The sequence below is a fragment of the Pseudomonas sp. GW531-T4 genome (assembly GCF_017349615.1).
Classification (GTDB): domain Bacteria; phylum Pseudomonadota; class Gammaproteobacteria; order Pseudomonadales; family Pseudomonadaceae; genus Aquipseudomonas; species Aquipseudomonas chlororaphis_I.
This window is the reverse complement of the sequence record NZ_JACMZT010000016.1, coordinates 56951-137994: the sequence shown is the minus strand read 5'-3', so window position 1 is coordinate 137994 and position 81044 is coordinate 56951. Positions and strand designations below refer to the sequence as shown.

At 65.1% G+C, this 81044-nt stretch carries 68 protein-coding genes and 2 pseudogenes (1 of these 70 cut by a window edge); 49 read left to right on the top strand and 21 right to left on the bottom strand.

All coding sequences use genetic code 11. From position 1 onward, the window contains the following. Positions 1 to 130: 130 nt before the first annotated feature. Positions 131 to 1765: a collagen-like triple helix repeat-containing protein gene (locus J4D28_RS15395; protein WP_103331480.1), complete on the top strand. Its 1635-nt coding sequence runs from the start codon at positions 131 to 133 to the stop codon at positions 1763 to 1765. 198 nt (positions 1766 to 1963) lie between these two features. Continuing rightward, a complete protein-coding gene (locus J4D28_RS15390) occupies positions 1964 to 3634 on the top strand; it encodes a ShlB/FhaC/HecB family hemolysin secretion/activation protein (RefSeq protein ID WP_009046800.1) in 1671 nt (556 codons plus the stop codon). 63 nt (positions 3635 to 3697) lie between these two features. Here J4D28_RS15390 and J4D28_RS15385 read toward each other — a convergent pair. The 3 genes and pseudogenes from J4D28_RS15385 to J4D28_RS15375 form a co-directional block, all read right to left on the bottom strand. Continuing rightward, positions 3698 to 4045, bottom strand: a pseudogene (locus tag J4D28_RS15385) (autotransporter outer membrane beta-barrel domain-containing protein); the annotation flags it as partial. A 6-nt stretch (positions 4046 to 4051) separates the two neighbouring features. Further along, positions 4052 to 4465 carry a response regulator gene (locus J4D28_RS15380; protein WP_028681576.1) on the bottom strand — a complete coding sequence of 138 codons (414 nt, stop codon included), beginning with the start codon at positions 4463 to 4465 and terminating at the stop codon, positions 4052 to 4054. Positions 4466 to 4537: 72 nt separating this feature from the next. Then, the gene (locus J4D28_RS15375) at positions 4538 to 4777 is read right to left on the bottom strand and encodes a Flp family type IVb pilin (protein ID WP_101281751.1); all 240 of its coding nucleotides are present in this window, start codon (positions 4775 to 4777) and stop codon (positions 4538 to 4540) included. Positions 4778 to 5099: 322 nt separating this feature from the next. On the opposite strand from J4D28_RS15375, the gene cpaB reads away from it, so the two are divergent. The 6 genes from cpaB to J4D28_RS15345 are packed head-to-tail and all read left to right on the top strand — an operon-like array spanning position 5100 to position 10476. Then, positions 5100 to 6038, top strand: coding sequence for a Flp pilus assembly protein CpaB (gene cpaB / locus J4D28_RS15370; RefSeq protein ID WP_103331478.1), 939 nt, complete (start codon positions 5100 to 5102; stop codon positions 6036 to 6038). 20 nt (positions 6039 to 6058) lie between these two features. Next, on the top strand, positions 6059 to 6226 hold the full coding sequence (locus tag J4D28_RS15365; RefSeq protein ID WP_177477901.1) for a hypothetical protein: 168 nt from the start codon (positions 6059 to 6061) through the stop codon (positions 6224 to 6226). Then, the gene (locus J4D28_RS15360) at positions 6223 to 7413 is read left to right on the top strand and encodes a pilus assembly protein (RefSeq protein WP_207246428.1); all 1191 of its coding nucleotides are present in this window, start codon (positions 6223 to 6225) and stop codon (positions 7411 to 7413) included. The genes J4D28_RS15365 and J4D28_RS15360 overlap by 4 nt, the downstream gene beginning before the upstream one ends. Continuing rightward, on the top strand, positions 7410 to 8684 hold the full coding sequence (locus J4D28_RS15355) for a CpaF family protein (RefSeq protein WP_009046793.1): 1275 nt from the start codon (positions 7410 to 7412) through the stop codon (positions 8682 to 8684). Before J4D28_RS15360 ends, J4D28_RS15355 begins: the two co-directional genes overlap by 4 nt. 18 nt (positions 8685 to 8702) lie before the next feature. Continuing rightward, positions 8703 to 9587, top strand: a complete 885-nt coding sequence (locus tag J4D28_RS15350) for a type II secretion system F family protein (protein WP_038630517.1) — start codon at positions 8703 to 8705, stop codon at positions 9585 to 9587. A gap of 1 nt (position 9588) precedes the next feature. Continuing rightward, complete coding sequence (locus J4D28_RS15345; RefSeq protein WP_009046791.1) at positions 9589 to 10476, top strand: type II secretion system F family protein; 888 nt, start codon at positions 9589 to 9591, stop codon at positions 10474 to 10476. A 97-nt stretch (positions 10477 to 10573) separates the two neighbouring features. On the opposite strand, the gene J4D28_RS15340 is transcribed toward J4D28_RS15345, so the two are convergent. Together J4D28_RS15340 and J4D28_RS15335 are read right to left on the bottom strand one after the other, a co-directional pair. Beyond that, complete coding sequence (locus J4D28_RS15340) at positions 10574 to 11365, bottom strand: response regulator transcription factor (protein ID WP_103331481.1); 792 nt, start codon at positions 11363 to 11365, stop codon at positions 10574 to 10576. 124 nt (positions 11366 to 11489) lie between these two features. After that, positions 11490 to 11960, bottom strand: coding sequence for a prepilin peptidase (locus tag J4D28_RS15335; protein ID WP_038630516.1), 471 nt, complete (start codon positions 11958 to 11960; stop codon positions 11490 to 11492). Between the two features lie 75 nt (positions 11961 to 12035). On the opposite strand from J4D28_RS15335, the gene J4D28_RS15330 reads away from it, so the two are divergent. Together J4D28_RS15330 and J4D28_RS15325 are read left to right on the top strand one after the other, a co-directional pair. Further along, positions 12036 to 12482, top strand: coding sequence for a TadE/TadG family type IV pilus assembly protein (locus J4D28_RS15330; RefSeq protein ID WP_009046788.1), 447 nt, complete (start codon positions 12036 to 12038; stop codon positions 12480 to 12482). Beyond that, positions 12479 to 15247, top strand: a complete 2769-nt coding sequence (locus tag J4D28_RS15325; RefSeq protein ID WP_103331476.1) for an ATP-binding protein — start codon at positions 12479 to 12481, stop codon at positions 15245 to 15247. Before J4D28_RS15330 ends, J4D28_RS15325 begins: the two co-directional genes overlap by 4 nt. Here J4D28_RS15325 and J4D28_RS15320 read toward each other — a convergent pair. From J4D28_RS15320 to pbpC, 6 genes are all read right to left on the bottom strand, one after another. Further along, entirely contained in the window at positions 15232 to 17172 is a 1941-nt protein-coding gene (locus J4D28_RS15320) for a TadG family pilus assembly protein (RefSeq protein ID WP_103331475.1), read from the bottom strand. The genes J4D28_RS15325 and J4D28_RS15320 overlap by 16 nt on opposite strands. A 133-nt stretch (positions 17173 to 17305) precedes the next feature. Then, the gene (locus J4D28_RS15315; RefSeq protein WP_009046785.1) at positions 17306 to 17863 is read right to left on the bottom strand and encodes a DUF4136 domain-containing protein; all 558 of its coding nucleotides are present in this window, start codon (positions 17861 to 17863) and stop codon (positions 17306 to 17308) included. A 112-nt stretch (positions 17864 to 17975) separates the two neighbouring features. Next, complete coding sequence (locus tag J4D28_RS15310) at positions 17976 to 18587, bottom strand: DUF4136 domain-containing protein (RefSeq protein WP_009046784.1); 612 nt, start codon at positions 18585 to 18587, stop codon at positions 17976 to 17978. Between the two features lie 12 nt (positions 18588 to 18599). Further along, on the bottom strand, positions 18600 to 19349 hold the full coding sequence (locus tag J4D28_RS15305) for a methyltransferase (protein WP_009046783.1): 750 nt from the start codon (positions 19347 to 19349) through the stop codon (positions 18600 to 18602). Further along, a complete protein-coding gene (locus J4D28_RS15300) occupies positions 19349 to 19651 on the bottom strand; it encodes a MazG-like family protein (RefSeq protein WP_009041990.1) in 303 nt (100 codons plus the stop codon). Before J4D28_RS15300 ends, J4D28_RS15305 begins: the two co-directional genes overlap by 1 nt. 67 nt (positions 19652 to 19718) lie before the next feature. Next, entirely contained in the window at positions 19719 to 22025 is a 2307-nt protein-coding gene (gene pbpC, locus J4D28_RS15295) for a peptidoglycan glycosyltransferase PbpC (RefSeq protein WP_103331474.1), read from the bottom strand. 223 nt (positions 22026 to 22248) lie between these two features. On the opposite strand from pbpC, the gene J4D28_RS15290 reads away from it, so the two are divergent. Beyond that, positions 22249 to 22542, top strand: a complete 294-nt coding sequence (locus tag J4D28_RS15290; RefSeq protein WP_007921634.1) for a hypothetical protein — start codon at positions 22249 to 22251, stop codon at positions 22540 to 22542. Between the two features lie 64 nt (positions 22543 to 22606). Here the strand turns inward: J4D28_RS15290 and J4D28_RS15285 are convergent, their stop codons facing one another. Then, positions 22607 to 27511, bottom strand: coding sequence for an alpha-2-macroglobulin (locus tag J4D28_RS15285; protein ID WP_103331473.1), 4905 nt, complete (start codon positions 27509 to 27511; stop codon positions 22607 to 22609). Between the two features lie 303 nt (positions 27512 to 27814). On the opposite strand from J4D28_RS15285, the gene J4D28_RS15280 reads away from it, so the two are divergent. Then, the gene (locus J4D28_RS15280) at positions 27815 to 29161 is read left to right on the top strand and encodes an MATE family efflux transporter (RefSeq protein WP_103331472.1); all 1347 of its coding nucleotides are present in this window, start codon (positions 27815 to 27817) and stop codon (positions 29159 to 29161) included. A 61-nt stretch (positions 29162 to 29222) separates the two neighbouring features. Here the strand turns inward: J4D28_RS15280 and speA are convergent, their stop codons facing one another. The 4 genes from speA to J4D28_RS15260 form a co-directional block, all read right to left on the bottom strand. Beyond that, on the bottom strand, positions 29223 to 31136 hold the full coding sequence (speA, locus tag J4D28_RS15275) for an arginine decarboxylase (protein ID WP_009046779.1): 1914 nt from the start codon (positions 31134 to 31136) through the stop codon (positions 29223 to 29225). 222 nt (positions 31137 to 31358) lie between these two features. Next, complete coding sequence (locus tag J4D28_RS15270) at positions 31359 to 31730, bottom strand: translation initiation factor Sui1 (RefSeq protein WP_007921638.1); 372 nt, start codon at positions 31728 to 31730, stop codon at positions 31359 to 31361. Positions 31731 to 31931: 201 nt separating this feature from the next. Continuing rightward, positions 31932 to 32468: an NUDIX hydrolase gene (locus J4D28_RS15265; RefSeq protein ID WP_028681586.1), complete on the bottom strand. Its 537-nt coding sequence runs from the start codon at positions 32466 to 32468 to the stop codon at positions 31932 to 31934. A gap of 3 nt (positions 32469 to 32471) precedes the next feature. Next, positions 32472 to 33539 carry a DUF2333 family protein gene (locus tag J4D28_RS15260; protein ID WP_009046777.1) on the bottom strand — a complete coding sequence of 356 codons (1068 nt, stop codon included), beginning with the start codon at positions 33537 to 33539 and terminating at the stop codon, positions 32472 to 32474. Positions 33540 to 33831: 292 nt separating this feature from the next. Here J4D28_RS15260 and J4D28_RS15255 point away from each other — a divergent pair, with 292 nt between their 5' ends. The 14 genes from J4D28_RS15255 to J4D28_RS15190 all read left to right on the top strand — a co-directional run bounded on the left by J4D28_RS15255 (position 33832) and on the right by J4D28_RS15190 (position 52644). Beyond that, on the top strand, positions 33832 to 35496 hold the full coding sequence (locus J4D28_RS15255; protein WP_009041984.1) for a PleD family two-component system response regulator: 1665 nt from the start codon (positions 33832 to 33834) through the stop codon (positions 35494 to 35496). Between the two features lie 1468 nt (positions 35497 to 36964). Further along, positions 36965 to 37513 carry a methyl-accepting chemotaxis protein gene (locus J4D28_RS30705; RefSeq protein ID WP_404940395.1) on the top strand — a complete coding sequence of 183 codons (549 nt, stop codon included), beginning with the start codon at positions 36965 to 36967 and terminating at the stop codon, positions 37511 to 37513. Positions 37514 to 37742: 229 nt separating this feature from the next. Beyond that, positions 37743 to 39536 (top strand): protein-disulfide reductase DsbD, encoded by a 1794-nt coding sequence (locus tag J4D28_RS15245; RefSeq protein WP_038630507.1) that lies wholly within the window; start codon positions 37743 to 37745, stop codon positions 39534 to 39536. Positions 39537 to 39670: 134 nt separating this feature from the next. Continuing rightward, positions 39671 to 40126, top strand: coding sequence for a type II 3-dehydroquinate dehydratase (aroQ, locus tag J4D28_RS15240; RefSeq protein ID WP_007921644.1), 456 nt, complete (start codon positions 39671 to 39673; stop codon positions 40124 to 40126). A gap of 24 nt (positions 40127 to 40150) precedes the next feature. Continuing rightward, positions 40151 to 40612: an acetyl-CoA carboxylase biotin carboxyl carrier protein gene (accB, locus tag J4D28_RS15235; RefSeq protein ID WP_009046774.1), complete on the top strand. Its 462-nt coding sequence runs from the start codon at positions 40151 to 40153 to the stop codon at positions 40610 to 40612. Between the two features lie 17 nt (positions 40613 to 40629). Continuing rightward, positions 40630 to 41985 carry an acetyl-CoA carboxylase biotin carboxylase subunit gene (gene accC, locus J4D28_RS15230; RefSeq protein ID WP_007921646.1) on the top strand — a complete coding sequence of 452 codons (1356 nt, stop codon included), beginning with the start codon at positions 40630 to 40632 and terminating at the stop codon, positions 41983 to 41985. A gap of 287 nt (positions 41986 to 42272) precedes the next feature. After that, entirely contained in the window at positions 42273 to 43151 is an 879-nt protein-coding gene (gene prmA / locus J4D28_RS15225; protein WP_028681590.1) for a 50S ribosomal protein L11 methyltransferase, read from the top strand. Between the two features lie 30 nt (positions 43152 to 43181). After that, a complete protein-coding gene (locus J4D28_RS15220) occupies positions 43182 to 44423 on the top strand; it encodes a DUF3426 domain-containing protein (RefSeq protein ID WP_103331470.1) in 1242 nt (413 codons plus the stop codon). A 196-nt stretch (positions 44424 to 44619) separates the two neighbouring features. Next, positions 44620 to 45633 (top strand): tRNA dihydrouridine synthase DusB, encoded by a 1014-nt coding sequence (gene dusB, locus J4D28_RS15215; protein WP_007921649.1) that lies wholly within the window; start codon positions 44620 to 44622, stop codon positions 45631 to 45633. Further along, the gene (gene fis / locus J4D28_RS15210; protein ID WP_007921650.1) at positions 45630 to 45950 is read left to right on the top strand and encodes a DNA-binding transcriptional regulator Fis; all 321 of its coding nucleotides are present in this window, start codon (positions 45630 to 45632) and stop codon (positions 45948 to 45950) included. The genes dusB and fis overlap by 4 nt, the downstream gene beginning before the upstream one ends. Positions 45951 to 46031: 81 nt before the next feature. Further along, entirely contained in the window at positions 46032 to 47639 is a 1608-nt protein-coding gene (gene purH, locus J4D28_RS15205; RefSeq protein ID WP_016703773.1) for a bifunctional phosphoribosylaminoimidazolecarboxamide formyltransferase/IMP cyclohydrolase, read from the top strand. Positions 47640 to 47809: 170 nt separating this feature from the next. Further along, positions 47810 to 49105 (top strand): phosphoribosylamine--glycine ligase, encoded by a 1296-nt coding sequence (purD, locus tag J4D28_RS15200; RefSeq protein ID WP_016703772.1) that lies wholly within the window; start codon positions 47810 to 47812, stop codon positions 49103 to 49105. 99 nt (positions 49106 to 49204) lie between these two features. Next, a complete protein-coding gene (locus tag J4D28_RS15195; RefSeq protein ID WP_053268122.1) occupies positions 49205 to 51988 on the top strand; it encodes a hybrid sensor histidine kinase/response regulator in 2784 nt (927 codons plus the stop codon). Between the two features lie 62 nt (positions 51989 to 52050). After that, a complete protein-coding gene (locus J4D28_RS15190; protein ID WP_009046767.1) occupies positions 52051 to 52644 on the top strand; it encodes a MarC family protein in 594 nt (197 codons plus the stop codon). Positions 52645 to 52732: 88 nt separating this feature from the next. Here J4D28_RS15190 and J4D28_RS15185 read toward each other — a convergent pair. The 5 genes and pseudogenes from J4D28_RS15185 to cobG form a co-directional block, all read right to left on the bottom strand. Continuing rightward, positions 52733 to 52992, bottom strand: a pseudogene (locus J4D28_RS15185) (hypothetical protein). Between the two features lie 916 nt (positions 52993 to 53908). Further along, positions 53909 to 55606, bottom strand: a complete 1698-nt coding sequence (gene cobJ / locus J4D28_RS15180) for a precorrin-3B C(17)-methyltransferase (protein ID WP_028683699.1) — start codon at positions 55604 to 55606, stop codon at positions 53909 to 53911. Then, the gene (locus tag J4D28_RS15175; RefSeq protein ID WP_028683700.1) at positions 55606 to 56337 is read right to left on the bottom strand and encodes a precorrin-2 C(20)-methyltransferase; all 732 of its coding nucleotides are present in this window, start codon (positions 56335 to 56337) and stop codon (positions 55606 to 55608) included. Before J4D28_RS15175 ends, cobJ begins: the two co-directional genes overlap by 1 nt. After that, a complete protein-coding gene (locus tag J4D28_RS15170; RefSeq protein ID WP_028683701.1) occupies positions 56337 to 56963 on the bottom strand; it encodes a precorrin-8X methylmutase in 627 nt (208 codons plus the stop codon). Before J4D28_RS15170 ends, J4D28_RS15175 begins: the two co-directional genes overlap by 1 nt. Next, entirely contained in the window at positions 56956 to 58263 is a 1308-nt protein-coding gene (gene cobG / locus J4D28_RS15165) for a precorrin-3B synthase (protein WP_037006053.1), read from the bottom strand. Before cobG ends, J4D28_RS15170 begins: the two co-directional genes overlap by 8 nt. Before the next feature lie 138 nt (positions 58264 to 58401). Here cobG and J4D28_RS15160 point away from each other — a divergent pair, with 138 nt between their 5' ends. From J4D28_RS15160 to J4D28_RS15050, 23 genes are all read left to right on the top strand, one after another. Then, positions 58402 to 59607, top strand: a complete 1206-nt coding sequence (locus tag J4D28_RS15160) for a bifunctional cobalt-precorrin-7 (C(5))-methyltransferase/cobalt-precorrin-6B (C(15))-methyltransferase (protein WP_028683703.1) — start codon at positions 58402 to 58404, stop codon at positions 59605 to 59607. 108 nt (positions 59608 to 59715) lie between these two features. After that, the gene (locus J4D28_RS15155) at positions 59716 to 60813 is read left to right on the top strand and encodes a cobalt-precorrin-5B (C(1))-methyltransferase (RefSeq protein WP_038630499.1); all 1098 of its coding nucleotides are present in this window, start codon (positions 59716 to 59718) and stop codon (positions 60811 to 60813) included. After that, on the top strand, positions 60810 to 61523 hold the full coding sequence (locus J4D28_RS15150) for a cobalt-precorrin-6A reductase (RefSeq protein ID WP_103331468.1): 714 nt from the start codon (positions 60810 to 60812) through the stop codon (positions 61521 to 61523). The genes J4D28_RS15155 and J4D28_RS15150 overlap by 4 nt, the downstream gene beginning before the upstream one ends. A gap of 216 nt (positions 61524 to 61739) precedes the next feature. Next, entirely contained in the window at positions 61740 to 62075 is a 336-nt protein-coding gene (locus tag J4D28_RS15145) for a type II toxin-antitoxin system RelE/ParE family toxin (protein WP_009046759.1), read from the top strand. 5 nt (positions 62076 to 62080) lie between these two features. Continuing rightward, positions 62081 to 62404: a DNA-binding protein gene (locus J4D28_RS15140; protein WP_009046758.1), complete on the top strand. Its 324-nt coding sequence runs from the start codon at positions 62081 to 62083 to the stop codon at positions 62402 to 62404. 103 nt (positions 62405 to 62507) lie between these two features. Beyond that, positions 62508 to 62906 (top strand): DUF2946 domain-containing protein, encoded by a 399-nt coding sequence (locus tag J4D28_RS15135; protein WP_103331467.1) that lies wholly within the window; start codon positions 62508 to 62510, stop codon positions 62904 to 62906. A 48-nt stretch (positions 62907 to 62954) separates the two neighbouring features. Beyond that, positions 62955 to 63449 carry a copper chaperone PCu(A)C gene (locus J4D28_RS15130; RefSeq protein ID WP_103331466.1) on the top strand — a complete coding sequence of 165 codons (495 nt, stop codon included), beginning with the start codon at positions 62955 to 62957 and terminating at the stop codon, positions 63447 to 63449. Positions 63450 to 63554: 105 nt separating this feature from the next. Beyond that, positions 63555 to 63902, top strand: coding sequence for a DUF2946 domain-containing protein (locus J4D28_RS15125; protein WP_232788626.1), 348 nt, complete (start codon positions 63555 to 63557; stop codon positions 63900 to 63902). Between the two features lie 91 nt (positions 63903 to 63993). Continuing rightward, a complete protein-coding gene (locus J4D28_RS15120) occupies positions 63994 to 66129 on the top strand; it encodes a TonB-dependent copper receptor (protein WP_103331465.1) in 2136 nt (711 codons plus the stop codon). Positions 66130 to 66273: 144 nt separating this feature from the next. Then, positions 66274 to 67656: a PepSY domain-containing protein gene (locus J4D28_RS15115; RefSeq protein ID WP_103331464.1), complete on the top strand. Its 1383-nt coding sequence runs from the start codon at positions 66274 to 66276 to the stop codon at positions 67654 to 67656. Between the two features lie 172 nt (positions 67657 to 67828). Then, a complete protein-coding gene (locus J4D28_RS15110) occupies positions 67829 to 69955 on the top strand; it encodes a TonB-dependent siderophore receptor (protein ID WP_028683710.1) in 2127 nt (708 codons plus the stop codon). 105 nt (positions 69956 to 70060) lie between these two features. Then, a complete protein-coding gene (locus J4D28_RS15105; protein ID WP_016703757.1) occupies positions 70061 to 70849 on the top strand; it encodes an ABC transporter ATP-binding protein in 789 nt (262 codons plus the stop codon). Continuing rightward, a complete protein-coding gene (locus J4D28_RS15100) occupies positions 70846 to 71817 on the top strand; it encodes an ABC transporter substrate-binding protein (RefSeq protein ID WP_028683711.1) in 972 nt (323 codons plus the stop codon). Before J4D28_RS15105 ends, J4D28_RS15100 begins: the two co-directional genes overlap by 4 nt. Further along, the gene (locus tag J4D28_RS15095) at positions 71814 to 72824 is read left to right on the top strand and encodes an iron ABC transporter permease (RefSeq protein WP_009046749.1); all 1011 of its coding nucleotides are present in this window, start codon (positions 71814 to 71816) and stop codon (positions 72822 to 72824) included. Before J4D28_RS15100 ends, J4D28_RS15095 begins: the two co-directional genes overlap by 4 nt. Before the next feature lie 409 nt (positions 72825 to 73233). Beyond that, on the top strand, positions 73234 to 74499 hold the full coding sequence (urtA, locus tag J4D28_RS15090; protein ID WP_009046748.1) for an urea ABC transporter substrate-binding protein: 1266 nt from the start codon (positions 73234 to 73236) through the stop codon (positions 74497 to 74499). Between the two features lie 176 nt (positions 74500 to 74675). Further along, positions 74676 to 76178 (top strand): urea ABC transporter permease subunit UrtB, encoded by a 1503-nt coding sequence (gene urtB, locus J4D28_RS15085; protein WP_103331463.1) that lies wholly within the window; start codon positions 74676 to 74678, stop codon positions 76176 to 76178. Then, positions 76178 to 77257, top strand: a complete 1080-nt coding sequence (gene urtC / locus J4D28_RS15080; RefSeq protein ID WP_028683713.1) for an urea ABC transporter permease subunit UrtC — start codon at positions 76178 to 76180, stop codon at positions 77255 to 77257. Before urtB ends, urtC begins: the two co-directional genes overlap by 1 nt. Next, the gene (gene urtD / locus J4D28_RS15075) at positions 77254 to 78114 is read left to right on the top strand and encodes an urea ABC transporter ATP-binding protein UrtD (protein WP_028683714.1); all 861 of its coding nucleotides are present in this window, start codon (positions 77254 to 77256) and stop codon (positions 78112 to 78114) included. The genes urtC and urtD overlap by 4 nt, the downstream gene beginning before the upstream one ends. A 113-nt stretch (positions 78115 to 78227) precedes the next feature. Continuing rightward, entirely contained in the window at positions 78228 to 78926 is a 699-nt protein-coding gene (urtE, locus tag J4D28_RS15070) for an urea ABC transporter ATP-binding subunit UrtE (protein WP_009046744.1), read from the top strand. A 30-nt stretch (positions 78927 to 78956) separates the two neighbouring features. Continuing rightward, positions 78957 to 79796, top strand: a complete 840-nt coding sequence (locus tag J4D28_RS15065) for an urease accessory protein UreD (RefSeq protein ID WP_103331462.1) — start codon at positions 78957 to 78959, stop codon at positions 79794 to 79796. Between the two features lie 130 nt (positions 79797 to 79926). Next, positions 79927 to 80229, top strand: a complete 303-nt coding sequence (ureA, locus tag J4D28_RS15060; protein WP_007927275.1) for an urease subunit gamma — start codon at positions 79927 to 79929, stop codon at positions 80227 to 80229. A 9-nt stretch (positions 80230 to 80238) separates the two neighbouring features. Beyond that, positions 80239 to 80772, top strand: coding sequence for a GNAT family N-acetyltransferase (locus tag J4D28_RS15055; RefSeq protein ID WP_038630487.1), 534 nt, complete (start codon positions 80239 to 80241; stop codon positions 80770 to 80772). A 6-nt stretch (positions 80773 to 80778) separates the two neighbouring features. Then, positions 80779 to 81044, top strand: the 5' end (the start) of a protein-coding gene (locus tag J4D28_RS15050; protein WP_016703749.1) for an N-acetyltransferase. It continues 268 nt past the right edge of the window; only the first 266 of its 534 coding nucleotides appear in the window; the start codon lies at positions 80779 to 80781; its stop codon lies beyond the right edge, outside the window.

The following is an 81044-nucleotide window of genomic DNA, read 5'->3' as shown; positions in this document are numbered from 1 at the left end:
CAAGTTGAGAATGGTGAAAAAAAACCCTTGGACCTTTTATAGCGACAACGGACGAAAACATCTCCAGCAACAGAACTGGGGAGTTATCGAAAACAACAAAACGTTGTAACAGGTGCAAGGAATCTCACTCATGAAAACTCAAGTCTGGTTGAAAACAAGCACAGCACTGGCCCTGATCCTGGCCCTCGGCCTGACCGGCTGCAGCAGCGGCGGTGGCGGCCACAAGAGCAGCTCCGGCAGCTCCTCGCCTGACAGCGCGGCAGGTACCGACAGTGGTTCCGGCGGCTCCGGCGACGGTTCGGGTGGCGCAGGCGGAACCGGTGGAGGCACCGCAGGCACAGGCGGGACCGGCGGAACGGGTGGCGGCACCGGTGGTACAGGTGGGACCGGCGGCGGTACCGCAGGGACAGGTGGCACTGGCGGCACCGGAGGCACGGGTGGCGGAACCGGTGGCGGTGGCGGCACCAATCCGACCAACCCGACGAATCCGACCGATCCGACTACACCCACCACTACCCCGTTGGTCACCTCGACCCTGGTGTCCGACCTTGGCACCACCATCAGCGGCGTCGGCGACGGTGTCAGCACCCTCAGTAGCGCGCTGGCTCCGCTTCCGGTAGTCGGCGGGGTCCTGCAAAGCGCGGTGAACACCTCCGGCAATGTGGTCGACACCGTAGGCGATGGCCTGACCAATGGCCTCGGCCAACTGGGTAGCGATCCACAGGCCTTGAGCAAGACCACGGCCATAGTCGGCAACGTGGTGTCGGACGTCGGCGATGGCGTCTCGGACATCAGCGGCAAACTGGCCACCAGCACCAGCAGCATTCCCCTGGTGGGCGGCGTGGTCACCCGGGTGGCGCCGGTACTCGACGGCGTCGGCAGCAAGGTCAGCATGCTCGGCGACACCCTCACCACCGTGACCAGTGGCGGCCCCCTGGGGACAGTGACAGACAAGGTGGGCAACAACCTGCTGGTACCGGTCGTCACCCTGACAGAAGGCCTGACCGGCAAGGTGGGCAGCGCGACCGGCCTGGGTACCCCGGTCGACGGGCTGGTCAGCCGGGTCGGCAGCGTGGTCGACAGCCTGGGTAACAAAATCACCACCACCGGCGGCGGCAACCCGCTGACCAATACCCTCGGTGGCACCCTGAACAACATCGGTACCACCGCCACCACGGCCGGCGGCCTGGCTACCACCAGCGGCTCGGGCACAGGTGGCGGCATCGGCGGCGCAGGCCTTCTGGAAACCGTCGGCGGTGCGGTGGTCAACCTGGGTAACGGCTTGAATGCGGGCAACACCAACACCCTGGTCAGTGCCGCGGGTGTCAGCGGTGCCTCGGTCGGCAACGTGGTGGCCTCGGTGGGTGGCGCCCTGGGCGGCACCGGTGTCGCCAATGTCGGCGCCACTGCGCCACTGGCCGGTGTCGGCGCCACGGTCGGTGCAGCGTTGAACCCGGTCACCACTACCGTCACCAGCCTGACCCAACAAGTCGGCGCCACAACCGGAGTGGGCACCCCCGTCGCCGGTCTGCTCACCCAGGTAGGCGGCGCCGTCAGCACGGTAGGCACCAGCATCACCGCCAGCGCCCCCAACCCTGTGGTGAGCACCGTCGGCCAGACCGTCAACACCGTCGGCGCTACCGTCGCCACGGTCGGCACCCTGGTCAACGGCGGCACCACCAGCGGCAGCGGGACCACGGGCACCACCGGCGTGCTGGGCGGTGTGCTCGGTGGCTTGACCGGAACCCTGGGCGGCAGCCGATAAGCGTTTTGCACCTGGCCGATTCGACGGCCCTACCTACAGCGCCTACGCTTGGTTGGAGACGAGGGATTCGATTGAGTCTCTCGTCTTTTTCTTGTCTGGAGCATGACGGTTGCAGTACTTGATCAAGGCCAAGACCCTGACAAGCGCCGCCGACTGAAGTACCTCTCGCGTTGCTGCGACTTGACCATGGAGTGTCCTATGCGCGCTTTGGCTCCCTTGCTGTTAGTCTCGCTTTGCTCATACGTCCACGCCGAAAACCTTCCCAGCTTTCTCAATAGCAACGAAACCATCCGCAACCTGCCGGTGCCCAACCTGCCGGCCGACGCCTATCGCCCCACGACCCCGGCGCCCAAGCTGGCGCCACCCACGGAACCCCAGGCCCAGCCCCTGATGATGGGCACCACCGTCAACGTCAGCACCGTGCAGATCGAAGGAGGCACCCTCTATCCGCTGAACGAGCTGGCGGAGATCTACAAGCCGCTGATCGGCCATGAAAGCACCCTGGCGCAACTGATCGAAGCCACCCGGGAAATCACTCGCCGCTACCAGCAGGACGGCTACCTGTTGTCCTACGCGTTCCTGCCGCAACAGAACTTCGACCAGGGTACCGTGCGCGTGGTCCTGGTGGAGGGCTACATCAAGGACTATCAACTGCAGGGCGATATCGGCCCGGTCTCGGCCTACCTCGACAAACTGGTGGCAAAACTCAAGGCTGAACGGCCGCTGACCCGCAAGACCTTCGAGCACTACACCACCCTGATGAGCCGCATTCCCGGGGTCACCCTGCAAGCCCAGGTGCCGCCACCGGGCACCACCGACGGCGCGGCCTACCTGATTGCCCAGGCCAGCCGCAAACCCTTCACCAGCAGCCTCAGCACCACCGACGACAACCGCAATGGCCTGCAAGCCCTGCTGGCGGTCAGCAGTAACTCGCAGACCGCCATGGGCGAGCAGGTAACCCTCAGCGGCCTGTTCCCGCCGGGGGACGATCACGAGCATTACTACCGCCTGGACTACAACCAGTTTCTCAATGACGAAGGCACCCAGCTGAGCCTGTACGGCACGCGCTACCGCGCCGACCCGGGGACCAATGTGCAGCTCGACAACGGCCTCGAACTCAAGCCCCACCGAGAGAACGATCGCTACTCCATAGGCTTGAGCCACCCGGTCATCGCATCGCCCAACGAACTGCTGATCCTCGGTTCGCGCCTGTATGCGGTCAACGACAAGACCCGCTATCAGGTGGTGGGTTATCCGCAGAGCGTCGAACTGAAAACCAACGTTCGCGCCCTGGCCTTCGAGGGCGACTGGCGCAAGGCCAACGCACGCCAACTAAGGATTCTCAGTGCCGGGGTGTACCAGGGGCTGGACGCCCTGGGCGCGAAGACCAACGACGACCTGTATGACCTGGACTTCTTCCGCGTGCGCCTGTCCGGCGTGCAGAGCGACAAGTTCTTCGACAACTGGCAAGGGGTGCTGTCGGCGGCCCTGTACTGGAGCCGCGACAACCTGCCCGACAGCGAGCGCGCGGTGTTCGGCGGGCAGAACTTCGGCCGCGGTTACCCCGACGACCAGGCGTCCGGCGACAAGGGCTGGGGCGCGGCCTACGAGGTGAACTACAGCTTCAATCGCGAAGACCGCTGGCTGCGAATCCTCCAGCCATACGTGGTGCTGGATCGCTCGCGCACCTGGTTCAACGAACTGCCGGTCAAGGGCAACAGCCTGTCATCGGCCGCCATCGGCCTGCGCTTTGGCGACGCCAAGTACTACAACATCTCCCTCGAAGCGGCCAAGCCGATGTCCGATGAAGCGCTGGACACCCACAACCGCCGCCCGCGCTACACCCTGAGTTTCAGCTACCAGTTGTAAAAAGCCCCTCAAGCCAAACGAACACGACCCGCTCAAAGGCGGGTCGTTTTGTTCAGGCGAGCATCAGAAGTCGTAGCGCACCTTGGCGGTGAAGGTGTCGGCAGAGAAGTCGGTCTTGGTCAGGTAGTTGTAGGAACCACCCAGGCTCGCTTCGTAGCTGTCGCGTACCGGCGAGGCACCGCTGGTGGTGAATGGCGTGCCCCCCAGGACAAAGGTCGAGGTGGTGTTGGCCTTGTCAGCGATGAAGTCGTGCCAGGCCATGACCCTGGCTTCCGGCTCCAGGCTGTCCTGGCCCAGATCGAACGCGGCGGCCAGGCGCGCGCCGATGCCCAGCTCGCCCACTTCGTAACGCTGGCTGGCGACATTCAATTCCACCGAGCTGCCTTTTCCCCGGTACGAATCGATCATCACGCAGGTTCAGGGATTGACCAGATGAATGTGCGGCTGCGGGAACAGCGTATTCAGGGTCTCCAGCAGGCGCACGTGGTAGATGGGTTTGCGGAACAGGTCCAGCACTTGCAGGCGCAGCAGGTCGCTGACGTCGTCCATGTCGGCATGACCCGAGGTGACGATCACCGGCAGGTGCTGGCGGGAGGTGTGATCGCGCAGTCGCCGGATCAGCGACAGGCCACTCTCCTCCGGCATGCGCAGGTCGGTGATGACCAGCGCGATGTCGGGGTGTTGAGTGAGATGGGCCAGGGCGAGCTTGACCGAGGTCGCGGTGAAGCAGCAAAAGCCTTCACCTTCCAGCAGCTCGGCCAGCTCGAGCAGCGCGTCCTCTTCGTCGTCCACGAGAAGAAGCTGCTGGCGTGGAAACGAAGAGGAGCTCATGGGCAATACCTGGAAAGTGACTTGCGTACTGAGGGTAGCGACGCCTCGATAAAGCCTTGAGGACCGGTTTTACTAGCCACCACTAGGAGCAGCAGGGGCAGCGGCAGTCTCGCCCTCCAACGCCGCTTGCAGAGTCTCGAAGGTACCGGAGATAGCCTCCGATATGCCGGGTACAAATGTCGAAATGGCCACGGCCACCATACCGGCGATAAGTGCGTATTCGATCCCTGACGCCCCCTCGTTGTCCTTGAGGAAACGCAGGAGCCGGGAGGTCTGAAGGGCGATCCATTGGGTGGCGAGAATGAAGAACATCTGATTTCTCCTCAATGCACCGAGTGTTGCAGCGTTGCAACATGATTCCCCTGTGCCACCACAGCATTGTCAACAAACTTCCAGCCAACAACTGTAAGAACTGATTAATCATTAAGTATTAGTTCGTTCCCTTGGCGTCAAAAAAACGCGGCATCGGACAGGGCGCGGAGGAGCCAAGTTATTTTCTCAACAGTAATGGCGTTTTGTTGCAGCTGTTCTACCTTCAAATAGCGAAATAGTTGCATGTTCATAGCTGCCTGATTGCGAAATTGGCTCGTTGGAATTTGCGAGTCGGTGATGCAGCGGGAAAGGGAGAGCCGTCATGAACAGTCGTATCACTATGGGGTTGGCTGGGGTGTTTCTGGTGGGGGCCCTCATTGCCGGTTACTGGGGTGTGGCATTGAGTCGTCGGCCCGCAGCGGAACCTGTAGCGCAGCCTTCCCTCACCACCGTGCAAACCGTCACCGCTTCCGCCGAAGATGCGACCCGCCAGCCCGTCGCGGTGCTGGTCCGCGACATCCCTCCGTTCGTTCCCATCAAGGCCGGCGATGTCACGCTGGAGCGGCTGCGTACCGCCCCCGCCGGCAGCCTCAAAAGTCTCGACCAGGTCATCGGACGCACCCCATGGCGGGCACTGTCGGCGGGGACCTGGCTGAGCGAGGAAAGCTTCGAAGCCGGTGGCAGCGTGGCCCGCATGATCCGTCCCGATGAGCGCGCCCTGGCGGTCGCGGTAGACGAAGTCATCGGCGCCAGCGGGCAACTGAGCCCTGGCGACTACGTCGATGTGCTGCTGTTCCTGCGCCAGGACAGCAACAACCTGCTGCCCTCGGCCCAGGTCGTGGTGCCGGCCCTGCGGGTACTTGGCATCGGCGAGCAATTGGGCCTGACCAACGATGGCAAGCCGGGCTCGCCGCCCGCCAGTGCCGAGGAAAAACTCAAGCAGGATCAGCGTCGCCTGAACGCGCGCAGCGTGTTGCTGGCCGTCCCGGAACCCTTGCTGAGCCGCTTGATGCTTGCGGCCCAGGCCGGCGTGCTGCGCCTGGCGGTACGCAGCGCCGACGAGAAACGCCTGGCGCATTACTGGGCGGGCGAAAAAAGCGCGTCGAAGCATCTGCAAAACGTCGACAGGTCCCTGGTCCAGTTCAACCAGCTGGCCCTGTCCTCCCCTTCTCCCTCCACCGCCAGAACCTTCGACGCCGCAGCGCGTCGCGCCCAGATAGAAGTCATACGCGGCATCGAAGCGAGCCAACAAACACCCTGATCATGCAAGGACACTTCTTCATGTCCAATGATTCCCAGCCCCTGTGCAAAGGCCTGATCCGGGCTCTGATGTCGAGCGGTGTGCCTGTCGAGGTCGGCGTACCGCTGCACAACCACGATCCGAACGGGTACTCGCCGTATTCCCTGGAAAACCGCAACTTCAATCAACGCAGTGGGCTATCGCAATGAGTCAGAACCTGAGCCAGACCTTCCTCGCGATCACCCGCAATGGCACCGACCTGGAATGGTTGCAAGGCGCCCTGGCGCCACTCGGGCAGGTGGTCAGCGCAGGCAGCGGCAGCCTCGACGAGTTGCTGGCGCTGGTGGATGTGACGTGCGCCAGCCTGGTCTTCGTCGGCCTCGATCGTGAGCATGTGGTCACCCAGGCGGCGCTGATCGAGGGCGCGCTGGAGGCCAAGCCGATGCTGGCCATCGTCGCCCTGGGCGATGGCATGGACAACCAACTGGTACTCAACGCCATGCGCGCCGGGGCCCGCGACTTCGTGGCCTACGGCTCGCGCTCCAGCGAGGTGGCCGGCCTGGTACGGCGCCTGAGCAAACGCCTGCCCCAGGTCACGCCAAGCACCCAGCTCGGCGGCCTGACCGTGCTCTACGGCACCCAGAGCGATGCCGATGGCGCCCTGCTCGCCAGCCATCTGGCGCTGGTGGTGCAGAAGAGCAGCCAGCAGACCCTGTTGCTCGACCTCGGCCTGCCGCGCGGCGACAGCCTGGCGCTGCTGGGGCTGGAAAGCTCGTTCCACTTCGGCGATGCCTTGCGCCACCTGCGGCGCCTGGATGCGACCCTGATCGACAGTGCCTTCACCAGCACCGACGCCGGGCTGCGGATCCTGGCCTACGCCGGCCATGACGAGCCGCTGGAGCGCACCAGCGCCGCCGAGCTGTACATGCTGCTCAGCGCCCTGCGCCAGCATTTCCAGCACATCGTGGTGAACCTCACCGGGCAACCGGACAGCGAAGCCCTGCGCACCTTCGTCGGCCATTGCGACAAGTTGCTCTGGTACACCGACCAGAGCGTGCTCGACTGCCGCCGCAACCTCGCGGTGCTCAACCTCTGGCGCGAAAAAGGCATGAAGCTGGAACACGCCCGCCTATTGGTCGACCGCTACCTGCGCGGGGTCGCGCCGGATGCGGAAACCCTGGGCAAGAGCTTTGCCCTGGAAGTGATCGCGGTCCTGGCCTACAGCCCCGAGGTGCGTCTCAACGCGAAAAACCAGGGCGTCACACTGTTCGAACTGGCCCCCCGCGAAGGCCTCACCCAAGCCCTGAAGACCCTCGGCGAGCGCCTGGCCAGGCGCTCCCAAGGACTGCCCACGGCAAGGCCCGGCTGGTTCGAGCGCCTCAGGGGAAGTCGATGAGCACAGAAAAACTTTTTGGCGCCCAGCCCCACAGCCCCATCGGCAACACCGATCACGAGGGCCTGAAGCTGGTGCTGCATCGCTACGTCATCGACGCCATCGAGGAGTCGGGAAAAAACCTGCTGGAAGGTTCGCGCCAGGCACTGGCACGCTTCATTACCGACAAGGTGGCCGAGTACATCTCCCGCCTGCACCTGGCGATTTCCCGCTATGAAATGGAGCGCCTGGCCGAAGAACTGGTGGACGAACTCACCGGTTTCGGCCCGCTGGAAGTGTTGCTGCGCGACCCGGCAGTGACCGAGATCCTGGTCAACGGCCCGCACCGGGTGTTCGTCGAGCGCGATGGCGTGCTGCACCAGAGCGACCTGCGCTTCATCGACGCGCACCATGTGGAGCGGGTCATGCAACGCATCCTCGCGCCCCTGGGCCGACGCCTCGACGAGTCCTCGCCCATGGTCGATGCCCGGCTGCCCGACGGCAGCCGGGTCAACGCCATCATCCCGCCGATCGCCCTCGACGGCCCTTGCCTGTCGATCCGCAAATTCCGCAAGGACATGCTCAAGAGCAGCGACCTGATGGCCATGCAGACCATCGACCAGGCCATCTTCGAATTCGTCCAGGAGGCCGTGGGCAAGCGCTGCAACATCCTGATCAGCGGCGGCACCGGCACCGGCAAGACCACCCTGCTGAATATTCTCAGCCAGTTGATCAACCCTCACGAACGCCTGGTGACCATCGAGGACGTGGCCGAACTGCAACTGGGCCATCCCCATGTGGTGCGCCTGGAAACCCGGCCGCCGAACGCCGAAGGGCACGGCGAGGTCAAGGCCAGCGACCTGATCCGCAACGCCCTGCGCATGCGCCCGGACCGGATCATCCTCGGCGAGATCCGTGGCGTCGAAGTGCTCGATGTGCTGACGGCGATGAACACCGGCCACGACGGCTCCATGAGCACCGTGCACGCCAACAATGCCCAGGATGCCCTGCTGCGCCTGGAAACCCTGGTGGGCCTGACCGGGCGCCAGGTGGCCGAACGCACCCTGCGGCAGATGATCTGCGCGGCCCTGGACGTGGTGATTCAACTGACGCGCCTGCCCGATGGCCGGCGCTGCGTCAGCGAGGTGGTGGAAGTGGTCGGCGTGCGCGAGAACATCTACGTCACCAACACCCTGTTCCGTCTGAACCGACGTAGCGGTTTCGGCTTTCTGCGCGAAGCGGCCAACCCCGCTGGCGACAAGCTGCGACGCGACGCCGACTTGCCCATCAACTGAGCCAGGGAGCGCCACCGCATGCTGGGTCCCGTGCTGCTTGCCCTCCTGTGCCTGACCCTGCTGGGGCTGTCGGGCTGGATGTTCTACAGCGGCCTGCGCCAAGCCCGCACCGCCCGGGTGCTCGACCGCCTGGCCCAGGGGCAACCGCAACCGAGCGTGGAAAAGACCTCCTGGAACCGGCTTGAAAGGGCCTTTCTGCGCGCCGGCCTCGGTCGTCCCACCGAGCGCCTGGGGCTATGGCTGGCGGTCTGGGCCGCGGGCTGCATGCTCGGGTATGGGCTGGGCAAGTGGCCGGGGTTGCTCGCCCTGCTCGTCGCGCCTCCCCTGTTGCTGCGCCTGTACATCAGCTGGCTGTACCGGCGGCGCCTCAAGCGCATGATCGAACAACTGCCGCCATTGCTCGACCATGCCGTGCGCAGCCTCAAGTCGGGACGCACCCTGGCCGACGCGGTGCTGGGCGGCATCGCGGCCGCCGACAATCCGTTGCAGCACGCCATGGGCCGGGTCCAGCGCAACGTGTTGCTGGGGGTCAACCTGCCGGATGCGGTGGCCGACTTCGCCGAACTGTACGAGCGCGATGAACTGCGCCTGTTCGCCCTCGGGCTCAAGGTCAACCACCGCTATGGCGGCAATGCCAGCGAGCTGCTGGAAAACCTGATCAAGCTGATCCGCGAGCGCGACCAGGCCGCCCGGCAACTGCGCGCCATGACCGGCGAAACCCGTATCACGGCGATGGTCCTCGCGGCCCTGCCGGTGTCACTGGCCGGCTATTTCCTGATAGCCAACCCGACCTACCTGATGAGCATGTGGAACCAGAGTGGCGGCCAGATGATGCTGCTGGCCGCCTTCGGGTTGCAGGTCGTCGGTTGCGCGCTGCTCTGGCGCATGCTGCGGAGTGTTTGACATGACGGCCTTGCTGATCAGTGCGCTGCTGTTTCTCGCCGCCATGCTGCTGATGCTGAGCAGCTGGCTGGAGCAGCGCCGGCGCACGCGCCAGGTGACCGAACGCCTGCTGGGACACCTGGCGCGCGACAACCCACTCGGCAACTGGCTGCATGTGCTGGGCGACAGCAAGATCGGCCAGCATGCGGTCAGGCTCGACAACGAAACCCAGTTGCTGCTCAACCGCCTGGGCTGGCGCAGCGCGCGGCAACGCTCGCTGTTCGCCGCCTGCCAGATCGGCGTACCGATTCTCGCCCTGGGCCTGACCCTGGTGATCCAGGGGGTGTTTTTCCCGGCGGCGAAAAACCACTGGGTCGCCCCGGTGTTCGCCCTGAGCCTCGGCTACCTGTTGCCCAAGCGTCTATTGGCCATGGCCGCCAGCAGGCGGCAGAAACAACTGGCGGTCGATATCTCCACCTTCATTCCCCTGCTGCGCATCCTGTTCGAATCGGGCATGGCGGTGGAACAGGCCCTGCGGGTGTTGAGCAAGGACGCGCAGAAACTGCTGCCGGCCCTGACCCAGGAATTGCGCCTGGTGCTGGCCCGGGTGGATTCCGGCCTGGAACTGGGGGAAGAACTGAACAAGTCCGCGCGGCTGCTGGCCGTCGATGAGTTCACCGACACCTGCGTGATCCTTCAACAACTGATCCACCAGGGCGGTGGGGCGATGAAGTCGTTGCAGTCGCTCAAGCTGCTGCTCGATGACCGGCGCCTGACGCGCCTGCAGGAATACATCTCAACGATGTCGGCGAAAATGTCCGTGGTGATGATGCTGTTTCTCTTCCCGGCGCTACTGATCGTCCTGGCCGGACCTGGCGTCAGCGCCATTGCCCGGGCTTTCGCCCAATAGATAGAAGGAAGCCGCGGCTCACAGCGAATGGCAAAGCCGGCCTGCAGGATGCAGCAAACCCTCGGGGCTGCCGGGGTTTGCTGCGCGTCGGGAGGGATCAGTGCGCGGTCACGCGCTGGCGCAACCCCGAGTTGCTGGGTGCCAGCGCCAATGCCAGTTGGGTGCGGTTGTGCATATGGGTCAGGCGCAGCACCTGGGACACATAGAGCTTCACAGTGTTTTCCGTGATCCCCAGTTCACAGGCGATCTGGTAGTTGGTCTGCCCCTTGCCCACCAGGCGAGCCACATCCAGCTGCCGGGGCGACAGCTGGCTGAAGATCGCCGGGATTTCGACCTGCTCCACCTCGCCGCCGCCCTGGTCCGACGCCTGCGTCGTCGGTGGCGCGAGTGGCGTGCGACGCACTTTGTCCAGGTCCTGGTAAAGGTCGTCGATGGATTCGGAAAGGAACTGCAGCTTCTGGTTCAGATGCCCCAGCTGCAGGTTTTTCTGCCGCTCCTGCAAGGTCGCTTCCTGGCGCTGCAGGCCGGCCAGCAGTTCATCGAGGTCGATGGGTTTCTGGTAGTAATCGGCGATACCGGCGCGCAAGGCCTTGATCACATCCTGCTTGTCGGCCTGGCCGGTGAGCATGATGGCTTCGAAGACCCGATGCTTGCCGGCGATACGCTGCAGTTCCTGCACCAGCTGGATGCCATCGAGATCGGGCATGTGCAGGTCGCACAGCACCAGGCCGATTTCAGCATCTTCATTGAACTGCTGGATCGCCTGACGGCTGGACTCACAAGGGACACAGCGATAACCGCTGCCTTCAAGAAACTCGCAAAGTTCTTCGACTATCAGCGACTGGTCGTCGACCACGAGTACTTTGATGCCGGATATAAGCTTGTTCACGCGCAACTCCATGCCTGGCAAGCCCAAGACGAATGTTCCTGCCCTGCCGCGTCCACTTCGGGCAGGTACAGGATAAACGTAGACTACTTTCCGACTATGTACATAGAGATAGGCCGCACGACGACTAGCGGATCCACAGCAGGGTCAGGGCCATGCCGACAAGGACAAAAGGGGCAAAGGCGTACTTTTGCCCCTGCCGCGGATCGAGGTGGCGCAACGACCTTGCCAGTGGTTGGTCGGCAGCGGGCAACAGCCTGGGCGCGAGCAGCCACCACAGGCCGCTGGCCAGCGCGGCACCGATGAAGGTACCCAGCAGGTGCAAGGGGTCGGACGCCAGCCCCAGGGCCGCCAGGAGCTTCACGTCACCGCCGCCCATCCGACCCAGCACATAGCCCGGCACGGTCAGCAGCAACGCCAGCAACAGCGCCTTGCCCCCGTCCACCGCATCGGCGCCCAGCCAGGTGTTGCCGGCCCACAGCAAGTAACCCAGCGCCAGCAGCGCGACCCCCAGGGTCAAGCCGTTGGCGAGATGACGCTGGCGGATATCCTGCACCGCGCACAGCCCCAGCCAAGCCAAGAGAATCCAGTTCTGCATCGGTTAAAAAACATCCCTTCTGGCTGAATGATCCTATGCTGACATGACCCACTAGCAGTCAGGGTAGACGCCGCCGTGAAAGTGAACCTGCCGGGAAAACAAAAAGGTGCCGTGGCCATCGAGTTCGCCATGGTCTTCATCATCTTTTTCGCCGTGTTTTATGGCCTGGTCAGCTACAGCGTGCCGCTGTTGATGGTGCAGTCCTTCAACAAGGCGACTGCCGAAGCGGTGCGGCGCAGCGTCGCCCTGGACCCGACCATGCCCGGTTATGACGCCGCCCTGATAGCACGCGCGAAGACCACCTTGCGCGAGCAACTGACCTGGATTCCGGAGGCCTTCGACTTCGACGCCAACAGCGCCAGCGATGCCACCGTGACTTACGCGGGCGGCCTGCTCACGGTGCGGGTCCACTACTCCACCGACAAGCTCAGGCAGGTCATCCCCTTCCTGGTGCTGCCGGGCATGGGCAGCGTGCCCGCCCTGCCGGCGAACCTCAGCGCTCAGTCGAGTCTGCAATTTTGAGCTCGGGCGACAAACTCCTCGGGCGCTTTCTCGGCCGGACCACGCCCCAGGCGCTTCCTCCCGCGCCACCCCTGGCCACGCCCGGGGTCGGCCTGCTGGTGCATCTGGACCACAACGCCCAGGTGCTGCAAATGACCGGCCCGCTGCGCCACGCCCTGGCCCAGCCACCGGCCGCCGAGGGACCGGCGCCGCTGCTGGATTACCTGCTGGCGCACAGCGCGCTGAGTGTCGAAGGCAGCCCTGGCGACTGGCAGGGGCACGTGCTCGACCTGGACTTTCAGGGGGCTGGCGAGCAAACCCTGCACCTGCGCGGCTGGGTGCAACCGTCCACCCAAGGCTGGTTCCTGCACCTGCTGGATATCGGCGACCTGCTGCTGGAACGCCAGCAGGCGCAGCAGCGCCAGGACTGCCAGCAGTTCGCCGCGCAGATCAGCGAGCAACTGCGCCTGTGCAGCCTCTTCCGCCTGCCCGAGGTGCTGCATGAGCAACTCCATGCCCTGGCCCAGCACTGGCATATCCCCTGCCTCGCCCTGGCGCTGCTCGACGACCAGGAACAGGGTTGGTACATCCATGGCCTGTATCAGGCCGCCGAGGCACCGCAGCTGTGGCACAAGGGCCAGGTCCTGGGTACCGGGCTGGACAGCCTGAACGGCAATGCCCCGCAGTCGCTGACCTTCACTCAAGGCCTCGGCGACCATCCGCGCCTGCAACGTGCGTTCGGCAACAGCGAGGGCTTTGTCGTGCCCTTTCGCGACGATCATGGCGTCGCGGCCTGGCTGCTCTGCGGCTTCTACCCGGCGCGCCAGCTGGCACCGCAATTGAGCGAACGGGACTGGCTGCAATTGAGCGCCGCCCTGGCCGGGCCCCTGCTCGGACGCTTGCGCGAACAACAGCACCATCACCAGCTGGAGCGCCTGGAGGCCCTGCAAGGTTTGCTCGGCACCGGGTGGTGGGAGCTGTTCCCGCAAAACAACGAGATCCAGCTGGCGCCGCAGCTGGCCCTCAACCTGCTGCTGGAACCCCAGACCCGGCGCCTGTCGCTGCAGGCTTGGCTGGCCCTGATCCACCCCGCCGATCGCCAGGAGCTGAGCAGCCGCCTGCAGGAGTTACGACAGGGTAAACCCCTGCTGCTCTGCGTACGCTTGCAGCGGGCCGACCCGCAGTTGCCGGCCATCTGGTACCGCCTGCAGGGGCAGGCCCTGGGCATTGGCCAGAACCAGCGTTTTGTCGGTTTCATGCTGGACATCAGCGACATCAAGAATCAGGAACAACAGGCAGCTGCGGCCCACGCCCGGCTGGACAACCTGATCGCCCATTCGCCGGCGGTGATCTATGTCCAGCGCTATGTCGAGGGCGCGCTGCAGCCGACGTTTTTCAGCGACAGCCTGCAACCGCTGCTCGGCTGGAGCCTGAGCGACTGCAAAGACGGCGCCCTGGCGGAACGGGTGCATGCCGACGACCGCGACCGTTACTTCGAACGCAACCGGCAACTGCTGCGCGAAGGCGCGGTGCGCAGCCGCTACCGCCTGCTCGACAGCCATGGCGAATACCACTGGGTGCTCGACGAGGCCAGGCTGCTGCGCGACGACCTGGGCATGCCGGTCGAGGCCGTCGGCCTGTGGCTGGACGTCACCGACGCCACCCTGGCCGCCGAGCAGATCCGACTCAGCGAGGAGCGCTATCGGATCCTGGTGGAAGACTCCCCGGCGATGATCTGCCGCTACCTGCCCGACCTGACCCTGACCTTCGGCAACCGGCCCCTGGCGACCTACCTGGAATGCCCGCCCGAACAACTGGCCGGGGCCAACCTGGGCGACTGGCTGTCCGCCGAACAACACGCCGCCTTCGTGCAACGCATCCGCCAGCTGACCCCGGAATTTCCGGTCAGCACCGCGGAAATCAACCTGCAACTGCCGGGGCGTGAACACGCCTGGTGGGTCTGGTCCGACCGCGGGGTATTCGACGCGCAAGGGCGCCTGCGGGAGATCCAGGCCGTCGGCCGCGACAATACCGAAGTCCGTCGCTCCCAGCTGCAACTGATGCAAAGCGCGAAGATGGCCACCCTGGGTGAAATGGCCACCGGGCTGGCCCATGAAATCAACCAGCCGCTGAATGTCATGCGCATGGCCATCGTCAACGTGCTCAAGCGCCTGAACAACGGCGACGTGCAACTCGACTACCTGCAGGACAAGCTCAAGCGCATCGATGCCCAGGTCCAGCGGGCCGGCCGGGTGGTGGACCATATGCGGGTGTTTGGCCGCAGCTCGGAAATCGAACAGCAACCTTTCGACCCGGCCCAGGCCGTGGAAGGCTGCCTGTCGCTGCTGGCCGACGGCATGCGCGGCAAGGGCGTGGAATTGCGTATCGCACCAATCGACCTCAAGGTGCAAGTCCGCGGCCACGTCGATCAGCTTGAGCAAGTCTTGATCAACCTGCTGGTCAATGCCCGGGACGCACTGCTCGACCGGCGCGAGCAGGATCCGGACTGGCGGCCCTGGATCGCGATACGCGCCGAGCATGACCCGCAGCGGGTGCGGCTGCTGGTCGAAGACAATGCCGGCGGCATCGACCCACGCCTGCTGGGGCGCATCTTCGAGCCCTTCTTTACCACCAAGCCGGTCGGCGTGGGCACCGGGCTCGGGCTCTCGGTGAGCTACGGCATAGTCGAGAACATGAGCGGACGCCTGAGCGTCAGCAACACCGGCGAAGGCGCCTGTTTCTGCATCGAACTGCCGCTGGTACAGAGCGATCAGAGCACCAGGTAAGCCCGGCCGGCCTGGCCGCAGGTGAGGTTGGCGCCCACGTCGACCCGGCCCAGATCGATGCCCAATACCGCCAGGACATTGTTCAGCAGCGGGTCCAGCAACGGGCCGAGCAAGGCGCCGATCGCCGTGGCCAGCAGGCCGACCACACCGTTCAACGCCGACAACAGAGTATTGAGCACCACCCCGAGCAGGCTGCCGATGGTGGGTGGATGCTGAATCAGCGAGATGCCGGTCAGCGACGCGCGCAGGCTGCTGACCACATTGGATGCGGTCACGCTGTGCCAATCGTCGTCCGCCAGCTCCTGCTTCATTTTCGGTGGATTGACGAAGGTGAAATTCGGCTCGTGGGTGCCGGCGATCCACGTGTCAGCACCCGGCACATCGATCATCAACTCGCTGCCGCCGCCGGCAAACGGGGTACGTGCCCCGCAAGGACCAGACAGCCCCTGGCAGGTCCTCGCGCCGATATCCACCAGCGGCAACGGACTCACGCTGACCTGAGTGGTCGAAGACGCCCAGTTGCTGGCGTCCACCCGACCGACCTTGAGCTTGACCGCGGAGGTGGTGGTGTCGACGGAAAGACTGTTGTCGCTGTCGCTGGCGCAGGTATAGCCAGTGACATGACTGTCGCCAGCCGCCACTTCAAGGCTGATATCCAGGTTCGCGCCGTCCGGCAGGATCAGCAGGTCGGTCTTTACGCAGGAGACGCCGAGCACACAGCTGAGATTGAGGCTGAGAGCTGTATTGAGCGTACCCACCAACGGCGCCAGCACAGCATTCACCGCCTGCAGCACGCTGTTGATCAGCGAGAGATCCACCGTCAGCAATGCACGCACCTGAGCGGTACGCACATAGATGCGATTGGGCCCCAGCGGGTCGGCGGCGGCCAGTTCCGGGTTGCCGATCGCGAACTCGGGGGGTGACACGATCTTGACCCGGGTGGTGACGCCCGCCAGCCCCAACACACTCACCGGCAGCTCGACGGCCGCGGCGCTCTGGCTGCTGGCCAGTTGCAGGAACGCCTCGACCAGGCTCAGCAGCTGGACGTTGGCATCCAGCCCGGCGTCCGCGGTGCCGGTCTGCAACTTCAACAGGTCACCCAGCTTCACCGGAACCGTATTGATCGCAGCGGCCTTGATGCTGCCCAGGGCTGTCAGCACCTCGAGGGTGGCGTCATTTCTCTGGGCCACGCTGATGGCGGTCTGGAGCAGTTGGGTAATGTCGGTATCGACGTCGAGCAGCTCACTGTAGTTTCCGGCGCTCACATTCAGGTCGATGGCCAGCTGATTCAGGTAACTCAGCAGGCTGATGTCGGTATCGACCAGGCCTTGCCAACCGAGCAGGCTGACATTGATCGCGCTACCCGCCAGGCCACCGAGGGCCCCGTTCAACAGGTTGAGATCGACCAGCGTGCTGCGAATCGTCAATTGCGCCAGCGGCGGCTTGGGCTGAGCCGCCACCGCCGTGGCACTCAATGAAGTCGTGGCGCTAACGGGATTGTCGGAAAACAGATTGGTTACGCCGAGGGCAATGCTGGTGGGCACCCTCTCACTGACCACCACCCGGATGGCGCTGGCCTGGCTGGCATTGGGGCTGAAGGTGCGCAGGTTGTCGGCACCGGTCTGCAGCGATCCACAAGTGGCTGTCAGCGGCCTGTCGTCTCCCACCGCAAAGCCGTTGCGCGTCGCGCTTTCTCTGGCGAATGCCGCCGCGCTGAGTCCGGCCTGGCAATTGCCACCCCTCGCCACCGCCTCCAAGGCGGCGTTATCGGCCACTCGCTGCAACTCGCGCTGATCCAGGTACAGGCGCCCGCTGTCGACCACCACCAGCGTGCACAACACCGCCGTGCCCAACGCCAACGCCCCTATCAGACCAATAGCGCCACGCTGCCGAGCCGGTCCGGAAAACTGCGTGCGGGGAAACATGAAGCACTCCTTTGCCGGCGCACCGCCGGGCGCAACCTCCGCTGGGTGAAAGGAGTGTAGTCAAGGCTGCAACACAACGCTGGCGACCTGCCAGCGCTGTGTTTGGGAAGTGGCCGCGGTGGAATGCCGCAACTTACCTGGGCGGATAGTTCGCCAGGATCCGGCCGACGGTCTCCCTGATCGCCGTGCTGCGATCGGCGGGGTTCGGCGTGCTGCTGAGTATCTGCTCGTCGCTGCCGCGCCACACCAGCTTGCCGTCCTTGCCATCGAGCAGGTCGATCTGGATGGTGGCGACCTTGTAGGTGATGTTGCGGGTTTCGTTGTACATCGGCGCGCCCCAGTAGCCGTTCCACGGGCCACCCCAGCCGCCGCCGTAATTGGTGGTGACCTGCTGCTGGCGGTTCTCGACGATCAGGTAAGTCTGAACGTTGAGATCAGCCTTTTTACCCGCCGCGGCCGGACGCAGGCCGCGCTGGTCCAGTTGGTCGCTGACCGCCTGGCGGATGCGCTGTTCGGTCAGGTCGCTCTTGATCCGCGGATCGTCGGGGCGGTATTGCAGGGCGGGTTCCTTGAAGCTCCAGCTGCGATAGGCAGCGAAGTCGCGACTGGCGTCGAAGTCATGGTTGACCTGGTTGGCGGCGCAGGCGCTGAGCAGCGCGGCCAGGGCCAGTGAAGCAAGAGGGCGGAACATGATGTGTCTCCAGAAGAGCAAATGCACCTGAAGGGATGTCGCTAGGTCTGTACGAAAGTTGGCGAGCGAAGCCTGTTTTCAACCCAGCCCATCGCGCAGCTTCGTACGGAGCCTAACTAGGAGGATACGCCGCCATGGCCTTTTCCACAGCCTCGCGCAACGCATCGGCGCGCTCGCTCAGGCTGCCCTGGCTCGAGGTTTCCGCGCTGGCGCTCCACACCGGCTGGCCACTGCCGCCGTCGAACAGGTTGACCCGCACCACCACGACTTCCACCTCGTAGGTACGCACCACCGGCACTGTGTTGTACATGCCGTAGCCGGGGCCGTAGCGGTTGTAGCCATAACCTCCGTAACCGTAGCCGTAGTCGTCCTGCACCTGGCGCAGGCGCTTTTCCAGGTGCAGGTCGGCGCTGACCCACAGGTCCGCCGGGCGGTTGTCGTGCAGCGGGCGCAGGCCGCGCTGGTCGAGGGCGTTGCTGACCGCCTCGGCGACCTGCGCCGAATCGGCCCAGGCCGAGCCGTTGGGCAGGCGCCCGTCGCGCCAGGCCCAACTGCGATAGCGGCCATAGTCGCGCTGGGGCGCCGGATAGGCGCTGCGGTCGAAGGTGCCGGCCGCCTGCGGGGGCGCCGGCGGCAACGGATTGGAACTGGCGACATAGGGATTGGGGCTCTGGCAGGCCGCCAGCCCCAGGGACATCACAAGCAAACCAGCGTGGCGTTTCATTTCGGGCTCCGCTCAGACAGGACGGCAAATCCAGTGCAGGTAACGCCCAAGCCCGGCAAAGCTTGGGTGACGACGATAGGCCAACTCCATTTCCAACAGATCCAGCAACTCGGCGCGGGCCTGGAATTCCACCGGCATGTAGTCGTGGAAAACACGTACCCCGCTCTGGGTTTCGACCTGCCACAAGCCGTCGAGTTGCGCCGCCAGCTCCCGTGGATCGAGGGGCTGTTGCGGGGTCAGGCTCTGCTTCTCGCCGGCCATGTCGTTCTTGCGCATCTTGCGAAAGTGGCCCTTGAGCAGGTTGCGATAGATCAGCGCATCGCGGTTGTAGAAGGCCAGCGACAGCCAGCCGTCCTGAGTGGTCAGTTGATGCAGCACCGGCAGGATCGCGTGGGGCTCGGCCAGCCATTCCAGCACCGCATGGCACAGCACCAGGTCGTAGGGTTCGGTGAGCTGGCCCAGCAGGTCCTGCCAGGGCGCCTGGATAAAGGTCGCCTGCTGGCCGGCCTCGGCGAAGCGCTGGCGGGCGCCTTCGAGCATCGGTTCGGCCGGCTCGGCCAGGGTCACCTGATGGCCACGCTGGGCCAGCCACAACGACATGTGCCCCAGCCCGGCGCCGATATCCAGCACCCGCAGCGGCCGGTCCGGCAAGGCTTCGGCCAGGTCCGCCTGGAGCACCGCCAGGCGGATCGCGCCCTTGGCGCCGCCGTAGATCTTTTGGGCGAAACGGGTCGCCAGCTGGTCGAAATGACGGTCGCTCATCAACTGAACCGCCGTTCGCTGTCGGCCAGCTTGCTGCGCACCACCTGCTCCAGGTCCAGGCCCAGCTCGCTGCACAGCAGCAACAGGTACAGCACGATGTCACCGACTTCCTGGCCGGCGTGGGCCAGCTTGTCCGCCGGCAGTTGCCGCGACTGGTCTTCGCTCAGCCACTGGAAGATTTCCACCAGCTCGGCCATCTCCACGCTGGCGGCCATGGCGAGGTTCTTCGGGCTGTGAAATTGCCGCCAGTCATTGCGGTCGCGAATGGCGTGCAGGCGTTGGGTCAGTTCGTCTAGGTTCATCGGGGTCTCCTGAAGGCGTATAGCTTCGGGGGGATGGCGAGTGAAGGCAAGGCCCGTACCGCCCCTCTCAATCGATAACGCTGAACTCGACCCGCGCCGTCTGCCCGCCTTCGTCCAGCACGCTCAGTTGATAAGGCCCCAAGCGTTCGAAGCTGGCGTTGATACTGTCCTGGTTGGCACTCTCGCCCAGCGGCTCGCCGTTGACGAACCACCAGCGCCGGCCGCTGCCGCCCAGGGCCGACAGCTTGAGCCGCAGCAGTTCCTGGCTGGCCGCCGGGCGACGCAACCGATCGCCCTCGCGCACGCCGACGATGGACAAAGGCGCCGCTGCCGCCAGCGCCGGCCCCGGGCACTCCGGGTCATTGGCCGGCAGGCGCGCTTCACGCCGTTCGATGCGCGGCAGCCAGGGCTCCAGCGGCGCCGGCCACAGCGCGATATCCCGCGCCTGCGCCCCCGGGCACTTGGCGTCGACCCGCAGGCCCTTGGCATTGACCCAGACTTTTTCCAGCAGGCCGACACCCAAGGGTTGATCCGCCGCCTGCAAGGTCGGCGGCGTGGTGCCGTCCAGGGTCCAAGCGAAACGCTGGCGGCGGCAGTTCGGATCGCTGCGGCTCATGGGCTGGCCCAGCGGCCAACAGATCGCCGCCACACCGACATTCATCGGCACCGGCTGCACCGGCGCGCTGATACCGCGCTGGCTGTCGCGGTTGATCAGCACATCGTGCACTTGCAGCATCAAGGGCGCCGCCGAGGCCAGGCCGAACTGGCCCGGCACCGGGGTGCCGTCCGGGCGGCCGATCCAGATGCCGATCAGGTAGCGCGGCCCGACGCCGATCGCCCAGGCGTCGCGAAAGCCGTAGCTGGTACCGGTCTTCCAGGCCAGCACCGGGCGCTGCACCAACTCGGCCCGCGGATCGCGGTCCGGGCGCGCCTGACCGCTGAGAATGCGCCGCACGATCCACGCCGAACCGGGGGACAACAAGGGCCGCTCGCGCAACTCATCGTCCGGTTGCAGGCGGAGGCTGGCGCTCTTGCCGCCACGGGCGAAGGCGCTGTAGCCGCTGACCAGGTCCTCCAGGCGGCTGCCGGCGCCGCCGAGAATCAGCGCCAGGTTCGGTTCCGCCAGCGCCGGCAAGGTCAGGGGCATGCCACCGATGCGCATCTCGGCGGCAAACCGTTTCGGTCCGTAGGCTTCCAGCAGTTGCACCGCCGGCAGGTTCAACGAAGTGGCCAGGGCGGTGCTGGCCGACACCGCGCCGCTGAAGCCCATGGAAAAGTTGCCCGGCCGGTAGTCGCCATAACGCCGGGGCACGTCCTGCAGCAGCGATTCGGAATGGATCAACCCGGCATCCAGCGCCATGCCATAGAGGAAGGGCTTGAGGGTCGAACCCGGCGAGCGCATGGCGCTGATCATGTCCACATGGCCGAAACGCCGCGCATCGTTGATATCCACCGAACCCAGGTAGGCGCGCACGGCCATGCTCTGCGCCTCGACCACCAGGATCGCCGCCGAGGTGTGTTCCGGCAGGCGCGCGCGCCAGCCCAATAGCAGGTCTTCCAGGCGCCGTTGCAGGTTGGCGTCCAGGGTGGTGCGGATCAGTGGCGGGCTGTCCGGACGGTTCAGCCGCCGCGCCAGCAAGGGCGCCAGGCTCGGCTCCAGCCGCGGCGCCAGCAACAGGGGTTCCTGCAAGGCTTCGTCCACCGCCGACTGCGGCCAGACCTGGAACTGCGCCAGGCGCTGCAGCACCTTGTCCCGGGCCGCCTGTGCCCGCGCGGCATGCCGGTCCGGGCGCAGCCGGCTCGGCGCCTGGGGCAGCACCGCCAGCAGCGCGGCTTCGGCGTGGGTCAGGTGCTGCGGCGACTTGCCCAGGTAAGCCCAGCTGGCCGCGGCCACCCCTTGCAGGGTGCCGCCGAACGGCGCGCGGTTGAGGTAGAGCGCGAGGATCTGCTGCTTGCTCAGGTGCCATTCCAGCTGCGCGGTGCGCCACAGCTGGCGCAGCTTGCCGTGCCAGGTTCGCGAGTGCGGATCGAGCAAGCGCGCCACCTGCATCGACAGGGTGCTGCCGCCGGACAACACCCGCCCGCCGGTGAGGTTCTGCCAGGCAGCGCGCACCAGCGCCATCGGGTTGACCCCGGGATGGCTGTAGAACCAGCGGTCTTCGTAGGTCAGCAGCGCGTCCAGGTAATAGGGCGAGACTTCGTCGGTGCGCACCGGATAACGCCAGACCCCATTGGCATCGGCGAAGCGCCACAGTGGCGTGCCATCCTCGGCCAGCACCACCCGCGCCAGGTCATCCTTGGGCAGCGGCAGCGGCCAGATGCGGTCGGCCAACCAGAGCCCGGCCCACAGCAGCAACAGGCCGCCCAGCACCATCCGCAGGACTCGCCAGCCACGGCGGCCGCCCGGTTGCGCTGATGGCAAGCCGGGCGACTTTGCCTGGCCGGATATTCGCCACCAGAAACTGCGCAGGCGCGATACAACTAATCGAAAAATCAAACCCGCGAACCTCTATGCTTGGAACGGAACTCGCCAGCGCGATTGATGGCCAAAGGCTCAGGTCTGGCAAGCACGCCAACTTTTTCATCAGGATGCACGCATGCAGGTAGAAAGCTTCTTTGAATGGCTCGGCCAGGCGCTGGGCTCGGTCATACGGTTTATCGTCGATGGCCTCAGCGGTCTGTTCAACGCCCTGACGAACGCCGGCGGCAACTTTATCGACGGCTTGTCGCGGGCGCTGGGCATGGACACTTCGATCATCAGCATCATCACCCTGATCGTCGGGCTGATGCTGCTGTACTCGGCGGTCCGCGCCTTCATGCGCGCCTCGATCGTCATGGGCATCATCTGGCTGCTGCTGGGGCTGTGGCTGCTGAGCTGGGTGGTGCACTGACCGCCCGACAGTTGATCGCCGGCAAGCTCGCGCCTGGCGGGGCGAGCTTGCCGCAATCCCCTTCTCAACGCCCCTTGATCACCATCTCCGGCAGGGTTTCACCCACGGCCTGCCAGTTCGGCCGGTACATCGACTCCACTTGCGGCGGCGGCACACGATAGGTGCCGGGCGTGACCGCGCGTGCCAGGTACAGCAGGTGCGTGACGCTGTCGTAGCCGTCCAGGTTCAGCGCCGCCACGTAGCGGTCATCGCGGAACTCCTGGTGCTTGAGGCTGGCGTTCTGCATCGACTCACGCCATTCCTTGACCTGGCTGCTGGCGTTTTCCAGGCTGGCGGCGCTCTGCGCCAGGTTCTGGTTTTCCAGCTCCAGGCCGGCCGGCAGCAGGTCCACCACCAGCGCATCCGGTACCCGTTGCTTGGCGCTGACCGCCAGGTGCACCAGCACCAGGTCGCCGCTGCCCAGGGCCCGCAGGTCCAGCGGCTGGCCGTTCATTCCCAGGTATTCGCGACGAATGCTCAGGTTCTCGCCACCGGCCAGCGGCGCATGCTGTGGATAACCGGAAATGGTCAGTTGCTGGTACACCGGTTCGCTGCCCTGATTGCGCACCGACAACGGCGACGCCAACAATGCGCCTTGCAGTTTCAGGCCCGGCTGGCCGTTGTTCAGCTCGCGGCTTTCGGCGCCACTGCTCAGTTGCGCGGTCCAGCTGGCTTCCGGCTTGCCCAGCAGGCCACGACCGGCGAGGAACAGCGAGTTGCGCTCCTGGGTCGACAGGTACGGGCTGGCCGCCAGCTGGTCGGACAGCTCGAACAGCCGCTCCTCGCGCTTGCCCTTGGCCAGGTCGTTCTCTTCCAGCAGCGCCAGGATCAGCGCCTGATCCCGTAGCGGGCTGCCATAGTCGGCCAGCCAATCCTTGCTGTTGCGCGAGGCCGCAAGGCCGGCGGTCAAGGCCTGCTCGGCCCGTGGCTGGTCGCCCATTTTCTGCAGGGCGATGGCCAGTTGCACCAGCGGCAGGCCGGAGCGGGCATCGGTGCGCCGTTCGAACAGGCTGCGCAGCGCGCCCAGCGGCGCCTGTTGACTGCGCGCCAATACCAGCCCGGCGTAGGCCTGCACGGCAAAGCGCGTGTGCTCGGCGTTTTCGCTGTAGTTGACCTCGATCAGGTTGCGCTCCTGCAGGTAACGCAGCAGGCGTTCGTTGGCCTTCTTCAGCGCCTCGGCCGGCACCGCGAAGCCCTGGTCGCGGGCCCGCAGCAGGAAGTCGGTGACGTAGGCGGTCAGCCAGTATTCCTCTTCGCCGTCCGCGCCCCACAGGCCGAAGCTGCCGTTGTAGCGCTGCATGCCCAGCAGGCGTTCGATGCCCAGCTCGATCTTGCGCTTGCGCTCGGCATCCGGCTCGCCTTCCAGGCCCAGGCGTTTCAGGCTGACGGCATCGGCGTACAGCGCCGGGTACAAGCCGCTGGTGGTCTGCTCCAGGCAGCCGTAGGGGTAGGCCTTGAGTGCGCGGATCTGCTCGCCGAGGTTCAGCGGTGGCCGGCTCGACAGGCTCAGCAGCGCTTCGCGCCCGGCCGGTTCGAACGCCGCCAGCTCGCCTTCCGGCAGGCTCCACGGCTGATCCTTGAGCACCGCGCGGTAATGCCTGAGCAACGCCGGATAGGCCGGTCGCACCCCCAGGGTCCATTCGCGGCTGAACGGCGGCAGGCTCTCGCCGGGAAGATCCAGGCCATTGACCAGCACCTTGACCTTGCCCTGGCCGAAGCCGCCCAGCGCCCGCACCGGGATACGCAGCGTGGTGCGCTGGCCCTGGGTCAGTTGCACGCTCTGATGGGTTTCGTTGACCAGCGCCAGCTGGCCTTCGGCGCTCAGTTGCACATCGAGTTTCTGCGCCTTGCCCGACAGGTTGGACAGGTCCAGCGCCAGGGTAGTCTGGTCGCCGCCGGCGAGGAAACGCGGCGCCGACAGTTCGGCGATCAGCGGCGCGGCAACCACCGTCTTGCCTTCGGCCATGCCGTAGCGCTCGTCGGTCCAGGCCTGGGCCATCAGGCGCACTTCGCCGTTGAAGTCGGGAATGTCGACGCTGACTTCGCCTTCACCCTGCTCGTTGAGGGTCACCGGCGCGCTTTGCAGGGCGACGATGGTGACGCTGGTGTCCGGACGCTTGCCGCCCTTGGCCAATGCCGCGTCACCACCGAAGGCCAGGCTGGCCAGGCGGCCCTGGCCGGCTTCGATCAACTGCCCGTAGATATCCAACTGGTCGGCGCCATAGGCCTTGCGCCCGAACAGGCTGGAGTACGGGTCCGGGGTCGGGTATTCGGTGATGTTGAGGATGCCCACGTCCACCGCCGCCAGCAGCACATGAGCCTCTTTCGGCACGCTGCCATCGGCGTTCTTCGCCTGGATCTTCACCTTGAGCGGCTGCTTGGGGCGCATTTTTTCCGGTGCCGTCAGGGTCAGGCCGAGCTTGCGCTGGGTGCGATCCAGCGGCAGGTGCAATACACCTACCGCGCGTTTCGGGGTGATGTTGGCCTTGCGCTCGCCGGGGCGGATGACCAGCGCGCTGACGTACAGGTCGTGGCGCGCCCACTTCGGATCGAGCTTGACCGCGAAGCTCTTGCCCTCGGCCGGCACGTCGATTTCCTGCCACCACAACGGGCCGTCACTGGACTCCACCAGCAGGTAACCCTTGCCGGCGGCCGGCGGGGTCACCGTGACGTTGGCGGTGTCGCCGTCGCCATACAGCGGTTTGTCCAGCGCCAGCTTGACCTGGTCGGGGCGCACCGCGCCGCCTTCGGCGTTGTCCTGGGAACGGTAGCCGGCCCAGAAACGCAGGCTGCTGACCAGCCCGGTCTGCGGATCCTCGACCTCGACGCGATAAGGGCCCCACTCCACCGGGAAGCTGACCTTCGCGGTATCGCCAGCCTTGATGCTCAGGGTCTGTTCGTCCTGGGTGAGGAATTTCTCGTTGAAGTGATAACTCCAGCCGTCGCTTTCCGAGTAGTTCCAGTAGTAGTCGCGGCGCTCGCGCACCAGGCGCACCTTGAGGTTGTCGGCGGCCAGCTTCTGGCCTTCGTTGTTGGCCACCAGCAGTTCGAATTCGACCGGGCCATCGCCGTCGGTTTCCGTGCCGTCGAACAGCGCCCGCAGCCCCGGCAACCGGTCCGCCGGCCACACCGGCAGCACCACCCGCCGGGTGATCGGACGACCGCCCGATTCCTGCAGGCTGCCCTGGACGATCAGTTGCAGCGGCGAACGGGCCCCGGCCCATTTGCTTTCCAGGGCGATCACTTCTTCGCCGTTTTCATCCAGCGTCGACTCCTCGATCTCCAGGTCCTGGCTCAGCTCTTCTTCGGTGATCGAGCCGAACTGGTAGCCCGGCAAGGCCTTGACCGCCTCGCGCAGCGGCCGCACGTAAAGCTGGCCGCTCAGGCGATTGCCGGCGGCCGGAGCGCCATACAGGTAACGACCGTTGACGCCGATCTCGACGGTCTCGTCCGGCTTGAGCGGTGTGTCGCTGCCCTTGAGTTCCAGCGCCAGGCGCTCAGGCAGGAAATCTTCCACGAGAAATTCGTACAGCTGCGGCTTGCCGTCGCCGAGGTCGAACACCAGCTGCCAGCGCCCGGTCGGCGCTTCGCCGGCCAGTTGCAGCTGGTACTGATAAAGCCCCGAGGCATCGGCGCCCCAAACGAACTTGCGGCTGACCTGCTCATCCGGCCGGCGCACTTCGACGCTTACCGGCTGCGGCTTGACCGCATTGCCATCCTTGTCCCGCAGCAGCGCGTTGAGCAGCACGGTTTCGCCGGGGCGATACAGGTCGCGGGGGCCGAACACGAAGAACTGCAACGGATGGGGCTGGGGGCCGCCGATATTGAATTCGGCCAGGTCCAGGGCGGCGCCGTTCAAGCGCAGCAGGCTGGTCTGCTCGCCCTGGTGGGCCAGCAGCACTTCGGCTTTCTTCGGCAGCGGCAGCTCTGCATGGCCACCCTTCTCGGTCTTGCCCTGGCCGAGCACGCGGCCTTCGCCGTCCAGCAGTTCCAGGCTGACGCCGTCCAGCGCCTTGCCGCCTTCCAGGGCCTGGGTAAAGACATCCAGGCGGTTCTGGTAACGGTGCACCGACAGGCCGATGTCGCTGAGGGTGAACAGGGTCGCCGGCTGCGAATAGTTGTAGGTGCCCGAGGCGCGCATCACCGCCAGGTACACGCCCGGCTGTTGCAGCGGCTTGAGCCCGGCGATCGGCAGCAGCAGGGTTTCCCGGGTATTGCGCGCCGGGTTGAGGTCGAAGCGGCCGCCATACACCAGGTCGGCCATCGGCAGCAGTTCGCGGGACTCGTAACTGTGCAGGCTGTTATTGCGCCCCCACTGGGCGAGGAACACCGGCAGCGACTCAGGCTTGATGCGGAAGAATTCGACATCGACCTTGTCGACGTTCAGCGCGATCACCGGCAGGCCTTCGGCGAGACGGGTCGGCAACAGGGTGCCGCGGCTGGCGAAACCGACCGTGGCCTGCAGGTCGCGGGTTTCCAGGCGGCTGACGTATTCGGCGGCCAGGGTCGCGTCGTTCACCCCGCGCAGCCCGGCGTCGACGGTCAGCACCAGTTTGCGCTGCGGCTCCAGGTGCCGCAGGCGCAGTTCCATGAAGTTGTCCGACAGCTCCCAGGCGCCGTCGACCTTGCCGCTCTTGCTGTCCACCAGATGCAGCTTGTCGGCGAACTTCTGCTGCGGGTCCAGGGGCACCGAGAAACTCACCGACAGCGTGCTGGCTCCGTCGAGCTGCACCTCGGACACGTCCACCACGCTCAACTCGCGACCGGCGTAGCGTTGCTTGAGGACAGCGACATCCTGCACGGGCCGAGCCTTGGCCGCGGGCACCGCCGCTGTCGGAGCCGAAGTGGTCGCCGCCTTGTCGGAGGTCGAGGAATCGCAAGCGCTCAGCAAGGCCAGCGCACAGGCCAGGAACAATCCTTTGTTAAGCATGGGGCACTCATAGGCAGGAGTATCGAAGGGTTGAACTATATCTCACCGCCGTCCGGCTGGCTGTGGCGCAGCGCACATTGATCGATAGAGGGCCCATCACCCGCAGCTTCTTTGTAGGAGCGAAGCTTGCTCTCGATCAGCCGCAAGCGGCGCTTGCGCTGCCTGAGCAGATCCGTAAGCAATGGCCGAACATGCCGACGCCAATCGCGAGCAAGCTTCGCTCCTACAGGATTTGCGGCGTGATTGGGGTGGCATGGCCGGCCGGGCAAGCAGCTACAATGCCGGCTCTCGCAAGGAGCCTGCATGTCCAGCCTGATTTCTGCCTGGCGCCACCGTCCGACCCATGGTCGGGTGTGGGCGCTGGCCGCGCCGATGATTCTTTCCAATATTTCCGTGCCGCTGGTGGCGCTGGTCGACAGCACCGTCATCGGCCATTTGCCTCACGCCCACCAGCTCGGCGCGGTGGCGGTCGGCGCCAGCCTCTATACCTTCCTGGCCTGGGCCATGGGTTTTCTGCGCATGGGCGCCACCGGCTTTGCCGCCCAGGCCGCCGGGCGCGCCGACGGTGCGGCGCTGCGGCAGATCCTGGTACAAGGCCTGCTGCTGGCCATGGGGCTGGCCCTGCTGCTAGGCGCCATAGGCGTGCCGCTGAGCGGCGCGGCCTTGCAGTTGATGCAGCCTTCGGCCGAGCTGGACGAAATGACCCGGACCTTCTTCCATACCCGCCTGCTCGGGCTGCCGGCGGCGCTGGCCAGCATGGCCCTGGTCGGCTGGTTCCTCGGCACGCAGAACGCCCGCGCGCCGCTGGCGATCCTGTTGAGCACCAACCTGATCAACATCGCCCTCAACCTGTGGTTCGTGCTGGGCCTGGACTGGGGCGTGGCCGGCTCGGCCAGGGCCTCGGTGATCGCCGAATGGACCGGCGCGCTGATCGGCCTGGCCATGACCCGCTCGGCCCTGCGCGCCTATCCGGGGCGGATTGCCTGGGCGGCGCTGCAGCGCTGGGCCAGCTGGCGACCGCTGCTGGCGGTCAACCGCGACATCTTCATTCGCAGCCTGGCCCTGCAATCGGTGTTCTTCCTGATCACCGTGCAAGGCGCGCGCCTGGGGGACGCCACCGTGGCCGCCAACGCCCTGCTGCTCAACGGCCTGCTGCTGACCGCCCACGCCCTGGACGGCCTGGCCCATGCGGTGGAAGCCCTGTGCGGCCACGCCATCGGCGCCCGCGATCGCCTGGCCCTGCGCCGTTCGCTGGTGGTGGCCGGCGGCTGGTCGCTGCTGGCCAGCCTCGGCTTTGCCGTGCTGTTCCTGTGCGCCGGGCACCTGTTCATCGAGATGCAGACCGATATCGCCGAAGTGCGCCAGACCGCCTTCATCTACCTGCCTTACCTCGCCGCCCTGCCGCTGATCGCGGTCTGGAGCTACCTGCTGGACGGCCTGTTCATCGGCGCCACCCGCGCCCGGGAAATGCGCAACGGCATGCTGCTCAGCGTGCTCATCACCCTGCCCTGCGCCTGGGCCTTGCAGGGCCTGGGCAACCACGGCCTGTGGCTGACCTTCCTGCTGTTCATGCTGGTGCGCAGCCTGACCCTGCTGGCCTTCGCCCTGGGGCTGCGCCGGCACGACGGCTGGTTCGCTCCGGCCCGCTGAGCCTTCCGGCGAGCATAAAAAAACCACCGCAAGCGGTGGTTTTTTTCGAACGGTCGACCTATCAGGAAGACAGGTACGACGAGCGGGTCAGGCCCAGACGCAGGGCGTCGAGGAACTGGGTACGCTCGCTGGCGCTGATCTTCGCGCTGGCCACCTTGTCGCGGTAGTGCGTCATCAGCTCTTCCGGCGACAAGTGCACGTAACGCAGCATGTCTTCGATGGTGTCGTGGGTCTCGATGCCGGCGTGGTACACGGTGCCGTTCGGGTTCTGGTAGATGTTCACCGAGTCGGTATCGCCGAACAGGTTGTGCATGTCGCCGAGGATCTCCTGGTAGGCACCGACCAGGAACACGCCCAGCAGATAGTCCTCACCCTCTTTCAGGCCATGCACCGGCAGGCTGGTCTCGATGCTCTGCTCGTCGACGTACTGGTTGATCTTGCCGTCGGAGTCGCAGGTCAGGTCCTGCAGCACGGCGCGGCGCAGCGGCTCTTCGTCCAGGCGATGCAGCGGGATGATCGGCAGGACCTGGTCGATGGCCCAGGTGTCCGGCAGGCTCTGGAACACCGAGAAGTTGCAGATGTACTTGTCGGCCAGCTTGTCGTTGAGTTCGTCCAGCACCTGGCGGTGCGAACGCTGGCGCGCCTTCAGCGAGTTGTGCAGGCGCCGGCACACGGCGAAGTAGCACTGCTCGGCCAGGGCTTTTTCGGCCAGGGTCAGCTTGCCGTCGGCGTACTGGGCGGCCACGTCGCTCATGTAGTGGGTGGCGCGCCAGTAGGTCTCGGTGACCATCTCGATGTCGGTCGGGCCCAGCAGGTCCACCAGCCATTGCACGGTTTCCGGCAGGCTTTCCTTGTTCTCGATCAGCGGCACGTCGTCGTTGTGTTTCTCGACGTCGGTCACCTGCACCACCAGCATGGCGTGGTGCGCGGTCAGCGAACGACCGCTCTCGGAGAAGATGTGCGGATGCGGCAGGCTCTGCGCGTCGCAGAATTCCTTGAGCATGCCGACCACGACACCGGCATAGTCGTCCATGTCGTAGTTGATCGAACTGGCGTTGCGCGAGTGGGTACCGTCGTAGTCCACGCCCAGGCCGCCGCCGACGTCGATGTGATCTACCGGCAGGCCGAGGTTGCGCAGCTCGCCGTAGTAACGGATGGCTTCCTTGAAGCCGTGCTGGTAGTCCGCCAGGTTGGCGATCTGCGAACCCATGTGGAAGTGCAGCAGGCGGATGCCCTGGTCCAGGCCGGCGCTGCGGAAACGCTCGACCACCGACAGCAGCTGCGCCGCCGACAGGCCGAACTTGGATTTCTCGCCGCCGGTGTCGGCCCACTTGCTCGATGCCAGGGACGACAGGCGCACGCGCAGGCCGACCTGCGGCTTGACCTTGAGCGTGGCGGCCTCTTCGATCACCAGGGCGACTTCGGATTCCTTCTCGATCACGATGAACACGTTGTGGCCCAGCTTCTGGCCCATCAGCGCCAGGCGGATGAACTCACGGTCCTTGTAACCGTTGCAGACGATGGTCCCGCCTTTCGGCGCCAGCGCCAGCACCGCCAGCAGCTCGGGCTTGGAGCCGGCTTCCAGGCCGATGGAGACGTTCTGGGTGGCGATGATGTTCTCGATCACCGCTTCCTGCTGGTTGACCTTGATCGGGTACAGCGCGGTGTACTTGCTCTGGTATTCCAGGCGCTCGATGTTGGCGTCGAAGGCACCGGTCAGCTGGCGCACGCGGTCCTGCAGGATATCCGGGAAGCGCACCAGCAGCGGCAGGGACAAGCCGCTCTTGCGCAGCTCCTCGACTTGTTCGAACAGGTCGATAGGCGAACTGTTCGGGCCGTTCGGACGAACTTCGACGCGACCGGCGTCATTGATCGCGAAATACCCGGCCCCCCAATGGCGAATCCCATAAACACTGCGGCTGTCCGCAACTGTCCATTGGCTGCCATCGTCTTTGCGTGTGCGTCGTACGGACATCGAAGTCCCCTATAAAGAAGTCATAGAGCGCCACCCCGGTCCGGGGCTGGCGCAGTCTAAAGAATGAAAATGACGATTAGCCTGCAACGAGGACGTAGACCTCGGTTACAGCGCTGAGTTTAGAAACCGGTCATGAACAGGCTCTGTGAAAACCATGAAGACGACGGCAACCTGAATCGGATCAGGGCTGCATCAAGTCGGGGGTGGTTTTCACAGAGGCTGCTAGCCGCCGGACTTCTTCGCCTTGAAACCGTGCTTGATCAGCTCTGCCAAGAGTAGCTCGACATGATCGCCCTGGATCTCGATGACGCCGTCTTTCAACGCGCCACCTGTGCCACAACGTTTCTTCAACGTGGTCGCCAGCTCCTTGAGCGCGTCTTCGGCCAACGGCACGCCGGTGATGGTGGTCACCGTCTTGCCGCCGCGGCCCTTGCTTTCGCGGCGCACGCGAGCGATGCCGTCGCCGGCAGGGATAACGGTTTGTTTGCAGATGCAGGCTGCCACCGGCTGGCTACAGTCCGGGCAATGTCGACCTGCGTCGGTGGAAAATACCAGGCCACCAAGGGCGGCGAAGGATGCGGCTTTTTTGGCCACCGGCAATCCTCTTGGGAGGACAAAGACTGGTCGAAGCACATGGCCTGTGCCATCGACCGCGAAGCCCCACTCAGGCAGGGGCAGCGCTACTGGACCGACCGCGCTTATAAAGGCAGCGCCGGCTCAGCTTGAAAAAGGTCGCGCAGTGTAACGGCAAAAAGCCGACTTGCTAAGAGCCTAAGCGCGCCAATTTATACAACTTTAACGACGCCGCGCCAGATAGCGCTGCAAGGCCGCCAGGGAGTCCGGGCAATAGGGCTTTTCGGCGATTTCCCGCATCACTTCGTCGATCGAAATGAAGCGCGCTTCCAGCACCTCTTCCGGCTGCAGGCGCAAAGGCCCGTCCCAGACCGCCGAAAAGGCCGAACACCAGAGGCGATTGCCGGTGTCTTCGAAAAAGAAGTGGTCGTGGGCGGTCAACTCCACCCCGCTCACCCCCAGTTCTTCCTCCAGCTCACGGGCCGCCGATTCGGCGTAGCTTTCGACGGCCAGCACCATGCCGCCCGCGGCCACGTCCCAGTAACCGGGGTAGAGGGCCTTGCTCAGGGTGCGCCGATGCACGCACAGCTCACCGGCGGAATTGAACAGCAGGATATAGGTGCCGCGCCCGATCAGGCCACGCTCGCGCAACTCCGAGCGGGCCAGCGCGCCCAGCAACTGGTCTTCGCCATCGACCCAGGCGACTTGTTCGGCATCGGAGGCCGCGCGATGCGCGGCCTCATTGGAGGTAACCACCATGAATCAACCCTGGTTGAGCAATTGACGCAAGTCGATGACCGCCGCGTTGGCCCGGGAAATATAGTTGGCCATGACCAGCGAGTGGTTAGCCAGCACGCCAAAGCCGCTGCCGTTAAGAATCATCGGGCTCCACAGCGTTTCCTGGGACGCCTCCAGTTCACGGATGATCTGACGCACGCTGACGGTGGCGTTCTTCTTGGCCAGTACGTCGGCGAAGTCGACCTCGATGGCGCGCAGCAGGTGCGACAGGGCCCAGGCCTGGCCGCGCGCTTCGTAGAACACGTTGTCGATCTGCATCCAAGGGGTTTCCACCACCTCTTCGTCGACCTGCGGCGACTGGCCCGGCGCCGGGACTTCGGTTTTCAGCGCGGTGTTGAGCTTGACCCGGCCGACGCTGGCCGACAGGCGCTGGGACAGCGAACCCAGGCGGGTCCCGACGTCACCCAGCCAGTTGTTCAGGTTGTCGGCACGGGCATAGAACAGCGCGCTCTTCTGCTCCGGGTCGGACAGGCGTGCCTGGTAGCGGCTCAGGGAGTTGATGCCTTCCTGGTACTCGGACTCGCTGGACGGCAGCACCCAGCTCTTGTTGTCGAAGTTGAAGCGTGGCTCGGCCTTGGCCAGGTCGGCGTCCTCGGCGGACTGCGACTGGGAGCGGGCGAAGTCCTTGCGCAAGGCACGGGTCAGGTCGCGGACCTGCACCAGCACGCCGTATTCCCAGCTCGGCATGTTGTCCATCCACAGGCCCGGCGGGAAACGGTCGTTGGAGATATAGCCACCCGGCTTGTTCAGCAGGGTGCCGGCCACGGTCTTGAGGGTTTCCACCGTGGTGTAGCCCACGACCATCTGCTTGCCTTCCTTCTCGGCGGCAACCTGCGCGCCTTGCTGGACCGGGAACAGCGACGGTTCCTGGCTCCAGTACCAGCCCAGGGCACCGGCCACCAGCAGGTACAGGGCCAGCAGGGTGCCCAGGGCGCGGCTGAACAGCAGGCCACCAAAGTAGCTGCGTGTCGCCGACTTGGGTTCGGCAGCACGATCCGGCGCGCTGCCCGCGCGGTTCTTCCAGTCCAGCATGGCTATATCCTTTCAATCACTTGGGTTCATCGGTTCGACCACAACCCTGCTCCATCGTGCCTCGAACCGAGCGGATTAAAAATCATCCACCGCGCAAGACGCCACATGCCGGGTGCATATCGAGCGGCCACTATAAATGAAGCACAGTTCAGAACCTATGCGACCAGTCGGTCGGGAACTGAATAAGGTCGCTTTGCAGATTGTTGACGTACGACACTCGTACAATCCATAAGAGGTGCTAGCATAGAGCCACCAGTCGATCTCAGCATGCACCCTAACTAGTAGTCAGGATATGACCGAGCCAGAAGACCCCAGCCGTGAGCGCCTCAAGCACCACTTTGCCCAGCGGGTAATTCACCAGGCTCGTCAGATCCTCGAGATATGGCAGCGCCTGCAGCGCAGCGAATGGTCGACCGCCGACATGTCCGAACTCAGCGAGGCCAACCTGCGCCTGCTGCGTTTCGCCGAACGCTTCGAGCAACCCGAACATACCCAACTGGCGCGCAGCATCAGCGATTCGCTGGAAGCGGTGGACGCCAACCGCGGGCGCCTGAGCAGCGGCCTGATCACCGACCTCAACCGCCTGATGCAACGCCTGTCGCGCACCGGCCTGCGCCATGGCGACCAGTTGGAACAGACCTTCCTGCCGCCCCTGCGCAAGCCGATCTACGTGATGCTGCAAGATCACGATCGCGGCGAGCGCCTGGCCAAGCAGCTGGAATTCTTCGGCCTTAGCGCCCAGTCCCTGGACAGCATCGCCGCGTTTCGCGCCTCGATGGTCGAGCGTCTGCCCGCGGCGATCGTCATCGACGTCGATTTCTGTGGCAACGGCATGGGCCTGCAACTGGCCGCCGAAGCCCAGGAAGGCCTGGAGCAGAAGCTGCCCCTGCTGTTCTTCAGCCTCCACGAAACCGACACCCCGACCCGCCTGGCCGCCGTGCGCGCCGGCGGCCAGGAGTTCCTCACCGGTACCCTGGAGGCTTCGAGCCTGCTGGAGAAGATCGAGATCCTCACCTGCGTCGCCCAGTACGAACCCTATAAAGTGCTGATCATCGACGACTCCCGCGCCCAGGCCCTGCACACCGAACGCCTGCTCAACAGCGCCGGGATCATCACCCGGACCCTGATCGAGCCGATCCAGGCGATGGCCGAACTGGCCGACTTCCAGCCGGACCTGATCATTCTCGACATGTACATGCCAGCCTGTACCGGCACCGAACTGGCCAAGGTAATCCGCCATAACGACCGTTATGTCAGCGTGCCGATCATCTACCTGTCGGCCGAAGACGACCTGGACAAGCAGCTGGACGCCATGAGCGAAGGCGGCGACGACTTCCTGACTAAGCCGATCAAGCCGCGCCACCTGATCACCACCGTGCGCAACCGCGCCGCCCGCGCGCGCAACCTCAAGGCGCGCATGGTCCGCGACAGCCTGACCGGGCTGTACAACCACACCCATATCCTGCAACTGCTGGAAGACTGCAGCTTCCGCGCGCGCCGCGAGAACAAGCCGCTGAGCTTCGCCATGCTCGACATCGACCACTTCAAGCGGGTCAACGACAGCCACGGCCACCCCATGGGCGACCGGGTGATCAAGAGCCTGGCGCTGTTTCTCAAGCAGCGCCTGCGCAAGACCGACTTCATCGGCCGCTACGGCGGCGAAGAGTTCGCCATCGTCATGCCCGACACCGACCTGGAAGCCGCCTGCAAGGTGCTGGATGAAATCCGCCAGCGCTTTGCCGAGATCCACTACCCGGCCCAGCCGCAGGACCTGTGGTGCACCTTCAGCGCCGGGGTGGTCGAACTGCGGGAAGATTCCGACAGCCTGATGATGGCCAGCCAGGCCGACGAAGCGCTCTATCGCGCCAAGGACAGCGGACGAAACCGCGTCCAGGCGGCGCGCCATCAAAGCGCCACTTTTTCACCGGAATCCACCGATTCGGTCATAACCCTGTAATACAAACGCAATAAATTCAGGCGCTTACCATTCAAGTCGTTGGTAGAACGCGATGCGCCTGAAGCTGCTGACCAATCTCAATACCCTGCTATTAGTTGCCGTTTGCCTGGCCCTGGGCGCCACGCTCTGGTGGTCGCAACGCGCCCTCGAACGCCCCTATCTATTGATGGAACGCTACCTGGGCTTGTCCCAGCAGTTCCAGAACCAGGCGGCGCGCAACATCGTGGACTACCTGGCCAGCGGCGACGCCCTGCGCCTGAGCAGCGCCAGCCAGGCCATCGAAACCCTGCAGGCCCAGCTCGGCGAACTGCCCGCGGAACTGGCGCAAAGCCTGCGCCCGAGCCTTTCGGGCCTGGCCGAATTCAGCAAGACCGACCTGCTGGCCGCCGGCAAACTGGCCGGCGATCCACAGGCGCTGCTGCTACAGGCCGAGCGCGAGCTGGGGGCCAGCCTCGAACAACTGAGCCAATACGCCACCGGAGCCGCCAGCAACCCGAGCGCCGCGACCTACCTGCCGCTGCTGCTGAGCGCCTCTCAACACCTGGGCAAGCTGTCCCTGGCCCGGGAAAAACTGGTGAGCAGCGGCCGCAGCGAGCTGGCCGCCGATGTCGAGCGCGAAGTGAGCAACATGCGCGCCCAGGCCGAGCAGCTGGACGCCCTGCCCTTGCTGGGTGTCGCGGCCAGCAACGAGTCGAATACCGATGACTTCGCCGCCATGATGGGCCTGGAGAACACCGAGAAAGCCGCCACCGAAGACGCCGGCATCGGCCTCAAGCGCGAACTCAACAGCCTGCTCGGTCGCTACCCCGCCGAGCTGAACCGCACCCGTGAACAGATCCAGAAACGTGCCGACCTCAGCGCCGCCACCCACCTGAAAATCACTGCCGTACAGCAGGCCATCGCCGAGCTGGAACCGGTGGTGCGCGCCCAGCATGGGCAGATCCAGAGCGAAGTGCGGCTGATGCAGGGTTTGATGATCGGCCTGATCCTGCTGATCGCCTTGGTCATCGATACCCTTCAGCGCCGCCTGGCGCGGGTCCTGACCAACCTGGCGCCGGCCCTGTCGACCTGGGCCGAAGGCGACTTCAGCCGCGACATCCAGCTGGGCCGGACCAACCGCGAACTGCACGACATCGAAGAATCCCTGAACCGTCTGCGCGCCTACCTGGTGGACCTGGTGGGCACCATCCGGCAGAACGCCGAACAGGTCGCCGGCAGCAGCCGCGCCCTGGCGGACCTGAGCAGCGGCCTGCACGGCGGCGCCGAGCGCCAGGCCGGGGATACCGCGCAGATCCGTGACGCCCTGGGCGAGCTGGAAGCGACCATCCAGCAAGTCGCCGGCGATGCCAGCCAGGCCGCCGATGCCAGCCGCAGCGCCGGGCTGGCGGTGGAACAGGGGCAGAAAGTGATTGGCCTGAGCCTGACCGGGCTGCATGCCCTGGTCGGCGAAGTGCAGGGCAACGCGCAGATGATCGAACAGCTGGCCGAAGAGTCGGCGACCATCGGCGGCGTGCTCACGGTGATCCGCTCCATTGCCGACCAGACCAACCTGCTGGCCCTGAACGCCGCCATCGAAGCCGCGCGGGCCGGGGAAATGGGTCGCGGCTTTGCCGTGGTCGCCGAAGAAGTGCGCTCCCTGGCACAACGCACCGCTGGCGCCACCGCCGAGATCCAGACCCTGATCGCCGGCCTGCAGGCCGCTGCCCGGCAATCGGTGGAGGGCATGCGCGCCCAGGTCGAACATGCCGAAGCCACCGCCAGCCAGGCCCAGGCCGCCGACGGTGCGCTGGATGAAATCGTCGGGGCGATCCAGACCATCTCCGACACCGCCATCCGCATCGCCGATGTCACGGCCCAGCAAAGCGGCGCCGTCAGCGAAATCCGCGACCACAGCGAGCGCATCCATCAACTGGGTGGGGATAACTTGCAACGCATCGGCGAAGGCCGCGAACAGGGCGAGAACCTGCTGGCCCTGGGCGGCCAGCTGCACACGGCGGTGCAGGCGTTCCGCGTCTGACCCTGTAGCCGCTGCCGAGCTTGCGAGGCTGCGATCGAGGACGCAGTCCTCGCAAAGCCGACCCATGTGGTTTGCCTGAAAGAGCACGGTTGCAGACTTTGCGGCCGCTACGTCGGAATGCCGCCCAGACCGATCGCAGCCTCGCAAGCTCGGCAGCGGCTACAGGGCGCATGCGCAGAGTCAGCCGCTCTCCGCTATCATGCGCACACCTTCGATTCGCGAGATTGCCATGCGTCGCCTGCTTTGCCTGATGCTGTTCGTGCTTGCCCTGCCGGCGACCGCCGCCGGGCTGCTGGACAGCCGCCCCAGTTCGACCCTGGGTTCGATCAACAACAGCGCCGACTTCCTGCCGGTGCGCGAAGCGTTCCAGCTGAGCCTGCTACAAAGCACGCCGCAATCGATCAAGCTGCGTTTTGTCGCCACCGAGGGTTATTACCTCTATCGCCACCGCTTCCAGTTCCGCGCCGAGCCCGCCGACATCGCCCTGGGTGCCGCCCAACTGCCCAAGGGTGAACAGAAACACGACGAGTTTTTCGGCGACGTCGAGGTCTACCACGGCATTGTCGATGTCGAACTGCCGCGTACCGGCGCAGATCAACGGGCCTTCACCCTGGTCGTGACCTACCAGGGCTGCGCCGACAAGGGCCTGTGTTATCCACCGGAAACCGAGCGTTTGCAGATCGATGGCGCCGCCTCTTCTGCCAATGCCTCAAGTGCCGGCAGCCCCGCTACCGACAGTGGGAAAACCGGCTGGAGCTGGCGTGAACTGGCGCTGTTCTTCCTTGCCGGCATCGGCCTGACCTTTACTCCCTGCGTCCTGCCGATGCTGCCGATTCTGTCCGGCGTGGTCCTCAAGGGCCAGGTCGGCGGCTGGCGCGGCTTCAATCTGTCGCTGGCCTATGTGTTGCCGATGGCCGCCTGTTTCGCCCTGCTCGGCGCCTTGATGGGGCTGTTCGGCGCCCAGCTCAATTTGCAGGCGCGCCTGCAATCGGCCTGGGTGCTGGTGCCTTTTGCGTTGTTCTTCGTCGTGTTCGCCCTGGCGATGTTCGATGTCTTCGAACTCAAGCTGCCGCGTTTTGTCAGCCAACGCCTGGAACGCATTGCCGGGCGCACCGAAGGCGGCTCGCTGTGGGGCGCGGCGGTTCTCGGCGTGGTGTCCAGCCTGCTGGTATCGCCCTGCGTTTCGGCGCCGCTGGCGGGTGCCCTGCTGTATATCAGCGCCAGCGGCGACGCCCTGGGTGGCGCCCTGAAACTGTTCGCCCTGGGCCTGGGCATGGGCGCGCCGCTGTTGCTGGTGGCCACCGGCGGCGCGGCCTGGCTGCCGAAAAGCGGGCCATGGCTGGTCTACGTGAAAAACGCCATTGGCGTGCTGCTGCTCGGCCTGGCGATCGGCCTGCTGAGCCGGGTCTTGCCGGGCCAGGTCAGCCTGTTGCTGATTGGTGCGCTGGCGGCCGGCGTCGGCCTGTTTCTCGGCGCCCTGGAATTTGTCTACAAGGCACCGCGCGCGCGCCTGGCGCAGCTGTGCGGGCTGTTCCTGCTGGTGTATGCCCTGGCCTGCTGGTACGGCGCATTCAGCGGCCAGACCGATCCGTTCAGCCCGCTCGCCCGTGCACCGGTCGCGACCACCAGCAACAGCCCTGAGAAAACCAGCGCCGGCCAGTGGCAGACCGTCACCACTCCGGGCGAGCTGGACCAGGCCCTGGCCGATGCCCGAAACGCGGGTGTCCCACTGCTCCTCGACTGGTACGCCGACTGGTGCATCAGTTGCAAAGTCATCGAACGCGAGGTGCTCGGCGACCGCCAGGTGGTCGAACGCCTGCAGGGCTATCGCCTGGTCCGCTTCGATATCACCGCCAGCAACCGCGAACAGCGCGCCCTGCTGGACCGCTACCACCTGTTCGGCCCGCCGGCGCTGATGTTCTTCGGCAAAGATGGCGTCGAACGTGCCGATGTGCGCGTAGTCGGCGAAATCAGCGCCGCGGACTTCGCCGAACGCATTGCCGCAGCGAATGACCGGAATTAGTCAGTTGGTCACATATTTCGCGTAAACATCGGTCATCGTGCTGCCTATTGCAGAGAACTGGACAGTCACAAAGGCTTTGCGGCATAGTCGCCGGGTTCTGAATAATGGCCCACAGATAAAACAAGGAACGGCAGATGGCGACCCTACTGGTGCTTCACGGACCCAATCTGAACCTGCTCGGCACCCGTGAACCGGGGGTCTACGGCGCAGTCACCCTGGCTGAGATCAACCAGGACCTGGAACGCCGGGCTCGCGAGGCCGGCCACCATTTGCTCTACCTGCAAAGCAACGCCGAGTATGAATTGATCGACCGTATCCATGCTGCCCGCGATGAAGGCGTGGACTTCATTCTGATCAATCCAGCAGCTTTTACGCATACAAGTGTCGCATTACGTGACGCGCTGCTGGCGGTGAGCATCCCATTCATCGAAGTGCATTTGTCTAACGTGCACAAACGCGAACCTTTCCGCCATCACTCCTACTTCTCCGACGTTGCGGTGGGAGTGATCTGCGGCCTTGGCGCCAGCGGTTACCGACTGGCCCTGGAGGCCGCACTAGAGCAGCTTGAACAACAAGCTAAACGCCCCTGACCGACCCTTGGGAGTTGATGATTCATGGATATCCGTAAAGTTAAGAAACTGATCGAACTGCTGGAAGAGTCCGGCATCGACGAGCTGGAGATCAAGGAAGGCGAAGAGTCCGTACGCATCAGCCGCCACAGCAAGACTCCAGCCCAGCAGTACTACGCACCGGCACCGATGGCTGCTCCGGCCGCCGCACCTGCCGCTGCCGCTCCGGCCGCCGCCGCTGCACCAGCAGCTCCAGCTGCCCCAGCGCTGAACGGCACCGTTGCCCGTTCGCCGATGGTCGGCACCTTCTACCGCAAATCCTCGCCAACCTCGCCAGCCTTCGTTGAAGTCGGCCAGAGCGTGAAGAAAGGCGACACCCTGTGCATCGTCGAAGCCATGAAGATGATGAACCACATCGAAGCTGAAACCAGCGGTGTGATCGAATCCATCCTCGTCGAAGACGGCCAGCCGGTTGAGTACGACCAACCGCTGTTCACCATCGTTTGAACCGCGGAGAGCCAACGATGTCTGCGAAGTTGGAAAAAGTTCTGATCGCCAACCGCGGTGAAATCGCCCTGCGGATCCTGCGTGCCTGCAAAGAGATGGGTATCAAGACCGTCGCCGTTTACTCCAAGGCCGACAAGGAACTGATGCACCTGGGTCTGGCAGACGAATCCGTCTGCATCGGCCCGGCCTCCGCCGCGCACTCCTACCTGCACATTCCGGCGATCATCGCGGCCGCCGAAGTGACTGGCGCCACCGCCATTCACCCAGGCTACGGCTTCCTCGCGGAAAACGCCGACTTCGCCGAGCAGGTCGAGAACTCCGGCTTCGCCTTCATCGGCCCGAAAGCCGAGACCATTCGCCTGATGGGCGACAAGGTATCGGCCAAGCACGCGATGATCGCTGCCGGTGTACCGACCGTTCCCGGTTCCGACGGCCCGCTGCCGGAAGACGAAGAAACCGCGTTGCGCATCGGCCGTGAAGTCGGCTACCCGGTGATCATCAAGGCCGCTGGCGGCGGCGGTGGTCGCGGCATGCGCGTGGTGCATAAAGAAGAAGACCTGATCTCCTCGGCCAAGCTGACCCGCTCCGAAGCGGGCGCGGCGTTCGGCAACCCGATGGTCTACCTGGAGAAGTTCCTGACCAACCCACGCCACGTGGAAGTCCAGGTACTGTCCGACGGCCAGGGCAACGCGATCCACCTGGGCGACCGCGACTGCTCCCTGCAGCGTCGTCACCAGAAGGTGCTTGAAGAAGCGCCGGCCCCGGGCATCGACGAAACCGCTCGCCAGGAAGTCTTCGCGCGCTGCGTCAAGGCGTGCATCGACATCGGCTACCGCGGTGCCGGTACCTTCGAGTTCCTGTACGAGAACGGTCGTTTCTACTTCATCGAGATGAACACTCGCGTGCAGGTAGAGCACCCGGTATCGGAAATGGTCACTGGCGTCGACATCGTCAAGGAGATGCTGAGCATCGCCGCTGGCAACAAGCTGTCGATCTCCCAGAAGGACGTAGTCATTCGTGGCCACGCCCTGGAATGCCGGATCAACGCCGAAGACCCGAAAACCTTCATGCCAAGCCCAGGCACGGTCAAGCATTTCCATGCTCCGGGCGGCAATGGCGTACGCGTCGACTCGCACCTGTACAGCGGTTACGCGGTTCCACCGAACTACGATTCGTTGATCGGCAAGCTGATCACTTACGGGGCAACCCGTGAAGAAGCCATGGCGCGCATGCGCAATGCGCTGGACGAAATCGTGGTCGACGGGATCAAGACCAACATTCCGCTGCACCGCGACCTGACTCGTGACGAAGGCTTCTGCAAAGGTGGTGTGAACATTCACTACCTGGAGCACAAGCTGGCCGGTCAACACTGATCGACACCGCACCAGACCGACAAGGCCGCTTTCGAGCGGCCTTGTCGTTTCTGCCCCCCCTGTAGGAGCGAGCTTGCTCGCGATAGGGCCATCAGCGACAACACGCATTTTCCTGGTGTTACGCGGCGCCCCTGCAGGCATCGCGAGCAAGCTCGCTCCTACAGAGAGGCGGTGCGGGCAAGTGGAAATGGCGCCTGGCGTGTCGTCTTCTGCGCCTCGCTCGCGTAAACTTGCGCGCTTCTCGCAGCCCGCTAGGCTGCACATTACATATTTCAAAGGTGCCCGCCATGCCTTGGCTGCAAGTCCGTCTCGCCATCAGCCCAGAACAAGCCGAAACCTACGAAGACGCTTTTCTTGAAGTCGGCGCCGTTTCGGTGACCTTCATGGACGCCGAGGATCAGCCGATCTTCGAACCGGAACTCAACACCACCCCGCTGTGGAATCACACTCACCTGCTGGCCCTGTTCGAAGGCGGCACCGAGGCCGCCAGCGTGCTGGCCCACCTTGAGCTGCTGACCGGCAGCCCGCTGCCCGAACACTACAGCGAAGTGATCGAAGACCAGGACTGGGAACGCAGCTGGATGGACAACTTCCAGCCGATGCGTTTCGGCCAGCGCCTGTGGATCGTCCCCAGCTGGCACGCCGCTCCCGAGCCGGACGCGGTCAACCTGCTGCTCGATCCGGGCCTGGCCTTCGGCACCGGCACGCACCCGACCACCGCGCTGTGCCTGGAATGGCTCGACGGCCAGGACCTGAAAGGCTGCAACGTGCTGGACTTCGGTTGCGGCTCGGGGATCCTGGCGATCGCCGCCCTGCTGCTGGGCGCCAAGCAGGCGGTGGGCACCGACATCGACGTGCAGGCCCTGGAAGCCTCCCGCGACAACGCCGGGCGCAACAACATCGCCGAAGAACTATTCCCGCTCTATCTGCCGGAAGACCTGCCACAGGTCCAGGCGGACGTGCTGGTCGCCAATATCCTCGCCGGCCCGCTGGTTTCCCTGGCGCCGCAACTGTCCCGCCTGGTCAAGAGCGGCGGACGCCTGGCGCTGTCGGGCATCCTCGCCGAACAGGGTGAAGAAGTCGCGGCCGCCTACGCCCAGGACTTCGACCTGGATCCTATCGCCAACCTCGATGGCTGGGTACGCATCACCGGCCGTCGGCGCTAGAATGGCCGCCTGCATGAACCGGATCGCCGCATGACCGACAGTTTCGTCACCCAGTGCCCGCATTGCCAGACCAGCTTCCGCGTCAGCCACGCTCAGTTGAGCGTGGCCCGGGGCGTGGTGCGCTGCGGCTCGTGCCTGCAGGTGTTCAACGCCGCACGGCAGTTGCTTGAGCAACGCGCTGGCAAGGACGCTGTCGCTGCACTTTCCACACCGGCCACCCCTGCCGAACCGCTGACCCCGCCGCCACCGCGCGCCATCAGCCAGAAGCAGTGGAGCGCCACCGAACTCGACCTGGACAGCCTCGATCTGGACGAGGAGCTGGCCAAGCTCGAACAGCGGGAAATCCAGCCGACCAAGGCCTTTGGCCAGGAGCGCGCCGCCAGGGAAGACACCCTCAGTGCCCGCCGCGACCAGCCGGAAGCCGAAGAGGAACACTGGCCCGACAGCCTGTTCAGCCAGCCACCCGGCAGCAGCGACGACCTCGACGAAAAAACCGAGCCGGCCGCCGTCGATGCCGGCCGGTCCGGGCGTACCGAACCGTCGCTGTCCTTCAACCTGGACGATCTGGAAGACGAACCCAAGGCGCCCTCCCTGCTCCCGGACGACGACCTGGAGCCCATGCCAGCGCACAGCTCCCTGAAGGCCGACGAGCCCGATGAGATCGAGCCGACAGCCAGCCCGACGCCACGACGCAACAAGCGTGGCCGCGCCGAGCCCGAGGCGCCGGACCCCGTGCTGCTGGACCTGGAAGACGACCCGATCCAGCTGGACTGGCAAAAGCGCCGCTCGCCCTGGGGCCGCCGCCTGCTCTGGAGTTTGTTGATCCTGCTGGCCGCCGCCGGCCTGGCGGGCCAGTACATTGCCTATCACTTCGACGAACTGGCGCGCCAGGACCAGTACCGCCCCTGGTTCCAGCAACTGTGCCCGGAACTGGGTTGCACCGTGCCCTCGAAGGTCGATATCGGTCGCATCAAGAGCAGCAACCTGGTGGTGCGCAGCCACCCGGACTTCAGCGGCGCCCTGGTAGTGGATGCGATCATCTACAACCGCGCGCCGTTCTCCCAGCCCTTCCCGCTGCTGGAGCTGCGTTTCGCCGACCTCAACGGCCATCTGATCGCCAGTCGTCGCTTCAAGCCCGGCGAATACGTCAAGGGTGAACTCGAAGGCGTGTCGGAGATGCCGCCGCAGACGCCGATCCACATCGCGCTGGACATCCTCGATCCGGGCCCCAAGGCCGTCAACTACAGCCTAAGCTTTCACTCGCCCGAGTAAGACGGGCCATCCGAGCAAAGGCCGCGCTGGATTGACGACGGTTTTCTGACTGCTGCCCAGCGGACCAAACCGTTGGCGATAACAGAATAACTGTTCAGATTTTATCCAATTCAGCCTTTATCCGGTCATCGAGAGCGGGTATCATGCCAACCCTTTTTCGAAGTCTCATGATCCGGCCCCACAACAGGGAAGTCCTATGTCGGCGGTACGCATCGGCCCATATACATTGCACAACGGCTTGATTCTCGCCCCCATGGCGGGAGTCACCGACCAGCCCTTTCGTCAGCTTTGCAAGCGGTTGGGTGCAGGCCTTGTAGTCTCGGAAATGGTCACCAGCGACATGAGTTTGTGGAACAGTCGCAAATCGCGTCTGCGCATGATCCACGAGGGTGATCCCGAGCCGCGCTCGGTACAGATCGCCGGTGGCGATGCACAGATGCTGGCGGATGCCGCCCGCGCCAACGTCGAGTTGGGCGCACAGATTATTGATATCAACATGGGTTGCCCGGCAAAGAAGGTCTGCAACAAGGCCGCCGGCTCCGCGTTACTGAAAGATGAAGATCTGGTGAACGAGATCCTGCAGGCCGTGGTGGCCGCAGTCGATGTGCCGGTCACCCTGAAGATCCGTACCGGCTGGGACCGGGCGAACAAGAACGGCCTGACGGTGGCGAAGATCGCCGAACAGGCAGGTATCACGGCATTGGCGGTCCATGGCCGGACCCGGGCCGACCTGTACACCGGTGTTGCCGAGTACGACACCATCGCTGCGATCAAGCAGGCGGTGTCGATCCCGGTCTTCGCCAACGGCGATATCGACTCGCCCGAAAAGGCCCGCTACGTCCTCGACGCTACCGGTGCCGACGGGCTGTTGATTGGCCGGGCCGCTCAGGGGCGGCCATGGATTTTTCGTGAAATCGAGCATTTTCTGCGTACCGGTCAAACCCTGCCGGCACCTGAGCTGTTCGAGGTGGAACGTATTCTGCTTGAGCATCTGGCCGCGCTGCATGCCTTCTATGGCGATGTCATGGGCGTACGCATTGCTCGCAAGCATGTGGGCTGGTATCTCGCAACCCTGCCGGGCGCCAGGGAGTTTCGCGCCCACTTCAATCGTTTGGAAGATACGGAAGCACAGTGCGCCAACGTTCGTGAGTTCTTTGCCGAGCGTTACAAGAGCCTGGTGACAGGGGACGGAGAGGGGGTGGCCGCATGACGATGATGACCGAGACTTTAGTGAGTGGAACAGCACCCGTGAGCGACAACGTGAATTTGAAACAGCACCTCAATACACCGAGCGAAGAAGGCCAGACCCTTCGCGGGAGTGTCGAGAAGGCGCTGCACAATTATTTCGCCCACCTTGAGGGCGCGGCCGTCACGGACGTGTACAACCTGGTGCTCTCCGAAGTCGAGGCTCCGTTGCTCGAAAGCGTGATGAACTACGTCAAGGGCAACCAGACCAAGGCCAGCGAGCTGCTCGGTCTGAACCGTGGCACCCTGCGCAAGAAACTCAAGCAGTACGATTTGCTGTAAGCATTCAATCAAACCAGAAAGGCGCCCGCGTAAAACCGGTCGCCTTTTTTGCTGACTCCTTTGCTTTTGATGGAAATTGAGATGACCGACCAGACTACCCGCCTGCCGATCCGCCGCGCCTTGATCAGTGTTTCCGACAAGACCGGGATCCTCGAATTCGCCAAGGAGCTGGAAGCCCTGGGCGTGGAGATCCTCTCCACCGGCGGGACCTTCAAACTGCTGCAGGACAACGGCGTGGCCGCAGTAGAAGTCGCGGATTACACCGGTTTCGCGGAAATGATGGATGGCCGGGTGAAGACCCTGCACCCGAAAATCCACGGCGGTATCCTCGGTCGTCGCGGTATCGACGACGCCATCATGAACGAGCACGGCATCAAGCCGATCGACCTGGTAGCGGTCAACCTCTACCCGTTCGAAGCCACCATCTCCAAGCCGGGCTGCGACCTGCCGACCGCCATCGAGAACATCGACATCGGCGGCCCGACCATGGTCCGCTCGGCGGCCAAGAACCACAAAGACGTGGCCATCGTGGTGAATGCCAGCGATTACGCCAACGTCCTGGAAAGCCTGAAGGCCGGCGGCCTGACCTACGCCCAGCGTTTCGACCTGATGCTCAAGGCCTTCGAACACACCGCGGCCTATGACGGCATGATCGCCAACTACATGGGCACCGTGAACCAGGCGGCCGAGACCCTGACCACCGAAGGCCGCAGCGAATTCCCGCGCACCTTCAACAGCCAGTTCATCAAGGCCCAGGAAATGCGCTACGGCGAGAACCCGCACCAGAGTGCGGCGTTCTACGTGGAAGCCAAGCCTGCCGAAGTCGGCATCGCCACCGCTACCCAGCTGCAAGGCAAGGAGCTGTCGTACAACAACGTGGCCGACACCGACGCCGCGCTGGAATGCGTGAAGAGCTTCGTCAAGCCGGCCTGCGTCATCGTCAAGCACGCCAACCCGTGCGGCGTGGCCGTGAGCCCGGACGCTGAAGGCGGTATCCGCCAGGCGTACGAGCTGGCTTACGCCACCGACACCGAATCGGCCTTCGGCGGCATCATCGCCTTCAACCGCGAACTGGACGCCGAGACCGCCAAGGCCATCGTCGAGCGTCAGTTCGTCGAAGTGATCATCGCCCCTTCGGTCAGCGAGGAAGCCCGCGCCATCGTTGCCGCCAAGGCCAACGTGCGCCTGCTGGCCTGCGGCCAATGGTCGGCGGACCGTGTTCCGGCCTGGGACTACAAGCGCGTCAACGGTGGCCTGCTGGTGCAGAGCCGCGACATCGGCATGATCGGCGCCGACGACCTGAAAGTGGTGACCAAGCGCGCCCCGACCGAACAGGAAATCCACGACCTGATCTTCGCCTGGAAAGTGGCCAAGTTCGTCAAGTCCAACGCCATCGTCTACGCCAAGAACCGTCAGACCATCGGCGTCGGCGCTGGCCAGATGAGCCGCGTGAACTCCGCCCGTATCGCCGCGATCAAGGCTGAACACGCCGGCCTGCAAGTGCAGGGCGCGGTCATGGCATCCGATGCGTTCTTCCCGTTCCGCGACGGTATCGACAACGCGGCCAAGGTCGGCATCACCGCGGTGATCCAGCCAGGCGGCTCGATGCGCGACAACGAAGTGATCGCCGCCGCCGATGAAGCTGGCATTGCCATGGTCTTCACCGGTATGCGCCACTTCCGCCACTAAGAGCAGCCACAAGCTTCAAGCTGCAAGCGACAAGGCAGAGCCGACCGCAGTTGCTCTTGCCTTGCCCTTGCAGCCTTCCTAATTCAAAGCTGCACGCAGCACTTCAGAGCGATCCAGATTGCTCTTAACTTGCAGCTTGCGGCTTATAGCTTCCTCCGAAGGAGTCTGACTTGAACGTTTTGATCATTGGTAGCGGCGGTCGTGAACACGCCCTGGCCTGGAAAGTCGCTCAAGACCCACGGGTCGAGAAAGTCTTCGTTGCCCCGGGCAACGCCGGCACCGCCATCGAAGCCAAGTGCGAGAACGTGGCCATCGACGTATTGGCCCTCGAGCAACTGGCCGACTTCGCCGAGAAGAACGTTTCCCTGACCATCGTCGGTCCGGAAGTCCCGCTGGTCGCCGGCGTGGTCGACCTGTTCCGCTCCCGTGGCCTGGACTGCTTCGGTCCGACCGCTGGCGCGGCCCAACTGGAAGGTTCGAAAGCCTTCACCAAGGATTTCCTGGCTCGCCACAAGATCCCGACCGCCGACTACCAGAACTTCACCGAGATCGAGCCGGCCCTGGCTTATCTGCGGGAAAAAGGCGCGCCGATCGTAATCAAGGCCGACGGCCTGGCCGCCGGTAAGGGCGTGATCGTCGCCATGACCCTGGCCGAAGCCGAAGACGCCGTGCGCGACATGCTGGCCGGCAATGCCTTCGGCGACGCCGGTTCGCGTGTGGTGATCGAAGAGTTCCTCGACGGCGAGGAAGCCAGCTTCATCGTCATGGTCGACGGCAAGAACGTGCTGCCCATGGCCACCAGCCAGGACCACAAACGTGTCGGCGACGGCGACAGCGGCCCGAACACCGGCGGCATGGGTGCTTACTCCCCTGCTCCGGTAGTCACCGCCGACGTGCACCAGCGCGTGATGGACCAGGTGATCTGGCCGACCGTGCGCGGCATGGCCGACGAAGGCAACGTCTACACCGGTTTCCTGTACGCCGGTCTGATGATCGACAAGGCCGGCAACCCGAAGGTCATCGAGTTCAACTGCCGCTTCGGCGACCCGGAAACCCAACCGGTGATGCTGCGCCTGCAGTCGAGCCTGGTGCTGCTGGTCGAGGCCGCCCTGGCCCAGGCGCTGGACAAGGTCGAAGCGCAATGGGATCCACGCCCGAGCCTGGGCATCGTCCTGGCCGCTGGCGGCTATCCTGGTGACTACGCCAAGGGCGCGGTGATCGAAGGCCTGGACGCAGCCGCCAAACTGGAAGGCAAAGTCTTCCACGCCGGTACCGCGCTCAAGGACGGTCAAGTGGTAACCTCCGGCGGCCGCGTGCTCTGCGCCACCGCCCTGGGCGACAGCGTAAGTGCCGCGCAGCAGCAGGCTTACCAACTGGCAGCTAAGATCGATTGGCAAGGCTGCTTCTACCGCAAAGACATCGGTTACCGGGCCATTGCCCGCGAGCGTGGCGAAAATCAGGAGTAATCCTGTCTTCCCGTCCGGCAGGCGCCCCAGGCCCTTGCCGGACGGCTCCAGCGCCGCGCATAGTTATAATCTGGCATCAACCTACGAAGGGATTTCGCCGTGCGCTGGCTCAGGACTGCCATAGGTTTCACCGTCACTCTGCTGACCCTGCTCTGCTTGATCCCGGCCCAGGCCGCACAAGGCAGTAACTGGGCCGTTTTGCTCGATGAACAGGCCGACCTGCAACTGAGCGATATCCGCTCCCCGCGCTACACCAATCAATTCAGCCCGATCGAACTGGAACGCATCACCGCCGCCGAACCCGGAGGCGCGTTATGGCTGCGTTTCAAACTGCAACCGGGCAAGCACGAACAACTGCTGCGGATCTTCGCGCCCGACCTGTCACGCCTGGACATGTATGTGCTGGACGGCGACAACCTGGTCGAGCAGCTGACCTCCGGCACCCAACAACCCCAGGCCGAACGGCCGTTGCCCAGCAGCGACTTCATGCTGCCGCTGCCACAGGAGCAGAAGACCCTCGATGTCTATCTGCGCCTGGTCTCCGACCATCAACTGCGCCCTTACATCACCCTGCAACCGGCGGTCATGACCGCGGCCAATCAGGGCCAGAGCGTGCTCTACGGCCTGCTGTTCGGCTGCATGGGCATGCTGATGCTGCACAACCTGGTGCGCTACGCCTACACCCGTTCGCGCAGCAGCCTGTGGCTGGCGTCCTGCGAAGCCCTGGTGATGCTCAGCCTGGCGCTGATGCTCAACCTGTTCGGCCCCTGGCTGCCGGACTGGCATGCGATACAGACCCCTGGTGCCTACCTCGCGCTGCTCTTGACCACCCCTTGCGGGCTGATGTTCGTCTATCGCTTTTTCGCCCCGCTGGGCCCGCATCCGCTGAACAAACTGCTGCTGGTCGACATCCTGATGGTCGGCCTGTGCAGCCTGTTGCTGCTGTTCGTCGACTCGCTGCCGCTGAATCTCATCACCTACGGCCTGGTGGCCCTGGTCGGCCTGAGCATGCTGTTCATCGCCGGTTATCACTGGCACAAAGGCTACCGCCCGGCGCGCTACTTCGTGGCCGGCATGGGCATCTTCAACATCGGCGCGCTGATCGTGCTGCCGGCGCTGCTGGGGCTGACCATGGTCGCGCCCCAGGGGCTGATCGTCACCCTGCTGGTGACCATGTGCCTGAGCGGTTGGGCGATGAGCATCGCCCTGGGCGAGCGCCAGCGCAGCATCACCGAGGATGAGTTCAGCGTCAGCCGCGACCTCGCCGCCAGCAACGCCGAGGTCAATGCCAAGGCCGAGTTCCTGGCGAAGATCAGCCACGAGATCCGCACACCGATGAACGGCGTGCTGGGCATGACCGAACTGCTGCTGGGCACGCCGCTGTCGGTCAAGCAGCGCGACTACGTGCAGACCATCCACAGCGCCGGCAATGAGCTGCTGACCCTGATCAACGAGATCCTCGACATCTCCAAGCTCGAGTCCGGGCAGATCGAGCTGGACGATGTGCAATTCGACCTCAATGCACTGATCGAAGACTGCCTGAGTATTTTCCGCGCCAAGGCCGAGCAGCAGAACGTCGAGCTGATCAGCTTCATCCAGCCCCAGGTGCCGCGCGTGATCAGCGGCGACCCGACCCGCTTGCGCCAGGCCATGCTCAGCCTGCTGGAAAACGCCCTGAAGAAGACCGACGAAGGCGAGGTCCTGGTGGTGGTCGCGCTGGACGAGCGCACCAGCAAACCGCGCCTGCGCATCGCCGTGCAGGACAGCGGCCAGCCGATGGAAGCCGAAGAGCGCGATGCCCTGCTGCACTCGGAACTGCACAGCAAGAACTTCCTCGCCAGCACCCGCCTGGGCGGCAATCTCGGCCTGGTCATCGCCCGCCAGCTGATCCTGCTGATGCATGGCGAGTTCGGGATCAAGACCAGCGCCAACCAGGGCAGCACCCTGTGGCTGACCCTGCCGCTGGACCCGGAACGCCTGGAGCACCCGACCTCCGACCTGGATGGCCCGCTGCAAGGGGCGCGGGTGCTGGTGGTGGACGACAACGACACCTGCCGCAAGGTCCTGGTGCAGCAATGCAGCGCCTGGGGCCTGAACGTCAGCGCCGTGCCTTCGGGCAAGGAAGCCCTGGCCCTGCTGCGCACCAAGGCGCACCTGCGCGACTACTTCGACGTGGTGCTGCTCGACCAGAACATGCCCGGCATGACCGGCATGCAACTGGCGGCCAAGATCAAGGAAGACCCGAGCCTGAACCACGACATCCTGCTGATCATGCTCACCGGCATCAGCAACGCGCCGAGCAAGGTCATCGCGCGCAACGCCGGGGTCAAGCGCATCCTCGCCAAGCCGGTGGCCGGCTATACCCTCAAGACCACCCTGGCCGACGAGCTGACCCAGCGCAACAAGGGCCAGTTCGTGCCGCATCAGCCTCATGCGCTGAGCGGGGTTCCGGTGCCGGTCAAGGTACCGAGCGACTTCCGCATCCTGGTGGCCGAGGACAACAGCATTTCCACCAAGGTGATTCGCGGCATGCTCGGCAAGCTCAACCTGCAGCCCGATACCGCGAGCAACGGCGAGGAAGCCCTGCAAGCGATGAAGGCCCAGCGCTACGACCTGGTGCTGATGGATTGCGAAATGCCGATCCTCGACGGCTTCTCCGCCACCCAGCAGCTGCGGGCCTGGGAAGTCGGCAACCAGCGGGTACGCACGCCGGTGGTGGCGCTGACCGCGCACATCCTCACCGAGCACAAGGAACGCGCGCGGCAGGCCGGCATGGACGGGCACATGGCCAAGCCGGTGGAACTGTCGCAACTGCGCGAACTGATCGAGCACTGGGTGACGCAGCGCGACCTGCAGAACCGCACCACGGCGCAACCGTCCTGAGCCGACAGCACGGCAAACGCCTGTTAAACTTCGCTCGCCCTCCCTCGCTGTGAGTTTGCGCCATGCTCCATGTGCTGTTCAGCGTGTACCTGAAGATGCTGGTGCTCTACAGCCCCTTCTTCGTCCTGTCCTGCTTCATCAGCCTGACTCGTGGCTACTCCAACAAGGAACGTCGGCGCTTGGCGTGGAACGTCGCCCTGGCGACCCTGGCCTCCAGCGTGCTGCTGTACCTGTTCGGACGGGTGATCTTCAGCGTGTTCGGTATCACCGTGGATGCCTTCCGCATCGGCGCGGGCAGCGTGCTGTTCATCTCGGCGCTGGGCATGGCCCAGGGCAAGTCGGCGATCCAGACCGACAACGTGCAGCAGGACGTGACCATAGTGCCCTTGACCATCCCCCTGACCGTCGGCCCCGGCACCATCGGCGCTCTGCTGGTGATGGGCGTCGGCCAGCCGCACTGGGACGACAAACTCACCGCGATTCTCAGCATCGCCCTGGCCAGCTTCACCGTCGGCGTGGTGCTGTACCTGTCCAACCGCATCGAGCGGATCCTCGGCGAGCAAGGCTTGCAGATCGTCAGCCGACTGATGGGCCTGTTCGTCTGCGCCCTGGCGGCGCAGATCATCTTTACCGGGGTCAAGGGCTATCTGGGTTAGGGGCAGCGGCAAGCTTCAAGCTTTAAGCGGCAAGAACGAGCAGGCTCACTGGGGACAGTGAGCCTGTGCTGTTTCTGGGGTGGACTTTTTATGCCTGCAGTTGCCACTGCAGGGCATCCAGGGCGTCGCAGCCGTCTTGTAGCAACAGGTGGGCGGCGTTGACGAAGTGAATCAGATCCTGGTCGCCCACACCTTTGACACTCAGGCAATTGAGGCTGTGCATCAGATCCCGCGAGGCCTTGATGCGCTGCACCGCACCGCCATGCAGATCGGCTGCGGGCGCGTTGCGATCGAGGTGGAAATCGGGGTGGGGGGGAGATTGCTTTGTAGGGGGATGAAGTCCGTCATGGTCATAGCTCCTTAGTTACATAAAGAGCCGCCACTCTTTGCGGCTAAACAAATGGGAGGCAGCTGTGCGAGGGTTAGCCGACCAGGGATGGAGCTATGAACATTCCCCGGCACACCCGAAGGTGTCCCGCGCACAGCCACCATAAAGGATACCGTGCAGCCAAAAGCGCCAGCATGGTAATGGATGGCGCTTAAGCGTTCATAGCCCCACATCTCGACCGGCTAAGATCGACCGCCGATGCGTCGGCGACCGGGCAACTATGGCTTCGCAAAAAATCAGCGGCAACCGTCAAAGTGTTGCCATTACCTTCCACAGAACCAGACTTGCCGCACCGACCGGGGGCGCCCCTATTCCTCCTGTAGCCGCTGCCGAGCCCTAGCGAGGCTGCGATAGGACCGAAGGTCCTCCTGCGGTTTCGAGATCCCTGCGCCCGCTGCGCGGTCGATCGCAGCCTCGCAAGCTCGGCAGCGGCTACAGAGTTTCGCGCCGACCGGCAGGTCGCGCCGGGCTTTTGATCTGGCTCTTGATCCACCCGCCCCATCGGGAGGCCGAGCGGAGGTGTTCATCAGGGGGATGGCGCGCAGCGCCCCTCGACGCAGTCGAGGACATCGTATGGAGGTCGAAGCGAAGCCGACCGGAGTCGATGCCCCCTGATGGACACCGGAGCGAGGGAACCTGAGCGCAGCGAGGGCCGTACGCAGGGGCAAGCGTTTTTGGTTCCTTTTTAGGCGTTTGTAAAAAGGGACTCGCCGTAAGGGCGAAACCGCCAGCCGCCGTTACCGCAGGAACGGATATGTACACCGTCCAAAAAATGCAGCGCCAGCACGGACGCCATCGCGGGCAAGCCTCGCTCCTACAAAAACATGCCCTCGCCATAACGGCGGAACCATACAGCCGCCCGGGAGCAAGGCAGGCCTATGGCTTCTGGCCGTACCACCTCGGCGTATAGACCCACTCCCCACCTCCAGCCCTGGGGAATACACAGGTAGTGGAAGACCCCACCAACACCATGGTGCGCATATCCACCTGCTCCGGAGTCAAGGCACCCAGGGTAGTGACCCTCAGAGTCTGCCCCGGACGGCCGATATCCCGCCCCAGCACCACCGGCGTATCCGCGGTGCGGTGCTGACGCACGATCTCCAGCGCGCGCCCCAGCTGCCAAGGACGCGAACGCGAGATCGGGTTGTAGAAGGCCAGCGCCAGGTCGGCCTGGGACGCCAGGTCCAGGCGCTTCTCGATGATTGCCCAGGGCTTGAGGTTGTCCGACAGCGACAGCACGCAGAAGTCGTGGCCCAGCGGCGCGCCAGCCTGTGCCGCGGTGGCCAGGGAAGCGGAAACCCCGGGAAGGATTTCCAGCTCAACCTGATGCCAGCTCGGCTCACTGGATTCATGCAGCGCTTCCAGCACCGCCGCGGCCATGGCGAAGACACCCGGGTCACCGGAGGACACCACCACCACCGAGCGGCCTTGGGCGGCGAGCTCGAAGGCGTGGCGCGCACGCTGCATTTCTTCACGGTTGTCGGTGCAGTGCATGACCTGGTCGGCACGGAACGGGCCGGCCATGCGCACATAGGTTTCGTAGCCGAGGATATCGTTGGCTCGCGCCAGTTCGGCTTTCACCGCCGGCACCATCAGTTCGGCGGCGCCAGGGCCCAGGCCGATCACCGCCAGGCGACCACGGGGGCGGCCGATCTGCTGCGGGTCCAGCGGCTGGCTGGCCACGGCAATGGCGATGTCTTCCCCCACGCTCAGCGGCGGCAGCAGTTGCGGCACGGCCTGTTGCGCCAGCTCGGCGACGCTGCTAGCCGCCGGGGCGAAACGCAGGGGCACACCCAGCTCGGCGGCGGCTTTGCGCAAGACAGGGCTGGCCATGTCGCAGTCGGCGGCCAGCAGGCAGGCGACGGATTGCACGGCGATCTGCTTCTGGTGCAGGGCATCCCGCAGCGCAGCGGCACCCGCGATCTTGCCGTTGCAGGCAATCAGCACGCTGCGCGGATAGATCAGCAGTTCGTTGGCGGCCGGCTCGCGCTCGGCCGAGCCGACGCGGATGGTCAGCCGGGCTTGCTGGTCCTGCGGCAACCGGGCCTCGGCCAGCCAGGGCGCGGCGCCTTCGATGCGCACGCTTTCACCGCCCAGCAGGTCGGAAACGAAACGCTTGCCCAGCTCCAGATCGCCCAGGGCATAGCCGCTAGGTGGGTTGAGCAGGCAGGTGCCGAAGCGCAGCTCGCCGCTGGTGGTGATGGCCGCCGCCACGCCCAGGCCGGCGGCGACTTCCCGGGCCATGACGTTCACCCCGCCCAGGCCACCGAGCAACGGCACCACGGCGCTGCCGTCTTCGGCCACGGCCAGCACCGGCGGCTCCGCGCCCTTCTCCAGCAGCAGCGGCGCCAGGGTCCGGATGACGATGCCCGCGGCGCACAGGGCAATGATCGGCGTGTCCTGCTGGTACAGCTGGCGCAGGGTCGCGCCGAACTCCTGGTACGGGCGGTCGGCGCCTTCGACCCGTTCGGCCAGGCCGTGGATCAGCGCATCCGGGTACAGCTGTTGAAGTTTGTGCGCAGTCGCCAGGCTGCCTTGGCCAAGGATGACGATGGCCGGCGCGGAACGGGCCATCAACCTTGCCACCTTTCACCGGGCACGATGATCAGCGAGAAATACGGCGAAGACATCGGCTGCACTTCATCCAGCGGCACAATCTTCTGGTTGGCCATGGTCGCCCGTTCGACATACAGCGCGCGCTCGGCCAAGCCCAGTTCTTCGAGCACCTGGCGCACCTTGGGGAAGTTGCGCCCCAGCTTCATCACCACCGCCGCGTCGGCATCGGCCAGGCGGCGCTTGAGTTCGTCATGGGGCAGCACGCCGGAGAGCACCGACAGGCTCTGGTTGCGATACACCAGCGGCGCGCCCAGCACCGAGGCGCCACCGAGCATCGAGCACACCCCCGGCACCACTTCGGCCTGGTAACGCTCGGCCAGGCGGTCGTGCAGGTACATGTAGGAGCCATAGAAGAACGGGTCGCCTTCGCAGATCACCGCCACGTCGCGGCCGGCGTCCAGGTGTTCGGCCAGCTGCTCGCTGGCGGTGTCGTAGAAGTCGCTGATCACTTGCTCGTAGGACAGCGGCGCCGGCAGCACTTCGGTGGTCACCGGGTAGACCAGTGGCAACAGGGTCTGTGCGTCCTGCAGGTGCGCTTCGATGATGCCGAAGGCATTGCCCTTTTTACCCTTGGCGACGAAGTACGCCACCACCGGCGACTCGCGCAGCAGGCGCAGGGCCTTGACGGTAATCAGTTCCGGATCACCGGGGCCGACGCCCAGGCCGATCAAACGTCCAGGTTGCTGCATCATTCGATCTCCGTGGCCAGGGCGTTGACGGCGGCGGCGGCCATGGCGCTGCCGCCCAGGCGACCTTGCATGATCACAAAAGGCACGCCGCGGCTGTCGGCGGCGAGCATCGCCTTGGACTCGGCCGCACCGACGAAGCCTACCGGGAAGCCAAGGATCAGCGCCGGTTTCGGCGCGCCGGCGTCGAGCATTTCCAGCAGGTAGAACAACGCGGTCGGGGCGTTGCCGATCACCACCACGCTGCCTTCCAGGTACGGCCGCCACAGTTCCAGGGCCACCGCCGAGCGGGTGTTGCCCAGCTCGCGGGCCAGCTCCGGCACGCGCTCGTCGCGCAGGGTGCAGATCACCTGATTGTTCGCCGGCAGACGGGCACGGGTAATGCCTTCGGCCACCATCCGCGCATCGCAGAGGATCGGCGCCCCGGCGGCCAGCGCGACGCGCCCGGCCTGGCCCGCGCCTTCGGAGAATTGCAGACCGTCGATGGCATCGACCATGCCGCAGGCATGGATCACCCGCACCGCGAGTTTTTCCAGGTCCGCGGGAATGCGATCGAGCCTGGCCTCCTCGCGAATGATCGCGAAGGAGTTGCGATAGATCTCCTGACCGTCGCGGATGTAATCAATCATCAAGGGTGCTCCGTGGGCGGGCATCGAGCAATGCGCCGGCCGCTTCAAGGGAAAGGTTGCGGGCGTGCAGCGTGCCGAAACCCGGCTGCGCGGCATCGCGAAAATAGAGGTCGTAACGATCGGGGGCGACGGCCAGCAAAGTAGCCGGTGCCACATGGGCGGCGGCGCAGGAACGCGAGCAGCCGGACAGGTGTACGTCCAGGCCGTGGTGCTGGAGCAAGGCGGCCAGCTTCACCGCGTCGCCCTTGGTATCGGCCAGGGCCTTGCCGCAGCCGCTGGAACCGGTGCAGGCAATCAGGTGGGCCAGGGGCTGCTCTGGCGAGCAGAGAAAACCCAGCTGTTGCAGGCGGCGCGTGACTTCAGGCGCGTCCTCGGCCCGCAGGTTCGGCAGCAGCAGGCTTTGCCAGGGGGTGAACCTCAGGCTGCCGTCGCCCCATTGCTCGGCCAGCTGCGCCGCGCCGCGCAGTATCGGCGGGTCCAGCCGCCCCAGGGGTGTGACCGCACCGACATAGACCTGGCCCGGTTGCCGCTGTGGATAAGTACCGATATGCAGCGGCTCCGAAGGGGCTACGCGCTGCCAATCGCCCACCCGGATCACCGGCCCCGGCAAGCGCGCGGACACCTGCGCCAGCAGTTCAGCCGCCGAGTGTTCCGCCAACAGCTGGCGCATACGGGTCTGTTCGGGGCGGGCCAGGTCGAGGAACAGCTCCAGCACCGCCACCACCAGGGCCAGCCCATCCTCCAGCGCCACGCTGGCCAGGGGCAGGTCCCCAGGGCAGCCGGCCAGGCCGAAGGCCAGCCAGGGCTCGCCCGCGCCTTCGAACGCCGAGAGCCACAGGTCATGGGGATGCTCCAGCATGGCCAGGGCCTCGCCACCGTCGAGCTGCACGGCAAACTTGGGCGACAACTCATGAAAACGCGGATGGCTCTGCAAGGTGGCGAGAATCTGCGCGGCCAGGGGCCGGGTGTCGATGAGCAGCGTCCGGTCGATCCCGGCCGTGGGGCTGAGCATCAGGTTGCGCACATCATCGCCGGCCGCGGTGGTCGGCCCCAGGCCGGCGGCCAGCAGCTCGGCGATCAGCGCCTGATGCTCGGCGCCAATGCCGCGGATCTGCAGGTTGGCGCGGTTGGTCGCCTCGATCACCCCGCCGGCATAACGCTCGGCCGCATCGGCCACCGCGCGGGCCTGGGCCGCGCTGATCGCCCCGCCGGCCAGCTTGATCCGGCAGATACCGCCGTCCAGCGCCGGGACGATACGCAGCAACCCCGGACAGGCCGAGGGGCGTAAGGCGGTGGACATCGGGCGTTCGTTCAAAGGGGTGACCGGCTGTGTGGGAAAGGCGCTTCGCGGGCGAAGGCGCGGTATTATGCCTGCTTTGTCCGAAGGCATGAAAAGCCTGCCTGTCGGAAGAACAGGTTTTACCCTCGAGGAATAGCGATGTCGCCCTGGCTGACAGTAGTGGGAATCGGTGAAGACGGCTTCAAGGGCCTGGGCAAGAACGCCCGGCGCGCCCTGCTGGGCGCTTCGCGGATCGTCGGCAGCCAGCGGCAACTGGACCTGTTGCCGGTGTGCATCCGTGGCGAGCGGCAACTGTGGCCGAGCCCCTTCTCACTGGAACCGGTGCTGGCCAAGCGCGGCGAGCCGGTGTGCGTGCTGGCCAGCGGCGACCCGATGCTGTTCGGCGTCGGCGCCAGCCTGGCGCGCCAGGTGGCTCAGGAGGAAATGTATGTCCTGCCCGCGCCCTCCTCTTATTCCCTGGCGGCCGCGCGCCTGGGCTGGCCGCTGCAAGAGGTGGTGACGCTCTCGGTGGTCGCCCGCCCCGTGGCGGCCCTCAGCGCCCAGCTGTTCAGCGGCGTGCGCCTGCTGGTCCTGAGCAATGACGGCCTCAGCCCCTCGACCATCGCCGCGCTGTTGCGCGAACGCGGCTTTGGCCCGAGCCGGCTCAGCGTGCTCGAGCACCTGGGCGGCGAGGCCGAGCGACGGACCGACGGCACCGCCAACGACTGGAGCGACCCGGCCATCGCCGACCTCAATCTGGTGGCCATCGAATGCCTGGCCGAGCCCGATACGCTGCGGCTGTCGCGCCTGGCCGGCTTGCCGGACGCGGCCTTCCAGCACGACGGCCAGCTGACCAAGCGCGATGTGCGCGCCATCACCCTGGCTCGCCTGGCCCCTGTCCCGGGCGAACTGCTGTGGGATGTCGGCGCCGGCAGCGGCTCGATCGGCATCGAATGGATGCGCGCGCACCCCAGTTGCCGGGCCCTGGCCATCGAAGCCGACCCAGGCCGCCAGCAACTGATCGAACACAACCGCGACGCCCTAGGCGTGCCCGGCCTGCAACTGATTCGCGGCAGCGCGCCGCAGGCGCTGGATGGCCTGGAAGCCCCGGACGCGATCTTCATCGGCGGCGGCGTGACCCGCCCCGGCGTGCTCGACACCTGCTGGGCCCGGCTCAAGCCCGGTGGCCGGCTGGTGGCCAACGCCGTGACCCTGCAAAGCGAAACGACCCTGATGGCCTGGCGCGAACGGCATGGCGGCGAGCTGACCCGCATCCATGTCGCCCAGGCCCTGCCCCTGGGGGACTTCGACACCTGGCGCCAGGCGCTGCCCATTACCTTGCTCGACCTCGTCAAACCGCTATGAGCGCCCTGCCCTCCCCTGTAGGAGCGAGCTTGCTCGCGATCCAGACCACGCGGTCCGTCTGGCGGACGCTATCGCGAGCAAGCTCGCTCCTACACAAGGCCGCGCAGCATGCGTGAAGAAACGGCGGAACAACCCGCCCCGCTGCGCAGCGGCCTGACCACCGGCAGCTGCGCCACCGCCACCAGCCTGGCGGCGGCGCGCCTGTTGCTCGAAGGCACCAGTAGCGACGCCGTGGAGATCGTCCTGCCCAAGGGCAAGCAGGTGCAGATGCGCCTGGAGTTCTGCCGCCTTACCGACAACGGCGCCGAAGCCGGCACGATCAAGGATGCCGGTGACGACCCCGACGTGACCCACGGCGCCCTGCTCTACTCCCAGGTGCGCCTGAGCCCGGACAGCGGCATTCGCTTCATCGCCGGCCAAGGCGTGGGCACCGTGACCCGCCCCGGCCTGGTGCTGGGTGTGGGCGAGCCGGCGATCAATCCGGTGCCACGCCGGATGATCAGCGAACACCTGACGACGCTGGCCCGGGAACGCGGCTACCAGGGCGGTTTCGAGGTCACGGTCAACGTCGAGGACGGCGAAGCCCTGGCGCTGAAAACCATGAACCCGCGCCTGGGTATTCTCGGCGGCCTGTCGATCCTCGGCACCAGCGGCATCGTGCGGCCGTTTTCCTGCGCGGCCTATATCGCCTCGATCCACCAGGGCATCGACGTCGCCAAGACCAACGGCTACCTGCACATCGCCGCCTGTACCGGCAACGCCAGCGAAGACACCATGCGCCGCGTCTACGACCTGCCGGAAATCGCCCTGATCGAAATGGGCGACTTTGTCGGCGCCGTGCTCAAGCACCTGCGCAAAGTGCCGGTGGACAAGCTCAGCCTGTGCGGCGGTTTCGGCAAGATCAGCAAGCTCGCGGCCGGGCACATGGACCTGCACAGCCGCCATTCCAGCATCGACCTGCCGCAACTGGCCGAATGGGCCGCGGCGGTCGGCGCCGACCAGGCGCTGCAAGACGCCATCCGTGGCGCCAACACCAGCCAGCAGGCCCTGGCCATGGCCAGCGCCGCCGGCATCGCCCTGGGCGACGCGGTGTGCCAGCACGCCCTTAACTTTGCGCGCAGCGTGGTGCCGCCACAGGTCCAGGTCGAAGTCTTCGCCATCGATCGCCAGGGCGGCATTGTCGGCCATGCCGGAGCCTTTCGATGAAACGCATATTGCTGCTGGGTGGCGTGACCGAGGCCCTGGCCATCGCCCGGACCCTGGGGCCGGAGCACATCTATAGCCTGGCGGGTATCGGGCGCGTGCCCGCAGACCTGGACTGCCAGGTGCGGGTCGGCGGCTACGGCGGCGCCGAAGGCCTGGCCCGGTTCATCCGCGAGCAAGGCATCGAACTACTGCTGGACGCCACTCACCCCTATGCTGCACAGATCAGCCAGAACGCCGCCACGGCCGCGCAACTGTGTGATATCCCCTGCTGGGCCCTGCGCCGACCGGCCTGGCAAGCACAGGCCGGTGACGACTGGCGCGAAGTCCGCGACTGGGCCGAGCTGGTCCAGGCACTCCAACCCTTCAAGCGCCCGCTGTTCACCCTGGGCCGCGAGCCCTTGCAGCACCTGCATGAGATCCCCGCCGAGCAGTTCTGGACCCTGCGCGCCCTCGACCCGTACCCCGGTAATGAGCGGTGCGAAGTGATAGGCGCACGCGGCCCCTTCCTGATCGACAGCGAACGCGAACTGTTCGAACGCCGTCGTATCGACGTGCTGATCAGCAAGAACAGCGGCAGCAGCGCCACCGACCCCAAGCTGGAAGTGGCGCGCGAGCGTGGGCTGCCGGTGCTGATCCTGCAGCGGCCGCCGTTGCCAGCGGTCGATCGGGAATTCCATGACCTGGGCGAGTTGCTCCAGGCCCTGCGCTGACCTTCTGGCCGCGCCAAAGCGCGGCCGATACATCGAGTTACCAAGCCATCCGACGCTCCCCGCTGAACGGTAAGGCGCAGCCCCGGCCGCCGCGCCACGGGGCCTTCGCGTATTGAAGACAGAGGAAACACTTGCGGCGTTGGCCACGAACAGGCTTTGCGTCACGATCAAAGACCTATCCATATAGTAACTTATTTGTTACCTTTAAGGCCGGCGATGATCACAGTCGAGGAATACCAGCAAGAGAACCAGCGCAGCCCCTTCGGTCGCTGGTTCGAAACGCTGGATACCCAGGCAGCCGTCAAGGTTTCCACCGCGCTGCTACGCCTGGAAATGGGCAACACGTCCAACATCAAGTGGTTCGACGGGCTTGGCGAATACCGCATCGATTGGGGTCCGGGCTACAGGATCTACCTGATCCAGGAAGGCCGGCACCTGGTGATCCTGTTTGGCGGTGGCGACAAGTCCAGCCAGCAGGCAGACATCAGGCAGGCAAAAAAACTGATCGCCGAATTCCATCACCGCAAGAAGGCCGAACTGAAAACGAGGTGACACCCATGGCACTGACTCGAAGCTTCAAGCACAGCATTGCCGAACGCGCCGAGCGCGACCCGGCGTTTTCCCAGGCGCTGCTGGACGAGGCTGCTACGCTGTTTCTCAACGGCGAACCGGAGATGTCGCGGATCATTCTGCGCGACCTGATCAACGCCACCGTCGGCTTCGAAGCCCTGGCCCGGGAGACCGCCAAGCCAAGCAAGAGCCTGCATCGCATGCTGTCCGCCAGCGGCAACCCGAGCATGGACAACCTGGCCGCGATCTTTGCCGCCATCCGCGCCAAGCTCGGCGTTGCCATCGAGGTCCGCGCGGTACCGGCTCACTGAGCAACGGTGGCGCTGCGACACCACACCGCACGGCGCCTTTTTACTTATCCACAGCGATCAGGCTAAATACCCCCCTGTTCGCTCAACCTGACGGATCGTCACCATGTCCCGACAACGGCTCGCATTTGCCTGGATCGCCTGCTTCGCAGTGCTGTTCAACATGCTTGTCATGCCGCTTTCGGGAGCCATGCAGCAGACCGACCGAGCGCCCGCCGAGCAACTGTTGTGGGGCAGTTTCTGCTCCTCCAGCGGCACCAAGCTGGTGGCGATCTCCCTGGGCAAGCTGGAGCAGCAAGCCCCGCAGAACGACGATCACTCCACCATGCAGCACTGCTGGTGCTGTTCCGGCTCGGCGCCCCTGGTTGCCCTGCCAGGCCATGCGCCGCAGTTGTATTTCGCCCGTTTCGAGTCCAACCGCAGCGTCGCGCCACCCGCGCTGGTCATGCCCACGCCGCGCCAGCAATGGCCGAGCCTCAATCCCCGCGCCTCACCTCTGGCCTGATTCCACCTCGCAATTGATCTGCGTGTCGAATCGTTCTGGAGAACTGTCATGTTGAAATCCGTACAGGCCTTGCAAGCTCTGCTGCTGGCCGCCCTGCTGTTGCCCGCTGGTTTTGCCGCCGCCCATGAATACAAGGCTGGCGAGTTGCAGATTGCCCACCCCTGGTCGCAGGAGCTGCCGCCCAATGCTCCGACGGTGGCGGCCTATTTCGTCATACACAACACCGGCAAGAATGCCGACCGCCTGCTTGGCGTCGACTCGCCGATCGCGGGCAAGGCCGAGCTGCATGAACACGTGCAGCAGGGCGACCTGATGAAGATGCAGCAGGTGCCCAACGTGGCGATTGCCCCGGGCGAAACTGTCACCTTCGCGCCCATGGCCTATCACGTGATGCTGCTGGAGCTCACAGACCGCAGCCTGCTCGGCGACGGCAAGCGCTTCCCGCTGACCCTGCACTTCGAGAAGTCCGGCGACGTCACGGTCGAGGTGGCGGTGCAGAAGCAGGCGCCCGCGGGCACCCAGGAACACATGCACGCCCAATAAGCGCCGGCCGTCATTACCGTGAACTCCCCGCGCTCGCCTGGCACCCGGCGATCCGTGCGCACGCCCCTGAAAGTACGGCGCGGCAGCTGGATCAGCCTGTTCGCCATGCTGATGATCTTTATCGGCCCGCTGATTTCCCAGTCGATGCCGATGGATCAGGCCATGCCGATGAACCTGTCCATGTCGATGGACATGGGCGAGCCCGGCTGCCACGGTGAAACCCCGCACGGCACAGAGCACGGCAAGGTCCAGGGCGAACACCATGCACTCTGGGAAAAGTGCGGTTATTGCAGCCTGCTGTTCAACTGCCCGGCACTGCCTGGCAGCCTGTCGTTCACGGCGCTCGACAGTTCGCCGTCCAGCCACTTCCTCACCCCCTCGCCGCGCCTGGGCCATGCCCGGCAGACGGTGTTCCCCGGTGCCCGGACCCGCGCCCCGCCAGTCATTGCGTAAACCCCTCAACCGCACTTCACCCGGCCGACTGTAGAAAAGACAGCCGCAGGCTGCTGGCCGTGTTGTTTACGAAATGATTGATGGAACCTTTATGTCCAGGTTTTCCGCTGACACTCGCCTGTGCTCTGCCCAGGCCTGCGCTACCTTTGCCCTGAACGAACCTCGCGTACGTTTCAGCCATGCCATCGCCGTCCTGTGCGGCGCCCTGCTCACACCACTGGCCCTGGCGGCCGAACAGCCGGTGGATCACAGCCAGCACGGCGAAGAACTGAGCCCGACGGTGATCACCGCCATCGCCCCCAGCTCGCCGCTGACCGTGGTCACCAACCCCAAGGATCCGCGCCAACCGGTCCCGGCCAGCGATGGCGGCGACTACCTGAAAACCATCCCCGGCTTCGCCCTGGTGCGCAATGGCGGCACCAACGGCGACCCGGTGCTGCGCGGCATGTTCGGCTCGCGCCTGAACATCCTCACCAACGGCAGCATGATGCTCGGCGCCTGCCCCGGCCGCATGGACGCGCCGACCTCCTATATCTCGCCGGAAACCTACGACAAGCTGACGGTGATCAAGGGCCCGCAAACCGTGCTCTGGGGCCCGGGCGCTTCGGCCGGGACCATCCTCTTCGACCGTGAGCCGGAAAACTTTGGCGAGCTGGGTACCCGAGTCAACGCCAGCGTCCTGGCCGGCTCCAACGGCCGCTTCGACAAGGTGGTGGATGCCGCCGCCGGCGGGCCGCTGGGCTACGTGCGGGTGATCGGCAACCAGGCCCATTCCGACGACTACAAGGACGGCAACAACGACACCGTGCCGTCGCGCTACGAGAAGTGGAACGGTGACGTCACCGTCGGCTGGACCCCGGACGCCGACACCCTGCTGGAACTCACCGCCGGCAAGGGCGACGGCGAAGCGCGTTACGCCGGGCGCGGCATGGACGGTTCGCAGTTCAAGCGTGAAAGCCTGGGGCTGCGTTTCGAGCGCTCCAATATCGGCGAGGTACTGGATAAGGTCGAGGCGCAGGTCTACTACAACTATGCCGACCATGTGATGGACAACTACACCCTGCGCACGCCGTCCGGCACCGGGATGATGGCCGGCCCGATGGCCAGCAACGTCGACCGCCGCACCCTCGGCGCGCGGATCAAGGCCACCTGGCGCTGGGCCGACGTGCAGTTGATCAGCGGTATCGATGCGCAGACCAACGAACACCGCCAGCGCAGCGCCATGGGCATCGACACCTACAAGGACCAGCCCCGCACCAAGGACGCCGACTTCCACAACTACGGCGCGTTCGGCGAGCTGACCTGGTACGCCGCCGACCGCGACCGGCTGATCAGCGGCGCCCGGGTGGACCGCGCCTCGGCCAAGGATTACCGCCAGCGCATCGGTTCAGGAATGATGAGCCGGCCCAACCCGACCGCTGGCGATACCCGCGCCGACACCCTGCCCAGCGGTTTCATCCGCTACGAGCATGACCTGGCCGACAGCCCGACCACGGTCTACGCCGGCCTCGGCCACGCGCAACGCTTCCCGGATTACTGGGAGCTGTTCTCGCCGAAAATGGGCCCGGCCGGATCGCTCAACGCCTTCGATTCGATCAAGCCGGAAAAGACCACCCAGCTCGACTTCGGCCTGCAATACAAGACCGCCGAACTGGAAGCCTGGGCCTCCGGCTACATCGGCCAGGTGCGCGACTACATCCTGTTCAACTACCGCCCGGGAATGATGGGCATGACCTCGCAAGCCGAGAACATCGACGCGCGCATCATGGGCGGCGAACTCGGCGCGGCCTACAAGCTGACCGACAACTGGAAGGCCGACGCCACCCTGGCCTATGCCTGGGGCAAGAACAGCAGTGACGGCACGCCATTGCCGCAGATGCCGCCGCTGGACGCGCGTTTCGGCCTGACCTACAGCGAGGACAACTGGAGTGCCGGCGCCCTGTGGCGGGTGGTGGCGGCGCAGAACCGCATCGACGAAAACAAGGGCAACGTGGTCGGCAAGGACTTCGGCAAGAGCGGCGGCTTCGGCGTGTTCTCGCTCAACGGCGCCTATCGGATCAACAAGAACCTGAAGGTCAGCACCGGCGTCGACAACCTGTTCGGCAAGGCTTACGCCGAGCACCTGAACCTGGCCGGCAACGCCGGGTTCGGCTACCCGGCCAATGACCCGCAAGCCATCAACGAACCGGGGCGCACGCTCTGGACCAAGGTGGACCTGAGCTTCTAAACACAACAAGAAATGGAGCCGCTGCCGACAGGCTGCGATAAGGCCGAAGGCCTTCAGCGATCTTGAATACGCTGCGGCCGTTGGGGCCGATCGCAGCCTTCGGCAGCGGCTACAGAGACAATTGCCCATGCGGAGCATTCCCTGATGAGCCAACCCAAAGTGTCTTTCTACAACCTGGCCTGGCGCTGGCATTTCTACGCCGGGCTGTTCGTAGCCCCTTTCATGGTGATGCTGTCCCTGACCGGGATCATCTACCTGTTCAAACCCCAGCTCGACCAACTGATGTATAGCCACCTGCTGCAGGTGCCGGCGGGGCACCACATCCTCAGCGCCGATGCGCAGCTCCAGCGGGTCCAGGCCGCGTATCCCCAGGGCCACGTCAAACAGTACCTGCCGCCGCTCGAAGCCGGGCGCAGTGCGCAGTTCGTGGTGCAGCAGGAAGGCGGTGAACTCAATGTGTTCGTCGACCCTTACCACGGCACTATCCTTGGCGAGCAGGACGCCAAGAACAATCTGCAAGCCATCGCCCGGGCCATTCATGGCGAGCTGATGATTGGCACCCTCGGCGACCGCCTGGTGGAGCTCTCGGCAGGCTGGGGCATCGTCCTGGTGGTGTCCGGGCTGTACCTGTGGTGGCCGCGCGGCAAGTCGTCGGCCGGGGTGTTGTGGCCACGCCTGGGCAGCCGCGGCCGCGTGCTGTGGCGCGACCTGCATGCGGTGGTCGGCTTCTGGGGCGCGGCGTTCCTGCTGCTGATGCTGCTCAGCGGCATGACCTGGACCGGCTTCTGGGGCAAGCAATACGCCGAGCTGTGGAACCGCTTTCCGGCGGCGATGTGGAATGACGTGCCCAAGTCCGACCAGCAGGCTGGCGAACTCAACACCGCCAGCCGCCAGACCGTGCCCTGGGCCATGGAGAACACGCCGCTGCCGATGTCCGGCGACCATGCCGAACACATGGCCCACGGCGCCGCGCACGAAGGCCCGGCGGCGCCCGTGATCAGCCTGCAGCAGGTGCAGGACATCGCCACCCAGCGCCAGGTCGAAGCCGGTTACAGCATCACCCTGCCGACCACCGCCAGCGGCGTGTTCACCATTGCCGTGTTCGCCGACGACCCGCGCAACGACGCCACCCTGCATGTCGACCAATACACCGGCAAGGTCCTGGCCGATGTGCGCTGGCAGCAGTACAGCAACGTCGCCCGCGCCACCGAAGTCGGGGTGATGCTGCACGAAGGCAAGATGTTCGGCCCGTTCAACCAGATCGTGGTGCTGCTGATCTGCCTGATGATCCTGCTGAGCGCCGTCAGTGGCCTGGTGATCTGGTGGAAGCGCCGCCCCCATGGACGCCTTGGCGTACCGCCGCTGCGCCACGACCTGCCGAAATGGAAAACCGCGATGGCGATCATGCTGGCGCTGGCGGTGATTTTCCCGCTGGTTGGCGCTTCGCTGGTGGCTGTGTGGCTGCTGGACAAGTTGCTGTTGTCGCGCTGGAACCGCTCGGCTGAATCGACCTCATCTTCATCATGAATCAGGCGAGATGCGCGGTTTAGAGGGATCTGTAGACTGCTGTCGCTTCAATTTCCGACATGCATAATGTTACTTTATAACACTTACATGTATGATCCCTGCTCGCGGCCACCAAGGCCGCGGGTATTCCTTTCGAAGAAGCGATTCAACCGCCCCAATGAACTGCCCCTCAATAAATAAGTACCTTGCGTCCAGCCTCTGCCTGCTGGCCCTGAATCAGCCCGCCCAGGCCGACGACGCACCGCTGACGCTGCCCACCGGCACCATCAGCGCGCCCGCCATCGACGCCCAGGACATCAGCCTGCAAACCCCGACCACCGCCGGCTCGCGCCTGGGCCTGAGCGCCCTGGAAACCCCGGCCAGCACCGAAAGCCTGAGCGGCGAGCGCATTCGCCAGCGTGGCGACCGCAGCGTGCAGGACGCGGTGTCGCGCGGCACCGGCATCAGCCGCACCGGCACACCCGGCGACGGTGGTACTTCGTTGTCGGCCCGTGGTTTTACCGGCCAGGGTTCGGTGATGCAGTTGTATGACGGCAATCGCCTGTACAGCGGCATGGGCACCGTGACCTTCCCGGTGGACACCTGGTCGGTGGAACGGGTGGATGTGCTGCGCGGCCCGGCCTCGGTGCTGTATGGCGAAGGCGCCACCGGCGCGGTGGTCAACGTGATTCCGAAGAAACCCTTCGCCGGCGAAATCGAAAACCACCTGCGCCTCGGCTACGGCTCCTACGACAGCCAGCAGCAGGCCCTCGACAGCGGCGGCTCGCTGAGCGACACCCTGAGCTATCGCCTGAACCTCAACCGCCTGCGCAGCAACGGCTGGATCGATCGCGGCGACAGCGCCAGCGACTTCATCAGCGCGGCGCTGCGCTGGCAGGCCACGGACGACCTGGCCTTCACCCTCGCCCACGACTACGGCGACCAGCAGCCGATGAATTATTTCGGCACCCCGCTGGTCAATGGCCGCTTCCATGAGGGCCTGCGGGACAAGAACTACAACATCGGCAACGACAAGCAGCACTACAACGATCAGTGGACGCGCCTGACCAGCGAGTGGCAGCTCTCCGACAGCGTCAGCGCCAGCAACGAGCTGTATTACCTCAAGGCCCAACGGAGCTGGCAGAACGCCGAAAACTACAACTGGGACACCGCCGGCCAGCAGCTTCTGCGCAGCGGCAACTTCGCCATCAAGCACCAGCAGGAGCAGGTCGGCGATCGCCAGACCTTCACCTTCAAGCACAGCCTGTTCGGCCTCGACAGCCAGACCCTGGCCGGGGTCGATTACAACCGCATCCGCTTCCAGCTCAACAGCAACTCGCCGTTCAACGATGCGCTGCCGGATGGCCAGCCGCTGGATCTGCAACACCCGGACAAGGGCCGTTTCGACAGCGCCTCGGCCTATCGCCCACAGTTCCAGAGCACCACCAAGCAGATGTCGGCCTTCGCCGAAAACCGTACCCAACTGAGCGAACGCTGGTCGCTGGTGACCGGCGTGCGCCGTGACTACGTGCAGGTGGATCGCGACAACCTGGTGGACGGCAGCCAGAGCGACAAGACCCTGACCGGCAACAACTGGAAGGTCGGCCTGGTGTTCGCCCTGACGCCGGACACTTCGTTCTACGGCCAGTACGCCACCAGTACCGACGGCGTCGGCGGCCTGATTTCCCTGAGCCCGAGCCAGCAGCAATACGACCTGGCCCGCGCCCGGCAGAGCGAGATCGGCCTCAAGCAGATGTTCTGGGACCAGCGCGGCGAGTGGACCCTGGCGGCCTATCACATCGTCAAGAAGAAGCTGCTGACCGACGACCCGGGCAACCCGACACTCAAGCAACAGGTCGGCCAGCAGTCGTCACGCGGCCTGGAAGCCAGCCTCGACCTGCAACTGCCGCACGCCTGGCAGCTGCAAGCCAACGCCGCCATCGTCAAGGCCCAGTACGACGACTTCGAAGAGCAGGTCGGCAACCGGTTCGTCTCGCGCAGTGGCAATCGCCCGGTGGACGTGCCGCGGCGCACCGCCAACCTGTGGCTGAACAAGGCCGTGACCGATAACCTGCGAGCCGGCGCCGGGGTGCGTTATGTCGATGCCCGTTATGCCGACCTGGCCAACCGCAACGAACTGCCCAGCTACACCGTGGTCGATGCGGTGCTGTCGTGGAAAGCCCTGCGCAACACCACCTTCGGTTTGCAGCTGAACAATCTGTTCGACCGGCAGTACGCGCAAAGCCAATACAATGAGGGCCAGCAATGGATCCTCGGCGAACCGCGGTCGTTTTTCGTGACCGCCGATTATCAGTTTTGAGCCGATGGCCCCATCGCGGGCAAGCCTCGCTCCTACAGAGCGGGCGGCGATCCGACTTGCCCGCGACGACGCCTGTCGCATCACCCCGTATTCAAGAGCAACCGCATGACCTCGCTGAACCTCACCAACCTGGCCTGGACGCCCCTGGGCCAGGGCCACTGTCATCACCAGTTCCAGCTGCGTGAGGCCAGCCTGCGCGTGGCGCCGGGGGAGTTCGTCGGGCTGATCGGCCCCAACGGCAGCGGCAAGACCAGCCTGCTGCGTTGCAGCTATCGCTTCAGCCGGCCGGACCAGGGCGAAGTCCGGCTCGATCACTACAACGTCTGGAAACAGACGCCGCGCTGGTGCGCGCAACGCATCGCCGTGGTGTTGCAGGAGTTTCCCGAGGCCTTCGGCCTGACCGTCGCAGAAGTGGTCGCCATGGGCCGCACGCCGCACAAGGGCCTGTTCGACGGCGACAGCGCCGCAGACCGCGCCATCGCCCGCCAGGCGCTGGAGTCGGTGGGCCTGCTGGGTTTCGAGGCGCATGCCTTCGCTACCTTGTCCGGCGGGGAAAAGCAGCGCGTCATCCTGGCCCGCGCCCTGGCCCAGCAACCGCAACTGCTGATCCTCGACGAGCCGACCAACCACCTCGACCCACGCTACCAGCTGGAGCTGCTGCAACGGGTCAAGCGCCTGGGCATCGGCACCCTCGCCAGCATCCATGACCTGAACCTCGCCGCGGCCTTCTGCGATCGCCTGTATGTGATCGATCACGGGCGCATCGTCGCCAGCGGCACACCGGCCGAAGTGCTGACCCGCGAACTGCTGCAGCAGGTGTTCGGCGTCCAGGCCCTGGTCGACCAACACCCGCTGTCCGGCTACCCACGAATCACCTGGATAACCCAACCATGACCCTGCGCGTCTCACTCAACAGCCTGTTTCGCTCCAGCCTGTGCCTGGCCCTGTCGCTGCTCGCCGGCCAGGCCTGCGCCGAAGCCACCCGTTACCCGCTGACCGTCCACAGCTGCAACCGCGAGGTGACCTTCAAGGAGGCGCCGAAACACGCCCTGAGCCACGACATCAACATGACCCAGATGATGCTCGCCCTCGGCCTCAAGTCGCGCATGGTCGGCTACAGCGGCATCAGCGGCTGGAAGGCGGTGACGCCCGAGATGCGGACCATCCTCGACGGCCTGCCGGAGCTGGCGGCCAAGTACCCGTCGGTGGAAACCCTGCTCGACGCCAATGTCGATTTCTTCTTCGCCGGCTGGGACTACGGCATGCGCGTCGGCGGCGACCTGACCCCGCAGACCCTGACGCCGCTGGGCATCAATGTGCTGGAACTGACCGAGTCCTGCGCCTTCGTGATGAAGCGCCCGCCGGCCAGCCTCGACGACACCTACAACGACCTGCGCAACCTGGGGCGGATCTTCGATGTGCAGGACCGCGCCAACCAATTGATCGCCGACATGCAGCAACAGGTCGCCGCGATCCAGCAGGACCTGCCCACGGAGAAGCCGCGGGTGTTCCTCTACGACAGCGGCGAAGACCGCGCCATGACCTCCGGCCGCCTGGGCATGCCGCAAGCGCTGATCGACGCCGCCGGCGGGCGCAACATCCTCGACGATGTGGAGGCCAGCTGGACCCGGGTCAACTGGGAAACCGTGGTCGAACGCAACCCGCAGGTGATCGTGATCGTCGACTACAGCGAAATCAGCGCCGAACAGAAGCAGCAGTTCCTGCTCAACAACAAGGCGCTGCAATCGGTGGACGCGATCCGCAACCAGCGCTTCATCGTGATCCCCTACGTGCAGGCCACGCCGGGCATCGATAACGTCGAAGCGGTGCAAACCCTGGCCAAGGGTTTCCACGGCGCATGATCGATCGTCGTTATGCCTTGCTGCTGCTTGCCCTCGGTGCGCTGCTGCTGGCGTCCTGCGTATTGTCCCTGGGTTTCGGCTCGGCGCGGGTGCCGGTGGACGTGGTCTGGCGGATCCTGCTGCACAAGACACTCGGCCTGGGCGAGGTGGACTGGAGCGCCGGGCAGGAACATATCGTCTGGCTGATCCGCGTGCCGCGCATGCTGCTCGGCGCCCTGGTCGGCGCCGGGCTGGCCTTGATCGGCGCAGTGCTGCAAGCGGTGACGCGCAATCCGCTGGCCGACCCGCACCTGCTCGGCGTGACCTCCGGCGCCACCCTGGGCGCGGTGATCGTGGTGCTGCATGTGGGTGAAATCGTCGGCCTGCTGACCCTGCCCATCGCCGCCTTTATCGGTGCCCTGGCGAGCATGTTGCTGGTGCTTGGCATCGCCGCGCGCCATGGCCGGCTCGACAGCGACCGCCTGCTGCTGTGCGGGGTGGCGGTGTCCTTCGTGATGATGGCGGTGGCCAACCTGCTGCTGTTCATGGGCGACCACCGCGCCAGTTCGGCGGTGATGTTCTGGATGCTCGGCGGGCTGGGCCTGGCGCGCTGGGAACTGCTGGCGGTGCCGGCGGCCAGCGTGCTGCTCGGGCTGGTCCTGCTGCTGGGCATGGCGCGGCCGTTGAACGCGCTGATGGCCGGCGAGCAGACCGCGGTGACCCTCGGTTTGAATGCCCGCAACGTGCGGCTGCGGGTGTTCCTGATCGCTTCGCTGATGACTGGGGTGCTGGTGTCCATCAGCGGTTCCATCGGCTTCGTCGGGCTGATGGTGCCGCATATCGCCCGGCGTCTTGTGGGCGCCGAGCATCGTCGGCTGTTGCCGGTGTGCGTGTTGCTGGGCAGCGTGTTCCTGGTCTGGGTCGACGTCGCCGCCCGCACCCTGATCGCCCCCGAAGACCTGCCCATAGGCGTGGCCACGGCGGCCATTGGCGGGTTGTTTTTCATCGGCCTGATGCGCCGCCGCTGAAAAAGCGGCGTGCCTGATGCGCCGCCATCGCGGGCAAGTCGGATCGCCGCCCGCTCGCTCCTGCAGAAGAACAATGCGCACGGTTTGGCGGACGCTGCCCTGTAGCCGCTGCCGCAGGCTGCGATCGCGACCGAAGGGCGCGCAAGGTTTCGAGATCGCTGAAGGCCTTCGGCCTTATCGCAGCCTGCGGCAGCGGCTACAAAGGCGGCCACCAGCAGCACCAACGAAGCGCATTCGCCCGCACCAAAGACGCCTGATGGCCCCGCATTGGTGCGCCATCCCTCTCCCCTGCTCCGTAAAAGCGACGTTTTCATGCCCTGTGCCGACTAGGCACACCCCTTGCAAAACAGCCCTTCAGTAGTCCGCATCTGCCAACCAAGAAAACTCATAAGTTCATGGAGATCGCACAATGAAGCGTCGCAGCTTGATCAAGGCTTTCACACTCACGGCAAGCATTGCCGCGATGGGCATGACCTGGACCGTCCAGGCCGCCGAGACCATCAAGGTCGGCATCCTGCATTCGCTGTCGGGGACCATGGCGATCTCCGAAACCTCGCTCAAGGACATGGCGCTGATGACCATTGACGAGATCAACGCCAAGGGCGGCGTCAACGGCAAGAAGCTCGAGGCGGTGGTGGTCGACCCGGCGTCGAACTGGCCGCTGTTTGCCGAGAAAGGCCGCCAGCTGCTGACCCAGGACAAGGTCGCCGTGGTGTTCGGCTGCTGGACCTCGGTGTCGCGCAAGTCAGTGCTGCCGGTGTTCGAGGAACTCAACGGCCTGCTGTTCTACCCGGTGCAATACGAGGGTGAAGAGATGTCGCCGAACGTGTTCTACACCGGCGCGGCGCCTAACCAGCAAGCGATCCCGGCGGTGGAATACCTGATGAGCGAAGACGGCGGCAGCGCCAAGCGCTTCTTCCTGCTCGGCACCGACTATGTCTACCCGCGCACCACCAACAAGATCCTGCGCTCGTTCCTGCATTCCAAGGGCGTGGCCGACAAGGACATCGAAGAGGTCTACACCCCGTTCGGCCACAGCGACTACCAGACCATCGTCGCCAACATCAAGAAGTTCTCCGCCGGCGGCAAGACCGCGGTCATCTCCACGGTCAACGGCGACTCCAACGTGCCGTTCTACAAGGAGCTGGCCAACCAGGGCCTGAAAGCCACCGACGTACCGGTGGTGGCCTTCTCCGTGGGCGAGGAAGAACTGCGCGGCATCGACACCAAGCCGCTGGTGGGCAACCTCGCGGCCTGGAACTACTTCGAGTCCGTGGAGAACCCGGTGAACCAGAAGTTCGTCGCCGACTGGAAAGCCTACGCCAAGGCCAAGAAGCTGCCGGGCGCGGATAAAGCCGTGACCAACGACCCGATGGAAGCCACCTACGTCGGCATCCACATGTGGGCCCAGGCGGTGGAGAAAGCCAAGTCCACCGACGTCGACAAAGTCCGCGAAGCCCTGGCCGGCCAGACCTTCGCCGCACCGTCGGGCTACACCCTGACCATGGACAAGACCAACCACCACCTGCACAAGCCGGTGATGATCGGCGAGATCCAGCCGGACGGTCAGTTCAATGTGGTCTGGCAGACCGAAGGCCCGATCCGCGCCCAGCCGTGGAGCCCGTTCATCCCGGGCAACGACAAGAAGCCGGATTACGCGGTGAAGAGCAACTGATCCTGACCTCAGGTCTGACGCCTTCCCTGTAGGAGCGAGCTTGCTCGCGATCGACCGCGAAGCGGTCGCAAGAGCAATCACCGCTGGAGGTCCTGCGGGCCTCATCGCGAGCAAGCTCGCTCCTACAGGTGTCCGGGTGTACCGCGAGGTCATCCGGACCTTTCAAGGACATCGATATGCCCACTGCCCTCTACCGTTTCATTCTCGCCTGCCTGCTGTTGCTGCCCTTGGCTGCCAGGGCCGGCGACGCCGAAGACTTCGTCGCGGCCAACGCCACGCAACAGGCCAGGCTCCTGGAAAGCTGGGCCGCGCAACCCGACCCGGCGCGCCTCGAACTGCTCGGCGCCTTGCAGCAAGGCCAGCTGACCGTCGATGGGCAAGCCAAAACCTTGCGCCTGAACAATCGCCTGCGCGGCCTGATCGACACCGCCATGGCCAGCCATCAATTGCTCGCCAGCGATGCCAACATCCGTCTGGCCGCCGCGCAACAGTTGCAGAAAAGCGCCAAGCCGGCGCAGTTGAAATTCCTCGATGCCAGCCTGGCCGCCGAACAGGACCAGGGCGTGCATGACGCCCTGAGCCTGGCCCTGGCCAACCTGCAACTGGTGGACAGCGACCCGGCCGTGCGCCTGGCCGCGGTACGCCTGCTGGGTGAAACCGGCGACCCGCTGGCCCGCACCCGCCTCGAAGGCCTGCTCGAACCCGGGGTGGAAGCCGATGCCGGGGTGCGCACCGCCGCCGAAACCAGCCTGGCCCAGGTCAAGCGCAAGCTGCTGGTGGGCGAAGTGCTCGGCCAGGCCTTCAGCGGCATGTCCCTGGGCTCGATCCTGTTGCTGGCAGCCCTGGGCCTGGCGATCACCTTCGGCCTGCTCGGGGTGATCAACATGGCCCACGGCGAGATGCTGATGCTCGGCGCCTACTCCACCTACATGGTGCAGCTGCTGTTCCAGCGCTACGCCCCGCAGGCCATCGAGTTCTACCCACTGATCGCGCTGCCGGTGGCGTTCTTCGTCACCGCCGGCATCGGCATGGCCCTGGAACGCACGGTGATCCGCCACCTCTACGGCCGGCCCCTGGAAACCCTGCTCGCCACCTGGGGCATCAGCCTGATGCTGATCCAGCTGGTGCGCCTGATGTTCGGCGCGCAGAACGTCGAGGTGTCGAACCCGGCCTGGCTGTCGGGCGGGATCCAGGTGCTGCCCAACCTGGTGCTGCCCTACAACCGCATCGTGATCATCGCCTTCGCGCTGTTTGTCGTCGTCCTCACTTGGCTGCTGCTGAACAAGACCCGCCTGGGCCTGAACGTGCGCGCGGTCACCCAGAACCGCAATATGGCCGCCTGCTGCGGCGTACCGACAGGAAGGGTCGACATGCTCGCCTTCGGCCTCGGCTCCGGCATCGCCGGCCTCGGTGGCGTGGCCCTGAGCCAGATCGGCAACGTCGGCCCGGACCTGGGCCAGAGCTACATCATCGACTCGTTCCTGGTGGTGGTGCTCGGCGGCGTCGGCCAACTGGCCGGTAGCGTGTTCGCCGCATTCGGCCTAGGGGTAGCCAACAAGATTCTCGAACCGCAGATCGGTGCCGTGCTCGGCAAGATCCTGATCCTCGCGCTGATCATTCTGTTTATCCAGAAACGTCCGCAAGGCCTCTTCGCATTGAAAGGACGGGTGATCGACTGATGAATCAACCATTACTCATTACCGCCAGCCAGAAAGCCGGGCCCAAGGTCTCGGTCGCCGTCGGCGCGCTGATCCTGGTGCTGCTGCTGGCCCTGCCGCTGCTCTCGCTGCTGGCGCCGGACAACCCGCTGCACGTCTCGGCCTACACCCTGACCCTGGTGGGCAAGATCCTCTGCTACGCCATAGTCGCCCTGGCCCTGGACCTGGTCTGGGGGTATGCCGGGCTGCTGTCCCTGGGCCATGGCCTGTTCTTCGCCCTCGGCGGCTACGCCATGGGCATGTACCTGATGCGCCAGGCCGCGGGGGACAGCCTGCCGGCGTTCATGACCTTCCTTTCGTGGAGCGAGCTGCCCTGGTACTGGAGCGGCACCGGCAGCTTCCTCTGGGCGATGTGCCTGGTGGTGCTGGCGCCGGGCTTGCTGGCGCTGGTGTTCGGTTTCTTCGCCTTCCGCTCGCGGATCAAGGGCGTGTATTTCTCGATCATGACCCAGGCCCTGACCTTCGCCGGCATGCTCCTGTTCTTTCGCAACGAGACCGGCTTTGGCGGCAACAACGGCTTCACCAACTTCCGCACCATCCTCGGCTTCGGCATCACCGAGCCGGGCACCCGCGCGGTGCTGTTCCTGGCCACCGTGCTGTTGCTGGTGGCCAGCCTGTACATCGGCTGGCGCCTGGCCCGGAGCAAGTTCGGCCGGGTGCTGACCGCGCTGCGCGATGCCGAGAACCGACTGATGTTCTGCGGTTACGACCCGCGCGGCTTCAAGCTGTTCGTCTGGGTGTTGAGCGCGGTGCTCTGCGGCCTGGCCGGCGCCTTGTACGTGCCGCAGGTGGGCATCATCAACCCCAGCGAAATGTCGCCGACCAACTCCATCGAGGCCGCCGTGTGGGTCGCCCTGGGCGGTCGCGGCACGCTGATCGGCCCGCTGCTCGGCGCCGGCGTGGTCAACGGCATGAAGAGCTGGTTCACCGTGGCCTTCCCGGAATACTGGCTGTTCTTCCTCGGCGCGCTGTTTATCGTCGTGACCCTGTACCTGCCTAAAGGTGTAATCGGCCTGCTGAAAAAACGAGGTGAACAATGAGAGTCACTGCGACGGCTGACTTCATGCTTGAGCCCATCCTCGAACCCAATAAGGACGCCGGTAGCAGCCGCGACGCCATCGGCCTCGGCCAGGCCGCCGGCAAGGGCCTGAACACCCGCCACGGCACCATCCTGACCCTGGAAGACATCAGCGTCAGCTTCGACGGTTTCAAGGCGCTCAACGACCTCAACCTGTACATCGGCGTCGGCGAACTGCGCTGCATCATCGGCCCCAACGGCGCGGGCAAGACCACCCTGATGGACGTGATCACCGGCAAGACCCGACCCACCCACGGCAAGGCCTGGTTCGGCGAAACCCTGGACCTGACGCAGATGAGCGAGGTGCAGATCGCCCAGGCCGGGATCGGCCGCAAGTTCCAGAAGCCCACGGTGTTCGAGGCCCTGAGCGTGTTCGAAAACCTGGAGCTGGCGCAGAAGACCGACAAGTCGGTGTGGGCCAGCCTGCGGGCGAAACTCTCCGGCGAGCAGAAGGACCGCATCGACGAAGTGCTGGAAACCATTCGCCTGACCGCCTCGGTGGAGCGCCAGGCCGGCCTGCTGTCCCACGGCCAGAAGCAGTTCCTGGAGATCGGCATGCTGCTGATGCAGGACCCGCAACTGCTGCTGCTCGACGAGCCGGTGGCGGGCATGACCGATGCCGAGACCGAGTTCACCGCCGAGCTGTTCAAGCGCCTGGCGGGCAAGCACTCGCTGATGGTGGTGGAGCACGACATGGGCTTCGTCGGCTCGATCGCCGACCACGTCACCGTGCTGCACCAGGGCAGCGTGCTGGCCGAAGGGTCGCTGGAACAGGTGCAGGCCGATGAACGTGTCGTTGAAGTTTATTTGGGCAGATGATCGGCCAGCTTCAAGCCGCAAGCTTCAAGCGGCAAGTGAACAGCAAAGCCACATCCCCCGCCCTTACTTGCAGCTTGAAGCTTGCCGCTTGAAGCCCTACTAACGGAGTTCCAATGCTACAAGTCCAACACCTGCACCAGTACTACGGCGGTAGCCACATCCTGCGGGGCCTGAGCTTCGAGGTGAAGGTCGGCGAGGTCACCTGCCTGCTCGGGCGCAACGGGGTGGGCAAGACCACCCTGCTCAAATGCCTGATGGGCCTGCTGCCGGCCAGGGAAGGCGCGGTGAACTGGGAAGGCCAGGCGATCACCGCCTACAAGCCCCATCAGCGGGTGCACGCCGGCATCGCCTACGTGCCCCAGGGCCGGGAGATCTTCGGCCGCCTGACCGTGGAGGAAAACCTGTTGATGGGGCTGTCGCGTTTTGGCGCGAAAGAGGCCAAGGAAGTGCCGGCCTTTATCTACGAGCTGTTCCCGGTGCTGCTGCAAATGAAGCAGCGGCGCGGCGGCGACCTGTCCGGCGGTCAGCAACAGCAGCTGGCCATCGGCCGCGCCCTGGCCAGCCGGCCACGGCTGTTGATCCTCGACGAGCCCACCGAGGGCATCCAGCCGTCGGTGATCAAGGAGATCGGCGCGGTGATCAAGAAACTCGCGGCACGCGGCGACATGGCGATCCTGCTGGTGGAACAGTTCTACGACTTCGCCGCCGAACTGGCCGATCAGTATCTGGTGATGTCCCGGGGCGAAATCGTCCAGCAGGGCCGCGGTGAAAATATGGAAGCCGAGGGTGTACGCGGACTGGTTACGATCTAACCTGTAACGTCCCGACATTAAGCACGAATCATGAATCTGCCTGCCCACACCGCCCTGTTCACCCCCAGCTGGCATGCCGAGCTGGAACTCGGCTACGCCCGCTTTGGCGACAGCACGCGCCCGGTGCAGCGCCGGCACAAGGGCCCGCTGCGGGTGCAGAAGCATCTGTACGCCGAAGGCCCCGAAGTCTGCCAGCACATCATCGTGCATCCGCCCGGCGGGATTGCCGGCGGCGACCGCCTGCAGATCCGCGCCAGCGTCGAACGCGATGCCTGGGCGCAACTGACCAGCCCCGGCGCCGCCAAGTGGTATCGCGCCACCGCGCCGGCCTATCAGACCCTGGACTTGAGCGTCGCCGCCGGTGCCACCCTGGAATGGCTGCCCCAGGAAACCATCGTGTTCAGCGCCGCCCAGGCCGAGTTGAGCACCCGCATCGAGCTGCAAGGCGACGCCCGGCTGTTCTACTGGGACTTGGTGGCCCTCGGTCGCCCCGCCAGCGACGAACGTTTCGACCTCGGGCACTTCCAGTCGCACCTGGACATCCGCCGCGACGGCCAGTTGCTCTGGCACGAACGCCAGCGCATTGTCGGCGGCGACGGCTTGCTCGACTCGCCGATCGGCCTGGACGGCCAGCCGGTCTTCGCCACCTTGCTGGCTACCGGCGAAATCGACAGCCCGTTGCTGGAACGCTGCCGCGCACTGCCTCATGCCGTGCGCGGCGACCTGACGCAACTGCCCGGCCTGCTGGTAGCCCGCTGCCTGGCCAGCGAAGCGCTGCTGGCCCGCGCCTGGCTGATCGACCTGTGGCGCCTGCTGCGCCCCGCCCTGCTGGGCCGCGAGGCGCTGCCGCCAAGGATCTGGAGCACATGAATATCCATGTCCCTGTAGGAGCGAGCTTGCTCGCGAAAAACGCCAAGTCACCGCGCTCCTTCAGGCAGTACGCATTATCGCTAACACTTTTCGCGAGCAAGCTCGCTCCTACAACAACGGATTGCCAACGATGGACCTGACCCCACGCGAAAAAGACAAACTGCTGATCTTCACCGCCGGCCTGGTGGCCGAACGGCGCCTGGCCCGGGGGGTGAAGCTCAATTATCCGGAAGCCATGGCCTACATTTCCGCGGCGCTGCTCGAAGGCGCCCGCGACGGCCAGACCGTGGCCGAGCTGATGCACTACGGCACCACCCTGCTGACCCGCGAACAGGTGATGGAAGGCATCCCGGAGATGATTCCGGAAATCCAGGTGGAAGCGACCTTCCCCGACGGCACCAAGCTGGTCACCGTCCATCAACCGATCGCCTGAGGCCACGCCATGCCGTATTCCATCCGCGATGCCGTGCATGCCGACCTGCCGGCGATCCGCGATATCTATAACGACGCCGTGCTTAACACCACGGCGATCTGGAACGAGCAGGCTGTGGACCTGGGCAATCGCCAGGCCTGGTTCAGCGCCCGCCAGGCCCAGGGCTATCCGGTGCTGGTGGCGGTCGACGCCGACGACAGCGTGCTCGGCTATGCCTCGTTCGGCGACTGGCGGCCCTTCGACGGCTTCCGCCATACCGTCGAGCACTCGGTCTATGTGCGCAACGACCAGCGCGGCAACGGCCTCGGCCCGCGCCTGATGCAAGCGCTGATCGAACGCGCCAGGACCTGCGACAAGCACGTGATGGTCGCGGCCATCGAAAGCGGCAATGCCGCCTCGATCCGCCTGCACGAACGCCTGGGCTTCGTCACCACCGGACAGATGCCGCAAGTGGGCACCAAGTTCGGGCGCTGGCTGGACCTGACGTTCATGCAGCTGACCCTCGATCCGGGGGCGCTACCGCCCACTATCCACAAGGAGTGATACCCGATGAACGCTGCCCAACTGCGTCGAGTCCATGCGGAGAGCTTTGCCCACTATCGCCAGGGGTTGATTGATCTGTTGTTCGACGCCGTGGGCCACGGCGCCTCGGTGGGTTTCATGGCCGACCTCGACGAGGAACAGGCCCGCGCCTACGTCAACAGCGTCCAGGCCAGCGTGGCCGACGGCAGCCTGTTGCTGTGGGTGGTGGTGCAGGACGAGCGGGTCCTGGCCAGCGTGCAACTGGCGCTGTGCCAGAAACCCAACGGCCTCAA

Excerpts from the sequence above, each read along its gene's own strand:
- J4D28_RS15395 (WP_103331480.1), top strand. The coding sequence starts at position 131 with ATGAAAACTCAAGTCTGGTTGAAAACAAGCACAGCACTGGCCCTGATC.
- J4D28_RS15390 (WP_009046800.1), top strand. The coding sequence starts at position 1,964 with ATGCGCGCTTTGGCTCCCTTGCTGTTAGTCTCGCTTTGCTCATACGTC.
- J4D28_RS15380 (WP_028681576.1), bottom strand. The coding sequence starts at position 4,465 with ATGAGCTCCTCTTCGTTTCCACGCCAGCAGCTTCTTCTCGTGGACGAC.
- J4D28_RS15375 (WP_101281751.1), bottom strand. The coding sequence starts at position 4,777 with ATGTTCTTCATTCTCGCCACCCAATGGATCGCCCTTCAGACCTCCCGG.
- cpaB (WP_103331478.1), top strand. The coding sequence starts at position 5,100 with ATGAACAGTCGTATCACTATGGGGTTGGCTGGGGTGTTTCTGGTGGGG.
- J4D28_RS15365 (WP_177477901.1), top strand. The coding sequence starts at position 6,059 with ATGTCCAATGATTCCCAGCCCCTGTGCAAAGGCCTGATCCGGGCTCTG.
- J4D28_RS15360 (WP_207246428.1), top strand. The coding sequence starts at position 6,223 with ATGAGTCAGAACCTGAGCCAGACCTTCCTCGCGATCACCCGCAATGGC.
- J4D28_RS15355 (WP_009046793.1), top strand. The coding sequence starts at position 7,410 with ATGAGCACAGAAAAACTTTTTGGCGCCCAGCCCCACAGCCCCATCGGC.
- J4D28_RS15350 (WP_038630517.1), top strand. The coding sequence starts at position 8,703 with ATGCTGGGTCCCGTGCTGCTTGCCCTCCTGTGCCTGACCCTGCTGGGG.
- J4D28_RS15345 (WP_009046791.1), top strand. The coding sequence starts at position 9,589 with ATGACGGCCTTGCTGATCAGTGCGCTGCTGTTTCTCGCCGCCATGCTG.
- J4D28_RS15335 (WP_038630516.1), bottom strand. The coding sequence starts at position 11,960 with ATGCAGAACTGGATTCTCTTGGCTTGGCTGGGGCTGTGCGCGGTGCAG.
- J4D28_RS15320 (WP_103331475.1), bottom strand. The coding sequence starts at position 17,172 with ATGTTTCCCCGCACGCAGTTTTCCGGACCGGCTCGGCAGCGTGGCGCT.
- J4D28_RS15315 (WP_009046785.1), bottom strand. The coding sequence starts at position 17,863 with ATGTTCCGCCCTCTTGCTTCACTGGCCCTGGCCGCGCTGCTCAGCGCC.
- J4D28_RS15310 (WP_009046784.1), bottom strand. The coding sequence starts at position 18,587 with ATGAAACGCCACGCTGGTTTGCTTGTGATGTCCCTGGGGCTGGCGGCC.
- J4D28_RS15305 (WP_009046783.1), bottom strand. The coding sequence starts at position 19,349 with ATGAGCGACCGTCATTTCGACCAGCTGGCGACCCGTTTCGCCCAAAAG.
- J4D28_RS15300 (WP_009041990.1), bottom strand. The coding sequence starts at position 19,651 with ATGAACCTAGACGAACTGACCCAACGCCTGCACGCCATTCGCGACCGC.
- pbpC (WP_103331474.1), bottom strand. The coding sequence starts at position 22,025 with ATGGTGCTGGGCGGCCTGTTGCTGCTGTGGGCCGGGCTCTGGTTGGCC.
- J4D28_RS15290 (WP_007921634.1), top strand. The coding sequence starts at position 22,249 with ATGCAGGTAGAAAGCTTCTTTGAATGGCTCGGCCAGGCGCTGGGCTCG.
- J4D28_RS15285 (WP_103331473.1), bottom strand. The coding sequence starts at position 27,511 with ATGCTTAACAAAGGATTGTTCCTGGCCTGTGCGCTGGCCTTGCTGAGC.
- J4D28_RS15280 (WP_103331472.1), top strand. The coding sequence starts at position 27,815 with ATGTCCAGCCTGATTTCTGCCTGGCGCCACCGTCCGACCCATGGTCGG.
- speA (WP_009046779.1), bottom strand. The coding sequence starts at position 31,136 with ATGTCCGTACGACGCACACGCAAAGACGATGGCAGCCAATGGACAGTT.
- J4D28_RS15265 (WP_028681586.1), bottom strand. The coding sequence starts at position 32,468 with ATGGTGGTTACCTCCAATGAGGCCGCGCATCGCGCGGCCTCCGATGCC.
- J4D28_RS15260 (WP_009046777.1), bottom strand. The coding sequence starts at position 33,539 with ATGCTGGACTGGAAGAACCGCGCGGGCAGCGCGCCGGATCGTGCTGCC.
- J4D28_RS15255 (WP_009041984.1), top strand. The coding sequence starts at position 33,832 with ATGACCGAGCCAGAAGACCCCAGCCGTGAGCGCCTCAAGCACCACTTT.
- J4D28_RS30705 (WP_404940395.1), top strand. The coding sequence starts at position 36,965 with ATGATCGAACAGCTGGCCGAAGAGTCGGCGACCATCGGCGGCGTGCTC.
- J4D28_RS15245 (WP_038630507.1), top strand. The coding sequence starts at position 37,743 with ATGCGTCGCCTGCTTTGCCTGATGCTGTTCGTGCTTGCCCTGCCGGCG.
- aroQ (WP_007921644.1), top strand. The coding sequence starts at position 39,671 with ATGGCGACCCTACTGGTGCTTCACGGACCCAATCTGAACCTGCTCGGC.
- accB (WP_009046774.1), top strand. The coding sequence starts at position 40,151 with ATGGATATCCGTAAAGTTAAGAAACTGATCGAACTGCTGGAAGAGTCC.
- accC (WP_007921646.1), top strand. The coding sequence starts at position 40,630 with ATGTCTGCGAAGTTGGAAAAAGTTCTGATCGCCAACCGCGGTGAAATC.
- prmA (WP_028681590.1), top strand. The coding sequence starts at position 42,273 with ATGCCTTGGCTGCAAGTCCGTCTCGCCATCAGCCCAGAACAAGCCGAA.
- J4D28_RS15220 (WP_103331470.1), top strand. The coding sequence starts at position 43,182 with ATGACCGACAGTTTCGTCACCCAGTGCCCGCATTGCCAGACCAGCTTC.
- dusB (WP_007921649.1), top strand. The coding sequence starts at position 44,620 with ATGTCGGCGGTACGCATCGGCCCATATACATTGCACAACGGCTTGATT.
- fis (WP_007921650.1), top strand. The coding sequence starts at position 45,630 with ATGACGATGATGACCGAGACTTTAGTGAGTGGAACAGCACCCGTGAGC.
- purH (WP_016703773.1), top strand. The coding sequence starts at position 46,032 with ATGACCGACCAGACTACCCGCCTGCCGATCCGCCGCGCCTTGATCAGT.
- J4D28_RS15190 (WP_009046767.1), top strand. The coding sequence starts at position 52,051 with ATGCTCCATGTGCTGTTCAGCGTGTACCTGAAGATGCTGGTGCTCTAC.
- cobJ (WP_028683699.1), bottom strand. The coding sequence starts at position 55,606 with ATGGCCCGTTCCGCGCCGGCCATCGTCATCCTTGGCCAAGGCAGCCTG.
- J4D28_RS15175 (WP_028683700.1), bottom strand. The coding sequence starts at position 56,337 with ATGCAGCAACCTGGACGTTTGATCGGCCTGGGCGTCGGCCCCGGTGAT.
- J4D28_RS15170 (WP_028683701.1), bottom strand. The coding sequence starts at position 56,963 with ATGATTGATTACATCCGCGACGGTCAGGAGATCTATCGCAACTCCTTC.
- cobG (WP_037006053.1), bottom strand. The coding sequence starts at position 58,263 with ATGTCCACCGCCTTACGCCCCTCGGCCTGTCCGGGGTTGCTGCGTATC.
- J4D28_RS15160 (WP_028683703.1), top strand. The coding sequence starts at position 58,402 with ATGTCGCCCTGGCTGACAGTAGTGGGAATCGGTGAAGACGGCTTCAAG.
- J4D28_RS15155 (WP_038630499.1), top strand. The coding sequence starts at position 59,716 with ATGCGTGAAGAAACGGCGGAACAACCCGCCCCGCTGCGCAGCGGCCTG.
- J4D28_RS15150 (WP_103331468.1), top strand. The coding sequence starts at position 60,810 with ATGAAACGCATATTGCTGCTGGGTGGCGTGACCGAGGCCCTGGCCATC.
- J4D28_RS15145 (WP_009046759.1), top strand. The coding sequence starts at position 61,740 with ATGATCACAGTCGAGGAATACCAGCAAGAGAACCAGCGCAGCCCCTTC.
- J4D28_RS15140 (WP_009046758.1), top strand. The coding sequence starts at position 62,081 with ATGGCACTGACTCGAAGCTTCAAGCACAGCATTGCCGAACGCGCCGAG.
- J4D28_RS15135 (WP_103331467.1), top strand. The coding sequence starts at position 62,508 with ATGTCCCGACAACGGCTCGCATTTGCCTGGATCGCCTGCTTCGCAGTG.
- J4D28_RS15130 (WP_103331466.1), top strand. The coding sequence starts at position 62,955 with ATGTTGAAATCCGTACAGGCCTTGCAAGCTCTGCTGCTGGCCGCCCTG.
- J4D28_RS15125 (WP_232788626.1), top strand. The coding sequence starts at position 63,555 with ATGCTGATGATCTTTATCGGCCCGCTGATTTCCCAGTCGATGCCGATG.
- J4D28_RS15120 (WP_103331465.1), top strand. The coding sequence starts at position 63,994 with ATGTCCAGGTTTTCCGCTGACACTCGCCTGTGCTCTGCCCAGGCCTGC.
- J4D28_RS15115 (WP_103331464.1), top strand. The coding sequence starts at position 66,274 with ATGAGCCAACCCAAAGTGTCTTTCTACAACCTGGCCTGGCGCTGGCAT.
- J4D28_RS15105 (WP_016703757.1), top strand. The coding sequence starts at position 70,061 with ATGACCTCGCTGAACCTCACCAACCTGGCCTGGACGCCCCTGGGCCAG.
- J4D28_RS15100 (WP_028683711.1), top strand. The coding sequence starts at position 70,846 with ATGACCCTGCGCGTCTCACTCAACAGCCTGTTTCGCTCCAGCCTGTGC.
- J4D28_RS15095 (WP_009046749.1), top strand. The coding sequence starts at position 71,814 with ATGATCGATCGTCGTTATGCCTTGCTGCTGCTTGCCCTCGGTGCGCTG.
- urtA (WP_009046748.1), top strand. The coding sequence starts at position 73,234 with ATGAAGCGTCGCAGCTTGATCAAGGCTTTCACACTCACGGCAAGCATT.
- urtB (WP_103331463.1), top strand. The coding sequence starts at position 74,676 with ATGCCCACTGCCCTCTACCGTTTCATTCTCGCCTGCCTGCTGTTGCTG.
- urtC (WP_028683713.1), top strand. The coding sequence starts at position 76,178 with ATGAATCAACCATTACTCATTACCGCCAGCCAGAAAGCCGGGCCCAAG.
- urtD (WP_028683714.1), top strand. The coding sequence starts at position 77,254 with ATGAGAGTCACTGCGACGGCTGACTTCATGCTTGAGCCCATCCTCGAA.
- urtE (WP_009046744.1), top strand. The coding sequence starts at position 78,228 with ATGCTACAAGTCCAACACCTGCACCAGTACTACGGCGGTAGCCACATC.
- J4D28_RS15065 (WP_103331462.1), top strand. The coding sequence starts at position 78,957 with ATGAATCTGCCTGCCCACACCGCCCTGTTCACCCCCAGCTGGCATGCC.
- ureA (WP_007927275.1), top strand. The coding sequence starts at position 79,927 with ATGGACCTGACCCCACGCGAAAAAGACAAACTGCTGATCTTCACCGCC.
- J4D28_RS15055 (WP_038630487.1), top strand. The coding sequence starts at position 80,239 with ATGCCGTATTCCATCCGCGATGCCGTGCATGCCGACCTGCCGGCGATC.